At 41.6% G+C, this 115,343-nt stretch carries 97 protein-coding genes and 1 tRNA gene (1 of these 98 only partly in view); 49 read left to right on the forward strand and 49 right to left on the reverse strand.

Annotated features, from left to right (window positions below):
* Positions 1 to 266: 266 nt before the first annotated feature.
* On the reverse strand, positions 267 to 1,448 hold the full coding sequence (gene tsaD / locus HY960_10820) for a tRNA (adenosine(37)-N6)-threonylcarbamoyltransferase complex transferase subunit TsaD (GenBank protein ID MBI5216234.1): 1,182 nt from the start codon (positions 1,446 to 1,448) through the stop codon (positions 267 to 269).
* Positions 1,449 to 1,628: 180 nt separating this feature from the next.
* On the opposite strand from tsaD, the gene HY960_10825 reads away from it, so the two are divergent.
* The 6 genes from HY960_10825 to HY960_10850 all read left to right on the forward strand — a co-directional run bounded on the left by HY960_10825 (position 1,629) and on the right by HY960_10850 (position 6,701).
* Positions 1,629 to 2,816 (forward strand): efflux RND transporter periplasmic adaptor subunit, encoded by a 1,188-nt coding sequence (locus HY960_10825; GenBank protein MBI5216235.1) that lies wholly within the window; start codon positions 1,629 to 1,631, stop codon positions 2,814 to 2,816.
* A 107-nt stretch (positions 2,817 to 2,923) separates the two neighbouring features.
* Positions 2,924 to 3,592 carry an ABC transporter ATP-binding protein gene (locus HY960_10830; GenBank protein ID MBI5216236.1) on the forward strand — a complete coding sequence of 223 codons (669 nt, stop codon included), beginning with the start codon at positions 2,924 to 2,926 and terminating at the stop codon, positions 3,590 to 3,592.
* A 9-nt stretch (positions 3,593 to 3,601) separates the two neighbouring features.
* The gene (locus HY960_10835; GenBank protein ID MBI5216237.1) at positions 3,602 to 4,768 is read left to right on the forward strand and encodes an FtsX-like permease family protein; all 1,167 of its coding nucleotides are present in this window, start codon (positions 3,602 to 3,604) and stop codon (positions 4,766 to 4,768) included.
* 7 nt (positions 4,769 to 4,775) lie between these two features.
* Positions 4,776 to 5,945, forward strand: a complete 1,170-nt coding sequence (locus HY960_10840; protein ID MBI5216238.1) for an ABC transporter permease — start codon at positions 4,776 to 4,778, stop codon at positions 5,943 to 5,945.
* A gap of 17 nt (positions 5,946 to 5,962) precedes the next feature.
* Positions 5,963 to 6,427 (forward strand): hypothetical protein, encoded by a 465-nt coding sequence (locus HY960_10845; GenBank protein MBI5216239.1) that lies wholly within the window; start codon positions 5,963 to 5,965, stop codon positions 6,425 to 6,427.
* 82 nt (positions 6,428 to 6,509) lie between these two features.
* The gene (locus tag HY960_10850) at positions 6,510 to 6,701 is read left to right on the forward strand and encodes a 50S ribosomal protein L28 (protein MBI5216240.1); all 192 of its coding nucleotides are present in this window, start codon (positions 6,510 to 6,512) and stop codon (positions 6,699 to 6,701) included.
* Positions 6,702 to 6,772: 71 nt separating this feature from the next.
* Here HY960_10850 and HY960_10855 read toward each other — a convergent pair whose 3' ends face one another.
* The 5 genes from HY960_10855 to moeB form a co-directional block, all read right to left on the reverse strand.
* Entirely contained in the window at positions 6,773 to 6,988 is a 216-nt protein-coding gene (locus HY960_10855) for a hypothetical protein (protein MBI5216241.1), read from the reverse strand.
* 39 nt (positions 6,989 to 7,027) lie between these two features.
* The gene (locus HY960_10860; GenBank protein ID MBI5216242.1) at positions 7,028 to 7,183 is read right to left on the reverse strand and encodes a hypothetical protein; all 156 of its coding nucleotides are present in this window, start codon (positions 7,181 to 7,183) and stop codon (positions 7,028 to 7,030) included.
* Entirely contained in the window at positions 7,152 to 7,838 is a 687-nt protein-coding gene (locus HY960_10865; protein MBI5216243.1) for a hypothetical protein, read from the reverse strand. Before HY960_10865 ends, HY960_10860 begins: the two co-directional genes overlap by 32 nt.
* Positions 7,839 to 7,864: 26 nt before the next feature.
* Positions 7,865 to 8,638 (reverse strand): hypothetical protein, encoded by a 774-nt coding sequence (locus HY960_10870; protein MBI5216244.1) that lies wholly within the window; start codon positions 8,636 to 8,638, stop codon positions 7,865 to 7,867.
* Positions 8,639 to 8,711: 73 nt separating this feature from the next.
* Positions 8,712 to 9,848 (reverse strand): molybdopterin-synthase adenylyltransferase MoeB, encoded by a 1,137-nt coding sequence (gene moeB, locus HY960_10875; protein ID MBI5216245.1) that lies wholly within the window; start codon positions 9,846 to 9,848, stop codon positions 8,712 to 8,714.
* Positions 9,849 to 9,897: 49 nt separating this feature from the next.
* On the opposite strand from moeB, the gene HY960_10880 reads away from it, so the two are divergent.
* Positions 9,898 to 10,773 carry a DUF1207 domain-containing protein gene (locus tag HY960_10880; GenBank protein ID MBI5216246.1) on the forward strand — a complete coding sequence of 292 codons (876 nt, stop codon included), beginning with the start codon at positions 9,898 to 9,900 and terminating at the stop codon, positions 10,771 to 10,773.
* A 136-nt stretch (positions 10,774 to 10,909) separates the two neighbouring features.
* Here the strand turns inward: HY960_10880 and HY960_10885 are convergent, their stop codons facing one another.
* From HY960_10885 to HY960_10895, 3 genes are all read right to left on the reverse strand, one after another.
* Positions 10,910 to 11,644, reverse strand: a complete 735-nt coding sequence (locus tag HY960_10885; protein MBI5216247.1) for a hypothetical protein — start codon at positions 11,642 to 11,644, stop codon at positions 10,910 to 10,912.
* A gap of 200 nt (positions 11,645 to 11,844) precedes the next feature.
* Positions 11,845 to 12,087 carry a hypothetical protein gene (locus HY960_10890; GenBank protein MBI5216248.1) on the reverse strand — a complete coding sequence of 81 codons (243 nt, stop codon included), beginning with the start codon at positions 12,085 to 12,087 and terminating at the stop codon, positions 11,845 to 11,847.
* An 18-nt stretch (positions 12,088 to 12,105) separates the two neighbouring features.
* Entirely contained in the window at positions 12,106 to 15,528 is a 3,423-nt protein-coding gene (locus HY960_10895; GenBank protein MBI5216249.1) for a T9SS type A sorting domain-containing protein, read from the reverse strand.
* Positions 15,529 to 15,870: 342 nt separating this feature from the next.
* Between HY960_10895 and HY960_10900 the strand changes: the two genes are divergently transcribed.
* On the forward strand, positions 15,871 to 16,239 hold the full coding sequence (locus HY960_10900) for a response regulator (protein ID MBI5216250.1): 369 nt from the start codon (positions 15,871 to 15,873) through the stop codon (positions 16,237 to 16,239).
* A 78-nt stretch (positions 16,240 to 16,317) separates the two neighbouring features.
* On the opposite strand, the gene HY960_10905 is transcribed toward HY960_10900, so the two are convergent.
* Genes HY960_10905 through HY960_10915 form a run of 3 tightly spaced genes read right to left on the reverse strand, consistent with a single transcriptional unit; the run spans position 16,318 to position 20,606 of the window.
* Positions 16,318 to 17,085 (reverse strand): inositol monophosphatase, encoded by a 768-nt coding sequence (locus tag HY960_10905; GenBank protein ID MBI5216251.1) that lies wholly within the window; start codon positions 17,083 to 17,085, stop codon positions 16,318 to 16,320.
* A gap of 18 nt (positions 17,086 to 17,103) precedes the next feature.
* On the reverse strand, positions 17,104 to 18,393 hold the full coding sequence (gene hflX, locus HY960_10910; GenBank protein MBI5216252.1) for a GTPase HflX: 1,290 nt from the start codon (positions 18,391 to 18,393) through the stop codon (positions 17,104 to 17,106).
* A gap of 2 nt (positions 18,394 to 18,395) precedes the next feature.
* Positions 18,396 to 20,606: a BatA domain-containing protein gene (locus HY960_10915; GenBank protein MBI5216253.1), complete on the reverse strand. Its 2,211-nt coding sequence runs from the start codon at positions 20,604 to 20,606 to the stop codon at positions 18,396 to 18,398.
* A gap of 117 nt (positions 20,607 to 20,723) precedes the next feature.
* Between HY960_10915 and HY960_10920 the strand changes: the two genes are divergently transcribed.
* From HY960_10920 to HY960_10930, 3 genes are all read left to right on the forward strand, one after another.
* A tRNA-Pro gene (locus HY960_10920) sits at positions 20,724 to 20,798 on the forward strand.
* A gap of 242 nt (positions 20,799 to 21,040) precedes the next feature.
* On the forward strand, positions 21,041 to 21,409 hold the full coding sequence (locus HY960_10925) for a response regulator (GenBank protein MBI5216254.1): 369 nt from the start codon (positions 21,041 to 21,043) through the stop codon (positions 21,407 to 21,409).
* 31 nt (positions 21,410 to 21,440) lie between these two features.
* On the forward strand, positions 21,441 to 22,781 hold the full coding sequence (locus HY960_10930) for a sigma-54-dependent Fis family transcriptional regulator (GenBank protein MBI5216255.1): 1,341 nt from the start codon (positions 21,441 to 21,443) through the stop codon (positions 22,779 to 22,781).
* Positions 22,782 to 22,798: 17 nt separating this feature from the next.
* Here HY960_10930 and HY960_10935 read toward each other — a convergent pair whose 3' ends face one another.
* The 5 genes from HY960_10935 to HY960_10955 form a co-directional block, all read right to left on the reverse strand.
* Complete coding sequence (locus HY960_10935) at positions 22,799 to 23,092, reverse strand: hypothetical protein (protein ID MBI5216256.1); 294 nt, start codon at positions 23,090 to 23,092, stop codon at positions 22,799 to 22,801.
* A 117-nt stretch (positions 23,093 to 23,209) separates the two neighbouring features.
* A complete protein-coding gene (locus HY960_10940; protein ID MBI5216257.1) occupies positions 23,210 to 24,625 on the reverse strand; it encodes an undecaprenyl-phosphate glucose phosphotransferase in 1,416 nt (471 codons plus the stop codon).
* 177 nt (positions 24,626 to 24,802) lie between these two features.
* On the reverse strand, positions 24,803 to 25,405 hold the full coding sequence (locus HY960_10945) for a D-sedoheptulose 7-phosphate isomerase (GenBank protein MBI5216258.1): 603 nt from the start codon (positions 25,403 to 25,405) through the stop codon (positions 24,803 to 24,805).
* Between the two features lie 77 nt (positions 25,406 to 25,482).
* Positions 25,483 to 28,335: an alanine--tRNA ligase gene (gene alaS, locus HY960_10950; GenBank protein MBI5216259.1), complete on the reverse strand. Its 2,853-nt coding sequence runs from the start codon at positions 28,333 to 28,335 to the stop codon at positions 25,483 to 25,485.
* Positions 28,336 to 28,578: 243 nt separating this feature from the next.
* Entirely contained in the window at positions 28,579 to 28,881 is a 303-nt protein-coding gene (locus HY960_10955; GenBank protein ID MBI5216260.1) for an ATP-dependent Clp protease adaptor ClpS, read from the reverse strand.
* A gap of 126 nt (positions 28,882 to 29,007) precedes the next feature.
* On the opposite strand from HY960_10955, the gene HY960_10960 reads away from it, so the two are divergent.
* The 7 genes from HY960_10960 (at position 29,008) to HY960_10990 (ending at position 39,744) form a co-directional block, all read left to right on the forward strand.
* Positions 29,008 to 32,709, forward strand: a complete 3,702-nt coding sequence (locus tag HY960_10960; protein ID MBI5216261.1) for a T9SS type A sorting domain-containing protein — start codon at positions 29,008 to 29,010, stop codon at positions 32,707 to 32,709.
* Between the two features lie 287 nt (positions 32,710 to 32,996).
* Complete coding sequence (locus HY960_10965; GenBank protein MBI5216262.1) at positions 32,997 to 34,175, forward strand: ImmA/IrrE family metallo-endopeptidase; 1,179 nt, start codon at positions 32,997 to 32,999, stop codon at positions 34,173 to 34,175.
* A complete protein-coding gene (locus tag HY960_10970; GenBank protein ID MBI5216263.1) occupies positions 34,172 to 34,678 on the forward strand; it encodes a DUF4411 family protein in 507 nt (168 codons plus the stop codon). The genes HY960_10965 and HY960_10970 overlap by 4 nt, the downstream gene beginning before the upstream one ends.
* A gap of 331 nt (positions 34,679 to 35,009) precedes the next feature.
* Positions 35,010 to 36,194, forward strand: coding sequence for a hypothetical protein (locus HY960_10975; protein MBI5216264.1), 1,185 nt, complete (start codon positions 35,010 to 35,012; stop codon positions 36,192 to 36,194).
* Positions 36,195 to 36,267: 73 nt separating this feature from the next.
* Positions 36,268 to 36,927 (forward strand): hypothetical protein, encoded by a 660-nt coding sequence (locus HY960_10980; protein MBI5216265.1) that lies wholly within the window; start codon positions 36,268 to 36,270, stop codon positions 36,925 to 36,927.
* Between the two features lie 340 nt (positions 36,928 to 37,267).
* Positions 37,268 to 37,621, forward strand: coding sequence for a helix-turn-helix transcriptional regulator (locus HY960_10985; GenBank protein ID MBI5216266.1), 354 nt, complete (start codon positions 37,268 to 37,270; stop codon positions 37,619 to 37,621).
* A gap of 305 nt (positions 37,622 to 37,926) precedes the next feature.
* Complete coding sequence (locus tag HY960_10990; GenBank protein ID MBI5216267.1) at positions 37,927 to 39,744, forward strand: hypothetical protein; 1,818 nt, start codon at positions 37,927 to 37,929, stop codon at positions 39,742 to 39,744.
* Positions 39,745 to 40,307: 563 nt separating this feature from the next.
* On the opposite strand, the gene HY960_10995 is transcribed toward HY960_10990, so the two are convergent.
* The 24 genes from HY960_10995 to HY960_11110 form a co-directional block, all read right to left on the reverse strand.
* The gene (locus HY960_10995) at positions 40,308 to 41,195 is read right to left on the reverse strand and encodes a hypothetical protein (GenBank protein ID MBI5216268.1); all 888 of its coding nucleotides are present in this window, start codon (positions 41,193 to 41,195) and stop codon (positions 40,308 to 40,310) included.
* Positions 41,196 to 41,315: 120 nt separating this feature from the next.
* Positions 41,316 to 42,506, reverse strand: coding sequence for a hypothetical protein (locus HY960_11000; GenBank protein ID MBI5216269.1), 1,191 nt, complete (start codon positions 42,504 to 42,506; stop codon positions 41,316 to 41,318).
* 157 nt (positions 42,507 to 42,663) lie between these two features.
* Positions 42,664 to 43,170, reverse strand: a complete 507-nt coding sequence (locus HY960_11005; protein MBI5216270.1) for a hypothetical protein — start codon at positions 43,168 to 43,170, stop codon at positions 42,664 to 42,666.
* The gene (locus tag HY960_11010) at positions 43,167 to 44,375 is read right to left on the reverse strand and encodes a hypothetical protein (GenBank protein MBI5216271.1); all 1,209 of its coding nucleotides are present in this window, start codon (positions 44,373 to 44,375) and stop codon (positions 43,167 to 43,169) included. The genes HY960_11005 and HY960_11010 overlap by 4 nt, the downstream gene beginning before the upstream one ends.
* 228 nt (positions 44,376 to 44,603) lie before the next feature.
* Positions 44,604 to 45,476 carry a sphingomyelin phosphodiesterase gene (locus tag HY960_11015; protein ID MBI5216272.1) on the reverse strand — a complete coding sequence of 291 codons (873 nt, stop codon included), beginning with the start codon at positions 45,474 to 45,476 and terminating at the stop codon, positions 44,604 to 44,606.
* Between the two features lie 48 nt (positions 45,477 to 45,524).
* On the reverse strand, positions 45,525 to 46,325 hold the full coding sequence (locus HY960_11020; GenBank protein MBI5216273.1) for a hypothetical protein: 801 nt from the start codon (positions 46,323 to 46,325) through the stop codon (positions 45,525 to 45,527).
* A 15-nt stretch (positions 46,326 to 46,340) separates the two neighbouring features.
* On the reverse strand, positions 46,341 to 47,753 hold the full coding sequence (locus tag HY960_11025; GenBank protein ID MBI5216274.1) for a phosphatidylserine/phosphatidylglycerophosphate/cardiolipin synthase family protein: 1,413 nt from the start codon (positions 47,751 to 47,753) through the stop codon (positions 46,341 to 46,343).
* Positions 47,754 to 47,755: 2 nt separating this feature from the next.
* Positions 47,756 to 48,526 (reverse strand): CPBP family intramembrane metalloprotease, encoded by a 771-nt coding sequence (locus HY960_11030; GenBank protein ID MBI5216275.1) that lies wholly within the window; start codon positions 48,524 to 48,526, stop codon positions 47,756 to 47,758.
* Positions 48,527 to 48,561: 35 nt separating this feature from the next.
* Positions 48,562 to 49,671 (reverse strand): DUF362 domain-containing protein, encoded by a 1,110-nt coding sequence (locus HY960_11035; GenBank protein ID MBI5216276.1) that lies wholly within the window; start codon positions 49,669 to 49,671, stop codon positions 48,562 to 48,564.
* Between the two features lie 93 nt (positions 49,672 to 49,764).
* Positions 49,765 to 50,310 (reverse strand): hypothetical protein, encoded by a 546-nt coding sequence (locus HY960_11040; protein ID MBI5216277.1) that lies wholly within the window; start codon positions 50,308 to 50,310, stop codon positions 49,765 to 49,767.
* 2 nt (positions 50,311 to 50,312) lie between these two features.
* Positions 50,313 to 50,768: a hypothetical protein gene (locus HY960_11045; GenBank protein MBI5216278.1), complete on the reverse strand. Its 456-nt coding sequence runs from the start codon at positions 50,766 to 50,768 to the stop codon at positions 50,313 to 50,315.
* Positions 50,765 to 51,382 (reverse strand): hypothetical protein, encoded by a 618-nt coding sequence (locus tag HY960_11050; protein MBI5216279.1) that lies wholly within the window; start codon positions 51,380 to 51,382, stop codon positions 50,765 to 50,767. Before HY960_11050 ends, HY960_11045 begins: the two co-directional genes overlap by 4 nt.
* 8 nt (positions 51,383 to 51,390) lie before the next feature.
* Complete coding sequence (locus HY960_11055; protein MBI5216280.1) at positions 51,391 to 52,806, reverse strand: N-acetylmuramoyl-L-alanine amidase; 1,416 nt, start codon at positions 52,804 to 52,806, stop codon at positions 51,391 to 51,393.
* 191 nt (positions 52,807 to 52,997) lie between these two features.
* The gene (locus HY960_11060; protein MBI5216281.1) at positions 52,998 to 53,615 is read right to left on the reverse strand and encodes a fibronectin type III domain-containing protein; all 618 of its coding nucleotides are present in this window, start codon (positions 53,613 to 53,615) and stop codon (positions 52,998 to 53,000) included.
* Positions 53,616 to 54,855: 1,240 nt separating this feature from the next.
* Positions 54,856 to 56,496: a chaperonin GroEL gene (groL, locus tag HY960_11065; protein MBI5216282.1), complete on the reverse strand. Its 1,641-nt coding sequence runs from the start codon at positions 56,494 to 56,496 to the stop codon at positions 54,856 to 54,858.
* A 20-nt stretch (positions 56,497 to 56,516) separates the two neighbouring features.
* Positions 56,517 to 56,801, reverse strand: coding sequence for a co-chaperone GroES (locus tag HY960_11070; protein ID MBI5216283.1), 285 nt, complete (start codon positions 56,799 to 56,801; stop codon positions 56,517 to 56,519).
* Positions 56,802 to 57,141: 340 nt separating this feature from the next.
* Positions 57,142 to 57,828: a hypothetical protein gene (locus HY960_11075; GenBank protein ID MBI5216284.1), complete on the reverse strand. Its 687-nt coding sequence runs from the start codon at positions 57,826 to 57,828 to the stop codon at positions 57,142 to 57,144.
* 53 nt (positions 57,829 to 57,881) lie between these two features.
* On the reverse strand, positions 57,882 to 58,340 hold the full coding sequence (locus tag HY960_11080; protein MBI5216285.1) for a lipocalin family protein: 459 nt from the start codon (positions 58,338 to 58,340) through the stop codon (positions 57,882 to 57,884).
* A gap of 15 nt (positions 58,341 to 58,355) precedes the next feature.
* Positions 58,356 to 58,835 carry a hypothetical protein gene (locus HY960_11085; GenBank protein MBI5216286.1) on the reverse strand — a complete coding sequence of 160 codons (480 nt, stop codon included), beginning with the start codon at positions 58,833 to 58,835 and terminating at the stop codon, positions 58,356 to 58,358.
* Positions 58,836 to 58,931: 96 nt separating this feature from the next.
* The gene (locus HY960_11090; GenBank protein MBI5216287.1) at positions 58,932 to 59,147 is read right to left on the reverse strand and encodes a hypothetical protein; all 216 of its coding nucleotides are present in this window, start codon (positions 59,145 to 59,147) and stop codon (positions 58,932 to 58,934) included.
* A gap of 284 nt (positions 59,148 to 59,431) precedes the next feature.
* Positions 59,432 to 59,554 (reverse strand): DUF2283 domain-containing protein, encoded by a 123-nt coding sequence (locus tag HY960_11095; protein MBI5216288.1) that lies wholly within the window; start codon positions 59,552 to 59,554, stop codon positions 59,432 to 59,434.
* 463 nt (positions 59,555 to 60,017) lie between these two features.
* Entirely contained in the window at positions 60,018 to 62,069 is a 2,052-nt protein-coding gene (locus tag HY960_11100) for a hypothetical protein (protein MBI5216289.1), read from the reverse strand.
* 68 nt (positions 62,070 to 62,137) lie between these two features.
* Positions 62,138 to 62,671 (reverse strand): hypothetical protein, encoded by a 534-nt coding sequence (locus HY960_11105; GenBank protein ID MBI5216290.1) that lies wholly within the window; start codon positions 62,669 to 62,671, stop codon positions 62,138 to 62,140.
* Positions 62,655 to 63,149 carry a DUF2085 domain-containing protein gene (locus tag HY960_11110; protein ID MBI5216291.1) on the reverse strand — a complete coding sequence of 165 codons (495 nt, stop codon included), beginning with the start codon at positions 63,147 to 63,149 and terminating at the stop codon, positions 62,655 to 62,657. Before HY960_11110 ends, HY960_11105 begins: the two co-directional genes overlap by 17 nt.
* Before the next feature lie 236 nt (positions 63,150 to 63,385).
* Here HY960_11110 and speB point away from each other — a divergent pair, with 236 nt between their 5' ends.
* The 11 genes from speB to meaB all read left to right on the forward strand — a co-directional run bounded on the left by speB (position 63,386) and on the right by meaB (position 74,473).
* Entirely contained in the window at positions 63,386 to 64,285 is a 900-nt protein-coding gene (gene speB / locus HY960_11115) for an agmatinase (protein MBI5216292.1), read from the forward strand.
* A gap of 325 nt (positions 64,286 to 64,610) precedes the next feature.
* Positions 64,611 to 65,780: an acyl-CoA dehydrogenase family protein gene (locus tag HY960_11120; GenBank protein MBI5216293.1), complete on the forward strand. Its 1,170-nt coding sequence runs from the start codon at positions 64,611 to 64,613 to the stop codon at positions 65,778 to 65,780.
* Between the two features lie 44 nt (positions 65,781 to 65,824).
* Positions 65,825 to 65,995 (forward strand): hypothetical protein, encoded by a 171-nt coding sequence (locus HY960_11125; protein ID MBI5216294.1) that lies wholly within the window; start codon positions 65,825 to 65,827, stop codon positions 65,993 to 65,995.
* Positions 65,996 to 66,153: 158 nt separating this feature from the next.
* Positions 66,154 to 66,744, forward strand: a complete 591-nt coding sequence (locus tag HY960_11130; GenBank protein ID MBI5216295.1) for a hypothetical protein — start codon at positions 66,154 to 66,156, stop codon at positions 66,742 to 66,744.
* 39 nt (positions 66,745 to 66,783) lie between these two features.
* Positions 66,784 to 67,203, forward strand: coding sequence for a hypothetical protein (locus tag HY960_11135; protein MBI5216296.1), 420 nt, complete (start codon positions 66,784 to 66,786; stop codon positions 67,201 to 67,203).
* Complete coding sequence (gene guaB / locus HY960_11140) at positions 67,200 to 68,690, forward strand: IMP dehydrogenase (protein ID MBI5216297.1); 1,491 nt, start codon at positions 67,200 to 67,202, stop codon at positions 68,688 to 68,690. Before HY960_11135 ends, guaB begins: the two co-directional genes overlap by 4 nt.
* Before the next feature lie 87 nt (positions 68,691 to 68,777).
* Entirely contained in the window at positions 68,778 to 69,854 is a 1,077-nt protein-coding gene (locus HY960_11145; GenBank protein MBI5216298.1) for an aminopeptidase P family protein, read from the forward strand.
* A gap of 3 nt (positions 69,855 to 69,857) precedes the next feature.
* A complete protein-coding gene (locus tag HY960_11150) occupies positions 69,858 to 71,141 on the forward strand; it encodes a glycosyltransferase (protein ID MBI5216299.1) in 1,284 nt (427 codons plus the stop codon).
* A 121-nt stretch (positions 71,142 to 71,262) separates the two neighbouring features.
* Positions 71,263 to 72,600, forward strand: coding sequence for a phosphoribosylamine--glycine ligase (gene purD / locus HY960_11155; GenBank protein MBI5216300.1), 1,338 nt, complete (start codon positions 71,263 to 71,265; stop codon positions 72,598 to 72,600).
* Positions 72,597 to 73,523: an NAD-dependent epimerase/dehydratase family protein gene (locus HY960_11160; GenBank protein MBI5216301.1), complete on the forward strand. Its 927-nt coding sequence runs from the start codon at positions 72,597 to 72,599 to the stop codon at positions 73,521 to 73,523. Before purD ends, HY960_11160 begins: the two co-directional genes overlap by 4 nt.
* A gap of 8 nt (positions 73,524 to 73,531) precedes the next feature.
* Positions 73,532 to 74,473 (forward strand): methylmalonyl Co-A mutase-associated GTPase MeaB, encoded by a 942-nt coding sequence (gene meaB, locus HY960_11165; GenBank protein MBI5216302.1) that lies wholly within the window; start codon positions 73,532 to 73,534, stop codon positions 74,471 to 74,473.
* Positions 74,474 to 74,514: 41 nt separating this feature from the next.
* Here the strand turns inward: meaB and HY960_11170 are convergent, their stop codons facing one another.
* The 7 genes from HY960_11170 to HY960_11200 form a co-directional block, all read right to left on the reverse strand.
* Positions 74,515 to 74,838, reverse strand: a complete 324-nt coding sequence (locus HY960_11170; protein ID MBI5216303.1) for a type II toxin-antitoxin system PemK/MazF family toxin — start codon at positions 74,836 to 74,838, stop codon at positions 74,515 to 74,517.
* Positions 74,832 to 75,080, reverse strand: coding sequence for an AbrB/MazE/SpoVT family DNA-binding domain-containing protein (locus HY960_11175; protein ID MBI5216304.1), 249 nt, complete (start codon positions 75,078 to 75,080; stop codon positions 74,832 to 74,834). Before HY960_11175 ends, HY960_11170 begins: the two co-directional genes overlap by 7 nt.
* Positions 75,081 to 75,302: 222 nt before the next feature.
* On the reverse strand, positions 75,303 to 76,115 hold the full coding sequence (locus HY960_11180) for a nucleotide-binding protein (protein ID MBI5216305.1): 813 nt from the start codon (positions 76,113 to 76,115) through the stop codon (positions 75,303 to 75,305).
* Between the two features lie 104 nt (positions 76,116 to 76,219).
* Complete coding sequence (locus tag HY960_11185) at positions 76,220 to 76,894, reverse strand: hypothetical protein (GenBank protein MBI5216306.1); 675 nt, start codon at positions 76,892 to 76,894, stop codon at positions 76,220 to 76,222.
* 182 nt (positions 76,895 to 77,076) lie between these two features.
* Positions 77,077 to 77,265 carry a hypothetical protein gene (locus HY960_11190; protein MBI5216307.1) on the reverse strand — a complete coding sequence of 63 codons (189 nt, stop codon included), beginning with the start codon at positions 77,263 to 77,265 and terminating at the stop codon, positions 77,077 to 77,079.
* 50 nt (positions 77,266 to 77,315) lie between these two features.
* Entirely contained in the window at positions 77,316 to 77,723 is a 408-nt protein-coding gene (locus tag HY960_11195; protein ID MBI5216308.1) for a hypothetical protein, read from the reverse strand.
* Positions 77,716 to 77,967 carry a hypothetical protein gene (locus tag HY960_11200; protein MBI5216309.1) on the reverse strand — a complete coding sequence of 84 codons (252 nt, stop codon included), beginning with the start codon at positions 77,965 to 77,967 and terminating at the stop codon, positions 77,716 to 77,718. The genes HY960_11195 and HY960_11200 overlap by 8 nt, the downstream gene beginning before the upstream one ends.
* A 417-nt stretch (positions 77,968 to 78,384) precedes the next feature.
* On the opposite strand from HY960_11200, the gene HY960_11205 reads away from it, so the two are divergent.
* From HY960_11205 to dusB, 14 genes are all read left to right on the forward strand, one after another.
* On the forward strand, positions 78,385 to 78,855 hold the full coding sequence (locus tag HY960_11205; protein MBI5216310.1) for a hypothetical protein: 471 nt from the start codon (positions 78,385 to 78,387) through the stop codon (positions 78,853 to 78,855).
* Positions 78,836 to 79,024 carry a hypothetical protein gene (locus HY960_11210; protein MBI5216311.1) on the forward strand — a complete coding sequence of 63 codons (189 nt, stop codon included), beginning with the start codon at positions 78,836 to 78,838 and terminating at the stop codon, positions 79,022 to 79,024. The genes HY960_11205 and HY960_11210 overlap by 20 nt, the downstream gene beginning before the upstream one ends.
* A 114-nt stretch (positions 79,025 to 79,138) precedes the next feature.
* Positions 79,139 to 80,293: an acyl-CoA dehydrogenase gene (locus HY960_11215; GenBank protein MBI5216312.1), complete on the forward strand. Its 1,155-nt coding sequence runs from the start codon at positions 79,139 to 79,141 to the stop codon at positions 80,291 to 80,293.
* A 331-nt stretch (positions 80,294 to 80,624) separates the two neighbouring features.
* Positions 80,625 to 83,711 (forward strand): fused MFS/spermidine synthase, encoded by a 3,087-nt coding sequence (locus HY960_11220; GenBank protein MBI5216313.1) that lies wholly within the window; start codon positions 80,625 to 80,627, stop codon positions 83,709 to 83,711.
* Positions 83,712 to 83,713: 2 nt separating this feature from the next.
* The gene (locus tag HY960_11225) at positions 83,714 to 85,369 is read left to right on the forward strand and encodes an acyl-CoA carboxylase subunit beta (GenBank protein ID MBI5216314.1); all 1,656 of its coding nucleotides are present in this window, start codon (positions 83,714 to 83,716) and stop codon (positions 85,367 to 85,369) included.
* 126 nt (positions 85,370 to 85,495) lie between these two features.
* Positions 85,496 to 86,209 (forward strand): hypothetical protein, encoded by a 714-nt coding sequence (locus HY960_11230; protein ID MBI5216315.1) that lies wholly within the window; start codon positions 85,496 to 85,498, stop codon positions 86,207 to 86,209.
* 47 nt (positions 86,210 to 86,256) lie between these two features.
* The gene (locus HY960_11235; GenBank protein MBI5216316.1) at positions 86,257 to 87,603 is read left to right on the forward strand and encodes a sigma-54-dependent Fis family transcriptional regulator; all 1,347 of its coding nucleotides are present in this window, start codon (positions 86,257 to 86,259) and stop codon (positions 87,601 to 87,603) included.
* Between the two features lie 161 nt (positions 87,604 to 87,764).
* Complete coding sequence (locus HY960_11240; protein MBI5216317.1) at positions 87,765 to 89,912, forward strand: S46 family peptidase; 2,148 nt, start codon at positions 87,765 to 87,767, stop codon at positions 89,910 to 89,912.
* Positions 89,913 to 89,921: 9 nt separating this feature from the next.
* Positions 89,922 to 91,187: a SpoIIE family protein phosphatase gene (locus HY960_11245; protein ID MBI5216318.1), complete on the forward strand. Its 1,266-nt coding sequence runs from the start codon at positions 89,922 to 89,924 to the stop codon at positions 91,185 to 91,187.
* A gap of 194 nt (positions 91,188 to 91,381) precedes the next feature.
* Positions 91,382 to 94,750, forward strand: a complete 3,369-nt coding sequence (locus HY960_11250; GenBank protein MBI5216319.1) for a T9SS type A sorting domain-containing protein — start codon at positions 91,382 to 91,384, stop codon at positions 94,748 to 94,750.
* A 160-nt stretch (positions 94,751 to 94,910) separates the two neighbouring features.
* Positions 94,911 to 97,637 carry a T9SS type A sorting domain-containing protein gene (locus HY960_11255; protein MBI5216320.1) on the forward strand — a complete coding sequence of 909 codons (2,727 nt, stop codon included), beginning with the start codon at positions 94,911 to 94,913 and terminating at the stop codon, positions 97,635 to 97,637.
* 407 nt (positions 97,638 to 98,044) lie between these two features.
* Positions 98,045 to 99,709 (forward strand): M1 family metallopeptidase, encoded by a 1,665-nt coding sequence (locus HY960_11260; protein MBI5216321.1) that lies wholly within the window; start codon positions 98,045 to 98,047, stop codon positions 99,707 to 99,709.
* 457 nt (positions 99,710 to 100,166) lie between these two features.
* Complete coding sequence (locus HY960_11265; protein ID MBI5216322.1) at positions 100,167 to 103,259, forward strand: T9SS type A sorting domain-containing protein; 3,093 nt, start codon at positions 100,167 to 100,169, stop codon at positions 103,257 to 103,259.
* Positions 103,260 to 103,431: 172 nt separating this feature from the next.
* Entirely contained in the window at positions 103,432 to 104,406 is a 975-nt protein-coding gene (dusB, locus tag HY960_11270; protein MBI5216323.1) for a tRNA dihydrouridine synthase DusB, read from the forward strand.
* Between the two features lie 161 nt (positions 104,407 to 104,567).
* On the opposite strand, the gene HY960_11275 is transcribed toward dusB, so the two are convergent.
* Positions 104,568 to 108,941, reverse strand: a complete 4,374-nt coding sequence (locus HY960_11275; protein MBI5216324.1) for a T9SS type A sorting domain-containing protein — start codon at positions 108,939 to 108,941, stop codon at positions 104,568 to 104,570.
* Positions 108,942 to 109,057: 116 nt separating this feature from the next.
* Here HY960_11275 and polX point away from each other — a divergent pair, with 116 nt between their 5' ends.
* From polX to HY960_11305, 6 genes are all read left to right on the forward strand, one after another.
* A complete protein-coding gene (gene polX, locus HY960_11280) occupies positions 109,058 to 110,800 on the forward strand; it encodes a DNA polymerase/3'-5' exonuclease PolX (GenBank protein MBI5216325.1) in 1,743 nt (580 codons plus the stop codon).
* Positions 110,801 to 110,949: 149 nt separating this feature from the next.
* A complete protein-coding gene (locus HY960_11285; GenBank protein MBI5216326.1) occupies positions 110,950 to 111,528 on the forward strand; it encodes a cell wall-active antibiotics response protein in 579 nt (192 codons plus the stop codon).
* Positions 111,529 to 111,537: 9 nt separating this feature from the next.
* Positions 111,538 to 112,215, forward strand: coding sequence for an endonuclease III (gene nth, locus HY960_11290; GenBank protein ID MBI5216327.1), 678 nt, complete (start codon positions 111,538 to 111,540; stop codon positions 112,213 to 112,215).
* Between the two features lie 1,158 nt (positions 112,216 to 113,373).
* Positions 113,374 to 114,150: a DUF3800 domain-containing protein gene (locus tag HY960_11295; GenBank protein MBI5216328.1), complete on the forward strand. Its 777-nt coding sequence runs from the start codon at positions 113,374 to 113,376 to the stop codon at positions 114,148 to 114,150.
* A 208-nt stretch (positions 114,151 to 114,358) separates the two neighbouring features.
* The gene (locus HY960_11300) at positions 114,359 to 115,084 is read left to right on the forward strand and encodes a tetratricopeptide repeat protein (GenBank protein ID MBI5216329.1); all 726 of its coding nucleotides are present in this window, start codon (positions 114,359 to 114,361) and stop codon (positions 115,082 to 115,084) included.
* 139 nt (positions 115,085 to 115,223) lie between these two features.
* Positions 115,224 to 115,343, forward strand: the start of a protein-coding gene (locus HY960_11305; GenBank protein ID MBI5216330.1) for an ATP-binding protein. It continues 918 nt past the right edge of the window; 120 of the gene's 1,038 nt are visible here — the first part of the coding sequence; the start codon lies at positions 115,224 to 115,226; its stop codon lies beyond the right edge, outside the window.

Below are 115,343 nucleotides of genomic sequence, written 5' to 3' on the forward strand. Positions count from 1 at the left end.
AGCAGGAATCCATTTCATTTTCGACGATTCTGGATTCCCGTTGGCACGGGAATGACAAGTGTAAAGACTTTTGAGACAGCCCCATGAATGTATTAAAGAATACGGCTTTAGCCATAAAGTTCTAATGATATGAGAAATACGCTTTTGCGTTGACGACATCATGGCTAAAGCCAGGTTGTATCTTTGCTTCGACCCCATGCTGAAGCATGGGGTTAATTGTTGGGCGTTTTGATGAGGGATGATAACTGCCATTAACTACATGTAACTCATAGTTGAAGATATGGAACCGCGGTTAATTCCGACGAGGAAGTTATTCCCTGTTGAAGTTTCATCCAACCGAGCATGGCAATCATCGCTCCGTTATCTGTGCAATAATCAAACTTGGGAAAGAATACTCTCAGGTTTCTCGTAGATGCTTCACGCGTTAGTCGTCTCCGTAATTCCGAGTTAGCAGAGACTCCGCCTGCAACTGCAATATCCCGAATTGAAAACTTCTCACTTGCCCTCAATAACTTCCCGACGAGAACATCTACAACAGCGGCTTGGAAACTTGCACACAAGTCGGTTAACAGTTTCCTGTTTTCTGTTTCCGATTTTTTATTAACAATTGACAATTCACTATTCACCATTGACAATTTCTGATTGCTGATTGCCTTGCCCGCCTGAGGCGGGTGATATTGCTGATTATTATTTTTTAATTGCAAGTTATCGGTATCACTTTTTCCGCTATCAGTACCCGAATGACTAATGACTAATGACAAATGACCATTGACCAAGTGGTTTTTCCTCAACCAATAAAGCACAGCGGTTTTAATTCCGCTGAAACTGAATTCAAAGTTGTCTTCATCGAGATACGAACGGGGGAATTTTACAAACTCCGGATTTCCTTCCTGTGCGAGTTTATCAATAACAGGTCCTCCGGGAAAACCGAGACCGAGCATCTTGCCGACTTTATCGTACGCTTCGCCCGCCGCATCATCGAGTGTTTCACCAAGCAATGTATGCTTCAGTGGTTCATCAACACGAACGAGTTGTGTATGTCCGCCGGAGACAATCAAACAAAGGAACGGATAGTTTGGCTTTGGTTCATCAATGAAGTTTGCATACATGTGCGCTTCCATATGGTTGATGCCGACGTAAGGGATTTTCAAACCAAACGAAAGTGATTTTGCAAAGTTCAAACCAACGAGTAACGCACCAATCAATCCGGGACCATACGTTACTGCAATTCCATCGAGATGGTGTTTGTCAATTTCTGCTACACGTAATGCCTCATCCACAATAGGTATTATCAATTGTTGATGGGCGCGTGAAGCAAGTTCCGGGACTATGCCACCGTACTGCCGATGTACAAGTTGAGAAGAAATGATATTCGATTTGATTTCTCCGTCAACCAGCACAGCCGCAGATGTTTCGTCGCATGATGTTTCAATTCCGAGTATGTTCATTGCGGATAAAATAAGGAAAACTGCACTGCTTTTCAAAGCGAGACTGATGAATGCATAGGTAAAATATTTCGGTACGACTCACTCACTTAACAATAAGACTTTGATTCAAATCTGAGATTTGCACAGATACTCATAATTTTCTACCTTGCAACCCAAGTTTTGTCTTACCGTACAACCTCCATGACTGAAACAGAAAAAGCAGATCTATCGAAACTCAGAATATCTCGAGACGATGATAGTGTAGAAAAATCCCCTACCTCGAAAACAAAATATATTGTACTCGGAGTTATTGTTCTGATTGCAATAGTGAGTTACTTTGTTTTTCCAAACCTCACGAAACCGACCGAAGAAGTACAAATAACTTCCGTCTCAATGATTACAGCATCGCAAGCGAACGCGGCATTAACTGCGAGCGGTTACGTCGTCGCTCAACGGAAAGCGGCAATCGCATCCAAAGCAACCGGCAGACTTGTCTTTCTCGGTTTTGAAGAAGGGGACCAAGTAAAGAAGAATGAAGTCATTGCCCGAATTGAAAGCGCAGATATGTTAGCGGCATTGGAACAAGCGCAAGCAAACCTTTCCGTCAGCAAAGCAGATTTAAACGATGCGAAACAAACATTGGAACGAATGAATAAATTGTTTGAACGACAACTTGTATCGCAATCAGAAGTTGATGCGGCACAAGCACGCTATGCCCGTGTTCTTGCTTCTATTTCATTGGCTGAAGCAACAGTAAAAGCGGCTGAAGTTCAGGTAGAGAACACGTTTATCCGCGCGCCGTTTGAAGGAACAGTCCTTTCCAAAAATGCTGATGTTGGTGAAGTTGTCGCTCCGTTCGGGGCAGGTGCAAGTTCCAAAGTTGCAGTCGTTACTATTGCCGATATGAACTCGCTTGAAGTTGAAGCCGACGTTTCTGAATCAAACATTGAACGAATCAAACATAATCAACCATGCGAAATCTCGCTCGATGCATATCCTGAAAAACGATATGCAGGTTTCGTCAGCAAAATCGTACCGACCGCAGACCGCGCAAAAGCAACAGTTCTAACGAAAATAAAATTCAAAGAGCGTGATGAACGCGTACTTCCTGAGATGAGCGCGAAGGTTTTCTTCTTATCGAAAGAAGTCGAGCCAACATCCGATAACAAACCAAAAATTGTCGTCAGTCAGGATGCAATTGTGAATCGAAACGGAAACACGGTTGCGTTCCTTCTTCGGGAAAAAACCGTGAAAGAAGTGAATGTCGAAGTCGGTGCAATTCTTGGCACTAACTTCGAAGTACTTCGCGGCTTGGCTCCTGGTGATAAAGTTATTCTCCGTCCGTCGGAGAATTTGCAGAACGGTTCTTCTGTGAAAATACGTGAGTAGTTATCCGTTATCAGTTACTCGTTATATGTTTTCAACAAGAGTATAATTAGAAATAGAAATCAACAATCATAAATCCGTAATCAAAAATCCTCAATCCGAAATCAACTATGTCTTTAATTTCAATTCAAAACATTTCAAAATCGTATTGGAGAGATTCGCTCGAAGTTCCTGTTCTGAGGAACATTTCGTTTGATATTCCTGAAGGGGAATTTCTTGCATTGATGGGACCATCAGGTTCCGGCAAAACAACCTTGCTGAATCTTATTGCAGGTATTGATAAGCCATCGAAAGGAACTATCACAATTCAGGAGACCGACATCGCGAAGTTAAGTGAATCTGAATTAGCAAAGTGGCGCTCTCGTCATGTCGGATTTGTCTTTCAATTTTACAACCTCCTCCCTGTTTTGACTGCTTTCGAAAATGTCGAATTGCCTTTGCTTCTTTCAAAATTATCAAAGAAAGAAAGGAAAGAACACGTTGAATTGGCGCTTAATGTTGTCGGACTTGGTGACAGAATGAAGCATTACCCGAAACAACTTTCCGGAGGACAGGAACAGCGTGTCGCAATCGCACGGGCGATTGTCACTGACCCGACATTCCTTGTCGCAGACGAACCAACCGGCGACCTTGATAAAGTCTCGGCAGAAGAAATTTTGAAATTGCTTGACCGGTTGAATTCAGAATTCAAGAAAACAATTATCATGGTAACGCACGACCCGCGTGCTGCAGAACGTGCGCATAAATCGCTTCATCTCGACAAAGGCGAACTTTCCTGAGGTGATGCAATGAAAGTTCTTAAACTTGTATTCAAAAACGCTATGCGGCATAAACTCCGCACGATGCTGACAATCCTCGGCATCGCGATTGCCGTAATGTCGTTCGGGTTCATGCGAACGATTGTCAGTGCATGGAATGCGGGAGTTACCGCTTCTGCGGCAAACCGGATGATAGTCCGACATTCTGTTTCATTCATTTTTCCCTTGCCGATTTCTTACAAAGAACAAATTTTGAAAGTCCCGGGAATTACTCAGGTAACATGGGCAAACTGGTTTCAAGGGATTTACAAAGACGCGGCAGATTGGAAAAATTTTTTCCCTCGTATGGCTGTAGACCCCGAAACTTGGTTCGACTTGTATCCAGAATTTATCATCACAAAGGATGAATTAGAAGCGTTCAAAAAAGAACGGAACGCATGCATCGTCGGACAAAAAGTTGCAAAAGAACACGGTTTCAAAGTCGGAGATATTATTGATATCGAGGGGGACATTTATCCCGGTAAGTGGAGTTTTGTTGTACGCGGCTTCTACAAAGGTAAAGACGCAACCACTGATGAAACACAAATGTTCTTCCAATGGAAATATCTTGAACAGCAAATGGCACAAACTCAAGCCGGACGGGAAATCGGGGCTGGTTGGTACATCTTAAATGTAAAAACTGCATCAGATATTCCCATCGTAACAAAAGCGATTGACGATATGTATTTGAATTCTCGTGCAAGTACGAAGACAGAGACGGAACGGGAATTCCAACAAAGTTTCGTTTCAATGTCGAGTGCGATTTTGACTTCTTTGAAAGTAATTTCGTTCGTGATTATCGGAATTATTTTGCTCGTACTTGCCAACACGATTGTCATGTCGGCTCGTGAACGGACGAGAGAATATGCTGTGTTGAAAACGCTTGGCTTTTCTGCAAAACATCTCGTTGGTCTCATCGGCGGCGAATCCATGATTCTTGCATGTCTCGGCGGCGCATTGGGGTTACTCTTAACGTTTCCCATAACGAAAGGATTTGCAACCGCGTTTCCAACATTCTTCCCGGTATTTAATGTTGAAATACTAACCATAGTTCTTGCCGTTGGCTCTGCATTGTTAGCCGGTGTAGTCGCCGCGATATTTCCAACCATGAGAATACTTCGGCAAAAAATTGTTGACGGATTGCGAATGTTAGGATGAGGTGATGATGAAAATTCCTATTTCATATACATGGCGAAGTTTATGGACTCGCCGAATAACAACCATACTCACTCTCACAGGTATCGCCCTTGTCGTATTTGTGTTCGCGGCAGTGTTGATGCTTGCACAGGGAGTCGAAGATACATTAGTTGAAACGGGCTCTGAAGACAACATCATCATCCTAAGAAAAGCCGCAAACTCCGAGTTAGTCAGTCAGATTGACAGAGACGCGGCAAACATTCTCAAAACACTTCCTGAGATTGCACTTTCGAGCAACGGTAAACCGCTACTGACAACCGACATCAGCGTCATCATCAATCTTTCAAAAAAAGAAACAATGTCCATGGGAAATATTTCCGTTCGGGGAATTTCTCCTGAGGCGATGCAACTTCGTGAAAGTGTGAAGTTATCATCCGGAAGGATGTTAGAGTTCGGAACTCATGAAATTATTATTGGTGATAACATCACTGAACGATTTATTGGCGCGGAAGTCGGCAAGGAGATTAAGTTTGGCGGCGAGACATGGATGATTGTCGGAACGTTCTCATCGGAAGGAAACGCGTTTGAATCTGAAATCTGGGCTGACGTTGAACAAATGATGCAGGCATTCGGGCGTCCGGTGTTTTCTTCGGTTACATTTAAAATGAATAATCCTGAACAATTAGAATCGCTCAAATCAAAAATTCAGCAAGACCCGCGCACAAGTTATGTTGATGTAAAACGTGAACAGGATTTCTACAGGGAACAATCTAAATTGATGGCTGATTTTATTAAGTTACTCGGACTTGTCGTAACGATTATCTTCAGCGTTGGTGCAATGATTGGAGCGATGATTACTATGTACGCCGCAGTTGCCAACCGTACCGTGGAAGTTGGAACACTTCGAGCGTTGGGTTTCAAGAGAAGAAGCGTACTGAGTGCGTTTCTTATTGAGTCCATCGTTCTTTCGCTTATCGGCGGAGGAGCAGGAATTGCACTTGCATCTGTCATGTCATTTATACAAATCTCCACAACCAACTTCGGCACGTTTTCAGAGTTAGCATTCGGTTTCAATATGTCTGTGTCAGTCATTACTTCCTCAATGGTATTTTCTGTCATTATGGGAATTGTCGGTGGATTTTTACCATCCGTGCGTGCTTCCCGTTTAAATATCGTTAACGCACTTCGCTCATCTTAACATTTCAAAGGATTCATATGAAGCAGTTACAATTTTTATTTCTGTTATTTATTTTAATTATTACCTCTAACTTTTCCAGTTTCAGCCAAGACAAGGGATTCGGGCTTGGAATCATCCTCGGCGAACCGACAGGGATTAGTGGTAAGTATTGGCTTGACGAACGTTCAGCGATTGATGGAGCAGTAGCATGGTCATTTTATCGTGGTTCATCAATTCATATTCATGGAGATTATCTCTTTCATAACCGCTCTGCATTCGAAACGGAAGAACCATTAGCATTATACTACGGAGTTGGCGGACGATTGAAATCAGGTGATAAGATTCAAACGCAACTTGGATTGCGGGGCGTGGTGGGGATAGATTATCTGGCTCGTACGGTACCTATTGATGTGTTTTTAGAACTCTCACCCATTCTCGATTTCGCTCCGGCAACAGAATTTTTCTTCAATGCGGGTTTGGGTGCAAGGTTTTTCTTCGAATAAAAAGCCTATTGCAACGTAAAGCCTTTTTTTGTATATTGGCACAACTTTTAATCAGAAAAATAATCAGAATAAGAAAAGAACAATGGCAAAAGTCTGTCAAATTTGTGGTAAAAAACCTGTTAGTGGCAATAACATAAGCCACGCTCATAACCGAACCCGTCGTCGTTGGCTTCCGAACCTTCAGAATGTTCATGCCTCAGTTGAAGGACGCGTTCACAGAATGCGTGTCTGCACGACGTGTATTAAACAAGGAAAAGTGTCTAAAGCAGCATAGTATAACTCCTTTCTATTGTGAATGATTGAAAGAATCCCGTCCTCGTTGAGGGCGGGATTTTTATTTTCCTCTTACCAATTCCTGTTGTGATATTTTGCCAAACGTTTAAGATATAATTGGTGAAATTCATCCTCACTTAAATCAGGAAATCGTTTCCGTAATCCTTGTTTGAATAATTGCTTTGCAAACTCTCCGAGTTCGAATGCCTTCAATAACCGTTGTTCAGGAGTCATCGAGCGGAGAATTTCGATATACAATTTATGATTCGGTCGGGGTTTGATATCCATGAGAGATAACTATATGCTAACAATTTTCAAATTTCGGAATCAATCATTCAAAAGTTTTTGATTTTTAGGATCTTCACCTTCTGTTAAGATTCTAATTTTTGGCTCTACTGGTCTCCCCTTTAAATTGTCTTGCAAACTGGATTCATCCGGTTTTGTAATTTTTTCATTTGGTTTTTCTTGTTGCGATTGAGTCATGGCGTTGTTCCTTTGATAATTGTATTAACTCTACTTTTAATGTTTCCTTTTGAGGGTTTAATTTTATTTCATTTTCAAAATATATTGGTAAATTCTTATTAACTATTTCGACTTTCATTGAATCTAAATTTTGATTGGATTTAACAAAGGTAAAAACAAATGGAATCAAAGCAAATATTATCAACAAAAGTGAAAACACTATTGAACGTTTCGCCTGTAATAAGTTTCTTGCTTTAACTTCATTTAATTTAGTGTTGTGATCTGTTGCCTGTGCAAGTTTGCGTATTAGATATTCTTCATAGTCCTTTTCCGTTATACCATTTTCATCTTTATAAAACTCTTGCAATTCTCTGAAGTATTCTTCCAAGTCTGATACATAAGGAAGATAGTAATAATTATATTTCCATACATAAGACCTGATAAGCATGAAAATCGCCCAAATTATACATACAACAGATAGAGAAAGAAAGATATAGAAAAAGATTGTTTCATTTTTTATTTCAAACTCAAAGGATAAATATTGAGTAAAAAGATAATATATTCCTGCACCGATAGCAGATACCAAAGACACGGGTAATGTCAATCTCTCATTTAACTCTGACGTTCGCTCTATCTCTCTTTCATACATATCTTTATAAAAACCAAAACGATCCATATTCCATTCTCTCTATATTTAGTGATCTAAAACAAAAATGTCCCCACAAAAATCCCTGTGTTCAACATAAATCCCTTCCCGCTCACACCGCTCGGAACATTGATGACATCATAATTTCCATCCATCTTCCAACTTCCACTGCTCATCCCGACATAACTCACACCAACACGCAATCCTACCCAACGAAGCAGAGCATACTCCACATTCAGCGATGGCTGATAGACGAAAAATGTTCCTTCTAACTGACGTGTATATTCCTGTGTCGGTTGATTATTTCCGTATTCCGTCCACAAGTCGTCCCAAACTTTCGTATCAAGTTGATTTTTTGTCATCTTGATTCCCACTCCGCCACCTCCAAGCGCTACACCGGCAACAACATCTAAACGAGGCACAACAGGAAATGTGTACTCGATAGTCACTGCGCCATAACCGACATTGTACTCAATGTCTCGTCGCGTATTTGCATTGGGGTCGAGGGCTTTCGACTTACGTGTCCCGCTCAATCCCATTCCACCGATGCGGAGATTTTCCACTAACATGATGTAACCATATCCCTGTCCGCCATTTAATAACATTGCATCATCATCAAGCGGAGCGGCATTTGCGTTCTTTAAGAATTGGTTAATCGGGTCAACATCAAGAAACAACAAACTCGGAATAAAACCACCTGCGCCCCCGAGTTTACTGACTTTTGAGCGCTTTGGCGGAAGCAATTCTTCTTCCTCCTCCTGTTCCTGAGCGATGAGAAATGTTGTTGTGAGTAGTAAATAAAAAGAGAGTAACAATAATAAGCGTTTCATGAGTTGTCCTTTATTTGAGAGTTATGTTTTCGGTGAAAAATGTATGAAAATATGAGGTGAGTTCAAAACGACATCAGTAACGAGGAACAGAAGTATCAACCGTTCGGGACCATTCATCAATTCCTCCGGCAAGGTTGATGACGTTGTGAAAACCGTTATTCTTCAAGAACTCAACTGCCCGCGCGCTTCGTATTCCATGATGACACATCACGACAATTGGTTTATCGTTCGGCAGTCCGTCAAGATGTTGAGGTATAGTCGCCAGCGGCATCAAAACACCACCGATGTTGCAAATGCGATACTCGTATTGCTCACGGACATCAAGAAGAAAAATGTTGTTCTCTTTCTTCATCAGTTCATGGAGTTCTTTCGGTGTCAGTTCGTTCTTCTCTGTTAGGAAGCCAGTGGACGGATTACAAAATTCTTCGTAGTCAATCAGTTTTGTTATTGATGGATGTTCACCGCACATAGGGCAGTCAGGATTCTTTTTTATTTTCAATTCCTGAAACTGAAGCATCAATCCATCAAACACAAGCAAACGACCGATAAGAGGTTCACCGCATCCGAGAATCAACTTCATGGCTTCTAACGCCTGCAATGTACCGATAACTCCGGGTAGTGCGCCAAGCACTCCACCTTCCGCACAATTCGGAACCAACTCCGGCGGCGGCGGACTCGGATACAAGCAACGATAACACGGACCTCGTTCCGCATCAAATACACTCACCTGTCCATCAAACCGGAAAATACTTCCATAGACATTCGGTTTCTTCAACATCACACACGCATCATTGACAAGATAGCGAGTTGGGAAGTTGTCCGTTCCATCTATCACAATATCAAAGCGGCGAATTATTTCCAACGCGTTTTCCGAAGACAATCGAACAGGAAATGTTTCAACCTCGACATGTGGATTTATTTGTTTGATTCTCTCTTGTGCTGATTCAAGTTTCGATGTGCCGATATTTTCCGTTGAGTGAAGCACCTGACGTTGTAAATTTGTAATGTCAACGACATCGAAATCAACAATGCCAAGCGTACCGATACCGGAGGCGGCTAAATACAACGCGAGAGGAGAACCCAATCCTCCCGCACCGATAATCAACACTCGTGCGGCTTTGAGTTTCTTCTGTCCCTCCTCCCCGATTTCCGGCATGATGATATGTCTGCCGTACCGTCGGAGTTCATCCTGTGTGAGTGTTACTTCCATTGTGAAAACATTCTTTGTTTGGTATATTGGCTAACCGTTTTTTGAATTTATGAAACTGAACTTGTTTGTATTTTTCTTTTTGATTTTTCCCGCTGTATCATTCGCACAAGAAGATACGGAAAAAAATCATTGGGTGTTATTTCCTTCGGGATTGAACTTCGTGCCGTTCAAAGCAAACATCGCGGAGCCGCGTATCGGTGTTTTCAAATTCACCGATGCAGAGGAAATGAAGGTGGATATCGGAAATTCCGTTGATGTATTCGGGTATGTGATTCCCTCATCGAACATCAACTTGCGTGTCAGCGCCGACTTCTTTGCGTACGCATTTGTCACCGGCGCGCAGGGCTTACGACTTCAAATTGATGCTGTGGATGGGTTCTTCGGCGGCAACATTTCACTCTCCCAAACATCGGATTCAAACTATTGGCAAAGTCGCTTACGAATACTCCACCACAGCGCGCATCTTGTGGATGGTCATTACTCAACCGCAACTCATTCGTGGCTTGATAATCGTGAGCCGATTCCGTACACACAAGATTTCGGTGAACTGACAATCGCCCGAATTCAAACTTCAAATTTCTTAAAGTTCAGGTATTATGGAGGCATTTCATACGCCACACTCGTCCGACCGAACGAAATAGCACGACTATCATATTTTACAGGGGTTGAATCGTATTCAGAAAAGAGTCTGGGAGAAATTCTCAATCAACCAACCAACCTGTTTCTTGCTTACCAACTTTCATTGACAGGCGAACCGACGTATCACGCAAGTCATAATGTACAAGCAGGTATCAAATTCGGAACGTGGTACGAGAAAGGTGTTACGATGTATCTTGGCTATTACACCGGAACGCACATGTTTGCCGAATATTATAATCAGCGACTGACTACACTTGGCGTGGGGTTTACGATTGACTTTTACTAAACGTGATGGAGTAAGGGATTTCTCTAAGTTTCCTGTTTCAGTTTCCTGTTTTCAGTTTTCTGTTCCCAGTTCCTGTTTACTGAGTACTGAATACTCCACCACTCCATCACTCCAATACTCCATCACTCCATTGAGTTCACGTTCCCTTAGCTGCCTTCTTTGCCGCACGCGTTGCCGCCGCTTTCTTCTTTCCTAAGCGTTGTGCTTTCGTCGGACCGGATAATACTTTCTTCCCCAACTTCTCCAACAACTGCGGATGCGTGTACATCAATTGTGCTTCTGCTGTCTTCACAAATGCAGTAATCCATTTCGCCAAGTTCGCGAAGGCGGTCTTCTTATCTTTCGTTTGGCTTTGGGTCGTACCTACTGCACTGCTCTGTGCAGAACTGAGAGCGGCATAGACTTCCACTTCCGCTTGTTCAGCAACGAGCCGCTCCCCATTGTAGCCCCATTTTGCCAGTTCGGTTTTGATGGTGTCTGTCTCTAACGAATTTTTATAGGCGATACGTGCGGCGTTGAGAAACGTGGCTTCGGTCCTTGGCACTGCAGAATTAAACCCAAGTATTTCAATATCGGTGGGGGTAAGATGCGCGAGTGAAGTCTTCTTCAAACTCATATACTTTTTATGAATTTCCAACTGCTTGAAGTCCTCTGCTTTCGACGCTTCCTTCTGTTTTGCTTTCACCGACTTTTTCGTCGCTGTACTGGCAATTGCGATGTTGTATAACTCCCAACCTTCTCCCATCCGCTCATCGGTATAACCGCAGTTCACGAGTAAGGGGCGCAACTCGGCATCTTCGCTCCCGTTTTTCAGGACGACATATGCCTTCGCTAATTGCTGTTGTTCTGATTGACTTGCATTTGTTTTCATGTGTTTTCCCTTTGTTATTGTTTTGGTTATAATTGATTTACATTTGAACTATCTTACTTTCTGATTAAAAAAGCCAACATTGGACTATCTTTACGTTACAACACTGCGAATTGACATTACAATGCAACGAAACAACTCAACATTACGTTATCTTTGACTTACATTACTTCATCTTCGAGTTACATCGCTTTATCTTGACATTACATTGCTCTATCTTCGAGTAACTTTGCTTTATCTTCACGTACCATTACTTTATCTTTGATGAACATTAGAACATCTTCCGTCCGCATTGAGACATCGTACATCAACAATGGTTCATCTTCCCACTCCATCACATCACATGGGATGAAAGCGACCATGATGGTAAAAAGAACAGACGCAATGGAAACAAGTTTGCTTCCGTTGTTGAAAACATATTCTCCAATGCACGGAAATATAAACATGATGTCAAACAAAGAAGTTCACTTCAGCAAGAGCATTTTCTTCATGTCGGTGAACATTTCTCCTGAGTTTGACGAAGGAACATTCGAGCCGTTTGAAGCGGGCAATGCCGTGAGGCGATAGAAATAAATGCCGCTTGGTAAATTGCTTGCATCAAATTCGATTGACTTGTAGCCTGCATCCTGAACTTCATCTGCAAGCGTAGCAATAACTCTTCCGAGCATATCATACACTTTGAGAGTAACCAAACTATTAACTGATAACTGATAACGTACAACCGTAGTCGGGTTAAAGGGGTTAGGGTAGTTCTGTTCAAGTGAATAGCAGTTCGGAACATTTTCCTTGCTGGTTACTTGCAGAACAATCTCGTTATTATCATGTTCGATTATATAATTTTTCTTTTGAATCAAATCAGCCACTTGCGAGCCAATCTGTAATTTGGCAGTTATGTTCTTCTTCTGTTGCAACCAGTTAACAGTAATCGGATAGCTCGTTGACGAGAGCAATATCTTAAGGAATGTTGTGCCTCCATTTGAAATATTTTCAACTTGCTTTTGCGTGGCGAAACGTACATCAAAACATCCTTGCGGAGGTACGGGAGGAAATTCAAAATATGATTCCGGAATATTCATTGTTGTTCCTCCATCAATAAAGAGTCTTTGTTGATTTCCTTCAGTATCGGTAAACACTATTTGAGCGGCATCTTCAAGTTGCGCGTTAACCGAAACAGGTCTTTCTTTTTCAAATGCTCGGGATTCAGAAGATAGTATCAACTTCCCATCGGTCGAGACTTTTACCCAATATCCATGTAAAGGAAGTAGTGTTCCGGTCGTCTTATATAATTTTGTAAATTCATAATATTCAGAAACAACGATGTTGGAAGGGAACGTCGTTATCATCGAGGTCGAGAGTGTGTCTTGAACAGAACCGATGAGATTCCAACCTTCCCGTACGTCGATCGTATCGAATGTGTTTTTCTTTCCCAGTAAAGTTACCAATTGTGCGCTCGGAAATTTCAGCCAAAATCCTTTCCCATTTTCTAATGTATCTTGACGTTCATAATTGCCATCACTTGTGAATGTGAACACGTCAGAGGATGATGTGGGAAATATGGCGCTCTTCCTCCAATCCGGAACTTGTAAGGGTAATGAGAGAAGATTCCACCGTTTCTCAACATTATAATGGTATTGAAAAAATGGCGTTGTTCGGAAACTCCATATTTCTGACCATTGACTAATTTTTGTGTCATTCAGACTTCGAACACGCCAATAATACTTCGTCCCTTCTGAAAGAAACGATGCTATGATAAATGTCCGTGTAAGAATCGTGTCGAGAAGTACGTCCTCTTCGAATAATGAATCTTCAGAAACTTCCAGTTGATACCGTAAAGCATTATATGCTTGATTCCATGCAATGACAGTAGCGTTTTTGTCTATCTCAGAATTGTTCGGAGGACGACTTAACATCGGTTGATACGGTAATAATGGTGACGACGCATTACGGGTAACGAGAATTGTTCCGCCATCGCCAACAGCGAACCCCGTATCAGCATCAACAAAGGTAATACCCCGTAAACTATTTCCGTTAGGACTTAGTTGAGCAAGCCAATTTTTTCCGCCATTGGTTGTAGCGTATATATCGCCCCATCGCACGGCAGCATATCCAAATGTAGAATCAAGAAATGTCATCGCCCTGATACTTGAAGAAAGACCTTCAGCAAAGAGCGACCAAGTATTTCCACCATCTATTGTTCTGTACAATCTTCCATTCCAATAGTATCCACCCCCTGCAAATCCCAGTAATGGACTAACAAATTTTATTTCATAAATACTTTCATAGGAAATGGTTGTTTGTGTCCACGTACTTCCGCCATCGGTGGTTTTACTTATTATGCTCTGACCGATTTCGTAATTAATACCAGCGGTCCACCCCGTGTCGCGGTTAATGAAAAAAACCGAATACAATGTTGCGCCAAAATCGTGCGGTAATATTTGCCAATCCTGCCCGCCATTATCTGTCTTCAAAATGACAGAAGTACTCAATTTCTCAGATGAACTTCGTTGAACAACTCTATTTCTTAAAGATGGGTATTTTTCTTCTTGTGATTCAACCCAATCAATCTCTTGCCCTCCGACAGCGTATCCTCTTGATGTATCCATGAATTGAACCGAAAGTAAACTTAAAGATGTCCCGCTCGTTTGATAATGCCAAGTATTCCCCCTATCTGTTGTATGTACAATCTCGCCGAAGAGTCCAACAGCCCATCCCTTCTCCTCGGTAGGAAAAGAAAGTGATTGAAGCGGTGAACCAACAGTACTAACGGTATTCCAGTCGCGACCAAAATTCGTTGTTTTGAAAATAACACCTCCGCTCAGCGAATAGTTGTTCCCACCAACCGCCCAGCCAATTTTATCGGCGGTAAATACAATATCGGTTAAATCATCAGTCGTTCCATGTATTTTTGATCCCCATGTAAAACCTCCATCCGTCGTGATAAGAATTTTTCCTGCATTGCCAACGACACATCCGTTAAGCGTATCTAAAAAATACACCGTGTTTAACCTGTCTGTCGTTCCACTGTTTTGTTGTTGCCAATGAATGCCATCGGACATTTTTAATATCTCTCCTCCTTCAGAAACAGCCCATCCATGCTTTTCGTCTTTTATGTGCATACCATATAACGATTGTCCTGTACCGCTTGTTTGCAAATTCCATGACTCTCCTCCATCTGTCGTCATCATTATTTTGCCTTGTCCTCCACTCCACCATCCAACGCTACTATTTGCAAATTGAATATTGAATATTGGTCCTTCGTAAATGTTTTGTATTTCCCATGAATCCCCACCATTAGTTGTTTTCAAGATATGAGATATAATTGGTCCTGCAGGACCGGCATCAACCACTATCCATCCAGTCATAGCATTTACAAAATACATACAAGTTGTTGCTATTCCATCAAGCCCAATCGGTATCGCAGACCACGACAGACCTCCATCGGTCGTTTTATACACTAAGGCATCTCCCGGCGGATTAGCCATACCCACCATCCAACCTGTGTATGAATCAATAAATTGAATTTTATATAATTGTTCATTCATGACCGATCGTAATTTAATCCAAGTAATTCCAGCATCAACTGTCTTTAATACGATACCGTTTTCGCCAACCGCCCAACCTGTATCTTCAGTACTAAAAAATATATCAAACAAAAATTGTTTGGTGCCTGCGATGTTGTGTTGTATATCCCAAGTTTCTCCAAAATCTTTGGTCTTAATAATTGTACTTGCATTCCCAGCGATGATAACGTGTCCGGGTTCGAGAACATGAACGCCATAATTTGAATTTCCATGAGGTAGAGGGTTCTGCCAATACCATTTAGATTGCTGTGAATAGTTTGTGATGACGCAACAAAACGTGAGTATAATAAATAATCTAATTTTCATACTATGTTCCTCGACAATTATTTTGAAAATGTAGTGTTGAATCAGGATAGTTACATAAACACAAAACCCGTCCCAAGGGGATCGTTGACATCAGGGCGTAAATGTCCTTCAGCGGGTTTTTGTTAAACTCGTTTAACTGCGTATCCTCAGGTGGATAAAATATTTTGTGTAAATTTCCCATGCATCCTGTGTTGCTACGCCGTTATGATATGGAAAAAAAGAGAAAAAGTCAAGCATTTTCCAAAATATTTTTTTTCTCGTACTAAAATAAATAGAGAGTTGCTTTTTGCCTGACTTTTTCCTTAATTTGCACCACATTAATTTGAACAACAACGGGGATTTATGTCAAACCAATTTCACATTTTAGTTGCCGATGATGAAGATTCATTACGGTCGGTGATTGTTACCGAATTACAAGAAAATAATTTTCATGTTCGAGAAGCATCGGACGGAGCGGAAGCAATTTCGTTACTGAAGCAACATACGTTCGACCTCGCATTGCTTGATATGAAAATGCCGAACAAAACCGGCTTGGAGGTTTTGCAATTCATTCACGACAATGAAATCAAACTGAAAGTGTATATGCTGACTTCGATGGATGATTTACACATAGCTCTCGAAGCGCGTAAACTTGGAGCGGAAGGTTATTTATTGAAGCCCTTCAATATTGATGAAGTGAGAGAAAGAGTTGTTGATGCATTAAACCATTGACGATTGTATCATTGACGATTGAATCATTGAAACAAATGATACAATGACTCTCAATGAGCCGTAGGCAATCGTAAATCGTCAATTGGCTTTTATCACAGAAATCATTTCATTGTGGACAACTCCGTTGCTTGCAAGAATTTCTTTCTGATACACACTGAACTTCCCACCATGAAAATCTGTCACCGTCCCTCCTGCTTCCTGCACAAGTAACATTCCTGCCGCCATGTCCCAGGGATTGAGGGCGACTTCCCAGAATCCATCGTATCTGCCGCACGCGACGTACGCCAAATCAATCGCCGCCGAACCCATACGACGAACTGCTTGTGCCTTCATCAGAAAATTTACAAATCGTTCCACCGCATGATTAGGATTTTCAACTATGTTGTAGGGAAAACCGGTAACAAGTAAACTCTTACCAAGTGTTTGTGTTTGCGACACTTTCATTTTTCTTCCATTCAAGTAAGCGCCTTTTCCTTTTTCTGCTGTGAACATTTCATCAAGGTTCGGGTCGTAAATCACTCCTGCAATTATTTCGCCATCGTGTTCAATGCCGATGGAAACACAGAACACCGGAAGTCCGTGTGTAAAGTTGGTCGTTCCATCAAGCGGGTCAATAATCCATTTTGTTTTAGAGGACCCCTGACTTCCCCGTTCTTCGGCGAGAATCTCATGTGACGGAAAATGTTTCCTGATGATTTCGATAATCATCTCCTCCGAGCGTTTGTCAATCTCCGTAACGAGGTTCCGTTCGCTCCCATCTTTCTGTTCGATTGTTTTGATTTTGCCAACGCTTTGTTTGAGAAATTTCCCTGCGACCTTTGCCGCTTCAACTGCAACGTGTACCATTATTTCAAACTTTCTGGTCTACGAGTTAATAACGTTAATTCCACTTTTGCTGAGTAATTTTTTCAGCCGTCCGTCAAACTTCTTATCGAACCGAAAACGAATTTTCATCGTGTTATTTTCATCGTATTCCTTCTCAATGATTTCTGCAAACTCATGGAGTTTTGAGACGAGCCGGTAATCTGACGGCATGAGATGCAGAATCTGTTCTTTCAATTCGTGTTCAAGCACTTCAAGAATTTTTTCTTTCAGGCTTGAAATGTTAATACCGCGTGATGCGGAGATAAATACAGCGTTTTCGTATTCTTTGCCCAACGAAGTCACCAATCCCCGGTCTTGAAGTGCATCTATTTTGTTGAAAACAATGACTGTTGGCTTCTCTCCCGCGCCGAGTTCCTGAAGCGTTTCACGCACAACACAGACATGTTCTTCAAATTGCGGATGACTGACATCTACAACATGCAGCACGACATCCGCTTCAACAACTTCAGCCAATGTACTTCTGAATGATGCAATCAAATGTGGCGGAAGTTTCCTGATAAATCCGACCGTATCTGATAAAAGAATTCTTTTTGTTTGCGAGATGGCAACTTGTCGAACTGTTGTATCGAGCGTTGCAAATAATCTATCTTCAATGAAAACATCAGCACCGGACATTTGTTTAAGCAATGTAGATTTTCCTGCGTTCGTATATCCAACCAATGCCACACGTGTCCACTCTTTTCTCCGGCTCCGTTGTACACTTCGCTCAACACTGATTCCTTCTAATTTCTCTTTCAGATTTCCGATGCGAGCGCGAACTGCACGACGGTCAACTTCCAACTGTGTTTCGCCGGGTCCTTTCGTTCCAACACCGCCGTATTGTTTCGATAAGTGCGTCCATGCTCTCGTTAATCTCGGCAACATGTACTGAAGTTGTGCAAGTTCTACTTGCGTCATCGCCTCTTTCGTCTTCGCTCTTGATGCGAAAATATCGAGAATTAATCCGCTTCGGTCAATAATTTTGCACTTCATTACTTTCTCAAGATTTCTTACCTGCATAGCGGAAAGGTCATCATCAAAAATTACTGATTCTATTTTTTCTTGTTCGACAAGTTGAGCAATCTCATTAATTTTGCCTTTACCAAGATACGTAGCCGGTTGGATTCCATCACGCTCTTGCGTAATTTTGTGAACAACTTCGACTCCCGCTGTATCGGCAAGTCTGATGAGTTCATCAAGATAATCGCGCACTTGGTAGCGACTGACTTTATTCGTCACTAAGCCGACAACAATTGCCCGTTCTGTTTTTTGTGTTGAGTGAAGTTCCATCTTTATCCTTGTTGCGCCGCCGCAAACATTTGTTGCGTTTCTTTCCTGCTATCGCGTGCGATGAACATTTCAAGTAATGCAAGCATCAGCGCAAGAGCGAGACAATGCTTCCACAACTCGACACCGAAACGAGATTGAGTTACTGTTATTTGAACATCTTCCGGTTTATCAAGCGTTGTAATGGCTGCTGATTCTATGCCGAACTGCTTCCAGAATTTAGCCAGTGCATCCGATTCAATTTTTCTTCCATCCGATTCATTCTTGTTTGTATTGACTGCTATAATGGTTAGCAATTCGTTTTGATTATTGAGTTGATAAAATCCCGATTGTGTCAATTTTTTCAACCCGATTGATAACCCTGAACCTTGTCGTTGCGTACCTGACTGCTTTGTATTTTCACTCGATTGCGAAACCAATTCTTCCATTCCGTCGGGGGAATTCAACTTAAATGTTCCAGACATCAACGCGAGCGGAACGTTTTGCAGATTTACTACCGGTTCATCACCGGTTGTAAACGAGTATTGAGTTTTTCCCCTCGATGAAGTATAAACAACCGAGCGATACATCAACGGCACAAAAATTCCCTTCACCGGAAAATCAGACCAAGAGAGTGTTGGCGCGGCTGAGTAGAATAATATCTTTCCGCTTCCAAGATTATGTTCGGAGAAAAATGCTGAACCATCACTCAGAGAGATAATCATGTGCGCTTCTTTTCCTACCGTACGAGCCAATGTTTTCAGAATCGAAGGAGATTCCACATTCAATTTATTTTGGGCTGATGTTGTTTGGTTCTTTTCAAAGACTGTTGCAAACAACGGGTGGTCATAATCAATTTCCTTGAAAGAAAGCGACGAGGTTGACTGCTCGCTCCCTACAACTCGTTCAACCTGTGGAATCGAGAGCGAAGTAAGTAATGCTCTGCTTATTTCATCTTGCTGATAATTCGATGATGGGTAGAGTACTAATCCGCCGCCGCCTGAAACAAAGTTCTTTATTTTACCAACACTGCTCAACGTCAATCCATCAGGAAACGACACAACAAGAACATCGAACTTATTTATATCAAGAAATTGAAAATCTTTTGCTGTCGTTTGTTTGATGTCGAACAGCGCATGTCCTTCCTGATTATCTCCCGAACGAAGCGCGAGCATGGGGAACCTGCTTTCGTTTTGAGAATTGGAAACAACTGCGACAGATATTTTTTCAGGAACATGAATGGTGAAGTAACGGCGGTTGTCTTGTTCGACTGCATCAGTTTCTAACTCAACATATCCTTTAACAAAACCGGATTTTTTTGGTGTGAGTGAAAAATCAAGTGTTGCCGAACTCCATGGGTCAAGCCGCACGCTGTTTTGCGCCACACGTACTCCTTCAAGAAACACACTCACAACATAATTCTGCTGAACATTGCCGCTAAAGTTTCTGATGGAGGTAAATACATTCACCGGTTTATCTTTTTCGACAAGTGTGGTTTTCACTTCAACAGAATCAATCGCCACATTTGCAGAAGCACTCGTTCCAAGATTGATAAGGAAGAATTTTACATTTACATCAAACAATGATTGTGAAGGTTGATTCTGAGGCGCAAGCATTTCTGTGAACAGGGTCTGTTGCATGTCGCTGATGACATAAACTTCCTTGTTAGCATTCTTCGACTCGGACAGCAATTTCGAGGAGAGCCGAATTGCATCATTCAACGGACGAGTTACGGATGAAATTGAAATGTCACTTACAATCTTTCTGAGCGAACGGAAATCGTGCGTGGCAGGTGAAATTGTAGCGTCCGGCAAATCGGAAAGTTTCAGGAGAAAGACCTCATCACCTTCAGTCAGTAAGTCAATCAACTTCAGGATATTCTCTTTTGATTGCTTGAGCAATTCGCCCCGTTCATCGGACGCACTCATGCTAAATGAATCATCAACAATAAATACTACTGAGGAATGAGCATTCCCTCCGATGGTTCCGAGCAATGTCCCCCGAAATGCAGGTCGTGCAAATGCCAATACCAACAACAAAACCAACAGCGTTCGAATAATCAGCAACAACAATTGCCGGATTTTCAGTTTTCGTATTTTCGTCTGTTGTAATTCCTTCAAAAACCGTAATGTGCTGAATTCGATGGTTCTGAGTTTCCGAAGGTTCAATAAATGGAGAATAACGGGAATTGCCGCAGCAAGTGTCCCAAAGAGAACAAGGGGATTAAGAAAAGTCATCTACGAGAGAAAATTGCATTCAAAGTTAAACATAGCCTGCTCAAATGACAGAAAAATTTCAGTAAAAAACAACATTGCTTCGTGTAATGAACTTTTGTATATTTGCCACGTTCGATTCGGGATGTAGCGCAGCTCGGCTAGCGCGCCTGCCTTGGGCGCAGGAGGTCCCGGGTTCAAATCCCGGCATCCCGACTCTTACTTGTTGCGCCCATTTGATGTGGATTCTGAATATTACTTGTAGAACGGAATTCCTACATTAATTTTCTCCTTTGTCAACCCCGCTTCACCTGTTATTTTGAAAGATTTAACGCGGTGACAATATAAATCAGCAAAAGAACAAAATTTCTGTTGCTTTTTAGATTCAAATTCATTAATTTGCCAAACGAAAAATGCGTATGAGCATTTTTCAATAATATTTTTCAAAAGGATTTTTCATGGATAATCAACATAAGGTCTTAGTAGTTGACGACGAAGAAGCTCTCCGTACAGTGTTGAGCGGTGAGTTAGTAAATGAAGGCTACAAAGTCGGTACCGCGGCGGACGGAGATGAAGCCATTGCAATCATCAAACAAGAACAGTTTGATATTGTTTTATTGGATATCAAAATGCCAAAAGTCGATGGCTTTGAAGTACTCAAATTTATTAAAAAGGATTATCCCGCAATCAAAGTTATTATGCTTACCGCCTTTGCAGATTTGAAAAATGCTATTGAATCAAAGAAACTTGGCGCAGAAGATTTTATCAGCAAGCCGTACGACCTTGTGGATTTACTCACCACAATCGAACGTGTGTTAGGGGAGTAACTTTCTCTTTCAATGATGCTGAAGAGTAACGTTGCCGCAACGGTTTAACATACTCATTGTCGATGATGAGGCATCATTAACGAAACTTCTACGGGAGGAACTTCAGGAACGGGAAACCTTCGAGGTTGACCTCGCCTTCGATGGTGTTGAAGCCATCAACCTTATTCAAAAAAAATTATACGATGTTGTTCTTTTAGATTTCAAAATGCCCCGCGTTGATGGCAAGGAAGTCTTAAAATTTGTCCAGGAACATTCTCCCTCCTCCCAAACAATTATTATCTCCAATTTTGCTGACATTCAATTAGCAGTCGAGATGACCAAACTCGGCGCTATTGATGTTTTGGGGAAACCATTCGATATCAATCAACTTGAACAAAAAATCGAACGGGCAATCGAGCATAAAAAGCTTGCCATTGACAATAAACTTCTTCAGGAAGAACTCGAACGGAAAGCAGGGACATCTGAAATTATCGGTAATAGTAAAGCAGTGGTTGACATATTACTCTACGGTAAACGAGTTGCGGAAAGTGATTCTGTTGTGCTCATTTTGGGACCGAGCGGAACCGGGAAAGAACTAATTGCAAATTTTATCCATAAGAACAGCCCGCGCGTTCATTATCCTTTTGTGCCGGTGAATTGTTCCTCCATTCCTGATTCGCTCCTTGAAAGCGAATTGTTCGGGCATGAAAAAGGAGCGTTCACAAACGCGTATACAGCCAAGCCGGGACTTGTTGAAGTCGCCAATGGCGGAACGTTGTTTCTTGATGAAGTTGGTGACATCAGTCAGACGGTTCAACCGAAATTGCTTCGCTTTTTAGAAAATGGGACATTTCGCCGCGTTGGAGGAACGAATGAATTGAAAGCGAACGTCAGGGTTCTCTCGGCAACAAATAAAAACCTTCAGGAAGAAGCGCGTGCTGGAAGATTCAGGGAAGATTTATTGTACCGATTGAATGTTTTCACACTTCGTATGCCCGCATTAAAAGACCATGTCGAAGATATTCCCTTACTCGTGGATTTCTTTCTTCAAAAGAAATCAAAAACAAAACAACCGAAGCAACTCAGCAAGGAAGCATTAAACGCGATGATGATGTATAATTGGCCCGGGAATGTTCGTGAACTTGAGCATGTCATCGAGCGGGCAATTATACTTTCGAGCGGAGAAATCATCGAACAACACGACCTCCATCTTACCGACCAACAACCGGAACAGGGAACCAAAACCTTTTCGCTCGATGATATGGAAAAGGAACACATCGAAAAAGTTTTAAAAATTTTCAAGGGCAATCGTGCGAAAGCATCGGAAGCCCTTGGTATTAGTCAGAAAACTTTATACACGAAAATAAAAGAGTACGAAATTTCTGTAGAATAATATTTTCCACAGTCCGCTCAAGCCGGAACTTGTTTCCGGTTGCGCCATATCGTTTGAAAATATAAAAACAAGATTTCAATAATAGTCACCAACGATAGGGCCATTGCATCTCTGTCGAACATCGGTCCAAGTCCGGGTTTCTCTATGACTAATTTCAACAGAGAATCAGCCAACGTCCAACCTACCGAAAAAACGAGTACGATTAAAATAACAGAGAGAAATCCCCAGATAAAATTTGTTTCTTGCCAGCGCTTCGTGAACGAATAGATTGCGGCAACAGTGTGGAGATAAAAAACGAAAAGAATTATCATTTGTGAGTGATAAGTTGTGAATTACGAGTAGCCCACAACTTCAGTTGTGGAGAAATCAAACAATAACAGCATCTAACCGCTTCAGCGGTCTCGAAAATAGTGGCTCTGGATAATCGTTCAATCACGATGAAAGATAACAGCCCCGACTGTCTTAAACAAAATTTTCAAATCCAAACCGAGCGACCAGTTTTCGATGTAAAATAAATCGTATCGGATTCGTTCTTCAAGCGACGTATCGCCGCGCAATCCGTGAATCTGCGCCCAACCCGTCATTCCAGTTTTTACTCGGTGACGGTCAAGATATTTCGGAATAATATTCTTGAACTTCTCCACGTAAAATGTACGTTCCGGTCTCGGACCGACTAAACTCATCTCGCCTTTCAAAACATTGAACAATTGAGGAATTTCATCAAGACTTGTCTTGCGAAGAATTTTTCCGATTGTTGTCTGGCGCGGGTCGTCTTTTATTCCGAGACCTACTTGATTGTCAAACTTCTCAGCGCCAACGTTCATCGTTCTGAATTTTATCATCTCGAACGGTTCACCATCAAACCCAATTCGCTCTTGTCTAAAAAAAACCGGACCTTTCGATGTTAGTTTGATAACAATTGCAATCACCCCAAACAACCACGAACCAGCGACCACGAGCCCTAAACCGACAACCACATCAAATCCCCGTTTCATGATTCTCCCCCACGTCGTAATCGGCACCCCTTTAATTTTGATGAAAGGAATTCCTTCGATTTCTTTCACCTTCATTCCGCCCGCCATCAACTCAAGAATATCCGGCACCATCATAAACTCAACATTGATGCCTTCACACTCGCGGAGTAATTTGTAGAGCGAATCATGTTCATCGAGATTCATCGCAACTAACACAAGTTCAATCTTCTGCCTGCTTAGCGAATCGGATACTTCATCAAATGTTCCGAGATAGTGTTCTTTGGCAAGCGATTCATCCTCAGCGCATTTCGTTTGAGCAAAGTACCCGATGAACTTGTAGCCAAGTAAAGAGTGATTGTGAAGTGTCTCATAAATCCTGTTCGCTGTTTGATTGTTGCCGATGATGACCGCGTTGCGGAGTTCTTTTCCCTTCTTGTATAAAGATTTTTCTATTTGGAATACAAGAACACGTCCGATGAAAAGAAACAAGGAGGAAAATATCCAAAGCAAACCGAATACAATTCGGGAATAAGAAAACGCTCGGTAGAAAAACGCCGCGCTCATCACGAGCAACATTCCCAAACTAACCAACTTCAACACATTGACAAATTCATCAGCAAGCGAAACATTTCGCCTCGCTCCGTACATCTCTCTCGAATTAAACAGAACCCACCAAACAGGTATCACAACCAATGAACCATAAACATATGCATCGAGGGGCGGCGTATCTTCACTTACATTGAGGAAGGAAAGAAAGTCGGTTTGAAATCTCAGCCAGTAAGAAAACAGAAATGCGAGTTCAATTGCTATTCCATCGAACAGAACAGCAAGTGTGGGAATGAGAAAGTCGTTACGGCGCGGACTACTCATCGAACGATATTCGATACTTGCCCGCCTGAGGCGGGTGAAAGATGTGCGATATGCGCTTCAAGTTTCTTGTTTCAGATTTCAAGTAAACCTGTTCAGATACTGACAACTGAATAATAAAAAATACTCACAACTAACCACTCACCAATTAACTATTTAACCAATTAACCATTCAACCAATCACGAGAACATTTCATTCTCAACAATCCCACAGATAATGTGAGCAACCGTAATGTGTCCTTCCTGAATTCGTTGCGTGTCATTGGATGGGATGATAATGGGAATATCAACTAACTCTTTTGATGAGCCGCCTCCTTTTCCGAGAAATCCTATAACAATCATCCCTTTTTTCTTTGCTTCATTGACTGCGCGATTCACATTTTCCGATTTGCCGCTCGTACTTATTGCAATGAGAACATCACCGGCATTTCCCAACGCTTCAACCTGCCGACTAAAAATATTATCGAATCCGATGTCATTGCCACCTGCGGTGAGACATGAAGTGTCGGTTGTCAGCGCAATAGCGGGAAGTGCCGGTCTGTCCGGCTTGCTCATGCGAATGACAAGTTCGGTTGCAATGTGTTGCGAGTCTGCCGCGCTTCCGCCGTTGCCGCACAACAACACTTTTTTCTTGTTGTTGAACGCACCGATAATTGCATCAACTGCCTTCAGAATATCTCCTGCACATGCTTCAAACATTTTCTTCTTTGTCTCAGCACTTGCATCGAGTTCGTCCTGAATATATTTTTGTCTGTACAAAAGTGTTAACGGTAAATGAGCCATAAAATCAATTCAAAAGTAAAAATGCAAAAGGTAAAAAATAAGATATCGAATCAGTGTAAATCCGTGTTGTATCTGTGTTATCCGTGGTGAATAAAATTAGCAACATCCTTCAACACCTCATCCAACTTCCCGACATCCTTCCCGCCTGCAGTTGCGAGATGTGGTCGTCCGCCGCCGCCGCCGCCGAGTTTCTTCGCAATCTCTCCGACGATTTTCCCTGCCTGTAATTTTTTCTCTTTGATGAGGTCATCAGTAACAACACAAACAAGCGAGACTTTTTCATCAATCACAGATGCAAGTACACCAACGCCGGAGCCAAGTTTCGAGCGAAGTGTATCTCCGATGTTTTTCAACTCGTCAGCGGTTGAAACTTCAATCTTCGCCGCAACGACTTTGAACCCGGCAACTTCACTTCCACCGCTAACAAGTGCATCGATATTTGATGACGCTTCCTTCACACGCTGCTTACTTAGTTCTTTCTTCAGATCATGAGTTGATTTTGTAACCTGCTCGATTGTATGTTCCCTCACTTTGATTGCATGTTCAACCAACTCAATATCTTTTGCAGTCGGTGATTCTGTCGAAAGTGAAACAGTACCCAATGTAGGTCGAGACGCTGTCTCGACTCGCGCATTACCAAGTTGCTTCTCAAGTTCTTCTTTCTCCTCAATCAACTTGGAAATCTGCTCATCCATCTGCCCGACTTTCTCAATCTGCTTTTGGATGTGCTGTTTCAATCCATCTCCCGTTACCGCTTCGACACGACGAACTCCACTTGCAACACTTCCTTCTGAAATAATTTTGAACAAGCCAATCTCACGCGTGTTTTTCACGTGCGTTCCGCCGCACAGTTCGACCGAAAATTTCGGGTCAATTTCAACAACACGAACTGTGTCTCCATATTTTTCACCGAAGAACATTTTTAATTTCGGGTAACGACGTTTCGCTTCTTCGATGGACAACCAATCCTTCGGGTCGTTCAGTGCGTTGACGGTGATGTTCTCAGCAATCTTCTCATTAACGATTTCTTCAATTGCTTTAATTTGGTCTGCTGTCAGTTTTTCAAAATGATTGAAATCGAACCGCAAATAATCCGGTGCGACAAGCGAACCTTGTTGATGCGAATGTTCACCAATCACCTGACGCAATGCTTCATGGAAGATGTGTGTGGCTGTGTGGTTCTTCTCAATATTTCGACGTCTATCAGAATCAATTTTTACCTTTACTTCAAGGTGGATTATTCTGTTATCATAGCCTTGTATAAATAGGTCTGGAGTCTGTATTTTATGGATATACTGTCCAATATCTTTAAATGTGTCAGTGACCAAATAAGTTCTTGTACTAACATCTTGTGACCTAATTTGAAACGGCTCCACGGGTACATTTGATATTTCTATTATTCCAGTATCACCAACTTGACCTCCTGATTCGGCATAAAAAGGGGTTTCATCTAGAAAAACTCCTATGAATTTTGCATCAACATCACGGGCAAAACCCGCTACCCTTGTTATTAATTCATCTTTAACATATCCTGAGAAACGAATAGGTTGAGTTGTAGTACCATGACCCATTAGGGAAGCAGTTTTATGTTTCGATGCCCTTCCACGTTCCTTCTGTTCCTCCATCAACTCTTCAAACTTTGCACTATCAACCTCCAACATATTTTCCCGCGCCATCATCTCCGTCATATCAATCGGGAAACCAAACGTGTCATGCAATTTGAAAGCAACTTCACCGGAAAAAATATTCTCCCCTGCACTCTTGCATCTCTGCACTTCTGCACTATGTAATTCTATTCCTCTATCCAACGTAACATTAAAACTTTCCTCTTCCCCTTTAATCACTCGTTCAATATGCGATTGCTTCTCCTTAATCTCAGGATACTGTTCACCCATCGAATCAACAACTGCCTGAACTACTTTGTAAATAAACGGCTCCCGCATTCCAAGATTTCTACCAAAGCGCGCGGCACGGCGGAGAATTCTTCGCATCACATATCCGCGCCCTTCATTCGATGGAATTCCACCGTCGGCAATCGAAAAGGATAACATGCGGACGTGGTCAGCAATCACTCTCATAGCAATATCTATCTCTGTCTGATGAGAGTTTTGAGAATCACTGCTCACCGCTCCCTGCTCACCGCTGTAGGGTTTTCCTGTCAACTCAGCAATCCGAGCAATGATTGGAGAAAACACATCCGTATCATAATTCGATTTCTTCTTTTGAAGCACCGCACAAATGCGCTCGAAACCCATTCCCGTATCAACATGCTTTGCCGGAAGCGGCGTTAAGTTTCCACTTGAATCCCGGTTGTATTGGATGAAAACAAGATTCCAGATTTCCATCACACGCGGGTCGCCAGCATTCACCAAATGTCCGCCTGATAAATCCTCTGTCAAATCAACATGGATTTCCGAGCAGGGACCGCATGGACCGGTTTCACCCATCTCCCAGAAATTATCCTTCTTTCCGCAACGATGAATGTGCGAGTGTTCAATGTCGGTAACGGACTTCCAAAGTTGTTCTGCTTCGTCATCAGTTTCAAATACCGTAGCATGAAGCCGCTTTTTATCAAGTCCCCAAACCTGCGTAAGTAACTCCCACGCCCATTCGATTGCTTCCTTCTTGTAGTAATCGCCGAACGACCAGTTGCCGAGCATTTCAAAAAACGTGTGATGATATGTGTCGCGTCCAACCTCTTCAAGGTCGTTGTGCTTGCCGCTGACGCGAATACACTTTTGAGAATCCGCTGACCGAACGTAGTCCCGTTTTCCCGTTCCGAGAAATACGTCTTTGAACTGGTTCATGCCCGCATTGGTAAAAAGCAACGTCGGGTCGTCGTATGGAATAACTGATGCGCTCGGAACAATCGTATGTCCGCGCTGTTTAAAGAACTCTAAAAATTGTTGTCTGATTTCTTTGGATGTCATTTTCTCATTAGTTTTGGATATTTCTTTGGGTCAAAATACTTTTTGCCGTCCTTACTCATTGTCCAAACATCGCTTATCTCTCTCATTTCGGGTAACACCTGCCCCGCTTCGGATTTCAAAATCAAAGATGTTTTCATTCTTCTTCGAAATTTCTTATGAGCGATATGTTTATCCTTCTTTTCAGATTCGGCAGTCGTGATACCTCTTATTGGAGTTTTTCTCCTCGAACGACTCATAACATTCTTACACTTCTATCTGTGTATGCAAACCAATCTCTTCCAGCACACCGCTCACGCGGATACAATTCGGCATATCCCCTTCAAACACGGCTGATTTACCTCTTGAATGAACTTCCCATGCAATCGCGTTTGCACGTATGGAGTCGCAGTGAATCGCTTTGATAAGTTGTCCGATGACTTCATCGAATGAGTGAATATCATCATTAAAGAGTATTACCCGGGATGGCAAATCCATTCCGATTCCGATATCTTCTTCAAGTTCAGTATCGGTTTCGACTACGGAGTTATAAACGGCTGTGGTGTTCATTGGTTAATCGTGTCCAATTTAATCAAACTTGAGTCACTTTTCCAAAATGACTTTTTCGTTCTTCTTTTAAAATGTCATGTCGCCTGACATTGTTTTTCTCTCATGTTTGAAATATATTCTTGGCACATGAAACTATATCATCAAACAAAATTTTTGTTCAGCGTTGCATCCTCAATCGTATGCTTCGTACTTGCGTTCTTTATTATCATTCAAAACTCAAACTCATTCAAAAACGAACAGGAGGAAGAAGGTCACGCGCTTGACGCGTTCAACTGGTGGTATGGTCAACGGGAAAATTCAGATGGGATGATTGCATCGCAATCGCTATTGAAGGCTCATCGGTACGCATCAAGCAAAATGAAACGAGAGGAAACCAAACGACAACCGAATGGCAAAACAGTTCAATGGGAATCTATCGGACCGAACAACGTAGGCGGGCGGATTCTTTCGCTCGCAATTGACCCATCAAACACAAACATCCTTTGGGCAGGCTCTGCAAGCGGTGGATTATGGAAATCAACCACAAAAGGAATTGGCGCTGATGCATGGGAGTACGTCAACACTGGCTTCCCGACAATCTCCATCAGCGCAATCACGATTGACCCGGCAAATCCGAATGTCATGTACATCGGGACAGGTGAAATCAGTTATTATCATTTTCCGTTGATAGGAACTCCGGGAGCGAGAGCATCATACGGAATGGGAATTTTGAAATCAACAGACGCAGGCGCAACATGGAACACAACTCCTCTCACATTTACTTTTTCTCAAATCACGGCAATTCAAAAAATTGTTCTCAACCCGCTCAACACAAACACCGTGTACGTTGCTACGAGTGAAGGTGTTTACAAAAGCGCCGATGCAGGACAAACATGGAGCGTTTCCAACTCAGTCGTGATGACAATGGATTTGGTGATGAGTCCTTCCGATACTTCGTTGTTGATTTCTTCTCACGGCAACTTAAACTCGTCCCCCAATCCGGGAATGTACCGAACTACCGATGCGGGTGCAACGTGGACGCTCATTACAAATTATTCTCCGACATTCTCTGACTTTGGAAGAACTGCTCTCGCGTTCTCTCCATCAAATCCACAAATAGTGTACGCGGGAATCAGTAGTGGTTCAACACGTACGCTTCTCGGTTTATATAAATCATCAGATAGTGGAATTTCCTGGACGAAAGTTTCATCTACTAATTATGTCGGCTCGCAGGGCTGGTACAATAATGTTGTCGCCGTAAACCCACAAGATGAAAACGTTGTGTATTGCAGTGGAATTGATTTGTATGAATCAATCTCCGGCGGAGCGAACCTCACACGAAAAACAGATTGGACACATGGCTACATGTATTACATCGCGCCGGGTGGAATTGAAGGCGACTCACTCTATGCTCACGCAGACCATCATGCAATTGCCATTGACCCAACCGACCCGAATATCATTTATGCAGGAACTGATGGTGGCGTATTTCAATCAACGGATGGAGGCGAAACTTTCTCCGGAAGAAACGGCGGACTCGTCACGACACAGTTTTATCCCGGCTTTGCAAATTCTTTTTTGAATGAAAACATCGCGTTCGGTGGATTGCAGGATAACGGAGTGCTAAAATATCTCGGAACCACTGCATGGAACAAAGTTGACGGCGGCGATGGCGGTTGGTGCGCAGTTGACCCGCGAAGCGATAACATTGTCTTTGATGAATATGTCTATCTGACAATTTCGAAATCAACAAATGGCGGCTTAACATTCCGAAGTATTTCTGCAAGTCTTCCAACCGGTTCGAGTAATGCAAACTTCATCGCGCCGTTTGTTATTAGCCCTTCCAATCCTGATATTTTGTATGCAGGTACAAAGGTGGTGTATAAAACAACCAACGGCGGCGACTCATGGTTTGCAACCAATGGCGGAAACTGGTTTAACGGAACACAAGTCTCGGCAATCGGCGTTTCGTGGTTGAGTTCAGATACATTGATGGCGTCAACAGGAACAGGAAGTTACAACTCATCCCCTTTCTTTCAGATTTTCGTTTCAACCAACGGCGGACAAAATTGGTCGAACGTAACCGGCTCACTTCCCAATCGCTATCCGACCGATATTCATTTTGATTATTCAAACAGCAAAACTGTTTTCCTGACATACTCCGGCTACGGAACTTCTCATGTTTTCAAGACGACAAACTTAGGACAAACGTGGCTCAACCTGACCTCAAACCTTCCCGATGTTCCGACGCAATCCATTGTCACCGACCCGGAAAACCCGGAAGATATTTTTGTAGGAACTGACCTTGGAATCTATCACTCTTCCGATGGCGGAGAATTCTGGAACGACTTCAATGCAGGAATGCCCCTCACGATGATAACTGATGTCACCATTTCAAACATCACCGGAATACTTCGGGCATCAACGTTCGGGAACGGCTTGTACCAACGCTCGCTTCCGAGAGTTCCTGTTCTCAATCTCAAGTATCCAAAAAACGGTGAGACACTTATTGCCGGAAAAGAATATCAAATCAAATGGACGCAAAGATATTGCTCGAATGTTGACATCGAATATTCATCCAACAACGGAACCGATTGGCAAACAATCGCATCAAATCTTCCTGCGAACACGGACTCACTCAGTTGGACAGTTCCGTTTGATTCGACTGAGACTGCGAAACTCCGGTTCATTCATCTCAGCGATAGTTCCGTCATTGATTCAACTCAATATTTTTCGATTATCATCGCACCGCATGTGCTCAGCGATTGGAACTTGGTCTCCCTTCACCTCTCTGTAAATGATGCGTCGAAGTTGAACCTCTTCCCTACCGCCTTGAGCGAAGCATATCGTTTCGAACAAGGATATAAAATCAGTGACACACTGTACAATGGTTTCGGCTACTGGTTGAAATTTGAAAAACCGCAACATGTATTTATTGCAGGCGATTCTATCTTCACAGATACCGTACAGGTTAATGCGCGATGGAATATTATCGGTTCGCTCTCCGTTCCGATTTCTGTCAACCAAATTACCGAGAGTGTTTCCGGATTGACAACGTCTGCTATCTTCGGTTATGAAGATGGTTACTACATTACCGACACCATTAAACCGATGCACGGATATTGGGTGAAAGCATTACAGGCAGGAGAACTGATTCTTTCTCAATCGAACATAGTATTTCCAAAATCTTTGAGTGTGAAGGAACAATTAGAACAACTCAACTCACTCACATTTGAAGACGCACGGGGAAAGAAACAAACACTCTATTTCGGAACTACGTCATCAAAATTCAACAGTAATCAATTCGAGATGCCCCCCACTCCTCCCGGCGGCGCATTCGATGTCCGATACTCCACCAACAAGTTCGTCACATTGTTTGATAAAACACATCCGGCAGAAATTCCCATCCATATTTCTTCAGAACACTATCCAATCAAAGTCTCATCAAAAATTATTGACGCTTCCCAAAACATCTCCGTAGTAATTGATGGATCAAAAACTCAATTAACATCAATAACCAATGTACAAATCGTCAATCGTCAATCGTCAATCTCAATCATCAATACTACTTCTCCCGATCTCCCTAAGCAAGTAGTTTTGAATCAGAACTATCCCAACCCCTTTAATCCATTGACAATTATCAATTATCAATTATCAATTCACAATTATGTAACATTAAAGGTGTATGATATTCTTGGAAAAGAAATTGCAACCTTAGTTGATGGAAAACAAGAAGCAGGTTCTCACTCAATCAAATTCGATGCAAAGAATCTCGCATCCGGAATTTATTTGTACAAACTAACGGTCGGTTCGTTCACCGAAACAAGGCGGATGATAGTATTAAAATAAATATTCCCCCTTTGAAGAGCCTGTCCCGAATTTATTTCGGGAGGGGCAGGTCTACGACTCGTAGAGGGGATGTCACACCAATGAAAAACAAAATTATTCCATCTCCGAATCTTGAAAATAGAATGGATATTTGTTATACTGTCACAGAACAACAAACATGTCTTCAAAAAAACATATTACGTAAATCATACTTGCGTAGTTAGCAGTCATACTAAAAGACATCACAGTTATAACAAAACACTACTTTTGAAACAACATTAATATTCTTTTTGTACCTTCGACATTCAATGGCAGACAAGGCATACATAACCCCAAACGTTTTTAAATGGGCAAGAGAATCGGCAAGAATGTCCGAAGAAACTGCTGCTGCAAAAGTTTCTGTATCTGTCGACAAACTGAAAGAATGGGAAACAGGAACTAACCAACCTACCATTAGACAAGCACAAACCTTGGCAAAAGCTTACAAAAGACCTTTTGCTTTATTCTTTTTACCGGAAATTCCAAAAGACTTTCAGCCTCTTCAAGACTTCAGAAAGAGTGGCTCAAAATCATTAAGCACTGCTTCAGTATTTATTATCCGTGAGATTCAACAAAAACAATCATGGATAAGTGAACTGAATGAAGAAAATAATGAAAATAAAATTCCATTTGTCGGCAGATTTTCAATTAAAGACAATCCGGTAAATGTTGCAAATGATATATTAAATACATTTGGCATTACCCCGGCTAACTACAAAACTGAAAATCCAATTAAAGAATGGATAGACAAAGCAGAGTCGAACGGAGTATTCATTTCACGTACAAGTTTTATTCACTCACGACTTAAATTAGATTCAGAAGAAATTCAAGGTTTTGCAATTGCAGATCCTTTTGCACCCTTTGTTTTTATTAACTCTGACGATTGGAATGCACCACAATTATTCACACTTGTACATGAACTTGCACATCTTTGGATAGCTGAAACTGGTATTTCAAACAACATTGAACCGGAAATTAAAAATAAAGATAAGTTTCACCCCATTGAGTTGTTTTGCAATGAAGTTGCTGCGCATGCTTTAATACCGGAAAACTTCATGAACAACATAAATAAAAACACTTTTGATAATTCAATGGAAGTTTTTAAGGTTGCAAAAAAATTAGGGGTTAGTTCATTTGCTTTTTTAGTGAGAGCGTTAAACCTCAATCTTATTTCAATCAGTGTTTATCAAGCATTGAAGCGAGAAGCGGATGTTGAATACAACGCTTTTCTGAAAAGAGAAGCAGAAAATAAAGCAAAACAAAAGAAGAAAGAAAAACCCGGTGGTCCAAACTATTTTCTCTTACAACTTAATAGAAATAGTCGGCTATTTACTCAAACAGTTTTAGATGCGTTTCGTGGAGGTTTTATTGAACCTACTCAAGCAAGTAATTTACTTAATGTTCGAGTCAATAAATTTCAAAAATTAGAGGCACAGTTATATAAATGAGCACAAAGGCAGATTTATATTGTTTAGATGCCAATGTACTTATTCAAGCTTGGCTAAAATACTATTCACCCAAATTTTGCTCCGAGTATTGGGATGTTCTTAATCAGTTGGGAATCCAAAAAAAGATTTTTCTCCCTGCGTTAGTTTATGAAGAAATAACTCGGACTGAAGATGACCTATCGCATTGGTTAAATAATAGTAACATCCCAATTCACAAAATTGATGAACCTGTCACCAAATGTTTGCAATCCATATATTCTCAAAATCCTCTACACAAAAATTTAGTTGACAACACAAAGTCAAGGTCGTTAGCTGACCCTTGGTTGATAGCGCATGCAATGAATGAAAGTGCGACTGTTGTTACAAAAGAAGAAAAGGTTACTGCGCTTAATTCAAACAAAATAAAAATACCGAATGTATGTGAAAACATGGCTGTAAGGTGCATTAACGACTTTGAATTTATAGACGAAATGAACATTAAGTTTTCATGTAAATTGCAGTGATACGATACTCAGCAAACCGCCAAACTCACATCCGGCTCGTTCACAGAAACAAAACGGATGTTGGTACTAAAATAAAAATTCCCCCTTTGAAGAGCCTGTCCCGAATTTAATCCGGGAGGGGCAGGTCTACGACTCGTAGAGGGGATGTCCCAACCATGAAAAACAAAATTATTCCATCTCCGAATCTTGAAAATAGAAAGGATATTTGTTATACTCACACTCAATAATGAACACATTATTCAAAAACATATCACGTTTATCTTCCTTACTTTGAATAGATATACGGAATGCGTACTTACAGTAGTTATACGCCAGCACGTGTCAGTGAGAAATGAAAGCAGCTGTTGACTCCATATTAGATCTCTCGACTTGGGAACTACCAAATCCCAAAAATCCCGAGACGGCATATTTTCCTGCAAAGGACGGTGTTGGCAGGCAGATGGCACGTTGGATTCTTCCTGATAGTCTATCTCCACTCGACTTGTTCTGTTACATCCGGGCACGCTTCGGTCCGCCCAATGGTCCAACAATGTTGATCCGACAAAACTCAACCGACAATTTGATTCAATGGCATTACACCCTGCGAACAGGCACAATACCTATCGACATTGTTGGATTGACATCACGCATTGAGGTCTCGTTTACTCACGTTCCTGAATTCTCTCGGGCTGATCAGGAGAAACTCGTCGAGAACATCAAGAAAGACATCTCCCATCGTGCACCAGAAATAAAGGCGGTGCGGCAACAGTTGGAGAAATACTCTCTTTTCATCAATCCATACAAACGTTTGTCTGACATCCTTGATGATTTGCAGAACAGGCTGCAGGGTCTGAAACTCGACGAGATTCAATTGCCAAGGACACCTACCACTGCGGTTACAAAGAAAGAAGCGGAAGAATGGCAAGCCGAAGCCAAGCGTTGTCAAGTGGTATTCCGTGAAGGTGCTTTACTCGGCACCAGCATCAGGATGATTGCTCCCGTTCTTGGTGAGTCTTTCGTCAACCTGCTGATATTCAGTCTTGCCAAGCCAGAAATCAAGAACGATGAGCGACTATACAAGGATTTGATAAATAAGCAGATAGATATTAGAATCAAAAGTCTACATCTCTATTGCCAAGGGTTTGCAAAACCAATCGATGCGTCAAGCGACTCATTCAAGGACTTCCACACATTAATGAATCGTAGAAACGATATTCTCCACGGCAACATCGACCCGCTGAGGTTGAAGTATGACGAGGCGTACTTCTATGGAACAATTCCCCTTTTCACAACGCAAAAGGATTTTGCAACAAGAGGCATCAAGGAGTATCTGAGTGGTGTTGAGCCAGAGATTGCTCTTGCCGACATTCGCACTGTCACGAGGTTCGTGGAGTTTGTCTTGAATCATCTTTCGCCGGATTACATATCTTCGGTCGAAATGATAATGAATGATCCAAAGCCCGGATGGAGAGAGGACACCAAGCGAATCGGTATCCTTTTTTCCGGAGTTGCCGAAATGTTATTGATCAAGGAATGAAGTGACACGTGCCGGCGTATAACAAGCAAAACACCGAACAAGGAATTAAGAGGAATATTTACTTAGGTGCCAAATGCCAACGATAACTGAGACGGTTGACAACCTTGACGAAGCCAAGATTCTCGGGTACTTCGAGGTTATTCGAGGAACTTTCCTGACAAAGATTCTTCAGTTCCTGATGATTCATGGTGAGAAAGACAGTCATCCAATCATTGCTCGATCCAAGATTCCCAACGATGTCATTGCGCAAGTCAAGCACGAATTTGGCAACGAAAAACTGTTCTTTCAGGCCCTTGAGCTCGAAAACGAAGAACTCTATCACAATCTGATGGAAGACATTCTCACATCGATACTGGTCGGGTCTTGGATTACTTTCGAACAGATCGCTAAAGACATTCCCAACCCCAATTATTCACACAATGCCGATGACCAGAGTCTAGACTATAAACGAGGAGATTTCGGATTTTCCAAGACAGAAAAGGATAACCTTGATCTGTTCTACTACATTCGAAATTCAATTCAACATCACAACGGTGCTTACTTCGCTTCCAGAGAGGTAAACGCTAAGTACAATGAACAAGTCTTTCAATCCATCGGACACATTGGAGAGAAGATGATTATCAGCCTTCAAACAGCATACAAAATTTGTCTCGACCTTGAACGACTTTCGTGTAAGGCTTGGTCAAATTATCAACGGCGCAAATACATCTCATTACAACCGTCTCCGTTGTAACGTAAGTGCCTGACGCTCCAGCCTGCCTGCCGCAGGCATGGCGTCCATTATGAGGTATCGTGTACATCTGCCTCTGCCACAAGAATACTCCATGATGCTACAAGTAAAATCAATTTTCATCCTTCCGCTTCTTATTTCTTTCATCCTATTTTCTATTTGTAACATCTTCATTTTGGTTTCTTCCTTCCTGTTTTTGATTAGTTTCAACACGTTTTCAATTTCTTTCATACTCATTTTTATTTGTTATTACCTATTTCGTATTAGTTAAATACTAATTTTTGTTTATTGCATACTATTTTCTATTTTTAGCATCCTCTATTCAAATTAATCAAACAACATTATGCTAACTCTCGACCTAAAAGCAATTTGCAAACTTCGTGGCATTGATAGACCATACTCCTTTTTAGTAAAAGCGGGAATTTCTCCACAATCTGCAACAAAGTTAATAAACAGCAATACCCGCATTTTCCGCTTAGACCACATCGAAATCATTTGCGACAAACTTAACTGCACTCCCAATGACCTCCTTCGTTGGAAACCGGATAATGGTTCCACCCTCACCGACAATCATTCTCTGACAAAATTATTACGGGATGAGAATTCATTCCAATTGCTCGAAACGTTAAAGGCTATACCATTAGAACAGTTAAACCAAATCGCAACACTCATTAATCAACAAAAAACAGGCAAGTAAAAACCAAATCTCCAAATAATCAAAATTGAAATTAGCAAAGATATTCGTTATACTGTTACCGAACGATGAACATGTCTGAAACAAATATCTTACGTTAGTCCTTCTTACGTTGCTCGGTCAACGACCTGTCGGGAAATACGCATCCGTATTTCAACAACTTAACGGTGAAGTTCTCACAATTTTGGAGCTAATCGGACAGAGAAACTCATCTTGAATCATTCTCAATATTCTTCGACCTCAATCATCTCAACGCCGGATAGAAATCTATTTTTCTACCGGAATTTCTACAATAATTTTACCTCGTAATGTCTCCTTCTTCTTTTCATTCTTTCCATATTCCGGTCATGGGCTTGGCGTATACCGTGGACACGCCGCTCAAAGTAGCACGCTTCGGAATTAACTCTGTCGTTTCCATTATTGAAGATAACCTGCTGGAGGAGATGCGAAAATTTCATTGCATGCAGGCAAACGAACAGTACATCCCCATCGGGAAGTACGAGTTCGATTGCCGTTCCCGCCGCGTGACTGAGTATTTGAATTTGTTAGAAAGAATCCTCCTCAGACAAATGGAAAAAATTAAGTCTGAACAATTTGAAGACGGGACAGATATTGTAAAGTATTTTGAACTGCTTCCCTCTTCTTCTCCACTACGCTATCTCTTCGACCAAATGATGAACTTGGATGCAGGAGAAGAGAAATTGTTACTTCAGGAATCGCTCCGTGAAATCATTACCGCCGGTGCTATTGATGTAAACATTATGACCAAATGCGACAGAACAAATTATTCTCAGTCGGGAGATGCATTACCCGTTGAGTATTCGGATGCGATGGCAGCCCTTCGCGGATTTGCAAACAGTCAACTTCGTTCTTCGGTTGTCTTCTCTGCGGGAATGAATCCACGCCTGTTCACCTACTGTGAAACATTCAAAGATTTTTTCCCGGATGAACATCAAAACCTGAATAAGAAAATCACTCTGAAGGTAAGTGATTTCAGGTCAGCATTTATTCAGGGTAAATTTCTGGCAAAAAAAGGATTATGGGTTTCCGAATACAGAATCGAATCGGGTTTGAATTGCGGCGGCCATGCATTTGCGACCGATGGTTATCTGCTCGCTCCGATATTGGACGAGTTCAAACATAAAAAAGAAGAATTAACCGCCGAACTGTTGGAGATGTGTAACCATTCACTTCTCCAAAAAGAGATGAGAACGTTTTCGCACAAGCCAAATGTGAAAATCTCCGTTCAAGGCGGCATTGGTACAGCAAATGAACATAATTTTCTGTTGGAACATTTTCAAGTTGACAGCGCGGGCTGGGGAAGCCCGTTTTTACTTGTGCCGGAAGTAACAAATGTTGATGAAGAAACCCTGCACAATCTTGCTTCAGCAAAACAAGAGGATTACTACTTAAGTAACACTTCGCCTCTCGGTGTGCTGTTTAATAATTTTAGAAAGAGTTCTGCCGAACAGGAAAAAAAGAAAAGAATTGAAAACGGAAATCCCGGAAGCGCATGCTTCAATAAATATTTATCGTTCAATACTGAATTTACTGAAAAGCCCATTTGTGTTGCTTCACGGGAATATCAGAATTTGAAAATCAATCAACTTACAGAACAACAACTTCCACCCGATGTTCTTGCAAAGCAAATAGAAAAAGTGACTGAAAAGGAATGTATCTGCCAATACCTCGGTACATCTGCATATCTGAAAAACGAAATTCCTCCACCGCATAAAATTCAGGAAGTTACAATTTGCCCCGGACCCAATCTTGCATATTTCTCCAATACATTTTCATTGCGAGAAATGATTGACCACATTTACGGAAGAAAGAATATTCTCAACTCATTGCACCGACCAAATATGTTCATCAACGAGTTGAAGTTGTATGTTGATTATCTGGAAAAAGAAATTACCGATAGCATCGGTTCCGTGACGGAGAAAAAGAATAAATATTTGAAAACCTTTAAGGACAATCTCCTTTCAGGAATTGAATATTATAAAACATTAGCGCAATCCATGATTCGGGAAACGGAACACTACCGTCAACATTTTGATGAAGCGTTAGGTAACCTCGAACAGTATTTAATGAATCTGGAAGTACCGGAGGCGTTTGTTCTAGAATAAACTAACTCAAGTTGGCCGTTTAATAATAATTGCTAAGATAACTCAATATTGCCACATGACCATAAACAGTCACGCCAGTAAAATCAAGTCCAATAAAATCGGACGACATAAAACAGTCCCGTTTACGAGGCTTACTAATCATTTATGGTAATACTACAGAAAATCGGAATAAACTAATCCTCTTTAAAGCGTCACGTTCCCCTTTCTGAGGAAACAAACATTGGAACACTATTGTTACCTTAGGGATTATTACCAACTCATCTCGAAAGCATAACTATTCATTCTCATTAGGAACGATGGACTTCAAGAACACATGAGGGTAAGCTCAACTAAATCCTTCCGACAAATCCCTCCAGACCATCTGAATAATATTCGCACTTTGGAAAGAGAAGCCGATATCGTAATTCAGCTTCGTGACCATGTTGCACAACTATTACTTTTGGTTTTAATTCCCGAGCCTGATAGGCTCGGATAAACAAAGAACGAATCCCGATATCTTCCTGTGGTAAAGAATAACCAATTATTACCCATGTGTTTGAAGACCGAAGAAATTCGAGGGAATGTTACCACACTTCTACAATATTTGGATTATGATTTTCCCGGACAAACGACGGGGCAATGAGAGTTGAGCGAAGTTGGCGATTGGAACAATGGCATGTACTAAAATAATCATCGTCCTTTTTATATGCCTGATGAACAATTGATCCTTCAAAATTAATATACATATGATCACACACGTCGCAATATAACCAGTTGATGGAGCCATGCAGTTTGTAAAATCGAACTTTTGCACTGACTGCTCTGTCATGAATTGTCCCTGGCTCCACATCTCGCCATGCAAAACCAAAATCAAACTCGTTACTTATTTTTAGAATATTGCTTTGATAATATTCATACAATTTACTTTCAATTCCAATATCATAATTCGTTGTAATTACACCCAAGGAATTTTCTTGCAGTTGTTTTATTATCCATTGGATAAATTTTCCTGTCACGGATTTATTAGCAGGGAATAGTTTTTCATATCGTTCTTGATAAACCTGAACGATTAAAAATGATATTGCCTGGTCGAGCAATTGGCGAAATTCTGTCAATTGATATCCAGACAACCGGGATGTGAGCGATTTTTCTTCCGAAAGAGAAAAATCAAGCATGGAAAGAACTTCTGTAATTAAAGGTAAATTCTTCTCTACGTCGGACATACAAAATATTCCATCGCCGGTATATTCCTTCGATTGGTTGATTGATTCTTGAAGATATTCTAACCCCGATAACATTTCATTTAAATATCCGGAAAGGATTTCCCTTCGCCGTTGATTTTCAGTTTCTGTGTTGAATTTATTATAAAGATTATTCTTTGATAATTCCCGTAAAATTAAAGGGAAGATTTGTGGCGTCGTCATATACCCAAATGGTACCGATGCTCCCGCGCCTAAAAATAATGCTGTCATGTTGTTCCTTTTATGAATTGAGTATGATGAAATCTGTCATTTCTTGTACCGTCAAGATCTTCCGTGACGGATGATTACCCTGAAAGTTCGTGTCAAGTCGTTATACAACTCCATAATAATTCAATGGTAGACACTCTCTTTATTATCATATTTCTTTAGGGTCGTTAGTAACATCATTTTTACCTCAAGCGAGGTTTCGTTTTGGTAGAATAAGTTTAACTGTCTTTTTACTCTATCGCGTACATTCTCATCGCTGTTGTTTGCAAATGAACCGAGCACGTAAACACATAATCCCTTTGCTTCGAGATCGTTCGTCCTCAAAAACTTATTATATAATGGTTTTATGGAACGAGAATCCTGTATTCGGTACAGAAACGATGCGATTTTTTTTCTTTCGATCGCGCTTCCGGAATCGAGCAAACTCACTGCTTTGAAATAAAAATCCTGTGACAAAATATCTTTACGTGTCCCTGCCGATGTCAGTGTTCCGACCGAATCATGTTCTGTGAGCGCCATAAGATACAATGACAATTCTTCAAAACTCTCTGAGGCAATACTATCTCTCACCGTCACTGCGATTTCTTGTAAAAAGGGAGTCTCAACATTTGAAAGTTTTGATTGTAGTTTCAGTTGTTCGAACGGGTTTTTTTTGACTTTTATATTGTCTAAGATTTTTTTCGCTTCTTCGGAAGATATGGTTTTTTCTTGTAGAAATGGTTGTGCATACGCTATATTGAAAACATCGATCGGAAAAAAACGATGCGATGTCAGTTTATTCGTTTTTTCCCGAAATAATATCTTCATCGGTATCGAACCTGCATATTCAATGAACATTGTTACACGATCGTTTTCGACATGATGTAACAAATCTTCAGCGCTAAAACGAAGTTCACCGTATGTCTCCCATCCTCCTTGACTATTGCCAAAATATTTTGCAAGAACTAACGTTTGCATCTGATTCATATCGGATTTAGGAATATGAAGTATCCATTCATAGACAAAGACACTTCCTTTTATTTTTTTCTTGATAAACATTCCGTCACCCATCGCCTCATACTGTAATAATCCTATCGGCAACGACCTTTCATCACTCCCAATTATTTCTCCTCTAATAACTAAATCGTCTGTTTCTGTAATTACAGGATACACGACTAAAAACAGCATGACACCAATAATCAAACCTAACAAAATAAACATGCCTTTATACACAAAGACCTTTACTTTCATCGGCATGGAAGGGAAATACTTGTCAAGAAAATTGTAAATTTTCGTTGCGTGAACATCCAACGCTTCTGTTTTATTTTTTGCCATAACTATCCTTTCATTATTGTATGTGAATATGATGTAATATTGTTTTTTTTTCAACAGTGGTTACTGTTCGTCCCAACATTCATATTCGATGATGTTCAAGTCTGATCACGAATTGAACTTTCTTTTGTTAGACAAATTCTGACCGCGAATGTGTTCATTAGCTCAATGCATGGAGAATGAATTTTATTTTCTCTCCTCTCGACCGCAATTTCCTCAGCGACTCATCAAGCAGTTCCCCGCATTTATAGATTGCATTGTTCTTCTTTCTAATATACCGGAAAAGAAGCCCGACGGAGAGAAACATCATGGCAACCAAAAAGACAGTTAGCCGCAGGACAAAAAAGAGCGTATCAACTGCTTCAATTTGTACAGTCGTTGTTGTTGTCACTCCACTGCCGAGGTCTTGGGTAAAGGCAGGCAGACTGAGTGTAAGGGAAAATATCCATCCTGTAAACGCAAGGACAAACAGTGCATAAAAGAAAAACTCAATCACGATGCCGAGACTTTTCATGAGTATCCTACCAAACGCATTCTGTTTGATTGACTGATAATACTTGTCAAACGATTGAATCATTGCATCCGTCTCCGATAATTGATTTGTGTAATCAAGCCGGATATCGGGTGGAAGTATTGTGTTATTATTTTGTTCGGGTTGTTGGGTCATGGTTGTGTTCCTTTGATTTGATATTCATCATCAAAAACTTTCAAAACAAATTCTGTTGCAAACTCTTTCCCTTTAGGGGTTAAGATAAATAAACCACCCTGATCCTGCATGAGACCAAGTGTTTGAAAATACTGTATAGCTGTTGCTGGAATTGCAGTTCTTGGTAAGAATGGGGGATTAGAATTTTGAAGTTCTATAATTGTTTCGAAATGTTTTCTCAATTGTTGATTTGAAATAATTGTTCTAAGTTCCTTAGATAATTGTGAAGGTGTATTTTCATCTTTAATGCTTAATAATTCTTTTTCAAGTTGTATAATTTTTTCAGTAAGCTGATTATTATCGTGTTTTAATTCATGAATTTGATTAATCAATTCTTCTCTTTGGTTTTTTATGTCATTAAGTTTCAAACTCAATTCACTCTCGTTATTTAACACACGTCGAAATTCTCTATCCAATTCTTTGTACAAAGGAGATTCTTTAATATGATTATCAATATTGTTTATTCTATTACTTAAACCATTGACTTCTTTCTTCAATGTTTCATTTTCAAAAGTAATGTTTTTGTCATGCTCAAGAAGTTGCTCATATGTTTCTTTTATTTTTTCAAATGCTGTAATCCTATCTTTTAACAAGACTATTTCTACATCTTTTGTATCAATTTCTTTTGAAAACTCTTCTTTTTGTTTTTGTAATGAAGTTTTAATCTCTAAAGTCTGCTCTAAAGTCAACAGCTTTTCTTTTTCATTCTTTAACTCTGTTATTTGATTTTCTAATACTACGATTTCTTTTTCTTTCGCATCGACAACTTTATTAAACTCTTCTTCCTGTTTTTGAATTGACTTTCTAATATCTATTGATTGTTCCAATGTCAGCAGTTGATTCTTTTCAATTTCGTTCTTAATATCCATTTGTCGTTTCTTGTGTATTAACCAAATTTTCAAAAAGACTGTTGAGGCAAAAGGATATACCGAAACAATCAACATTGCAGAGAGTAACGGAAACAAAATTGTATTTGATATATCAAGATAATTTGCTTCAATAAACTGCAACCTATCAATGATTCTCAAACTCATATCATCATTAAACAGGTAATAAATAATTTTCCAGTTCCATGCAAACCATGATAACACAAGAGCGCCCGAAAGGGGGCTGGATATTCTTTCGTAAAGTGTCAGTTGTATAGATTTTTTTATGTCGTCGAGCATAATGCTGTTCTTTCAATTAGTTTTGCATTCGTGTCAGGGGACCCTTCCCCCTCCCACCCCAGTCCTTTCCCTACTTTCCGCCAAAGTGGACAGGTGTATGGAAGGGGAGAGATTCATATTATTTTTCAATTCTTGTTTCATACCATTTCATTGAGAAAATATTCAAAAGTATGTCACTCCCTTCCCTTCGGAGAATGGAAGTGCCGGGATGGGTTACTTCATATCACCTCACACCTTCACCACCGCCTCAACTCCGAAGTGATCTGAAAGCCGTGTGGTAGGTGTCGTGGCAAATGGCTGCACAGATACTTTTGTACAGGAAATGTTGCGTAACAGAGTTCCTTGCCCGTTGTCCGTTGGAAAACGATTGAAGGCGAACATGTAATCGAGTCGAAGTCGGTCACCATCATCATCCGGTATCATGTTGCTGTTCTCTTTACAATCCCACGTGTAACCCGGAATTGTAATTTTGCTTTTCTCTCTGAATAAATCTCTTGGAAATCCCAAACTTCCCTTCATGGAATTATATTCCTGGTCTACATCACCTATGACATTCATATCTCCACAGAGCATCACCGCAATATCATTTCTCGGTTTGTCATTCTCGTTCGCATGTACATCAAGTTGAGTCAGAGCATGTCCGATGAACCGTCGTAGTTGCCGTAGCTGTGAGACGCGTGTCTGCTGGTACTGAACCTCTGACTGAAGATGAGTATTAAACAAGAGGAACGTGAATGGCTTTTTACCATCGGTGAATGATAGCCGTGCGCCAAAGATTCCTTTATCAGCCCAGCAATCGGTAAATGAACATTCATTGAATTCCTTGTATCCCCAACTTTCGATTGGATGCTTTGATGCAAAGAACAACCCGCTATCTTCATTAAATAGATCATTATCATGGCATTTCGGAACTTGGTGCTTCAAGGTTCGCCCAAACCCTTCAACAAACATTTCCCTGATGTCTTCATCAAAAACTTCTTGCAAACAAATAATATCGTATTTGTTCGCATTGATGGCTTTGATAATTTTCGCGGCACGTTCTTCACCGCCGGGACCGGGAAGCATTTTAACATTGAACGTGAGAATTTTAAGTGTCGGCATAATTGTTCCTTTTGTTTAAATGAGAGAGAAAGATAAATAGATGAGGAATTAACTTTTGATACATTGACGAAGTTTACGTTCATTTATTGTTGGACTCTTCCAAATCATTTCCAACTTTGACCGTAGGAACGCATCAGGTTCGAGTAATGTTTTTTCGAAGAGGAATAACACCCGCTTTTTCACTGTTCTTATATCCAGATGTGAACCAAAACTTTTTATACAATAATAAATAAGTTCTGAACATGATAACGAATGAAAATTCTCAAAATCAAACTTAAAGTCATATTCTTTGCCCAGACATCCTAACGCAATTCGTTTGACGATGGGAAAAACATCTTGGAACGGCACACTAACTCCCGACTTGAGTTTTGTTACAATGTCTATTTCTTCGTTTGAAAATTCCTTTTGAGGGACGAGCGGGAGAGTTATTCTTGCATCGGGTTTGATATAATCAGGGAATCTCATAATTGCCATATAATCACACCGGCAGAAATTCAAAACATCTTCTACGAATACGCCTTCAGCCATCGAATGGATAACCATTTGCTCTCCTGCCTGAAAGACCTGTTCCCCTTTTTCATTCGTTACATGTCGGGCGTCTTCAGGAAGAATCCTCCCCACATATAATCCCGCGTGACTAAAATAGCCGGGAATAAAATAACCATCGAGATAATTCTTAAATCCTCGAAGGAGGATATCGCCGGGTTTCACTAAATTGATGACACACCTGATATCTTTTCCCTTGATAAGATAACCTCCGGGATCGTATAAAAGAAAAAGGGGCCATTTGAAAATTTTTATATCTCCAAATACAGTCAAAAATTTTTCAAATAATGTTTTTTTATTCATCGTGGTTCCTTTTTCCTACGCTTGATCATGTACTATGTGCAACTCGTTTCGGATTGAATCCGGAAGTAATGATGGATCAACCCAGCGTGTTCTTTCATCCAATGGACGGAGGAATGGATCATGCTTTGAAGAAACAACCTTAGCGTTCTCAATTGTGATCTCCCGACAATCATGCAAATCAATTTCAAACTGACGTCGTACGTGTTCTGCAAATTCTTGATTATAGATAATGACATTACTCTCTGTATGATAAAACGTTGAACCAGATGCGATATTGTAAGAACCGACAGAAGCAACAACATCATCAATCACCAAATTCTTTGAATGAAACGCTCCCGGTTTCTGCCATTCAAACACTTTGACGCCATTTTGAATCAGGCGACGAAAATGATTGCTGCTTTCCCAGTACATCCATCCCATCAACCCGTTGAGCATCAATGTACGTGATGCTTTCCGGGAATTTGTGATGAGCCTGACTTCAACGCCCCGTTGTACTGCATCGGCAAGTGCTTCGGCAATAATCCGTGGCGGACGAATACCATGACATCCCCAAAAAATGTAATGCCGTGCAGCGCGAAACATCTGCAAATACGCATTCGTGATTGGCAATCGTTGTTCATCGTATGGTTTGTGAGAGATGTAACGTACACGATACGGACCAGTAGAATTCAACATCGGAAATAGCACCGTTGATTGTTTGTTGATGAATTCGGATTCCATGTTACGAACGTTCTCGTAGAGTTTTTCAAGTGACGTATCACACTTGTACTTTCCTTGCGCCATGGCACGGTAAAGAAAAAAGTCTTTGATGAATCGTCGTTGAATATCTGACACGATTGGTCCGGCGAGGTAAACGTCTGTATCCCTCCATGCTTTTACCTCGATTCCACCATACGCATATTTGTTTCCCCAGTTGATGCCACCGAGTATCGCTTCCCGCCCATCTATCACCATATACTTTTCATGAAAATGTCTTCGAAGCTTTGTTTTTAGATTTTTTTTAAATTGAAGAAAAGGATGAGAAGATTTCAAATCCGGCATAAGGTTGCGAAACATGCTATGGTAACGGATTGATTCTGCACCTCCTTTCACCATGGAACGGAGGATTCCACCGCTAAAGGTACTGTACATCACTCCATCATCGAAGATGAGTCGCGCATTAACAGATTCCTTTTCTTTTTTTACTATCATATCCCGAAGACGATAACTTGTTTCATCTCGCATCAGAGAAAAGGCAACGATGTGAATGGTATTTGTTGCATTCTCAATAAGTTCCCATCTTTTTTGATATGATTCTACACCGCTCGGCAACAATGTAACAGCATTTCCTTCTCGAATAACAGTATGTGTCAACCTGTCTGTTTCTCTTTCGAACTCAGGACTGAGGATTGGATGACCTCTGCTGATATGCAATGCGATGTCGTACATGGTTAAATAACACCCCGATTACTGAGTATAAGAAGATCTAAAAATACATTGAGAAGCCAATGCGCAAGAAACACGTACCAAAGTGAATTCACTCGAAGCGCTACAGCAGCAACTGCAATTCCCCACACAGGAGTCCCGACAAGTTCTGTCGCGGGTTTCGGGAGATGCCATGCGGTGTACGATAACATCTGAATAAGAATGGCATACCGACCGAATCGTTCTTTCAATCCGAACAGGAGATACCCGCGAAAGGTAAACTCGATAATAAAAAAGAACGAGGCATAGAGTAGTTCATACATAAGAAATACGTTCCATCGGAAATGTTGTTTGATCTGGTCCGTGTTCAATCCGCGATAGATGAGCGGATATTCTTTCCACATGTCCTGCTTCATCGATCCGAAGTAAAACAACGGAAGAGAAATTCCCACGATTACGAGAAACGTCATCCAACCCCATCGCGTATCACCAATTCCTAAACCGTAATCAACGAAACGCCCATGGAACCTGAAGTGGATGAGAAGAAAAGGAATGAGAACTAACAAGAGTAAACCGATGCTGTAGGAAACAAGTTGAAGTTGAAATGCTCTATCGGCTTGATCGGGCATTAACCACTGGTTGAACAATGGTAACAGGATGGTATCGCCTTTCGGACCCCAAACCACCAACAGTAGAAAACTACTTAACAGAATAATCCCTTCTTTTGTTTTGAAATGTTTTAGAGTATCACCAATTATTTGAAATACTTTTTCCACATCAGGTTCTTGTGAAGTCATAATATTTATTCCTTTTTAGATTTACATTCTTCTCGTTACCAAATTCTTTTCCCTGCTAATTTATTTATGAGCCAACGAATACTGTTAAGTAGGCGCATGAAAATCAAGCCGATTCTCCATGATAAATTTCTAGGAGGAAATAAATGAAAATCTATATAATCAACCGCATTCACGTTTAGCACTCCACTGACAACGAGCGATTCTTCCGTGAAATTCTGAAGTTGAACGATTTCATCGGAGATGTTTTGCCAGTGAGGAATAATATCTGTAAACATTGTTGATTGATCACCGACAACTTCATACTCCGGATATTTTCCATCTCGCGCCCATTCAAGATACTTTCTGATGATATTCAATTTTGTCCCATGAATACCTGCCCTCTTGGTACACTCCAAGTCAGCACATACTGCATCAGAACTTCCAAACATCATTTTTAATTCTTTCGGATATTTTTGAGTTTTATACCCTTGATACCCATCGCTTGCGACGAACGCATCAATCAACCCGAAATGAATTGGAAAAGTCCAAACCGATGAAGCCGTTACATCAGGGACTTCCCGTTGCATGTGATATTGCTGATGTTTATCGCGGGCAGGAAAACATCCATACACATTCTTCACAGTAAGTGTCATGTAATCAGATTCGTGGCTTTTACATTTTGCAAATGAAATCCTGAAATCCGCGTCACGCCAGCTTTTCCCAACCGGATGTTTCCAAACCGTCTCTTTACCCTTCGCATCGCGCCACCGGTAGTTTGTGTCGACTGATTCTTCCGTGAGATCAACAACCTCGTATCCATTATTACTGTAACCGCTCAACTTCGCAACCCGCTTTACGGTATGTCCATTGAGCCACAATGCCAGAACATTTTGCGCTTCGACAACTTTGATATTTGTAAAACCTAATGAGCGAATATGTTGCATTAAACATTCCATCAACTCGACGTCAGTCGTTACAGTCCGGTATTCAGTTAAATTAGAGAATACCATCATATTGGGTTTAATAACAATCGAAAATGCCGACTTATCCGTTTTACCGGATTTTTCAAAAACACTTTGAAGCGTAGTATCAAATTGACTTTTTTCAAGAACATCATTAAGCGCTTCAACTTTATGCTCTTTTCTTGCAACTGCTACTTTGACCATGTTTATTCTCCTATTTTAATTTTGAAAAAAAAAGTAAACGTATTTTGCATTATCTTCATTCAAATGTTATCAACTTCAAACACAATCAGGTAACTAAAATGGAAGACCGTATCGTACTCCTAGAAGAATACCTTTATACCCTGAACCGAAACTATATTGCCCGAACCAATTCCCGATTCCCGCGCCGAGTGAAAGAACCGGGCGGTAATCGTCGGAAGGAAGTTGAACAATTCCTCCTCCGAGGAACAACGAAAAATTCTCTCCTGTTATCAATTTCTTTGCATCTTCATACAGCCCTTTGTATCCTCTGTATAGTACGTTCAGCGTATCAAGTATTCGATTGTTCAACACATGAAGTGAATCCGACTTCCTCTCAAACGCATCACATTTCTCAATCACTTTTTCTTGTGCTGTGAGTTTCGTCGTCAATAACGTTATGGTTGCTTCGAGACTGTCAATAATAAAACCGAATGAATCGAGAGAATTCTTTTTCAAGAGAACATAGTCCGTACTATCCATTGTAACGAGCCACATTCCCTGTTGTTGTTTACCCGGGTATTCTCTATTCCCCTTTTTTATAAGGATATCCTGAGCATGTATGGTGGTTGATAATAAAATGAACAAGAAGATGTACCGCATAGTTATTCCTTTCCGTATTGTTCTAAAATTTTGATTGCATTATTAACTGACTCTTCCGGAGTCATATTCGAATATTTGTTTCTGATTTCTTCCATCTTCTCTGCATACTCTTTTTCTGCTTGAGTTACCGCGTTAACCATGTGAACTCGTTCCGCATCTAATTCTGATTTTGCCTGTTGATAATCCTGCTCAGCGAACTTTTTCTGCTCTAACAATTCCTGAAGATTCTTCTCTGTTTCTTTCAGTGCATCTTCACGCTCCTTGAGCTCTTCAAGAAGGCGTTTCCGTTTCCATGCTCGCCATCCTACATATCCACCAATGGAAGTGAGTGTGAGCAAAATAAATATCCCCTCCTTGCTCGTTACTTTGAAATCCTTAATAAACCAAACGATTAACCCCAAACCGATGAGAATAAAGAAAAAATCAAATACTTCGAGAGAGCGCAACACAGAAATCATTGTTGACCTCCTTTCACCGGTTCTAGTTTGTTGGTAACTGACTTTTCAATTCTGCTGATAATATCATGGAGTGGTTCGACACCGATTGACAACGCTATAGATGTCAGGGCAATTCGAACCCATTCATGTTCTATCAGGTTCTTTAACATTCTACTGAAAATATCTGCAGAACCGTTCGGGAATTGTGTGCTTTGTGTAAATTGATAAAAGAACCTAAGAAAATCCAAATACCTCCAAAGCGAGGTAACTAAAAGGAACGAAATGAGAAGCGCCGCAATACGTGAACAAATTCTCACATAATTAAATCGAATCATTTCTGCACTAATACAATCGCGCCCGCCCGGATTTGATTTCTCAACCACGACTTTCCACAAAAGCCAATCAAGTATTTGTTTTGATTTTTCATTCACTCCATGTAATCCATAGAGTGCATCGAGCCGTATGCGATAACTCTCTGCAAGATCATTCCAAAATTTCTGAAAACCTTTCGATTGTAGTTCGATAAAAGAAATAAATGAAATCAATACTTCAATAATTCTTTCAATGAAAATACTAATAATGAGATACAAGAATGCCAGGTACGTAACGGTAGTGACGACATCGGTATATTCCATAATTACTCCTATGCAAAAGTTGTTTGAGTCTGGAAACGGAGCTTGAATGTTTCTAATGCTGTTTGAAATGATTGGTCATTCTTCCATCTCCCATGATAACTACGTACTTTGTTTTGAAATTCTTCGTATGGAAAATTACTTCCAGGACAAGATTTATTTGCTAAGGCTTTGTGTGGAAGTATTCCTACAGGATGCACGGCTGTTGCAACACGTTCAAACACGAGAGGAACTTGATACATCAGAGACCAGAGCGTAGTAATCTTCGCCATGCTCTCTATCTGCAACGGTGTTGGGTGAAGTATTCCCTTCGCACCCTTCACGTTAGAAAATGGTACAGCAGGATTTGTTTCAAAGTTACCTTGTAACGCGATTCCCAGCGAACGTTGATTGTAACCCAGTGCATGATTTCCAAACCTATCCCATCGGCACAGAATGTGAATCGTTCCATCTTTCATCACAACACAATGATACCCTGTAAGCCAATTTTTTCTGTCAAACTCTTTTACAAGTTCTGCAAACGATGCATCCGAGTGCATAGTTGTATGATGATACACGATGAGATCTATGTTCACTCCCTGTTGCCACTTGTGCGTATGTTCCAAGCGCCATGGCCTGTCTCCTCCATCATACGTAAATCCAACTATTTCTTCAACTGTTGAGGGTGTAACGACGCTGGTAGGTTGGAAGAAAACCGATGTCCCTTCTTTTTTCTCCTCCTTTGAAACGTTTGTTCTCTCCTCTTCTCTCTCGGATGACGGTTCTGTTTTTACTCTTGAAAGTACTATTTTCCGGTTGATAAGAAACTTAATTAAAAAGTTTACAGGTTTACTCCCCGCGCCAATAATAATTCCCGTAAATATATATTCAAAAATATTCTCTCCTGTAGGTCGTAGTGAAACGCTATTTGTGAACTCTGCAACTGACCATTGCAGTAATCCCCAAACAGATATTTTCGAATAATAACAAACACCAACGGCAATGAAAGAGCCGACAAATTGTATCCAAAATTCCTTCGTCTTTTTAATCTTATTGACCGGCTCATCAGGTGTAAAATATTTTATATCAAACCGTGATTTCCCCTCCGGATAATCCGGATGAATCATGATTTCATCTTCATCTTTTGTAGAGAAATCTAATGTTTTGGTAAGAAGAGCTGCTTCTTTTTTCGCTTTCTCACTTGCGTTCTTTCTTTCATCTTTGTCAGATTGACGTTCAAAATGACTTGAGGTTTGGGCAATAAATAATTTTTCCATTATCCAACTAAAGACCGCCATCAATCGTTCAATAAATAAGGAGAGCGAAAGTAATATCCCCAGAGCCGTAAGCAGAGGAGTTAATGGAACATACGATGAATCTCCCTGTGAAACAGTCGTCGTATGTAGAGTATCAACTATTTGTTTGATAGTATCAAAAGAAGTTTCCATAAGAACATTGCAATGAGTTAATAACTAATGAAATCAAAAAACGAACTTTGTTATCTCGTTCCCATGCTCCGTCTACGACCGTAGAGCGTGGGAACAAGATAACTTCACATCAAAAAGAATTGTCAATAGCCAATTACGAATTATCAATTGTCAATTCACCATTCACCATTCACCATTTTCTTTCCACTATTTTACTGCACTCTGCTCACCGCCGGTGAAACGGTTCCCTTCCCTTTATTATTCACCGCCTGCACACGGTAGAAATATCGAACACCCGGAGTTACATCATCATCAATAATTGCAATAGTTGTAGATTCCGTCAGATACTCCCATTTATCGGGAGCAATTGCCTTCGGGTTTTCAGATACTCCCCGCTCCCACTTATAGAGTTCTGCATTATCGTCCGCTTCGACAAGACGGATTTTAAATCCGATTCCATCCGAATCATCTCTAATAGTGAGCAGAAGCGGCTTTGCCGGCTTTTCTAATGAAACACGAGGTCGTTCCCACTGCAAACCATATTCAGTCCACTTTACTTTCTCAGCCGCATGGATTCCCCTGATTCGATTATCCGTTTCATCTGCTTTTGCGTTTATTTGAGCAGCAAGTTCACGCCCTTCTTGAACTGTTTGACGATAAAGTCGTTTATATTCGGCAGCTTGACTATCCTTTGCTTGCAAAGCATCCATATCTGCTTGAAGAGATTCGAGCGTATCAGGCTGTCCATTCCATTTGTCCTGATTCGCTTCGATTCCTTTTTTCTGTTTTTCTCTTCTTTCGTATGCTACTCGAAGATATTTTAATTCCATAGTTTCTCCTTTTTTATATAGTTGTCGTTTTTAGATTTATTTGAAGAATTATTAGAAAATATTTAGCAATTTTACATCTATTATTCAAAATTTCACTACTATTTTTGGGAATTTCACTCGTGAAGTTCCCAACTTCACGCCTGATCTTGGGAACTTTACTCGTGAAGTTCCCAACTTTACCACTGTTCTTGGGAACTTTACTTCTGAAGTTCCCAACTTTACCACTGTTCTTGGGAACTTTACTTCTGAAGTTCCCAACTTTACCACTGTTCTTGGGAACTTTACTTCTGAAGTTCCCAACTTCATCGCTGTTTTAGGGAACTTTGCGCTTGAAGTTCCCTACATCATTCCTGTATTTGATAACTTAACCACCGATTTTCCCTATTTCATTATTGGAGTGGGAAATTCCATAGCCGTTGTTTCTCACTGCGCTGTTCTTTTCAGAACGACATTTCTTATGTTTCCTTTTTACAGACAACTCCGGTAAATATTTCATAAAAAAATGTTACTGTTTCCATGATTTGTTGGAAAACTGCAGGAAACTCAGGGAGAGTTTGAATACTCTTTCTGAAATATCTTTACAAAATAATTGGTGCGAAGTACAACATTTCATTGACTTTGTGAAGGTAGGAAAAAAAACAATACGGCGAATCACCCCTGAGGGTGATTTTTTCTCACAATGATAGAAAATTGTTAACTCTTTTTCATACTCCTTAGTGGGAATGACAATCTTGGGGCTCCTCGTTATTACAATTCGTCATACACACGTTGTGTTTATTTCAAGTATACTGTTACTCAAGTTGACCGTTAACAAACAATTGTCAATAATAACTCAACTTTGCCGCATGACCGTAAACAATCGCGCTCTATATGTCAAAAGGCTGTCCAAAAAGTCCAAACAATGGTAGGACAGACATTCCCCTCTGTCGAAATCAATTGATATTCAAAGACATGACAGGCACGTCACATGGTGATGCCGTTGGCAAATGCCTGTCCTACTTACTTTCTGGACAACCTCTCCCTGAAACAGTCCCACTTAGGGGCTTGTGAGATGTAGCGTTATCATTTATGGTCTACGACTCGTAGAGTAACGCTACAGAAAAGCGGTCAACTTGAGTACTTTTAATACAAGAAAAAAGCCCTCAACCTTTCACAAGATTGAGGGCTTTCAAATATACTGAGTACTCAAATACTTTGTACTTTCACCCGCCTTTGGCGGGCAAGATACTCCTGTACTACCTTAGTACATTCCGTCCATACCGCCGTGACCGCCCGGCATCGGAGGCATTGCCTTTTCCTTTTCAGGTTTTTCAACAATTGTCGCTTCAGTTGTAAGAATTAAAGCGGCAACGCTTGCGGCGTTTTCCAATGCGATGCGTGTAACTTTGGTCGGGTCAATAACACCGGCGGCAACGAGATTTTCGTACTTCTCTGTCTGTGCATTGAAGCCGTAATCATCTTTGCCTTCTTTGATTTTATTGACAATGACCGAACCTTCTAAGCCGGCGTTGGTAACGATCCAGCGAATAGGTTCTTCAAGTGAACGACGGATGATTTCGACACCGATTGATTGGTCTTCGTTTTCACCTTTCAATTTTTCAAGTGAAGCCAAGGCGCGAATGTAAGCAACTCCACCGCCGGGGACGATTCCTTCTTCAACCGCTGCGCGGGTTGCATGAAGAGCATCTTCGACGCGTGCTTTCTTCTCTTTCATTTCAACTTCAGTTGCAGCGCCAACTTTCAACACGGCAACACCACCGGAAAGTTTTGCAAGACGTTCCTGCAATTTCTCACGGTCGTAGTCCGATGTTGTTTTGTCAATCTGCGATTTGATTTCGTTGATACGCTTCTTGATGTCTTCTTTCTTTCCGGCGCCTTCAACGATTGTTGTGTTGTCTTTATCAATCGTTACTTTCTTGGCGGTACCGAGATAGGAAAGTTGAGTGTTCTCGAGTTTGAATCCTTTTTCTTCGGAGATGACTGTTCCGTTGGTGAGGATTGCAATATCTTCGAGCATTGCTTTTCGACGGTCACCGAAACCCGGGGCTTTCACTGCGCAGACGCGAAGTGTTCCGCGGAGTTTGTTGACGACCAATGTTGCAAGCGCTTCGCCTTCAAGGTCTTCTGCGATAATAAGAATCGAGCGACCTGACTGAGCAACTTTCTCTAACACAGGAAGTAAATCTTTCATCACGCTAATCTTCTTATCGTGAATAAGAATCATCGGGTCTTCGAGTGATGTTTCCATCGTGTCTGCATCGGTCACAAAGTATGGCGAAAGATAACCACGGTCGAATTGCATACCTTCGACTACATCAACTGTCGTCTCGGTTCCCTTTGCTTCTTCAACAGTGATGACTCCATCTTTACCGACTTTCTCCATTGCATCAGCAATGAGATTACCGATTGTTGCATCGTTGTTTGCGGAGATTGCGCCAACCTGTGCAATCTTCTTCTTGTCATCGCCAACAGTCTTACTGAGTTTTTTCAAATCAGCAATAACGGTTTGGACGGCGAGGTCAATACCGCGCTTCAAGTCCATCGGGTTTGCGCCTGCGGTAACGTTCTTCATACCTTCACGAACGATTGCCTGAGCAAGAACAGTTGCTGTGGTTGTTCCGTCGCCTGCGACATCGGATGTCTTGCTTGCAACTTCACGAACCATCTGTGCGCCCATGTTCTCGATCGGATCTTCGAGTTCGATTTCCTTCGCGACGGTAACACCATCTTTGGTAACTGTCGGCGCACCGAACTTTTTATCTATAACGACATTGCGTCCCTTCGGACCCAATGTTACTTTCACTGCATCAGCGAGTTTATCAACGCCGCGCTTTAAAGCGGCACGTGCGTCTGAATCAAACGTAATGATTTTAGCGCCCATAAATGTTATTCCTTTCCTTATTAAACAATTGCAAAAATATCAGATTCACGCATGATTAAATATTCCTGACGGTCGAGTGTTACTTCCGTTCCTGAATATTTACCATACAATACTTTATCTCCCACTTTCACTTCCATGGGGATAAGTTTTCCATCGTCGCCACGTCGTCCCGGACCTGCGGCAACAACTTCACCGACAACAGGTTTTTCTTTCACTGTGTCAGGTAAAATAATCCCGCCTTTTGTCATTTCTTCGGCAGGAGAAGGTTGGATTACAATCCTGTCTGCTAAAGGTTTTATGTTCATAGTTTCCTTTGTATAATTGATTATTGAAATATTGCTGAATTTTTAAAGATTTGACAAGAAAGCACTTAAAACTTAGCACTCTCTTGTTTAGACTGCCAAGAATATACGCGGAGAGTTGTTCTTAAACAAATGTGGAAAGTTAATTATTCTAGTCCATCTTACTAGGAGGTTATGAACCAATTCGTAACCTTGTTGTAAGAGTATTCTGTCATGGTGGGACCATGACAGCCGAGTATATACAAAAGCGTAATGTGCGACTTATCCATTTCCCTTAAGCCACTTCCTCCTGTTAATATGTGTCTTTTTGCTGAGATTTGTTATTTTAGTCTTTCAGATTTGTTTAATTATTCCTCGATTGGTCGAAGAACTTTATCCCCCATTCAAAACCAACCTTCAAATCTTTCTGAAATTGTTCATACACGATGTCGTAATTAAAAGGCACTTGAAACTCAGCAAGCAATGCTTCGATTGCAGGTTTCGGATTGACTCCCGTTCCGTTGCAAAAATGTAAAAACAACACACTCCCCTCGCCAACTCGCCTATCTAATTGTCGTAATTGTTCCGGTGTAAATTGAAACTGGGCAACATTTTCCTGATCGGTTTCTGTAATGATTGTCTTATCGCTCGAAAGCATTGCCCCGACCACAGAAATAAATCGTTGCTCTGGAGTGCGGAGGAAATACATCGAAAACGGAACAGTCATTCCAAGGTTCCGTAGCCACGATTGAATATCAGGATTGCGTTGCCACTCCCCTTCTTTATATGGTTGTGTCAGTTCGGCATCTTTATGAAATGTAAATTGACAATTCAGCATCAACGCTTCAAGCCATTCCCTCTTATGTTGTGAAAGCGCTATGAGCGATGACCATTTTGAGTTATCCAACGATATAATTACTTCAGGAGTTATTCTCAATTCGACAACACTATTCTTCTGTTGAGTTATAACATCAAACGCCGGACGAAACCTTGTAAGATACTCTTGAAATCGTGGATGAGTTGACGGAAAAATGTAGTTGATAGTTGACATAGTTTTGATTGATGATTTACGATTGCAGATTTGTGATGTAGTGGGACTCTCTGTTATCGTCTTTCTCTTTCCAATAACGCTATCCGATAGAGTCTGTTCGACCAGTTACTGATAAAGGGAATAACAAACTTCATCTTACCGTTTTTCAAATAAATAACCTGTACGGGGATGTATGAACTATCGGAAAATGCTAAACCAAGTGATGAATTGTTGTAAGTCCAATTGAGCGGAACTACTTTGTCATCTATGTTGCCGTACAAATATTTTTCATTCTTTACAAAACCTGTCTGATCGAAATTGAGCCGTAACTCTCCGCTACTCTCAATTGTATCGTATTGGGTTGTCTTTATCCCTTCATTCACCAACACAATGTTTGTAATTTTCCAGTTTCCGATGATTGGTGAATCCGGCGATGGATTTTCGGTCAACGTTGGTTCATCTTCTGAGCAACCGGAGAGCAGAAGAACAGCCAATGCGATGATACAAATTGTTTGTTTGAGTTTGATATTCATAGTCGTGCCCTTGTGTTAAAAATGATAGTTGACATTCTGAACAGCTACAGTTGTTGCTTGCGGTTCATAGATATTAAGCAATAAATTTCCCGTCGGTCGTGAATACATCTGTTTATACAATACTCTCAGTGGAGATAAATTGAAACGCAGTGTATCGGTAATGAATTGTCGGCAACGATCGTTTTGGGAATTATGGGACAATACAACTTCTGCTTGCGGCGGATTTGATTCAGCAAAATAATTTAATGCATATAACTGGAACGTATGTTCTTTGCATCCACCGCTATAACCCACTCTCATGTAAATAGTATCAACAACTATCCATGCAGTATCTATGGATACGTCGTGTCTCATAACATCAGAACTATATAAATCGTTAGTGATTTTTACAAGTGGAGTCTGCGTATCAATTGGAATAATCTGTACATCACTTGAATCTTCACAGTTTAAATTGAGAAGAAGAATAATAATGATAAAAATATTTAACCGTTTCATATTTTTTCCTTTGAGATAAAGTTTACAAGTATTCAAAATATCAATGTTACTAATGGTCAATGGTGAACGGTGAATTATGAATTGTCAATTAACAATTCACCATTGACAATGAATATCAATCAGGCAAATACCATAAAACACAAAAACCTCCATCATCCCTTTTGCACCGGGACAATAGAGGTCTAACTCTAAATCTATATCCAACACGAGACCCCATTTTGTCTCAATGCCGGGTGATGGAAAACATCTGCGCATCGCCCAACCCGCTTTACGATGAATTGCTTCCGTACTTTCCCAATTCATCGCAAGCATTTTCAAAGAACAATAACTACGTCTTAAAAACCTATCATAATTTGCAAAATATTTTTCTCAATGTCAAGCATAAAATGGAAAAAGTTTACTGTTTACTGAGTCAAATCTCATATCCCACATCTCACATCCCAAATCATTTCACTCCACAACCCCTTCCTCATCCCTCACCTCCCACATCCCCGAAACAATTATTAAAATATTTTCATCAGACTTTTACAGACTTTTGTTTAGTCCATTCAAGTAACTTTTAAGACCTGCTGACTATATCCAATTTCATTGAGTCGCTACACTTTTTTTGAGGCATTCAGTATCTCGATAGAAACAAGTGAGCCCTCTTTATCGAAATCTGCTATCACACCTGGACGTATTTCATCCGAATCATCAATTGTGTTGTCTAATAAAACAATGGAAAGGCTATGTTCCTATTGTTTAACTCTATCGAAAATTATCATTTGCGACACACAATTGCCTAAATTACTTTAAATTCGAATATTTTTTCTCAGAATTCAGACATTTTTTCAGAAAATACGCGTATAAAATTATTTTATTCGCGTATTTTCTGAATTTATGTCCAAAATAAATTATTTTCTTTCCATATTTTCTGAATTATTTCGGGTATAAATTCCTTTTTTTTAGGAATAAATTTATTTTATTCCCAAGTTTTCTCCTTTTATTCCGGAAATAAATAATTTTTCTTCCGTGTTTTCCCATTTATTTCAGGCATAAATTCCTTTTTTTCAGGAATAAAATCCTTTTCTTTCAGAATATATTTATTTTATTATCTTGTTTTCAGTTCTTTTTTCAGAACTAGTCAGCCAACTGATAACTGTTAACTGAAAACATCTCACCACTCATATCCCAAATCCCATATCATTTCACCTCAACCACCACTTCCTCATCCTTCACCTCCCACGTTCCGGAAACAATTTCTTCTTTCCCGCGAACGAGAATCCATGAATGGTCGTAGGGCATCAACTCCGGTTCGGCTTTGTGACTGAGCGGCGCAATCCAACACATGATGCCGTTTACGATGTATGGATTTTCTATTGCCTGAATAAACGTGAGCGAACTATCAAACGTCGCTTCATGGTTGATGACAATCGAATCGCCATTGAATTGATGTGGAAACTTTTGCATCTGTTCGGCGACAACACTATTCTCGTTCGGTTTGCCGTAGAGAAACACTCTGTCGTTTTGCAAATCTGCAAGAGAAATTGCCGTGTCCGCTTTGATAGTGAACGACCAACCGGCGATATCCATTTCCGTTGAATCATGCTGCGCGCGTTGCATCAGATATTCTGTATTACTCAACGTCCCGACAATCATCACTCCATCGGAAGGCTCGCGCAAATCTCCGAGACGGACGGGAAGTTTTCTGAACTTGAGCACATCGCCGTTCGGGTCGAGCCGTGCGAACGTTGGCTTTTCGTTCGTGAGCGTTTCAAAGCCGACATCGTTCTTGTAATTCCCCCCGCTATCTGCGCCAAGCCAGACACGAGTCTTCACTGTTTCAGATGGCGTTTCAATTCCAACATCAACAAAGGTCGTAAACTTATCATACCCGACGATTCGTACACGTCCTTTTGTCTGCCACTTGTTCTCTTTCTGTGTTGCCTTCGCGTTGTAGATTTTCATTCGGGGAATTCCTTTCCCCTTCACCCACTGTTCAAAAAACCAATCGAACTTTTTGCCCGATAATTCTTCAACAAGGTTTTGAAACTCTTCCATCGTCACAGTCTTTTCTGAAAATCGTTTCGCATACTGATGCAACATTTCAACAAATAATGAATCACCCAAAAGATTCCTCAGCATGTTATGGACGAACGATGCTTTGAGATAATGCGTCGGCATTGCGCGTAAATCCGCGCGTTGCTGAAGCGGAATATCCAATCCTTTGAGCGAGCGGGTGATAAGCGAACGAAGCAGAGGATGATTCACCAACGAATCGCGCACGGTCATCTTCCCGCACGACTCGCTGAAGAGCCGCGCTGAGTATTCACACATTCCCTCCGAAAGAAACGCGGCATCTTTATCTTCGATGAAGACGGTGATGGGCCACCACTGATGAGCAACTTCATGCGGCAAAATCATCGGATACTTGTTGAATTCGTCTTCCGTTTCAAACGCGAGTTTCTTTACAAGAATCATTGAAGGAGTCGCGATTGCAAGCACCGCTTTTCCCGCGACCCAATTCTCCACTTCAACGATGGATAATTTGGGAAACCTGTACGGAGAGAAAATCCTGTTGTAATACTTCAGCACAGAGTCGGTCAGCGAAAGTATTCGTGCCGCATGTGCTGAATCTTCTTCAAACAAAAATGTGGAAATCGGAGCGACGCTTCCTTCCTTCTTTTCCTGTTTGAATTTTCCCGCGCAAATCCAACCGAGCATCGGAACAGGTTGATTCAATTCCCACACAAATACATTCACGCCACCGACAGAATCTTGACTCATTAACTTCCCCGGCGCAACCGCTTGCCAATCTGATGGAACTTCGATGGTGAATCGGGCATTCTTCACGTTGCGGTTACCGCGCGGAAGAATCTCCTCATCTCTCAACACTGCCCGCTCCGAACCGAGGTTTGAATATTCCGTCCGGAAATTCATCCGCGCTTCATAATCGAACACAACATCAAACACTGTGTCGGGAATATCTTCTACCTTGACTTCACCTTTCGTTCGTTCGTAATCAGCATCTTCACCGTTAAGCCATACTTCTTTCAGTTTGAAAAACGGTGCGAGACCGAATTCAATACTCTCTGCTTTCCGGTTAAGAATTCTAACTGTGACAGTATCCGAACAAATTATTTCCTGAGAAGAAGGAAAGAGTTGAATACGAACCTTATGAGAAGTTATTTCAAAATCTTTCTTCTCAACTTCCTGAGCGAACGAAGTGAATAAAAACAGGAAAGAGGTTGCCAACAATTGTGACAACCTCTTGAGCAATTCGAAATTCACTCTACGAGCCGTTGGCAATTCGAAATTCGAAATTAAGCATTCATGATGGGCGGCTGAGTCATTGGCGGCGGCGGCATGTATTGATGTTTCGGTTTGAAAATACTGTAGCCGATCAATCCGCCAAGCAAACCGAACAACGGGTCAATTATTAATGAGATAAAGAGACTCATGAAAAATTGTCCGATGGAAGCAGATTCGCGAAACCCTTCTTCCATTCCTTCCCATGCTTCTTCCGGTATGTTTAAATCCATGTTCTGCAATGTTTGCATGATGAACTCGCCCATAATATTTCCGAAAATGACGAGGAAAAATGTTCCAAGAACTGAACCGATGATTGCTCCGAACACACCGGAAAGAGCGCCGACCGCCATACAATCGCCGGAGGTAAACGGTGCTGTGTCGGGAGTAAAATTATTTTTGTAAAACATCACGGCAAGCATCCCGCCAAGCATCACGCCGGCACAACAAATACAATTGATGATGCTGAGAAATGGTACTGCCGAAATAACTCCCATGATGATTCCACCATAGAGAGCGGGAATAGTTTTGTCAGGTTTGGGATTCATAGTAAGTTTTTTTGTTGTGAATATATTTTGTTGAGAGTTCGACACATCCTTCAATGAAATACGGAGTCAGAATTATTCCGGTTGCAACTCCGAAGAGCGAGCCGGTGATACTTCTTGTCACGAGCGTACTATCATGCACGCCAAGCCAACTACCGACGACATCGAGCAACATCGGGAGAAGTGCAACTAAAAGCCATCGGGAATTCCATGAAAACTTTTTTGAGATGAGCGGAGAAAGCAAGACGCCAAAGAAAAATCCGAAATAAATTGTCGAGCATCGCGCACACACTGCCAATTTTTCTCCAAACAAGTGAAGCGAGTGTGAATCGTATTGGTGACAAATTCTTGAATAGATTTTGTACGATTGAGTTGCAAAGAGCGATGCATCAAATAACACCGCAAGCGGCGGCAAGAAAAGAAGCAAACACCAGACAAACGCTCCTCCGAGCAAAAAGTAATATGCAGTTGTATGCTTCATAAGTTCGGTGTGAAGTTAGGAGAAAATCCACTCATAAACAATTTTCATTACGGTTATTTGTTCGTGTTTGAGAATGATACTCAGAATGTCATTGGTCATTTGTCAATGGTCATTACTCAATATGTCGTGTGTACAAATGACAAATGACTAATGACCAATTACAAATGACCAGAAGTTTTGAAACTTGCATCAAATCATGTTATATTCAGCCGCTTAAAATTCAGACCCGAACTTCCATGTTTAACACGCTTGATATTTCCAAAAACTTCCTCGCTATCGAAGAAGAATATTCCTCATTTGATTCATCAAAAATTGTCGTCGTCCCCGCACCGTATGAGAAAACTGTCAGTTACGGCGGCGGAACCGTTGATGGTCCGGACGCAATTCTCGAAGCCTCTCATTTTGTAGAATTTTATGATGAAGAAACCCAACGTGAAGTGTTCAGGGAACTCGGCATTGCAACGCTTCAACCGCTTAACTTTGACGGAATGAGTGACGTCGAAGCGTTAGAAACTTTGTACCGAACAACGAAATCATTGATTGGAAAAGGAAAGTTTGTTGTAACGCTCGGAGGCGAACACACAATTTCACAAGCAACAATAGCGGCGTATGCCGAAGCCTATCCCGATTTATCCGTCCTGCAAATTGATGCTCACTCAGACTTGCGAATGGAATATCAGGGAAATAAATTCAGTCACGCATCGGTGATGGCTCGTGTGTGCGAGTTTCTTGACCCGCGCCGGGTTGTTCAAGTCGGCATTCGCGCACAGTGTAAAGAAGAAGCGGAGTTCATCAAAGAAAAAGGTGTAACAACTCTTTACGCTCATGAAATCCGCGAGGGAAAATACACCAAAGTTTTAAAGACGTGGGATGAATATGTTCTCGAACATCTTACCGACCATGTTTATGTTACGTTCGATGTTGACGGACTCGACCCTTCCATCATGCCATCAACCGGAACACCGGAACCAAACGGTTTATTTTGGTGGGAGACAATGCAACTACTGAGAAAAATCGGCAAGAGAAAAACTGTCGTTGCATGTGATGTAGTTGAACTTGCACCGGTGGAAGGTGTCCACCATCCCGACCTTACTACTGCCAAGTTGGTCTCGAAGATGATGAACTATTTCGCCTGATATGCAATATGTGTTGCTGAGATATGAGATATGGGATTCTTGCCCGACTTCTAACAATGAACGTTTGGGTTTAAGAAATTGAGAATACATTACACTCGCACATCACATATCACATATCTCACATCTCTTCTCAAAACATTCTCCCACGCACCCTGCACCCCGCTCCCCTGCATTCATAAAATGAGATGAAAATCCAACTACGAGAACGCGCGTAGATATTTTTTATTCCCGTCTGATTTTCTTAATTTTGCACCACAAAATTTACCGCGCCCTCGACTGATTTGTCAGGGCGTTTATTGTATCTGAAAACAACGAAAGACCTCCCATGACGAAATTTCAAGGCTTAGATTATTATCAAATGGATGACCTTCTTTCCGAAGAGGAAATCCTTGTCCGAAATACCATCCGCGAATTTGTTGATGATAACATCATTCCCATCATTGAGAAACACTATCGTGCCGGAACGTTCCCAGCCGAACTTGTCGGCAAGATGGCTGAACTTGGTTTGTTCGGCGCAACGCTTCCGGCAAAATATGGTTGCGCTGAAATGAACAATGTCGCTTACGGATTAGTGATGCAGGAACTCGAACGCGGCGATAGCGGCGTGCGAAGTTTCTGTTCGGTGCAAAGTGCTCTCGTGATGTACCCGATTTTCACCTTCGGGTCCGAAGCGCAAAAAGATTACTGGCTTCCGAAACTTGCGCGTGGAGAAAAAATCGGTTGCTTCGGTTTAACAGAGCCTGACTTCGGTTCCAACCCCGGCGGAATGATTACGCGCGCAGAAGACAAAGGCGACCACTATCTTCTCAATGGTGCGAAGATGTGGATTACCAACGGAACAATTGCCGATGTAGCAGTCGTCTGGGCAAAACTTGATGGCGTTGTTCGAGGCTTCTTAGTTGAAAAAGGAACGCCCGGTTACACCGCTCCTGAAATGGTTGGCAAACATTCTCTCCGCGCATCCATCACGTCTGAATTAATTTTTCAGGATTGTAAAATCCCAAAAGAAAACATCTTCCCCGCAACCGATGGATTGAGAATGCCGTTGATGTGTCTCTCACAAGCGCGCTATGGAATTGCATGGGGAGCGATTGGCGCGGCAATGTCATGTTATGATTCTTCTTTGAATTATGCTAAATCCCGAATTCAATTTGGAAAACCGATTGCCGGTTTCCAACTGATTCAGGATAAACTTGTTCACATGGTAACGGAGATTACCAAAGCACAACTCCTCTGTCTCCAACTTGGTCGCTTGAAAGATAAAGGCAAAGCAAAATTCCAACACATCTCACTTGCAAAACGAAATAACGTTTACCACGCACTTGAAATCGCCCGCATTGCACGTGAGATTCACGGCGCGAACGGAATCCTCGATGAATATCCAATCATGCGCCACAGTGCAAACCTCGAATCAGTAAAGACGTATGAAGGGACGCACGAGATGCACACGCTGATTGTTGGAGAGAATATTACCGGGTTAGCGGCATTTGAGTAATTGGTTTAAAGTTTTTTGTTTTTAGAAATATTATAGGTTGAATCATGCAAACAGCTACGTTAGAGACATTACAACAAAAAGCGATTCATGTGCTTGATGTTAGTCAGGAAGATTTCTTGAAAAACAGCATTCGTTCGTTGCTTCAAGAGAAATTGAGAAGCATTAACATTAAACGAATTGCTACATGTCGGAAGTATAATGTTTCTTCAATCTAAGAATTAGATGAACTTATTCGTGAAGGAAAAGTGAACGAACTATTGGTTGATGGAGACATTCAGCATGATGATTATTTAACATGGAAAGCAAATGAAATTCAGACTGTTTTATTTCAACGTGATTAGTTTGTATAGTGTTATTGGAAAGACTACCATCTATGAAAACATCCAACAATAATTCTGAAAAAGGAAAAAATAAATTTGATAGTAAGTCACTTATTATTTTATCAATTGCTTCATTATTTATTATTTTGTTAGTTTATCTTTATTTAAATAATGCAGATAAAGATAATTCTTGGTCAGAAGAAGAAAAAATTGCTTTAGCAAATTACATCGATTCATTATATCCAACGAATGATGTATCTGATTTGCCTCTTGAAAAAGAAAATTTTCTTTCTGAAAACCCATTTACAAAATTCAGTCTTTTAGCGGAAGGGGGTCGAACCATCCATGCTTCTGTTTTCAAAACGCATAAATACGGAAGTGGTAGATTATTAATCATTTTTGCACCGTTCTTAAGTTATTCAGACGGCAATTTTTATATAGCTTCCCTTTCAGCCTTACACAATATTTATGGAAAACAAAGGGGTCTTTTTCTGCTGGAAGAAGCAAGAAAGAAATATGATGAGACAATACAATCAAAAGTAATCTATTGGAGTATTTCAAATCCAAATCAATCTTTTTACTCTTTCCCTATTGTAGACACTGACACCGAAACTATATCTTCAATCGTTGTCTGGACAGAATAATTTTTATGAACTCAATACCAATAAAACAAAGGAAAAATAATGCAAGCATCAAAGATATCAGACATTAGATATTTATATGCAAATTATATTGACAACGATCTCACAGATAATATTATCCTTTTCTTAGATATTACCGATAAACATTATAGTAATAGAATTGAGATAAAAACACGAAGCGAAAAATCCGGAGAGCCACTTGGCTATTTTTCTCTTTTTATGAGTCCGACTGATAATACAGTAAGGTTTGCCGGTGGAATAGAAAATAAATTACCCGTGATAAGATTTACGTTTAGTAATCCATTTCTTAAATATGTACCGAACCAATTAAAAATTCCTTACAGAAAAAATAAACCTACAAATTCTGATGACCAAAATTGGATGTATGTTATAATTTCAAAAGAATCAATACTAATGTTTCTTAGTTTAATGGTAATGCAACTTGAATTAGATATTAAATGAAATCTAAAACGAATAAATCTTACTTCGATGAGAAATTTATTGGTAATGCTTTTACCTTCGATGATGTTCTCCTCGTTCCACGAAAATCTTCAGTGCTTCCAAGAGAGACGGATGTTTCTACACAACTTACGCGTAACATCAAACTGAATATTCCGCTCATCTCCGCCGCGATGGATACGGTTACGGAAGCACGGCTTGCAATTGCACTTGCTCGTGAAGGAGGAATTGGAATCTTGCATAAAAACATGAGTATCGAAGCGCATGCAGAGCAGGTTGATAAAGTGAAACGCTCCGAAAGCGGAATGATTACCGACCCGATTACGATGCAACCCAATCAGACAGTTGCTGAAGCGTTGGCGTTGATGAGTAAATATCAGATTTCCGGTATTCCGATTATTAATGGAAACGGAATGTTGATTGGTATCCTGACGAACCGTGATTTACGTTTCGAGCCGAATCGCGATTTGCGCGTTGAAAAATTAATGACGAAAGAAAATCTCATCACCGCTTCGGTAGGAACGACGCTTGAGAAAGCAGAACAAATTTTGCAAAAGCATCGCATCGAAAAATTACCGATTGTTGATAAATACGGAAAACTTCGCGGGCTTCTCACGTTCAAAGATATTCAAAAGAAGAAGAGTTTCCCCAAAGCTTGCAAGGATTCTCTCGGACGATTGCGTGTGGGTGCGGCGGTTGGAATTAAAGCCGATACTCTCGAAAGAGTTGATGAACTCATCAAATCAGCAGTTGATGTTATTATTGTGGACACGGCACATGGTCATTCTCAAGGTGTGTTGGAAATGATTACGCGAGTGAAACGAAAATATCCTAACTGCGATGTCATTGGTGGTAATGTGGGAACTGCTGAAGCCACCCGTGACATCATCAAAGCAGGCGCGGATGGTGTGAAAGTCGGCATCGGTCCCGGTTCGATTTGCACGACAAGAATTATTGCCGGCGTTGGTGTTCCGCAAGTAACCGCAATCAATGAATGTGCGAAGGAAGCAAGTAAAGCGCGTGTTCCACTTATTGCCGATGGAGGCATCAAACAAACAGGCGATATTGCCAAAGCAATTGCTGCCGGTGCAGATACAATTATGATTGGAAATCTCTTCGCTGGAGTTGAAGAAAGTCCGGGTGAAAAAGTTCTGCTCGAAGGACGCGCATACAAAAGTTATCGCGGCATGGGTTCGATTGATGCGATGAAGCAAGGAAGCAGCGACAGATATTTTCAAGATGTCGAAGATGATTTGCCGAAACTTGTTCCCGAAGGAATCGAAGGACTTGTTCATTTCAAAGGTCCGCTTGCTGATACGGTGTTTCAGATGGTAGGTGGCTTGCGTGCGGCGATGGGTTACTGCGGTTGTAGAACAATCAAAGAAATGAAAACAAAAACTCAGTTCGTGCGAATGACACAAGCGGGCTTGAAAGAAAGTCATCCGCATGACATTCGTATTTCTAAAGAAGCGCCGAATTATCACTGGTAAAACTCATCGGTTACAAGTTACAGGTTACACGTTACTGTTACCCAATCATCAATCGGCAATCGAAAATCATCAATCATAAATCTTTATATGAATAAATCCCGACTAACTACACTTCGAAATACTTTCGATTCACTCAACATAGACGCGTTCTTAGTAACATTCATGCCGCATCTTCGATGGGCAAGCGGCTTCACCGGTTCAAATGGTGTTGGATTGGTAACAAAGAGAAACGCATATTTCGTAACTGACGGGCGATACGAGGAACAAGTAAAACGGGAAGTGCATGGATGGACAACTGCCATCGCACGGGATTATAATTTGTATGAACTCATGCTCAAACGAAAATGGTTTCGCTCCGGCACAAGAATCGGGTTTGACGGCAATACGGTTTCGCTAACACAGTTTCAGGATTGGAAAAAGAAATTCCCGAAAGTATTTTTCCGTCCGCGTGCGGAAGTGATGGAGAAACTTATCGTTAGTAAAGATGAAAACGAAATTGCCAACATCAGAAAAGCAGTGGAAATCACCGACAAAGTTTTTGCCGACATCCTTCCGCTTCTCAAACCCGGAGTTGTCGAAGCGGACATCGCTGCCGAGATTACCTATCGTCAACGGAAATATGGCGCGGCATCGGATGCGTTTGAATCCATTGTTGCAAGTGGCGCGAACAGCGCACTGCCGCACGCACGTGCTTCATCAAAGAAAATTAAAAAGGGGGACATGGTCACGCTCGATTTCGGTTGCGTCTATCATGGCTACCATTCCGACATGACAAGAACTGTTGCTGTCGGGAAGCCACTGTATGAAATGTTGAAAATCTATCAAGTAGTTCTTGACGCGCAAAAGAAAGCAATCGAAGCAGCGCACGCTGAGATGAAAGTGTTTGATTTGGATGCAGTCGCACGTGACCATATCAAAGAAAAGGGATATGGAAAATTTTACAATCATTCGCTCGGGCACGGAATCGGTTTGCAAATACATGAACCACCGAAAATTTCATGGACAAATAAAACTGCTGTCCTGAAAGAAGGTTGCGTCGTTACCATCGAACCGGGAATTTATCTTCCCGAACTCGGCGGCGTTCGGATTGAAGACGATATTGTCATTCGAAATTCCGACTGTGAAATTCTCACTCAATCACCAAAGGAATTAATCGTCCTCTAATCAATGAGTTCTGAAATAACGCGTAAGCGACCTGTTCTTGTCATCGCATATTATTTTCCTCCTCTCGGATTGAGTGGCGTACAGCGCACACTTAAATTTGTAAAATACCTTCCACAGTTCGGGTATCAACCGACAGTGCTCACAGTAACACCGACCGGTTACTTTGCGCAGGATGAATCGTTGCTCGAGGAACTCAACGGACTCGACATCGAAATCTTTCGAGTCGGCTCGCTTGATGCAAATCGTCTTTTCAAGAAAAAAGGCGTGGTTAAAATGCCTTCTGAGAGAATGAGAAAGTTCCTCACGTTTCTCAGCGACTCGTTTTTCATTCCCGATAACAAAATCGGTTGGAAAAATAAAGCGCTCAAAGCCGCAATCGAGTTGCATCAGAAACATAAGTTCAACCTTGTCTTTGCAACCGCTCCCCCCTTCACCGATTTTTTAATTGGAGCGGAACTGCGAAAGCGGTTCAATCTTCCCTTGGTGATTGATTACCGTGACCCGTGGCTTGAATATCCGTTGAAATATTATCCGACACCACTTCATCGTTGGTTGAATTATCGAATGGAAAAAGCGGTGCTTCGACTTTCATCGAGAATCATTGTCACCAACCGTCGTGTGAAGGAGTTGATGATTAAGAAATATCGCTTCTTAGAATACAACGACATCACGATTCTCTCACAGGGATTCGACCCGACAGATTTTGAAGCCGTTAGCGAATCCGCTTCACCACAGAAAATGAGAATTACTCACGCAGGAGTTTTTTACGGAGATAGAACGCCAAAGTATTTTCTTCAGGCATTGAAAAGAATCTTTGTCGAGCGACCGAGTCTGAAAGAAAAAATCGAAGCGTGTTTTGTCGGCGTGCTTCAGGATGAACATACAAAACTCATAAAGCAGTTGGGACTTGAATCCAACATCATCACGACCGGCTACCTGAATCATGAATCCTGTATCCGACAAATCATGTCCTCCGATATTCTTTGGTTGACGGTGAACAACGACCGGCAGTCACCCGGCAAGTTGTACGAATATATCGGCGCAAGAAAGCCTGTCCTCGCTTGCGTACCGGATGGATTCATCCGGCAAACATTGCAGGAAACCGGCGCGAGTATTTTCGCCAAGCCGGATAATGTCGAAGAAATTGCGCAGGCAATTCTTAAATTTTATCAGCTGTACGAGCAGAAGAAACTTCCGAAACCGAATGAAGAAATCGTTCAAAAGTATGACCGAGTGAAGTTGACAGAAGAACTTTCCCGCATGTTTGGGTTTTTGGTGAGTGAATGATGCTAACGATTTTTGATTCTTCCACGCCAATCTCACACTGTCACCCCGAACTTGTTTCGGGGTCTATCCACGAGTATTTACAGATGCTGAAACAAGTTCAGCATGACGATAGAATGAAAATATGAAAATCTTAGTCATCGGAAGCGGCGGACGGGAACATGCTTTGGTGTGGAAACTCAAACAGAGCAAACAAGTCCAGAAACTTTTCTGCGGTCCCGGAAATCCCGGAATTGCAGAACATGCTGAGTGCGTTCCAATCAAAGCAAATGATATTGAAGCGTTAAAAAAATTTGCTCTTGAACAGAACGTTGACCTGACCATCGTCGGACCCGAGCAGCCTCTTGTTGACGGAATTGTTGATGAGTTTGAATCTGCCGGATTGAAAATCTTCGGGCCTTCAAAGTTTGCAGCACAGTTGGAAGGGAGTAAAATCTTCGCCAAGCAGTTCATGAGGCGGCACAACATTCCGACTGCGAAGTTTGAAACGTTTGAAAGCCATCAAATAACAGAAGCAAAAGATTTCATTTCGAACTGCTCACTTCCCATCGTTATCAAAGCAGACGGACTTGCGGCAGGAAAAGGAGTTGCAATTTGTTTGACTAAAAACGAAGCAACCGAAATCCTCCATCAATACTTTGAAGAGCGAGTATTTGCCGATGCTGGAACACGAATCGTCATCGAAGAATTTATGGAAGGTGAAGAAGCATCCATCTTCGCGTTGACAGATGGAAAGAATTTCGTCACGCTCTCCCCCGCGCAAGACCACAAGCGCGTGTTCGATAATGATGAAGGAAAAAACACCGGCGGCATGGGCGCGTACGCTCCCGCCCCGATTGTCTCTGCTGAAATTCTTGAGCACGTAAAGGAGGCAATCATTCAGCCAACACTTGATGGAATGTTATCCGAAGGTCATCCGTACAAAGGATGCTTATACGTCGGGTTAATGCTCACGAACGACGGACCAAAAGTGGTTGAGTACAATTGCCGCCTCGGCGACCCCGAAACGCAGGTCATTCTTCCCTTGCTTGATGAAGATTTGGCTGAGTTGATGCTCGAAGTCGCTGAAGGAAAACTTAACAGGACAGAAATCAAATTGAAAAATCAATCAGCAGTCTGTGTTGTACTTGCATCCGGCGGTTATCCTGATGAGTATCAAACAGGAAAAGAGATTTTCGGATTAGAACTAATTGCAAAATCTCCTCATGTCATTGCATTTCATGCAGGCACCAAAACACAAAACATTCATCTGCCGTCCACGCCTGCGGCAGGCACAGCGGCGGACAAGAAACTCAAAACGAACGGCGGTCGTGTACTTGGCGTTACTGCGCTTGGCGACTCTCTCGGGGATGCAATCAAACAAATATATCAAGCCGTTGACAACATACATTTTGATGGAATGCACTTCCGTCGCGATATTGGCTACAAAGGATTACAACGAACAACGAATAAGGAACAATGAACATTTTAGTAACAGGCGGAGCGGGCTTCATCGGTTCGCATATTGTGGATGCGTACATCGAAGCAGGACACAATGTCACCATTCTCGACAACTTATCAACCGGAAGGATGGTGAACCTAAATTCCAAAGCACAGTTTTTTCAGATGGATATTCGGGAGTTTGCCATTGATAAAATTTTCGATGAAGGAAAGTTCGATGTCGTCAATCATCATGCTGCACAGATGGATGTGCGCAAGTCGGTACTTGACCCGATATTTGATTCATCCATCAACATACTTGGGACGCTAAACGTACTTGAAAACTGTAAACGAACCGGAGTAAAGAAATTTATCTTCGCTTCGACAGGCGGTGCGATTTACGGCGAGCAGGATTATTTCCCTGCCGACGAAGCACATCCGCAACGACCTCTTTCCCCTTATGGCATCACCAAATCGGCTGTCGAAAAATATCTTTTTTACTATCAGGAGGTTTGGGGAATTCGCTCAACAATTCTTCGCTATGCAAATGTGTATGGACCGAGACAGAATCCTCACGGTGAAGCGGGCGTTGTTGCAATCTTCGCGAAGAAAATGCTCGCCGGTGAACAAGTAACAATCAACGGCGATGGAAAACAGACGCGGGATTATGTTTTTATCCGTGATGTCGTTCAGGCAAATCTTCTTGCATTGAATCAAAAAACTTCAGACACTTTTAACATCGGAACAGGCATCGAAACAACCGTGAATGAGATTTATTCGGTTCTTGAAACTGCGCTCGGAAAACAATGTAAAAGCATACACGCACCGGCAAAGGAAGGCGAGCAACTTCGTAGCGTCCTTTCGTTTGAGAAAATCAGAACTTCTCTTGGTTGGCAACCAACTGTTTCACTTCGCCAAGGGCTGGAAGCAACAGTGAAATATTTTCAAGAACATCCGACAGCGTAGCAGTGGCAATCGAACAGAAATTTGTTGAACGGATTTTGAGCGGCGAACGGATTGCTGTTGCTCGCGGAATTTCTTTGGTAGAAAATGAACATCCATCAGCTACTGAACTGTTGAAGGCATTGTACCCGAACACCGGGAAAGCATATCGCATCGGAATTACCGGACCACCGGGAGCGGGAAAAAGTACTATCACCAACAAACTTGCAAAACTCTACCGAACACAGAACAAGCGAGTCGGCATCATCGCGGTTGACCCGACAAGTCCGTTCACCGGCGGTGCACTGCTCGGCGATCGCGTTCGCATGACTGATGTTGAACTTGATGAAGGCGTCTTTATCCGAAGCATGGCATCACGTGGAAGTCTCGGCGGCCTCAGCAAGAAAACAAAAGAAGCGGCTGACGTACTTGATGCGGCTGGTTATGATTTTGTGTTGTTTGAAACTGTCGGCGTGGGACAATCGGAGTTGGATATTGTGCGTGCGGCAGATACAACGGTCGTTGTTCTTGTTCCCGAATCCGGCGACTCAATTCAGGCGATGAAAGCCGGGTTGATGGAGATTGCCGATTTCTTCGTCGTGAATAAATCGGACAGACCGGGGGCTGAGCAGGCAGTCATGTCAATCAAGATGGTATTGCAGTTCAAACATCCGGCAGATGGCTGGCAAGTGGAAGTAATTAAGGCGACGGCGAACGATGGGAAAGGAATTGAGGAAATCGCAACCATGATTGATGCACACAAAGCATTTCTGTTGAACGAAAACCGGTTGCAACTCAAACGAAAAGAGAGGGCGATCGAACGTGTGCGTGAGCTGGTGAACGATAAGTTACGAGTGGAGTTTTGGAACGAAGAACGGGAAACGAAACTTACTTCCGATATTGAAAATGTGTTGGATGGAAAAAGTACGCCGTATGACTTGGCGGCAATGTTGTTAAGGGATGATAGGAAGTAGGAGAGGTAAGGAGACTGGCAAAATCCAATTATCTTCACATTTTATTCAACGAGCATTTGTGAAATAATACTTTTAATGCGATGAATGATTTCCGGTTCTAAATGTCCAAGTTTCTTTAGTAGTCTGACTTTATCCACCGTTCTGATTTGATCTAAGACAATCCATCCTTGTTTTCCCTCGAATTCTATCTCGATTCTCGTTGGATAATTTTTTGATTGAGTTGTCATCGGGGCAATAATTACTGTCCCGATATTTCGGTTCATTTCATCGGGTGAAATGATAACACATGGTCTGGTTTTCTTTATCTCGTGGCCTACTGTCGGATCCAAATTCACAAGCAGAACATCATACTGATTCATTACCATTCCCAAGCAAACGAGTGCACTTCCAATGAATCTTCGATGAGAAGTTTATCATCTCCATTATTGTGCATTTGTTGAAACGCTTCTTCCCAGCCCTGCCGCGTTTTGGCTGGATATGGTTTCATGACAATGGAATCTCCCAGTATCTCAACTTCCACGCTGTCGGAAATTCTGCATTGCTCCAGAAGCGACTGTGGAAGTTGGAGTACATTGACATTTCCGATTTTAGTTAATGATAATTGCATAATATCAGATGAGATTCTTTGTTACATTGATTATTTTATTTGATTGAATCTACAACACAGGGAAACGATATGCAAATAAAAAGGCATTATTTACCGGGAGGTCACGCCCGACTGCTCTCTCTACGATACCGTAGGTACAAGTTGTTAACCTTTGGCATGAGACCATCCCTGACCATCACGTTAGTGTTACGGTTTGGAGCGTGACACCCAAGGGAAAATGATCTACAGTGCTTTGTTCGCATCGACAATGAATCCTGCCGATTTAAGTTCCTTTACGAGTAAGAACTTCCAATTGCCATTGGGGTCGAGTGGAATGTAAACAACGCCTAAGTAGTCTGATGGAAGTTCAACGCCTTCTTGATAAATGGCGGTCACGTTATTTCTGCCAAGTTTCCCGATGAAGTATCCAAATTCGAAAACAACATTTTGCCTAGCGCGTGGCTGAAGACTTTCAGGAGATTTAGCACTGCCACCGATATCGTCTGGTGTAAATAGGGCAACCGCATATGGTGTTGATGCATGTGCTTCAAATTTCTCTATGATTGTTCTTCCTTGATTTGGTTGTTCATGCAATATGATTGGATTCAGTTCTATCTTGGACAGGAAGCGAGCAACAGCATCCTTTAATCCCTCATCGTGCCCATGTATTACAAAGATGTCTTTAGTCTTATTTGCAGGTTCAGAAGGTTTTAGATTGTCAATCTGTTCGGTTCTCTCTTCCTCATCCCAGTATTCTTGAACCTCTTGAACCATTGATTGCAAAATGGCTCTTGCACTCTCCATGCCTCGCCGAAAGGCATCTTCGAAGGCGCTGTCTGGCGTTCTCGAGTGAAAGGCACCTAGACTATAACTTATTTTGTCAAAGTCATTTAGATGTCGGGACTTTTCACCAAACACATACGAAATGTCTATTTCAGTATCTCTGTACCATTTTTTGAAATCTGGAGATCTTCTACCCTTCGCCTTGACTTCGTCGATCTGCTTGATTCCCCTGTCAAGCTTCTCAAGTGCAACCTTCTTCGTTAGTTTAGGCATATTCGGTTCTCCTTATGTGTCGTACAAAAATAGCGCTTAACGTGTCGCAAGATTATGCAATGGTTTTGTGAGTATATAAATCTCATTTGAGCGAATGTTTCTATTCATTGGTCTTTTCTTCCAGTGTCGTTATTTTGCGTGTTAGGTGTTTGTTGATTTGCCAATTTCGAAATCTCTTTGTGTATCCAATTTGCCAGTTCCAAGTAATGCCATGCCATATTTCCAAAAGGAATACTATTCACAACAAGACGACTGAAACGAAAATATTGTTTACCAATCCTAAAGACAATATCACCTTTTTGCTCAGCCTTTAGTCGTTCATAGAGTTGAACCATTTCTTTTGATTTCAAAACAGGTTGATGGTTAACATCAAGTTTAGCTAAATTCTGGTCAGTGTTATCTAGTTCTGTTAAGATTTGTTGGGCTTCACTCTCTAGAATCTTTCTTTTGTCGATTAGAGCTGCTTTTTGTGCTTCGAATTGAATTATTTCTAGAAGAGTCTCCCGTTCTTTTTCGAGCGTCTTTATTTTCTCTTCCTTGCTCTGCGCCTCTGCTGCAAGACGTTCCAATTCAGGAACTTTCGAGAGCTTTTCAAGGAGTTTATTATCATCTTTCTGGAAAACATACCCGATTGCTGATAAACCCACAGGAGCCACGAGTGCTGAGGCAAGCCCAAATGCTATGATATACCAATTGCTGTCTGTTGCATGAATTCCGAGGTAGACAACGCCTCCGCATAGTAATAGTCCAACTACAAGTAGTACAATTTTCTTTATCATTCCAACTCCTTCATGACAAAACAATGATGCCTAACTAGTGTAATTCCGCAATCCAACATGTGTACTTCCACCCAACTCCGGATGTAAGTACACAGTCCTGCGTTTATTTTTTTGTGTATAAAAATCATTTATCATTTTTACAAGGAGGTCACGAACCATCGTGACCTCCATGCAAGTATTTCCTATATCAGCACCATCACACTCAACTCCAGAACCATGCCTACTTCTACATCGTCAATGATATAGACGTATCTGTACTTCCGTAGTTCCGGTACTCCGGCGACGAGGTTTGCATCAGTATCATCGAACGGGGAGCGGGTGTCGGTCCCAATTTTCTTGTATTCGGTTTCCGAGCCGCGCATACGATACATACGGAGCATTCCTGTAGTATGGTCTGTGGGAATTTACTCATGTTCATGATTCATCGTTTAACTACGGTCAATGTATCACGGAAATTGGTGAAGAGAATTGTACTCAACGTATCTTCAGCGGCAGGAGGAACCATGTAAGCGAACGTTTTCTTTACATACGTTTCAGAAGTCACAGTACCACATATACCCATTATATTGAGAAAAAGTATATGACCATCAGTTTTGCAATCAAGGAACAAACCGTATTCTTCAACACCCCACCCTGTTACTTCCGTCTTCATGGTTCCATCTCCCTGACGGGCTGTTCGTAAGGACATGTAGGATGAATCAGAATCGGTTCCGGATTCAATAAACACTTCCGGGAATTGAGCCTGAGTTTGGGGTTCAGTATCGGTCGGAGATTTACAACCGAGTAATGTTAACAAGAGACTGATGATGAAGAGATGGTTCTTAGTCATAATGCGTCCTATACTGTTTGCTGTCACTCGGCGTCGTGGCGTTTGACATCCAAGCAATACGGTTGTGGCTTGAAATTTTTTCTACGGTAAGTTTTGTAAGATTTTCTTTGGTGTGATTGGCTTGAGCGTAGTTTGCCCGCCTCGCCGCGTTTGTTCCGCGCTTCTCCGGCATCGTTGCATGTGTCGTACAGAACCCATTCACTGCACGATACCCGTCTTCCAAACCTTCAATGATATTGCTCAAAATTTTTACCCTAAAAAAAATTATGAATTATTCATTTTGGAAGGTTCCCGCTTCTCTCTTTCCTGACTGCGTTCACGAAGCAGGCGCCTTGTTCTGGATGCAATGGTAAGGAGTATTTTTGAAATATCCAAGAAAAAAATGAATAATTTGTATTTTTTTCCGTTGACTGCCGGAGTTCTATGCGACCCCTACGGGGTCGAAAAAATGTTTTGTTTCTTTTTCTATAAATATGGAATCCCTACGGGATTCTTTTTGCAAGAGCATTATGGTACAAGCGGAAACTCCATTACTCCAATAATCCAATAATCTATTACTCCATTACTCCACTACTCCAACACTCCATTTCTCCGTTAGTCAACACTTCTTTGCACAGATTTTAGTTTTTGACTAAATCTATTTGTTTCTTTACATTAGCACATGAAAAAAGAACGTCTCTATTTGGACTCATCTGTCATTGGCGGATACCACGACCCTGAGTTTGCAGACGATTCAAAAAGAGTGATTGAGTATGCCCGACAAGGGAGAATTATCACCCTCATGAGCGAGGTTGTGATTCAAGAAATATCAAAAGCTCCTCAAAAGGTTCAAGATGTACTTTTTTCAATCCCAAGTAGCAATATTGAGAGAGTTGAAATGACAGAAGAAATCATCGCTCTGAGCAATGAGTATCTTTCAGCCAACATACTCTCTCAAAAATGGAACGATGATACTACTCATGTAGCAGCTGCTACAGTATCACGCGCTAATGCCATTGTTTCGTGGAACTTTCGGCACATTGTACGACTTGACAAAATGCAAGCATATAACCGAGTTAACCTTGCTCATGGATATGATATTTTAACAATTGTTACACCAAAGGAAATAGTTTATGATGAACCAACAGAATAAAGAATTTGATTGTATCGCTATGAAACGAGAAATTCAAAATCAAATTTATGAAGAAACAAAGGATATGTCGTCTTTAGAGAGATTAGAATATTTTCGTAATGCTGTACGTTCAAGCAAATTTCGTGATTGGTGGGAACACGCCGGTAAAGATTCTAAAAAGGCAGATTAGCATACCGATGATTGGATTCCCGTTTAGAACCATTCGGGAATGATAACCATTTTTTTTCTTGTTCGCCACATGCGGGCAAAACTTTTTAACTGTTTTAACAAATGAAAACTAACTATGAATGATACTACCCCTGAATACGAATTTACCGAATCCATGAAAATGGTTCGGGACCTTGCACGCGAGTATGCAGAAAAAGAAATCAAGCCCGTCGTTATGAAGTATGATGAATCTCAGGATTTCCCATTCGACATTATGAAGAAGTTGGGCGAGATGGGATTTCTCGGCGTCATCTTCCCTGAAGAATACGGGGGCGCAGGCTTTGGTTATCTCGAATATGTTACCGTCATCGAAGAGATTTCCAAAGTTGACCCGTCGGTCGGACTTGGAGTTGCGGCACACAACTCTCTTTGCACGAACCATATTTTTACGTTCGGCAATGAAGCGCAGAAGAAGAAGTACCTGCCTCTGCTGACGACCGGAACAATCATGGGCGCATGGGCGTTGACCGAACCAACTTCCGGCAGTGATTCGGGCGGAATGCTCACGACTGCTGTCCGCGATGGCGACCATTACATTCTGAATGGAAGTAAGAATTTTATCACGCATGGCTCGGTCGGGAAAGTTACGGTGGTTATGGCAATCACCGATAAAGAAAAAGGACGGAAAGGGGTCTCGGCATTTATTGTTGATAACGATTCGCCCGGCTTCATCGTCAGTAAGAAAGAAAATAAACTTGGGATGAGAGCAAGCGATACATCCGCCATTGCGTTTGATAATGTTCGTGTGCCAAAGGAACATCTTCTCGGTGAAGAAGGGACAGGATTCATTCAGGCAATGACGGTGCTTGATGGTGGAAGAATCAGTATTGCGGCGCTTTCTCTTGGCATCGCACAGGGCGCGCTCGATGCGAGCATCAAATATGCGAATGAACGAAAGCAATTCGGGAAAACGATTGGTTCGTTTCAGGCAATCCAATGGAAACTTGCCGACATGGCAACGCAAATCGAAGCCGCACGACTGATGACGTACAACGCCGCTCATACAAAGAACAAAGGCGGAGACGTGACACGACTTTCGGCAATGGCAAAATATTATGCAAGTGAAGTCGCCGCGGCGGCAACAAGCGAAGCGATTCAAATTCACGGCGGCTACGGCTTCATCAAGGACTTTCCTGTCGAGAAGTTTTACCGCGATGTAAAACTCTGCACCATCGGCGAAGGGACTTCGGAGATACAGAAGGTCGTGATTGCGAAGGATATACTTCGTTAAGTGATGCAACAAATCTCTACCACAATATTCTTGAACTCATCCCCCTTCCGAGGTTGTACAGAAAGCAACTTCGGTGTTCAGAATTCATCATTCGATATTCATTATTTAGGGTAGTTCCAAAAACTTCAATCAAAAATGTTTAACCGCAAAGCACACAAAGAATACGCAAAGTGGCGCAAAGATAATAGGGTTTTTGGAACTACCCTTTACTTGAATATCAAATATCGAACAAGGAATTTTAAATGATAAAGTACTTTTTAGACAACCTCTGGAGCGAAGGGGTTGAGTTAAGAATAACCAATCAAACATCCGTTCTCTTCTCTCTTCCTTCATGAAAAAAGAAACTCTCTACAGCCTCATCGCTGTCATGTTCATTACATCGGGGGCAATCGGATTAGTCTATGAAATAGTCTGGTTCAAGTATCTCTCGCTCTTTCTCGGCAACACAACGTACGCGCAATCCATCGTGCTTGCTTCGTTTATGGCGGGACTTGCCATCGGCGCATCGCTGTGGGGCAACCGTGCGGATAAAGTCAAACAGCCACTTGCTATTTACGCTGTGCTTGAAATTATCATCGGTATCTACGGCTTGCTGTATCCGATGTTTTTCGAGTTGCTTAAAAGTGTTTTCATCAACACCGTTATTGGTCTCGAACTTCCAAGCGACGGCACATCGGTTCTCTCTCTCAAACTTCTTACAAGTTTAATTACGCTCCTCCCTCCTACTATTTTGATGGGAGGAACTCTTCCCGTTCTTGTCCGACATATTTCAGAACGCATCGAAGAATCGGGAAAGAACATTGCCATCCTATATTTCCTGAATAGTTTCGGCGCGGTGATTGGCTCGTTTCTCGGCGGCTTCTTTTTTGTCCGCACACTCGGACTTGACCCGACGATTTATATGGCGGCAGTTCTTAACATCACTATCGGTGTCGTCGCGTTTCTGCTCACCAAAGCGAAGATGGAAGAACGCCCGCAAGAAGAATTAGTTCAATCAGCGCCGATGCAATCGTTTTCTAAAAAAGAAGTCTTCATCGCATTTGCCATTGCCGGGTTCTCCGGACTTTGTTCGATGATGTATGAAGTCGCATGGGTGCGATTGCTTATTCCGGTTCTCGGCTCGTCAACATATTCTTTTTCGATTATGCTGATTACGTTTATCTCCGGAATCACCATCGGCAGTTGGCTTGTCTCGAAGTTTATCGAACGTATGAAAAACATGTTCGGGTTTCTTGCCGTCTGTCAGTTCGGCGTCGTTCTTTCATTGATTGCAACCCTTCCGCTCTATGGTTATTTACCTTACACATTCTGGCACGCCGCGCACATCCTCAACAGAACCGGTCTGACATATCCGCTCTTTCTTTCGATTCAATTATTATTTTCTGTGTTGATCATGATTGTCCCGACGATTTTTCTCGGGATGAGTTTGCCGGTTGCAAGCCGCATCGCCACAAGCAAGATTGAAATGCTCGGAAAATCTGTCGGCAGTGTCTTCTCCATCAACACAATCGGAACCGTGCTTGGCTCGCTTGGCGCAGGGTTGATGTTGATTCCGCTTGTCGGCATCAAACATACAATCGAATTTGCGTTGGTGTTGAATCTCGCTCTTGGAATTCTTGTTGCGTTCAGCGACTCACTGTATTCACAAATAAAAAAGTATGTCTCGGTCGGTTTGATATTCGTTCTGACACTTACCTACTTCTTCATTGCGCCGGATTGGAGCCGAATCATCACACTGTCGGGAGTGTTCAGAAACATCAATGATAACGACCCGCCTCCTTCTTCTTATCAGGAATTTCTCCTACGCTCACAACCGCCTGAAGTGTATTTCTATAAAGAAGGAACTACAGCAACAGTTGCCGTCACGAAAACATTTTCAACTCTTTATGGTGAACAAAAAGTTCTCGTCATCAACGGAAAAGGTGATGCTTCATCAAAAGGCGATATGCCCACGCAGGTTCTGCTCGCTCAGTTCCCTGCGATGCTTCACCCGAAACCGGAAACCACGTTGGTCATTGGGCTTGGAAGCGGTGCAACTGCCGGAAGTCTCCTCTCGCATCCCATCAAACAATTAGATTGTGTTGAAATATCTCCCGAAGTAGTTGAAGCGATGGAGTATTTCAGTGAAGTGAACCATCGTCCGCAGGAAGACCCGCGCTTTCGATTGTACATTGAAGATGCGCTTGCGTTTCTCAATCTGACGAAAAAGAATTACGATATTATTGTAAGCGAGCCATCGAATCCGTGGATTGCAGGCATTGGCAATTTATACACGATTGATTTTTTTGAAGTCTGTAAACAACGCCTTCGACCAAACGGATTGATGGTTCAGTGGTTTCATTTGTATGAGATGGATGATGAAACGCTTCGCTTGGTGTTCCGGACATTTCAATCGGTCTTTCCGCATGTGTCGGTGTGGCAATCGTTCGCTACCGATGTCATTCTTATCGGTTCGCTTGACCCGCTTCAACCGAATTTCAACCTGATGAAAAAGAAATTTGAAATTCCGCGAGTGAAATCTGACCTTGAAAACATCAACATGCCGGATGTAGCAACATTGCTTTCGATGCAAGTCGCCTCAGAAAATACTATCAAGGAATATGCAGGCTACGGAGAAGTGAATACGGAAAAACTTCCCTACTTAGAATATTGGGCGCCGCGGTCGTTCTTCATCAACTCAGGCGTACATCAGTTCATCACGTACGACGAACGCTCGATGCGGGAAAATTCTCACACGCTGATGAAACGATATGTCATACAATTTGGTTTGAATGACACTGAACGATTAAACATCATTAACTTACATTCAATGCCTAACCGGGGAAAGAACACATTTGCATATGCGTTTCTGCGCGACTATCTTCGCGTACATCAGGATGATAAGCAAGCACTTTCCTTGCTCGCCGATGTTACAGAACGAATGGGACGAAAGGAAGAAAGTCTGAAGTTGTTTGAATCCTTGGCAGCAATAGATTCGACCAATCTTTCCGTGTTGGAGAATTACGGATGGTCACAGTACTTAATGGAAAAACCCGTAACGACTCCTTATACATTTTCAAAATTGGATTCCATCGAAAAGATTTTTCAAAGAACAATCCTTCTTGCAAAAGATACGGTTGACCGATACAGAGCAAAACTTGCAGATGTGAATTTTGCAAAAGGTGATTACGAGAAAGCAATCATCAATTACAAAATTGCTCTTCAACACCGGAATGAATTTACGCCCGACAACAACATGCGGGTTGATTTGATTCTCCTCCATCTTGCTCAGGCGGCATTCAGACTGAACAAGGAAGATGTTGCGATGGGATATGTTGTTCAGGCGTACATGGCGAACCCCAATAATCCTGAGACGAGAGAGTTCGCCTCGTTTTTATACATGAAACAAGTGGAAGATAAAAAAGCAAAGAAACAATAATTATGGCAGTCATTGGCAGTGAAGCAAAGCGGGACAAAAATTTTCTTTTGTTTGAAGAAAAGAATCTCGCACTTGTCAGAGAAATAGAAAACAAAGCGGCAATCGTCAAGTTGGGGGGCGGTAAGAAGGCGATTGAAAAATTGCACGGTCGCGGCAAGTTGACCGCACGAGAACGCATTGAGAAACTGATTGACCCAAACTCATCGTTCCTTGAAATCGGGTTGTTCACTGCGTACAACATGTATGAGGAATACGGAGGCGCTCCATCATCAGGAACGGTGTTCGGAATCGGAAAGATTCATGGGCGCGATATTGTCATCGTTGCGAACGATGCGACAGTGAAAGCCGGCGCGTGGTTTCCGATGACGTGCAAGAAAAATCTCCGCGCTCAGGAAATCTCTATCGAAAACCGGTTGCCGATTGTTTATCTTGTTGATTCTGCTGGTGTGTTTCTTCCGTTACAAAACGAAATCTTCCCCGACAAAGAACATTTCGGAAGAATATTCCGCAACAACGCAGTCATGTCTTCGATGGGAATTCCGCAGATTGCCGCAATCATGGGACCGTGTGTTGCAGGCGGTGCATATCTTCCCATCATGAGTGACGAAGCGTTGATTGTCAACAAAACGGGAAGTGTGTTTCTTGCCGGACCGTATCTTGTCAAAGCGGCGATCGGTGAAGATGCCGACATCGAAGAACTCGGCGGAGCGGAAATGCACTGCGAAATTTCCGGTGTCACAGATTACAAAATGGATGATGACGCTTCGTGTCTGAATCAAATACGAAATCTCATCAGCAAGTTTGGGCAAAGCGCGAAAGCGCCGTTCGACAGAATCGGAGCGAAGCCACCAAAGCATGATGCGAAAGAAATTTATGGACTGATGCCGGTTGACCGTGCGAAACCGTACGACACATATCAGATTCTTTCTCGCATTGTAGATGATAGTGAGATTGATGAGTACAAAGCCGGAATCGGTCGGACAGTGATTTGCGCATACGCACGCATTGATGGTTGGGCTGTGGGAATTGTCGCGAACAATCGCTCGCTCGTGAAGACAAAAAAAAACGAACTACAAATTGGCGGAGTGATTTACAGTGAAAGCGCGGACAAAGCTACACGCTTCATTATGAACTGCAATCAGAAAAATATTCCGCTCGTGTTTTTGCAGGATGTTACGGGTTTCATGGTCGGAACGAGAGCGGAACAAGGCGGCATCATCAAAGATGGGGCAAAGATGGTGAATGCTGTTGCAAATTCCGTTGTGCCGAAAATTACCTTTATCATGGGGAACAGTTACGGAGCGGGGAATTATGCAATGTGCGGCAAGGCGTACGACCCGCGATTTATTTTCGGATGGACAACTGCACAAATTGCAGTCATGGGGGGAAAACAAGCAAGCGAAACATTACTCAGTATCCGCGTCCAACAGATGTCTGCGCATGGGAAAGAAATTCCGAAAGAAGAACAGCAGAAGATGCTTCAGGAAATTGCAGACAAATACAATTCGGAACTTGACCCGCTCTACGCCGCCGCCCGTTTGTGGATTGACGGAATCGTTGACCCGACCGATACTCGACGCATTATTTCCCGCTCGCTTGAAATTGCTTCGTGTAATCCGAACATCCAGAAGTTTAATCCGGGTGTGATACAGACATAACATGAAGTTTAGTCATTGCGAATCCTGCTTTAGCAGGATGAAGCAATCTCCTTGTTTATTGTTCTAACAGTAGCGAGATTGCTTCGTCCTCCGATGAATCGGAGTCCTTGCAATGACCGAGTAAATATGAAGTATGCGTTTCTCATTCTTTGGTGCAGTTCGATTGCGGTTTCACAAGTATCAGCAAGCAGCGATTCACTGCAACACTATCTTCAATTCGATGAATCAGAATCGCTCAGTTTTCTTATCACGCTCTTCCCTCCGTTCCTGATTCAAAACGGAATGGAACTGAAAGAGTTTATCCGCAGTTCTGAATTCAAACAAGTACGTAACACTTACGGTGACCAAAAAGCAATTGATGCAATCTTTATCCGCTCGATGCAACTGACACATAACAATACAGGATTCTCCTTGTTACTTTCGACTCTCGCTGTGTTCGACCATCGGACGCTTGGTTTCAAAGTTCCATTGTTTAAATTATTTTTCCCGTTGAGCGATGAATCGGAAAAAGAATTCAACCAACGCGTGCAGAATCTCCCGACAAAAATATTTTCGGATAGCCCGAATACAAAACGAGGTGACAAAGACAAACTTCAGCACTTCTTCGGTTCAGCGTTTCTCACATTCGCATTTGAATCTCCCTCTGCTGCCGGAAGATTTGGAACTGCAATTGAGCAAGGAGAAGAATCGTTCGTCGTTGGTGGTGCGAACGATACGCAAGATGAACGGGCAAACGAACTTGGTCAAAAGTTTGGGGTAGCGTTAATGGAAAATCCGTTCCGCTTCCCCTCCGAGTTTTTATACTCTGAAATATCTCCCTCAGCAGACAGCACAAAATAATAACCCTAAATCCTGCAATCGTAAATCGTCAATCGTCAATAAATAATATGTTTTCCGTTTTAGTAGTAGATGATGAAAAAAGTATCCGTGATTCCATCAAGATGATTTTGGAGTACAACAAGTACTCGGTCTCGCTTGTGGAAGACGGAACAAAAGCGCTCACCGCTTTTTCTCAGGAACAATTTGATGCAGTCTTGCTTGATATAAAAATGCCGGGGAAAGACGGAATCGAAGTGTTAGAAGAAATCAAAAAGCAAAAGACAACTGTTCCCGTCATCATGATTTCCGGGCATGGTTCGTTTGAGGATGCGGTGAAGGCAACCAAACTTGGCGCGTTCGATTATCTTGCCAAGCCACTCGACCGGGAACGCCTCCTCATCACGCTTCGCAACGCGCTCGAACATCGGCGGCTTGCTGATGAAATCAGCAAGTTGCGTGAAAAAGATTTAATTATCGGGCAGAGTTCGAAAATGCGGGAAATATTTTCACTCATTCAGCGCGTTGGTCCGACTGATGCGCGGATTCTCATCACCGGAGAAAGCGGAACGGGGAAAGAACTTGTTGCACGCGCAATGCATCAGGCAAGCAAGCGTTCTTCACTGCCAATAGTTGAGGTGAATTGCGCGGCAATCCCTGCAGAATTAATTGAATCGGAATTGTTCGGTCATGAGAAAGGTTCATTCACCGGCGCTACAGCGCAGCGCATCGGAAAGTTCGAGCAGGCAGATGGCGGAACATTATTTCTTGATGAAATCGGAGACATGAGTCTTGCGGCGCAGGCAAAAGTTCTTCGCGCGTTGGAGGAGGGAAAAATAGAACGCGTTGGTGGAAACAAACTTATTTCTGTCAACGTCAGAGTCATTGCGGCAACGAATAAAAATCTTCCTGAAGAAATTAAAAAAGAAAAGTTCCGCGAAGATTTGTATCATCGTTTGAATGTCATCCCCGTTCAGATTCCTCCTCTTCGTGAGCGACGAGAAGATATTCCACTTCTTGTTAAAGCCTTCGTGACAGAAACATGCGCACGCTATGGCTTTCAGGAGAAAACTGTTTCAGAGCGAGCGATGCAATCATTGACGATGTTGGATTGGAGCGGCAACGTGCGTGAGTTACGAAACAGCATCGAACGACTCGTCATCATGTCGTCAGGAAATGTTATAGAATCTGCCGACTTACAAATGCTCGGAGTGGCGCACAAAAACGGCGTTGATGATTTAATTGTTTCAAGTCAAACATTTCAGGAATTCAAAGACAAAGCAGAAGCGGCATACATTAAATATCAACTTGAAAAACACAATTGGGTTGTCTCCAAAACGGCAGAAGCGTTAGACATGGAACGAAGTCACCTTTACACAAAAATCAAAAAATATGGATTGGAAGCGAAGGGAGAATAATTTTCTATTTCAAAAACATTGCAGCCGTAATCTGTAAATTGCAGTAATATTCCCTTGCACGATTGAAACCTTTTTTGCATTTTCTTTCCCGTCGTCCGGTTGAGAATGGCAACATCATCCCCATACCATCGGACATTACATTTATTAACACCTAACTATTCATGATGAACAAACGAATCTTCTTTTTCTTTCTTCTCCTTTTTTCAATCACTCCCTCCTTCTCCAAAGACGAGGGAATGTGGATGCCAAATCAATTAGCAAAATTGCCTTGGAGTGAAATGAAGCAACGCGGGCTTGAACTTTCACTCGAACAAATTTACAGCGAAACCACCCCCAGCATGAAAGACGGCATCGTGTTGTTGAATGACGGCACCGGCTCATTCGTCTCATCGAACGGATTGATTCTGACAAACTATCACGTTACACTTGCCGCGCTTCAATCGGTGAGCAATGCAAAACAGGACTTCATCAAGAATGGTTACACAGCGCGCAAAATGGAAGAAGAAATTCCCGTCCCTTCCTACACTGCGAAAATTCTTCTCAGCATGAAAGAAGTAACCGAGCAAGTTCTTTCTGTTGTGAATGAAACGATGACGTACGAGCAACGGGCTAACGCCATCAAATCAAAGTCGGCGGAGATTGAAGAGTCAGCAAAAGGAACGAGCGACTATGAATGTCATGTCGTCTCCACATTCTTCGGGTTGAAATATTATCTTTATACATACGAAGTACTTCGGGATATTCGCGTAGTAGTTTCTCCTCCATCTTCCATCGGTGCATTTGGTGGTGAAGAAGACAATTGGATGTGGCCCCGACACACCGGCGATTTTGCTTTCATGCGAGCATACGTTTCACCGGACGGCAAAGCATCACAATACGCAATTACAAATGTCCCTTACAAACCGAAAACGTTTTTCCCGATTTCAACACAAGGCTATCAGGAGGGGACGTTTGCGATGGTGATGGGTTTTCCATCCTTGACTCTTCGTCAAATGGCATCCCCCGGAATTCAGGCGGCGAAAGATATTAACCTTCCCTACCTACTTGAACTGACGAATGAACAACTTGACATCCTTCATCGAGCCGCAGAAGAAAATCCTATTAATGCGATTAGTTATGCAGTGAAAATCCAAACGTTAGAAAATACTTCAAAATATATTGAAGGAACTCTGAAAGCAGTGAAGAAAGCGGACGTGGTGAAATACCGTCAAAACGAGGAATTGGAGTTATGGGATTATATCTTTGCTGATTCAATATTGTCGGAGAAATACGGAACGGTCATGATTGACCTCGATACGGCTTATACACTCTATCGCTCGTTCAGCAAAAAGCAAATCGCAGTGACGCAATTTATCGGTATCATTCAGGCATTGAGAGTTGCCTCTGTCTTTAAGGACTACGCAAATTCGTTCGGTGAAAAAGAGCAACCGAATCCGACCTATAAAAATAATCTGACAAACTTTTTCAAATCAACCTTTAAAAACACCGACCTTGAAGTTGATAAAAAACTTTTTAAAATATTGTTGAAAGCCGCCGCTGAACTTCCCGACGACCAGCAGATTGAAGCAATAAAGAAAATATACGGTGAAAAGAAATTTAAGGAACGAGATTCTCTGATTGATAAATATGTTGATAATCTTTACAAGAACTCGCAGGTTGCGAATGCTGAGAAGTGCGAAAAGTTTATCGAACAGACTTCGAAGAAAATATTGGCTGACAATTTTGTAAAGTTTGCCATCGCGCTTGATAAAGAAACGAAAGCCGTTCAGGAAGAACTCAATACATTAGATGCAAGAATTTCTACACTCTTACGATTGTATGTTGAAGTGAAATTGAAGTGGAAGGGAACCGAACAGTACCCTGATGCGAACAGAACTCTGAGATTTAGTTATGGGGGAGTGAAGTTATACACGCCTCGTAATTCTGTTTTGTACAACTATTATACAACGTTTGGCGGAATGATGGAAAAGGAAGATGTTGAAAACGATATCTTCAGTGTTCCGCCTCATCTTCATTCACTCTGGGTGAATAAAAATCTGTCGTACACCGAACCGGCGACGAACGATGTTCCGCTCGCGTTCATCACGAACACCGACATCAGCGGAGGGAATTCCGGCAGTCCGATGCTGAACGGAAAAGGGGAACTCATCGGTGTTGCGTTTGATGGAAACTGGGAAGGGATGGCAGGCGATTACTTGTATCAGGAGCAATATAACCGCACCATCAGTGTTGATGCAAGATTTATTCTTTTTTATTTGGATAAATATACCGGCGCACAAAATATTCTGAACGAACTTACAATCAAATAATCTAACCGTATGTCAGAAGCAACCTCAAAGCAAACCGAAATTATCAAACGACTAAACGCACTCGTCGAGGCGAGTAATCTTCTCAACTCATCGTTGAATTTGAAAAAAGTCCTTACCATTCTTCTTGATCTTGCGACAAAAAATCTTCATGCAGAACGTGGCACAATTTACCTCATTGACAAAGAACGGAATGAAATCTGGTCTCAGGTTGCAAAGGGAAATGAACTGAAGGAGTTTCGTCTCCCCATCGGACAGGGAATTGCAGGAAGCGTTGCAAAAACCGGGAAGACGGTGAACCTGAAAGATGCATATCAGGATAAACGTTTCGATAAAGAATTCGATAAACGCTCCGGCTTCAAAACAAAGACAATGCTTTGCACACCGATGAAAGATAAAAAAGGAACCATCGTCGGTGTGTTTCAAATCTTAAATAAAAACAGAGGATACTTCACGCCGGATGACCAGAGTTTTCTTTCCTCATTATCAATTCCTGCAACATTAGCAATTGAGAATGCGCGATTACATGAGGCAGAGATTCAAATTCAACGGATGGAACGTGAATTAGAAGTAGCGGCGCAAATTCAACAACAAATTCTTCCCAAGTCATTACCAAAGATTGAAGGATTGCAACTCGGTTCGTTATCAATTCCTTGCCACGCAGTCGGAGGCGATTTCTTCGACGTGATGAAACTTGACGACCATAGAATTGCGCTTGTGATTGCAGATGTTTCCGGCAAAGGAATACCGGCGGCGCTCCTCGTCTCAACGTTACATGCCTCGTTGCATGCGTATCGTGAACTTAACTTTTCTTCCGTTGATTTGACAACGAAACTCAATCAATTCATTTATGAAAATTCTACGGCAGAAAAATTCATTACATTTGCCATCTGCATTTTTGATTCAAGGACTTCAACCATCCATTCAGTCAATGCGGGACATTGCTTCCCGCTCATCATTCGCGCTGATGGTTCGATGATTGAGTTGAAGAAAAATGGCTTTGGACTTGGCATGTTGCCCGGTTCAAAGTATGAAGAAGAAACCGTGAAACTTGGCGCGGGCGATATGATTGTTCTGTACACCGATGGAATTTCAGAAAGCATGAATGATAAGCGGGAACTGTACGGAAATCTCCGGCTTAGTAAAACGCTGAATCGCTATCGTGGTTTTATGGTTGAAGAAATTCTTGATGAAATTGTCAAGGATACAAAGAAATTTTCGGGCAATTCCGCTCAGGATGATGATTTAACGCTTGTCCTGCTCAAAGTAGGGAGTTAATCCGACCTCCTTCTTTTTGTTCAATTTTCGGGCAATGAAAATAATTGTCGGAAAATCGAATTTCTTCCTTGCCATTCCTCTGGGGAATTTGTAACTTCTATGTGTCCACCACCATCAACACCTATCATCGTTGATGGCAATCCGCACGCAAAGTTTCTTTCACATATTTTTTCAACAATTTAGGGAACACCGCTATGAAACATTTTTGTACGTTTTCATTTTTCCCGCGCAGAACAAGCACCTTTTCTTCTCTGTTGCTTTTTGTTGTGATGCTTTCATTTCTTTGTTTAACACTCTCTTCAGCATCTCAAGCAGGAAAACTTACATCTGACAAATCGAAGGAACGAATCCTTCGAGCACTCTCTGCCAACGAGCAGTTGAACGATTACAATCTCCGGATTCAGCAATCAACGAAACTGAATAAAATCGGAGCGAATACATTTGCATTAAAACCGGAAGTGCAAATCAAACTGAACGAGTCAATGCAAACCACTTCCACCGTTTTCTTCTACGACAACATGGAGAACGGAACCAATGGTTGGACGACACAAATTTTGTTCGAAGCGTTTGATGATATCTGGCATCAGACTACTTCGAATGCAAGCTCAGCGACGCACAGTTGGTGGGCTGGTGTAGAAGGACAAGGAAACTATAACACGGGCAACCGTATTAATGTCGGACTTGTCTCTCCTTCCATTGACCTCTCTTTTGCTGTTGCTCCAATCTCTCTCCTTTTTGCAGAATCGTTTGCGACCGAACAAGGTTGGGATTTCTGCATGGTTGAGATTTCCATTGATGACGGCTCATCATGGTTGCCGCTTCGTGGAATCTATGGTCACGCGCCGAACGGGAACAGCAACGGTTGGAACATTTCCAATATCAGTTTGGATGCATTCGCCGGTGCGTTTGTAAAACTTCGTTTCCATTTCGACACCGGAGACCAATTGTTCAATGGGTTCCCCGGTTGGTTTGTGGACGATGTGATTATCTATGACCAGGCTGGAACAATCAGCGGCAAGAAATTTTTTGATTTCAACAGCAACGGGCAAAAAGATACCGATGAACGTGGGCTACGTGATTGGCTCATCACCGCTTCTGGTCCCGTTACCTTAACAACCAGAACAAACACGTGGGGCAATTATGATTTGTTACTCCCGCTCGGTTCTTATACGGTTTCAGAGGTTCAACAAGCAGGATGGACACAAACAATGCCTGCCGGAAATTATTCTGTTGAACTAACAACCGCCGACACAACCGTCACTGGTCTGAATTTCGGAAATGATAAAAACGGCATCTTCATTACCGGAATGAAGTTCGATGACATCAATAAAAACGGAGTAAAGGATGAAGGCGATACCGCTCTCGCAAACTGGAGAATTAATCTCTACAACTCAAATGGAACACGAATTGATTTTGACAGAACTGATTCGCTCGGCATGTATACGTTGTTTGTGTTTGAACCCGGACAATACATCGTTGAAGAGACCGAGAAATACGGTTGGGTTGCATCGCTTCCTGATTCAGGTCGTTACAGAATTACCGTTCCGAATCTGAACTCGAATTTCACCAATCTCAATTTCGGAAATTATTACAACAACGAATCGAACGCTATTGTCGGACAGAAATTCCACGACGTAAACATGAACGGAATGAAAGATGAACACGAGCCGGGACTTGCCGGTTGGACGATTCATCTTACCGCGCAAGGAGTTGGAAACAAATATCGAGTAACCGATGACAGCGGATATTATTCATTCCTGAGTCTGCCAAAAATCAGAACGTATCGTGTTCGCGAAATTCATCAGGCGGGATGGTGTCAATTCGTTCCCGATTCTGTGTATGAATTGCAAGCAGGTGCGGGCGAGTTCTATGACAGCGTTGATTTCGGAAATTACGAAGTGACAACCGGTTCCATCAGCGGAATGAAATTCTTTGATAGAAACGGAAACGCACAGAAGGATTCCGGCGAAGTTGGTTTATCAGGATTCTCACTTAATCTTACAGGAATTGCTAACGACGCAACAGTGAATATGACTACCACAACCGATGGAGATGGTAATTATTCATTCACAGGGTTATGGTCAGGAACATACACTGTTAGTGAAGTCAACCGACAAGGTTGGGTGCAAACGTATCCGACAAACTTCGGTTCCTACTTCGTCACGCTTGATTGTGAAGAAAATGTAACCGGCTACGATTTCGGCAATCTTGATAGTTTGTATCTTGGTTCATATCGTTCATTCAAAGCAGAAAGTTTGGCGCTGTCGCACGACCTCAAAGGAAAACATTTGCCTGTTGAAGCAAAGCCAACGCATGATGATTTTTGCGCCACCTTCCTGAACACGGAAACTGATACAGTTACAAAACTTTCAATATTCTGGAAAACAGAAATTGTTTTGGCAACAATTGTTTCTTCAAAAACCGCGACAAATGATTACATCAACGGAAAACCTAATTCTCTCATTTTAACATTTACTGAACCACTTCAAACGGGCGACAGTGTAACTGTGTGCGGTAAAACCAGGAAGCCAAAACTTCAGGGGATGAACAAATGGTGGTGGCACTTCTCGAATGGAAAGTTAAGCACGAAAAAGAAAGTCGCGCCAATCACCAACACGTTACGCTTGCCTATGCCAAACGCTATGAATGCTATTCAGGTTGTTGGTAAGGGATTACGAGTTGGATTAGGCGGCGCACATTCGGTTGTACATTCTACGTTTAAGGATGTCATTAAATCGTTAATTGAAATCCGGGCGAAGACTGAACGACAGCACATCGGCGCACCAAGTTGCCTCAACAGATTTACTAACGGTCGTTTGATGAAGAAAGAGAAAAAATATCTTACTCCGACTGAAGGACAAAACAGATTGTTTGCAAAAGCCGTAGCGTTGAAGGTGAACATCCTCTCAAGTCAGGCAGGCGTAACACCATCCGGATTTGGCAGTTTGATGTATGATGACGGAACAGGTGCGGCAAATCCGTTCAACAATCTCACGCTCTATCAAATCGCCGCGAAGATTGATAGTTTCATGACGCAAGATACGTGCGACATGCTTCCCTCTCTTGGCGCACTGACAGCCGGAGATTTGGACGACATGCTTGGATTGATTAACGCCTCATTCTCCGGACCGATTGATACACTCCGGTTCGGCGGCGGCGTCCGGTTCGCTCCAGTCCGTTCGTTAACTGATGTTCCGTATCTGCGCTACGATACATCAACAACAGCGCGGCAAGAATGGATTGAGATGTCATCGTATGAAGAAGTGCCGGAAGAGTTCACAGTGTATCAGAACTATCCGAATCCATTTAACCCGACGACAAATTTCGAATTCCGGATTGCTGATTTCGGATTAGTGACATTACAAATTTACAATTTGTTAGGACAGCAAGTCTCAACTGTGTTAGAAAGAGAAGCATTAGAAGCAGGTGACTATGAATATGAATTCAATGCAACAAATCTCCCGAGCGGGATTTACTTCTATCGCATCAATGTTGAAAGTGTTGATGATGACGGTGTTGTTCAGACATATTCTAATGTGAAGCGGATGGTGTTGTTGAAATAATTTAATCTCATAATGAACAATTTAAGGCGCATTCACTTGGATGCGCCTTTTTTTTATTAAAATAACACATCACTTTTGATTTTGTTTTCCTTATTAAGTTTCGTATGATAGACAAAATTAAGCAATAAATATCTATTAATTGTTGGTGGAACGGAGTAGGATGAAATTAAGATTTCAAGCATTTTATTCAAGGCAATGTTTATCTACTATTATTGTGTTCTTCTTTAATTATTCTGTGGTCATGGGACAATGCTTCACATATGTTGAAGCGCCAAACAGTGAACGATTGTTTAGTGTTTCTTTTGCTGATTCACTACATGGGATAATAGTTGGAGGTGCTGGTTTAACGACAATACTCTACACAAAGAACGGAGGTTTATCATGGAACAAAGGAAGTTTCCGTGATATAAATAACCATGCTTTCTTTGCTGTCAAAATGCTTGATACAAACACCGCAATTGCGACAGGACATAGTGGTATTATTGCAAAGACCACGGATGGAGGTATTACATGGACAAAAAAACAAGATATAATATACATCAACTATGGATTTAATAGTCTTTCTTTCGTTGATTCACAGAACGGAATTACTGCCGGTGCTGGAACTTTTATAAAAACAACTGATGCAGGCGAACACTGGGAACAAGTATCCTCGGTACCCAAAAATATCTTTGATGTAGTTTGTCTTGATTCTTCCACTGTTGTTGCCGCAAGTGATCAAGGAATTATTTTATCAACAGACAAAGGCAGTTCTTGGCAGGATATACCCTCATCAGGCGGATATATAACAAGCCTATCATTCATTGACCGTTATAATGGGTGGGCAGGAGGACCAGGTGTTATCTTAAAAACAACCGATGGGGGCATAACTTGGAATTGGATTTCTTCGTTCAATCAGTCATACATTATTAGTATTTCTTTCTTTGATCAGTTCCATGGTATTGCTACAGATTATTTTTCATCAATACAAATCACATCTAATGGTGGAATTTCTTGGACAGATTTTGAACTTCAGCAATTTCATCTTTATGACGTATGTTATATCACTAGTGAAAAGGTTTTGGGTGTTGGTGTCCTTAGCTCGAACGGTTTTGCTGGAGGTATAATTAGTGTTGATCCTTTCAATATCTGTTTAAAAAGTACTATCGTTCCTTTTTATCCACCAGAAAACGCGCAATCAATTACTCTCCTTCAAGACCCAATTATTCCATATTCTGTACAGTTCGATTGGAAATACTCTCGTCATCCGAACGTTCATAGTATTGGTTCAAGATTTCAGATATCAATAGATTCAACTTTTCTCTACTCGACAATATTGGACACAAGCATAGACTTTAATGGAAGCCCTTACAATAAATCATTAGCTGTCTCAAAACTTGACAAACGTTCGTCATATTTTTGGCGCATGTCATTCATCTCTGATGATGACTCTGTGTTGGAATGGTTCGGACCTTGGAAATTTTCAACAGCAGGGGGGGATATTAAAGGAAGAGTTTATAAAGACTTAAACAAAAACAGTAGTTACAACTCAGGAGAACCTGGGGTATTTAAACGACTTATCAAACTTAATGGAAAAACACAAGGTACAATTTATACTGACTCACTTGGAGTATTTTCTTTTATTGGCTTAGATTCTGGTATCTACAAGATTATCTATAAACCAACTTCCCCTTGGAAAAGTACCGCGCCGTCCGATACCTATTCTGTATTTCTCCCCTTGAACGATTCTATAATTGACATTAACTTTGGGCAATACATGTCAATATGGAACAAAGCATCGGGGATTGTTTACCACGACGCAAACGAGAATGGCAACCAGGATTCCGCAGAACCTGGTTTGAATAATTGGACTGTGCGATTGAAAAGAAATTCTTCAGAATCTTTTGTTACTACTGATACCTTAGGAACTTACCTGTTCGATTATCTTGAAATAGAGAGTTGTAGTTTGTTTCTTATTCCTCAATCGCGCTGGGAGAAAATTACGCCTCGCTTAGTTGATGCCTATACCATTCAATTCAACAGTTTTGACCGACACATCTCAACGTTACATTTCGGTGTTCATCCGATTCCTCAACGCGTAAAATTGGCGTTTACGTTTCACGATACCAGTTACAACCGTATTCAAACAATTCAGTTTGGTGTTCGACCGAATGCAACATTCGGGCTATGGAATGCAGACATCAACGCGACACGAGCAGATTTTTCCGAGGGAGAAGATGAAATACCACCTCCTATTCCCGATGCATTTGATGTTCGCTTCGTGAGTCCACGCGGCACGCGCTTACAATTCGGTAACGGTTCATGGGTTGATATGCGTCCCTACTTTTCTTCTGCACAACAGGATACATACAAAATAATTTTTCAAACCGGCTATTTAACAGGCGGAAGTTATCCTGTGACTTTTCGGTGGGATAAGAATCAAATTGATTCCGCCTATTCCGGTCAGGTATTTTTCCGGGACATGTACAATGTCGATTACGATTTGAAATCACTCGATAGTCTCGTTATCTCCGACAATACAATTCAACATCTCATGCTCTTTGCATCATCGCCAATCTTACCGCCACTCTCAGTCTGGAGCGATGACGAGATACATCCTGCTGCGTTTCAACTCGAACAGAATTATCCGAACCCGTTCAACCCGACGACAAATTTCGAATTTCGGATTGCCGGTTTCGGATTGGTGACATTAAAAATTTTCAACTTGTTAGGACAGCAAGTCTCAACTGTGTTAGACAGAGAAGCATTAGAAGCAGGCGATTATGAATATGAATTCAACGCAACCAATCTCCCGAGCGGGATTTATCTCTATCAACTCGCAGTCGAACCGAAAGATAAATCAGTTCCTCTCTTCATTCAGACGAAGAAAATGGTATATCTTAGATAATTTTTTTTCACACGATATTTCAACCAAAGATTAATACACTCTTTCTGCGCTAATTCAGCATAGAATTTAATTTTTACATCCTGCCATGATTGTTTTTCTGTTGTATTTTAAGTAATTTATTACCGCTTTTTATTAACAGGCACTGTGCTCATTTCTGTTTGACAGGCGTGAAGTCAAGTTCAAAGCAAGTATTTTTTTATCGTTATTAAAGGTACATAGGGATTTATCGTGAACAGCATCGTACAACTGTTTCCGGGAACATGGTCTTCCCTTTTTCGGGGGAACATTGTTCCTTCAGAACTGTATTGCAGGGAGAAACTTCATGGAGGTTTCGGGGTATTGTTTTCTTATCAACAACACAACTTACTCATTCCTGATACATCAAAGAAAGGATTTGTCAGTATCTCATGTTGAGAGGCGCGTTCAGATACTTCTCTATAATCGCGGGAGCGTTTATCCTGTCGTTCACCTGTTTGCATGCAAAAAGGAATGACCCCCGTATCTTTGGATACGATGTTCAGTTCTATGAACTCACTATCGGGTTTAATGTTCAGGCAAAATCATTCGGAGGCAATGTTATGATGAGTGCAGAAGCATTGAGCAAACTCGATACGATTGTGCTTTCCGCATCAAACAAAACATTAACTATTGATTCAATTTTTTTCAATGGCAGGAGAATTCATTTCCTCCACGAGAACGACCACCTGTATGTCGTTCCAACGACGAAGCCGACGGCAAGTCATTCGTTCGAGTTGTATATTTTTTATAATGGCGTTTCCGATTTTCATGGTGAGTATGAAGGTGGCGGCGTATTCTTCAATACAGACCGCGGCGTAGAACGAATTGCAACAAGCAGTCAGCCGCATTTTGCACGAACGTGGTGGCCCTGCAAAGATGTTCCGGATGATAAAGCAACGATGAACATCAACATTACCGTACCAAATACTCTCACAGCAGTATCGAACGGGATTTTGAAAAACATTGAGTTAGGAGAAAAGACAAATACGTTTCAATGGGAAACAGAGTACCCTATCTCCACGTATCTTGTTTCCGTCGCGGCATCAATTTATCGTCAATACTCGGAAACGTATACCGGACTGAACGGACAAAAGATGAAAATCAGTTATTACGTTTACCCCGAACACTATTTCCGTGCGCAAAAAGATTTTGAGAACACACTGGAGATTGTCAAGTTCTTTGCAACGACATTCTGCGAGTATCCTTTTATCAATGAAAAGTTGGGCTTTGTCGAAGTTCCCGGTCAGATTACAATGGAACATCAAACAATAGTCAGTATGTCCGACAATATCATCACTGGCGACCAGCAATATGAATTAACGCTCGTCCATGAAATTTCACATCATTGGTGGGGAAACTTATTGACGCCCGAAAACTGGCAACATACATGGTTAAACGAAGGATTTGCAACGTATGCAGAAGGCTTGTGGTTGGAACATTCAAAAGGAAAGTTAGCCTACAATAAATTTATTTATGATTTGATGAGTGTGAACCAAGGTCAATTTGCGGGCTCCGTTATCGGTGCGAGCGATACGGCATTTCTGGATTCCTTCTCTCCTCGAGTGTACAGAAAAGGCGCACTCGTCCTACACATGTTACGCGGCGTTGTCGGCGATTCTAACTTCTTTACCATCATGCGAAACTATCTTAACTTACAGAAGTTCCATTACGGAAACGTCAACACAGGAGATTTCATCACCGAGTGTGAACAAGTCTATGGTAAAAGTTTGAAATGGTTTTTCGATGAGTGGGTGTATGCGCACACAGAAACTATTGACCGTCCTGAATATGAACTCTCGTGGACAGATTCACTTGACTTTCCGAATTACGCGGTAAATGTTTTACTGAAGCAAACAACAGCCCGTACTCAATTATACCAGATGCCAATGACGATTAGCATCTCGACAAACAATAACATATACAATTTCAAAGTGGAAAATTCACTTCCGACGGAAATGTTCACGTTTACTGTTCCGGAAAAACCCCGCTGGGTCGAAATTGATAGAGATAATTGGATTTTCAAGCAGGTAAAACTTGTCGAGAAAAAATATTAGAGGCGTCTTACCGAATTGTGGTTGTTCAAAAAGTCGTAGGCGCGACCTTTATTAGGGCATCCCTTTCGGACAAGGTTGCGTTTTTTTAAATAAATAACGCAGACATAAAGTCTGCGCCTACATGCCTAACGGACTTTTTGGACAACCATACAACAATGGTTTTAATAAACGAAATATTCCATACCTGAGACATTCTGCCAATGTTCTGAGATACGTCCCTCCCGTTCACAAGAACTTTCGATTCTCAAAAGACGGTACTCTGTATTTCGACACCTTCCCCCTCTCCTCATAGACTCACGACTTCATCTTTCACTGTCTGCAGTTGAATTTTATGTGGAGGAAAAAAAATCTTTTCAAATACTCCTCTTTTCTGTTGATAATCTCATAGAAATGTATTATCATTGCTTAGTTTTTAATCCCTAATCCACCAACATTATTCATTAATTATGGAGTCGGTATGAAAAGTCGGCTACTATTTTTACTCATTATTCTTTTCTTGTTCCTCTCACAATCAGGTTTCTCTCAGAAGCGAGTACTTGTTACTCCTTACGGAGATGTTATTCCTCTTCAAAAAGGAGAAAGCGCGGCATTCGCGGCGCAGAAAGCACAGGTTGATTACGAAAATTTTGCCTGTTCCAACCAAGGTACGTTTGGTTTCAATCCTGCTCAATATCCTGTTATAAGCGGACACATCGGTTTCCACAAAGATGTTATCGGCGCATGGTTCACCGTTCCGGCAAGCGGAACGATAGATACGGTGTTCTGGTATTCCTCAAATATTGTGTGTTCACCGGATTCTACTCTCTATCTTCGAATCCATGAATCAAATGTGTATGAAGGTCATGGACCGGGATATGATGGTTACCCTGCACCAGGTCCCAGTACGTGTTGGGGTTACTTCAATGCTATTAATTCGGATTTAGATAACGGTGTTGCAGCATTTCCGGAGGATGCTGACCAACCTGCAACATGGATTTCTACAGTAAATTCTCCGAATCCTTCATACGCTCCTTTTGGGAGCGAAATATGGGGGTTAGGAGGCTTTCCTGTTAAAACTCGCGCGAGCCAGGTAAATTTTGCTTCACTGAATGATTTGCCAATTACTGTTCAAAAAAATATCGGGGACCATATACTGATTACATTTCGAATAAATGGCGACCATTCAAATGACCCTATATGCAATGGTACAAATGGACAGAATACAGGATTTGCTACAAATGACGGTGGGCTTGCAGATGGAATCCCGGACACTCTAACACATAACTGGAAATTTTATGAGCATGTTGTTACCTTTCAAGAAGGGTTCGCATGTAAAGGCTGGGTTGCGCGAGGCGATTTCCATAATCTCATCTGGTACACAATGTCTGTAACGACAAATCTCCCACCAAAAATTCTTGGTGCAACACCGCTAAAGAATACAATTTCTACATCACCGAGAGAGTTCTCCGTAGAGATTGAAGACTGCGACCCGGAATATCCTGATAGCGCAGAAATTGCTATCGCTCAACTTGAATATTCAGTGGATGGAGTTCCTCAACCGCCGATTGAGTTGTCAGGGTTAGGCGGAACAACATTCATCGGTCAGATACCGGGATACCCTGCCGGCTCTACAATTGAATACAATTTCCGCTCAGTTGATATTCGAGGAATGGAAACCTTTACGTCTTCTTCGAGTTATCGCATCATTGACCCATCAACGAATCTTGCCGTACTTCAGTCTGTCAACGATTGCTCCATCATCAACCGTGATGAAAATTTCCTTCCCATTGATACTTCTGCATTCTTTTTAAAACCGGATACTGCCGCAACTGCAAATCCGCGTGATGATGGAACAGCAGGACCGTTCGACTTGGGTTGGGATTTCACATTCGGAGGATCGAATGTTCGCTATGCCTGGGTCGGAGTTAACGGTGCAATGGCTTTATCCGAAACTGCTACCGAAACATTAGATGTGAACGCAAATCGTTTCTACACAGCAAACTGGACGTTCCCGCAACCGAATTATGAAAACCGTTCTGACACATTACAGAATGATGCCTGGATGCCAAAGAATTTCATCGCGCCATTCTGGAACGATATGATTATCGGAGATTCAACAGCACAATATGGAAATATTTATTACCGAAACGATTCTTGTACGTTCATTGTTGAATGGGACTCATTAGGAATGTTTACAACCGATGGTGTATTTCCAGATGAAATGACAATCCGTGTTGTGATTAACAAATGTCAAAACACAATAGAGTTCCAATATCTCAATGCAGGATTAAACGGTTTGGATACCACCGCTTTGGTAGGAATGCAAGCAGATTCAGCAAACGGACTATGGTTGTTTGCAAATAAAAATGGCGCTCCCACGGAATTCACCCCATCGAACGGACTGTGTCTGAGATACTATCTCAACGGAGTCACCGTAAAAGATAAATGGAATATGATTTCAGTGCCGGTTCTTCCTTCGAACTTATCTACAGCTACTCTCTTCCCTACGGCAGCATCAGATGCTTTCCGATATGAAGCCGGGTATATCCCTTCACCAACATTAGAACTTGGAAAAGGGTATTGGATGAAATTTAATGAAGGACAATCAATAGGCATTTCAGGTTCAACAATTTCTGAATTATCAATATTATTAGCACAAGATTGGAATATGATTGGTTCAATTTCCCAGAGCATTCCTGTCGGAAGCATTGTTGACACTGCAAACATTATCACTTCAAATTTATACTCCTATGATAATGGTTATACAATTGCAACCTCGATTGAACCGGGAAAAGCATATTGGTTGAAAACAAGTTCAGCAGATTACATCAAACTGCAATCAGGGGCATTTGAGAAAAAAGAGACTCATGGTTCCCCGCATCTTGCTATGAACAAACTATTCATTACCGATGCACAGGGGAACAATCAAACACTCTACCTTGGAAATGAAAAGCAGTTGAATGTTGCTCGTTCAAAGTTTGAATTGCCTCCGCTTCCTCCCGCCGGCTTGTTTGATGTTCGATTCGGTTCACAAAATTTTGTTGAGACGTATCCTGAGCAGGTTAGTACAGACCAACATCTTGAGTATCCAATAACGATTCAAACGGATGCATATCCGATTACCGTTCGTTGGAACACAACATCACAGGAAAATGTCACGCTCATATTAACTGATGCTCAGCAAGGAAAAATCATCGGTGAAAATATTTTAGCCGGTTCCGGGAAATTGCAAATCAAGAATCCCGGAATCAATAAATTGATTGTCAAAGTTACGAATGGCTCGACGCAACCGCGTGAATTTGCACTCAGCCAGAACTATCCTAATCCGTTCAATCCATCAACGCGATTCACAGTCGAAGTACCGAAGATTGCTGATGTTGAAGTTGCGGTGTTTGATGTGCTTGGAAGAAAAGTCGCCACACTCATGAACGGCTCAAAACCGGCAGGATACTACACAGTAGATTGGAACGGACTTGATAATCAAGGATTCTCGATGCCAACCGGAACATATATTGTCAGAATGAAGTCGGAAGAATTTTCTGCAACACGGAAAATTCTTTTGATGAAATAACTCTGATGGAGTAATAAAGTACTGGATAAAAGGAGTGTTGAATGTTTTACTCCAACGCTCCAAAAATCCAATACTCCGATTCAAATTGTAAATATAATACTCAAGTTCGAGTCCCGTTTGTTCAAGCAAGCGGGACTTTTTTTATGCTTACTGATTTCACTATTTTGCTCACATGAAAATCGGAAACATTACCATTCCCAATGCCGTCCTTCTCGCTCCAATGGAAGACGTGACGGATATTTCTTTTCGTTTGATTTGTAAGCGACTCGGAGCGGACATCGTTTACACAGAGTTTGTCAACTCGGAAGGATTGATTCGGAATTCTGAGAAAACGAAACGAAAAATGGCTTTTCTTGAAGAAGAACGCCCGTTCGGAATTCAGTTGTATGGCGGCTCGGAATGCTCAATGGAAACAGCCGCAAAAATGGCGGAAGAACTTCAACCGGATTTGATTGATATTAACTGTGGCTGTTGGGTGAAGAATGTCGTGGGTCAGGGAGCCGGTGCAAGTTTACTGAAAGATTTATGGAAAATGGAAAGCGTTATTTCAGCAGTTGTGAAATCGGTTCAACTTCCGGTCACAGTGAAAACACGACTTGGGTGGGATGAAAAATCAATCCGGATTGTTGATGTCGCAAAGATGGTGGAAGATTGTGGTGCGAAAGCATTGACGATTCATTGCCGAACTCGCTCGCAAGGAAATCGCGGCGAAGTAGATTACTCTCACATACCCGAAGTGAAGCAGGCAGTTTCAATCCCCATCATCGTAAACGGCGGAATTGATACGCCGCAAAAAGCAAAATCCGTTTTTGAAGAAACCGGTTGCGATGGAATTATGATTGCAAGCGGCGCTATTTCAAATCCATGGCTTTTTTCCGAAATCAAACATTACTTGAATTCAAACGAATTGCTCGCTCCTCCTACCTTAGAAGAACGAATCAATTTGCTTATCGAACATTTGAATCATTCCGTACAATTAAAAGGTGAACGAGGCGGCGTGATTGAATTCAGGAAATATTACAGCGGATATTTGCACGGCTATTACGGAGTCTCTAAGTTACGCGCAGAACTAATGCAGTTTACTGACCAGCAATCTGTGTTAGATATGCTTCATCTGTTTTTAGAAAAACAGGTAGTCGCAGTTTAGAAACACTCTCTTACAATTTGCTTAATAAGCAAAACGAGGCTGTCTCAAAAGTTGGTAGGTCTTCGACAGACAAGTCACGAAGCGATGCCATAGGCAAATGTCTGTCCTACCATCGTTCCACTTTTTGAGACAGCCCCGTTTCAACACTTTTTCTATTCTCGTTATCGAATCAACGCCATCTTCCGTTGAGCGGTAAATCCGTTTGATGTTGTTAAACGATAAATATAGACACCGCTTGCCGTTCCGCTTGCATTCCATTGCGCCGTTTGATATCCTGCTTCCTGCTCACCTTCAACAAGCGTTGCAACTTCCTGTCCGAGCATGTTAAACACCTTGAGTGAAACACGGGTATCAACCGGTAATTGATAATGAATCGCGGTGATAGGATTAAACGGATTCGGATAATTCTGTTCCAGTGAAAATTCTTTCGGGAGTGATGCGTCAAATCCTTTTGCTAATGAAAGTGAAATAGTTGATTCCTCAGTAATTGTCAATGTGCCAGTATGGTCTAAACGTGTTTGCTTTCCATTCACAGAAAGAATTGGATATTCATTCGCGTGTTGAATGTCCCAACTAACAGTCAACGGGTATGAAGCAGAAGAAACCGTAATCGGAATTGAACGAGTAGTGTTCAAATCCGCACACTCTAATAATCTTCCGGTTTTGAATCGTACATCGAACGCTCCTTCGGGCGGAAGCGGCGGAGCGATAAATTTCAACATTGTCCTTTGCTCTTCTCTTTTTGTTGAAACAAAAAGTTGTTGTTTGTTTTTCTTACCATCTGAAAACGTAAGCACATCAAACAATGAAAGGTTCGCGCTATCGGGATAAACCTCGGTCAATGAATCGGTAAATATGAGCGGCTCTGAGTCAAGAATCAATCGCCCTGCTTGATTTGCCTTCACCCAATATCCTTTTGCCGGTTCAATGGCATCTGCAATTGCGTATCCTCCTTCGTAGCCGTAATAATTCGATTCAACCACTCCGGCTGGTTCCTGAATAATTGAATACACAGGAACAGAACTCGAAAGAGAACCAATCAAATTCCATCCTTCCTGAACCTCAATCACTGATTTTGTTAGTGGATATCCTGTCAAATCAATGCTTGCTGTATTCTGAAACTTCATCCAATATCCAACTCCGTTCTGCAGTTCCGAATTGGCAACATACTGCCCATTAAATGAAAATGCATCAGAGACGGCTGTCGGGAAGACAGATTTCTTCGAGTAATTTGCCAAGCCGAGTGGAATAGAAAGTAAATTCCATCGCTCGTTGACACTGTACGTTTGTGTAATAGGTTCTTCAATTGTTTTTGAATACACTCCTGTCGCGCCACCGACAATGAGATTATCACCAACAAGCCGTAACGCAAGTAAATCACCTGACGTTTCTGATTCTTCAAGAGACCAGGTTGTTCCGCCGTCGGTAGTTTTGATAATTGTTCCGAATTGACCGCAAGCCCAACCGTTGTTTTCATCCCGGAAGAAAATGCTGTACATCGTCTCATCAAATCCGGTTTCGTAACTGTTCCACGATTGACCGAAATCGGTAGTCTTAAACATTTTTCCACCTTCTCCGATTGCGTACATCAAGTATGGATTTACCGCGTGAATACTGTGTAACGCTCCGATAGTATTTAAACCGGGAACGTACATCGAATACCATGTAGAACCGCCGTTAAAAGTTGAGTAAAGCACACCCACCGGATTTTGCCCGCTCACATCTGTACCCACCGCCCAACCAACATTTGGATGAGTGAACAATACTTTATTCAGTGAACCATTAAATGATTGCAATGCAGTTTCCCAGTCGGTTCCACTATTTGTAGTTTTATAAATTGCCCCATCCGCGCCAAGCAGAAAACCATTTTTATCATCAGTAAAAAATACTCCTTTTAAATCCGAAGAAGTTGGAGAATTAAAAACTTCCCAATTGTTTCCTCCATCGGATGTCCTCATAAGATTTCCATTTCTTCCAACAACCCAGCCAAAAAGAGAATCAATCATAAATACATCCAGCAATCGTTCATTCGAAGGCGATTGAACGAGACTCCAGTTATTTCCACCATCCGTAGAACGTGCAAACCTTCCGGAATCTCCAGCAACGAGAACAGTATTCAAATAATTGCTGATGGCATTGGGTTGTGTTAATAATTCAGATAATGAAAATACCGGGGCGTTTACATTCCGTTCAAAAACGCTTCTACCAAACGTTCCGGCAAGCAGGTAATCCCCTCCTGCTGAGAATGCATATTCCATGTCATTCACAACTACTGCATCCGGCATTCCTTTATTCCACCACCACCAAGTCGTTCCACCGTTGGTTGATTTGTACACGCCTTGGTCTGTTCCAAGCCAGAGCACATTAGAATTTACAGGGCTTTCTACTAAATCGTGTAGCGGAATATTTTGTGTAAAATTCCCGGTAATATTTTGCCAGTTCACACCGTTGTCTGTTGTTTTGAATACACGCTGTGTGGCTGATGGTCCGTTAAAAAGTGAGTACGCCACACTCGGATTTGTTAAGGATGTGATTACTTTTATCGGTCTGACTGATGGTGTACCGTTTGCACCTGCAAAGGGAAACCACAAATATCCTCCAAGCGGTAACGTTATTTTTTGAAAAGTAAATAACCGCATTGAAGTTGTATCAACAATGGTGTATAAAAATTGTCCGTCTGAACTGACTGCAATATTGAATACAGTTTTTGGAAATGATATTCCTATTGAATTCCAATTCGTCCCTTTATTTGTTGAATAATAAACAACATTATTTCCATTATAATAAACCCAATTTGCATCAGAAGGATCTTGATAAACATACGCCGACCACGAGGTTTTCTGCAGCCCATTGTTTAACCAGGGCCAATTCGGTTCGGGAGGACAATGAACCCCGCCATTCGTCGTTCTGAACACATCACCGAACTGAGTCGTCGCAAAAACAGTGAGCGGGTCAGACCAGTCAACCGTTGCGTCAATTCCATCAGCAATATTACTTACTCTCCAAGTCGAAGGACTTGCGATTGATGTTCCTTCTGTGGCATTATCCTGTGATGAACCGAAGACAACACGGTCATCAGTTTTACAAACATCAATATTGTAAAACATCGTGGTCGGTAATAATTGATTGAGAATAGAACTCCACGTTGTTCCATCATTTGTCGAAGTGAAGAGTCCTCCATCGCCGCCGAGATACAATAAATTATCACCGGTACGATATTTAATTACTTTAATATCGGCATGAGGAGGGGCAACATCAATCCAGTTACCTCCTGCGTTCGTACTTTTCAGTAATGTTCCACCACCAAGCCATACCAAATCCTGATTCGTCGGATGGACTTCTATCGCATTATGAATCCATCCCTGACTCCAGTGATATACGCGTTGTGTTCCCATCGGAGTGATATTTGTCCACCTTGGAGGATTGGCTAACAAATCATCGCAACGATATACACCTTCAACATTCCCTGTATAGGTTGTGTCTCCGTTAATCATTACACGTGCTATCTGTACGTATGCCCTGATAGGAGCAGATTGTGATGCACGGGTTGCAATATCCAACGTCGTAAAACCTATACGTCTCCAGTCATTAGTTGGTAAATCCGTAGTGAGTTGATCCCACGTCCAACCTTGATCGGTTGATCTGTACACGCCATTTGCAACTGAACCAAGCAACATAACGGAACTATCTGCTGAACATTCTAAACTCGAAACATTACTAAAATGCCTACGAGACCAATTGTCGCCATTGTCGTATGAAACGTAAAGTCCTGTATTTCCTGCTACATAAACTGTATTATTGTTCCATGGTGCAATTAACACCTTTGACGTATGTGTAGGTGTGGGCAAAAGATTCATTCTTGTCCAGTTCGCACCGTTATCTGTTGTTTTATATGTTCCGGTTCCACCGCCTCCGCCTTGAGTTGAGTATTCACCCGTTCCATAATAAATTGTCCCGACTTCTGTCGGATGAAGCGCGACACTACCGCTTCGAAGCGTTGGTAATTTATCCGCAATCGGTACAAAGAATAATATGACAGGCGCCCACAATCCACCGCTTGCCGCGCCAACATACAATCCATTCGTCGAATTGAAATCAAGACAACTCACACGTCCTGACCAATAAAGCGAAGTGTTGCATTGATGTCTCATACCGACGGGACCACGAAGCGTCCACTCTGACGGAGGAGAATTGACTGACTTGTTTTTGAAGTTTCTCTCTTCACTGAAGGATTGAGCGGCTTGATGTGTTTTTAATTTTTGTTCAGGAGTCCATCCTAATGCCTCGCCATTGACGCGCTTATAATACTCGACCTCTGTCTGAATGTCACCGATAATTTCCGGCTCCTTCTCAAACTCGGTGACGGAGTGTAATTTTTCTGAACTTATCCGGGGCATGTTTCCTTTTCCTGTTATAAGCCAACGACTATATGCTTGTTCATCAAGAGGTATATCTGATGACGGTTTGCGTTGGGCAATTGCAGTAACTGAAAAAAGAATTTCAAGAATTGAAAGAAGAACTATAACAACATACATAAAAAGAACCTTTGAATTATTGATAAATTTTCTGATTGGAAGGTAAAATATTTTTTTTCGATAGTCAAATCCGAGTGGTTTGATTTTCTCCAAGCATTGCTTACCTTTGATGCGCTATGGACAAAAAACAAGTATCAGACATCCTCGATGAAATCGGAACATTGCTTGAATTGAAAGGAGAGAATCCTTTCAAATGCAGAGCATTCCACAATGCCGCACGAACAATCGGCGCACTGACACAAGATTTGAACGAACTCGTTCAATCAGGTCAACTCAAAACCATTAAAGGCATCGGTCAATCGCTTTCAGAAAACATCACTGAGATTGTTCAAACAGGAACGATGAAATATTATGAGGAATTGAAAGCCTCTCTCCCGCCGGGCTTGCTTGGGATGTTACGCATTCAAGGATTGGGACCGAAGCGTATTAAAATCTTGTATGAGAAACTTGAAATCAAATCAGTTGAAGAATTGAAAGCGGCGTGCGAACAACATCGGCTTGCAAAGTTAGAAGGATTTGGAGAAAAGACGGAAGAAAACATCCTGAACGGAATTGAACTTCTGAAGAAGCACGTTGACAAACACCATTATTCATCTGCGAAGAAAGCGGCGGATAAGATTGTTGAAGTCATCAAACAACAAAAAGGAATTATTCGATGTGAAGTTGCGGGAAGTCTTCGACGGCGGAAAGAAGTTATCGGCGATATTGATATTCTTGTGAGCGCGAAGAAATCGGACACCGACAACATTATGGATGCGTTTACTTCTCATCCCGATGTTGAACGTATCATCGGGAAAGGAGAAACAAAATCGAGTGTACTCCTCAAGTCAGCAATTAACTGTGACTTGCGGGTTGTGAACGATGACGAATTCCCGTTCGCACTCAATTATTTCACCGGAAGTAAAGAACATAACATCGAAATGCGTTCACGGGCGAAACAATTTGGCTGGAGTCTGAACGAGTACGGGTTCTCCGAACTCGGCGCAGAGGAAAAACGAGGCAAAGCCAAACGCATCATCAAATGCAAAACGGAAGAGGATATTTACAAAGCAATTGAACTTGAATACATTCCTCCCGAACTTCGCGAAAACATGGGAGAGTTTGAAGCATCGGAAAAGAACAAACTACCGAAACTTGTCGAGGAGAAAGATATTCGCGGAACGTTTCATTGCCACACAACCTACAGCGATGGCGCAAACACACTTCTCGAAATGGCAGAAGCAACGATGAAACTCGGCTGGGAATATCTCGGCATTGCAGACCACAGCAAGATTGCCACCTATGCAGGCGGATTAAGTGAGGCGAAAGTGAAACAACAGTCCAAAGAAATCGAACAACTTAATAGCACGTTTAAGAATTTCCGGCTGTTCAAGGGAACCGAGTGCGATATTCTTCCCGATGGTTCGCTCGATTGGAGCGACAAAGTTCTTTCGGGATTTGATTATGTTGTGGCTTCCGTTCATAGTAAGTTCAAAATGACTGAAGCGGAAGCAACAAATCGAATCATCAAAGCATTGAAGAATAAATATGTTACAATGCTCGGACATCCGACCGGACGATTGTTATTAGAACGAGACGGTTATCCTGTCAACATGAAAGATGTGATTGATGCCGCGGCGGATTACGGGAAGATTATTGAAATCAACTCGCATCCGTACCGGCTTGATTTGGATTGGCGATGGTGTCATTACGCAAAAGAAAAAGGCGTGATGATTTGTCTCAACCCGGATGCTCATAACACCGACGGTTTGCCGGATGTGTTGTACGGCGTCGGTATCGCACGAAAAGGTTGGTTGGAACAATCGGATATTCTGAACACGCGCTCGTTACAGGAAGTTATTAAATATTTGAAATTGTAATTTAGCATCACCGTAAACGGTGACGCTAACTATTCAAGTCGGATGAATCCGACTTTTTCCAAAAACATTCTTTAGAATGTTTGAAACCCTGAGCGTTGTCGTTTACGGCAACGTATAATATTAATTTGAAATAAAAACAGGAATTACACATGCGTTATTCATTTGGCGGAGTTATTCTCATTCTTATTGGCGGACTTTTTTTACTTGATAATCTTGGTGTTGCAGATTTCGGTGAAGTCATCAGCACATTCTGGCCCCTGATTCTTATCGTTTGGGGATTTACAGTACTTCGGAATCGAAGGAAACCGAAACCGGAGACCTGCGATTTACCCCGAACCGATATTCACCAAACACTTGGAGGAGAATTGATTCACGAGTCGAATGTGTTTGGAGATATTTTTCTCAGCATCACTTCACAGGTTTTCAAAGGCGGTTCCATCAACGGAACGTTTGGCGATATTGAACTTGACCTTTCAAAAACAACATTTGCTGAAGGTGAACACTTTCTCCGCATCCATGGAGTGTTTGGCGATTGCACGATTATCACGCCGAAGGATAGCGCAGTAACGGTTTCAGCAAGTTCTACAGCAGGCGACCTGTATGTTTTCGGTCAGAAGAAGAGCGGGTTCTCCCCTTCGATTGATGCCGTTTCGCCATCGTACGCTAACAGCACATCCCGATTGAAAATTATGGTAAGCATTACGTTCGGTGATATTAAAGTCTCGTGAGGAAATTGATTGAAAGATAAGAAACAAAAAACAAAGGAACCGCTCGAACAGACGAAACACCGTGCGAAAACGATTCTCAATCGTTTGAGAAAAGAATATCCTGAGGCAACCATCGCTCTCGAATATTCCAACCCGTTGGAGTTGCTTATCTCGACAATTCTTTCTGCTCAATGTACTGATGTTCGTGTGAACATGGTGACGGAGAAATTGTTTAAGAAATATCGTACTGTAAAAGATTATGCCAACGCTGACCAGCATGAACTTGAGAAAGACATTCACTCCACAGGATTCTTTCGGGCGAAGGCGAAAAACATTATAGCCTGTTGCAAGGCGCTCGTTGAGAACCACAAAGGAAAAGTACCAAACACAATGGAAGAACTGACCAAACTTGCCGGTGTTGGTCGCAAGACGGCAAACGTTGTGCTTGGCGGCGCGTTTGGAATCGTGGAAGGCGTTGTGGTTGATACGCATGTCGGTCGGCTTTCTCAGCGACTCGGCTTCACGCACGAATCCGACCCGAAAAAGATTGAGCAGGATTTGATGCAAGTGATTGCAAAGAACGATTGGTTTTTCATCGGAAATGTTTTGATTTGGCACGGACGAAAGGTATGCGATGCCCGAAAACCGAAATGCCTTGATTGTTCGCTGAGTGATTTATGTCCTTCCGCTACCTTGAAACATAATTGAGCCAAATTTAACACAGAGCAAATTTTTCCACTCTGCTCCAGTTTCGGGGAACTTTTGTTCTATTTTCCCCTGCTTTTCAGCAATTCTTGGAAATTTTTGTACAATTCTTCCCAACTTTTCTGCAATTGTTGGAAACTTTTGGACAATTCTTCCCAATTTTCTGCAATTGTTGGGAACTTTTGTGCAATTCTTCCTAACTTTTCTGCAATTGTTGGAAACTTTTGCACAATTCTTCCCAACTTTTCTCCAATTGTTGGAAACTTTTGTGCAATTCTTCCCTACTTTTCTCCAATTGTTGGGAACTTTTGTACAACTCTTCCCTACTTTTCTGCAATTGTTGGGAACTTTTGTACAATTCTTCCTAACTTTTCAGCAATTCTTGGAAATTTTTGTACAATTCTTCCCAACTTTTCTACAATTGTTGGAAACTTTTGTGCTATTCTTCCCAACTTTTCTACAATTGTTGGAAACTTTTGCACAATTCTTCCCAACTTTTCTACAATTGTTGGAAACTTTTGTACAACTCTTCCCTACTTTTCTGCAATTGTTGGGAACTTTTGTACAATTCTTCCTAACTTTTCTGCAATTGTTGGGAACTTTTGTGCAATTCTTCCCAACTTTTCTGCAATTGTTGGAAACTTTTGTGCAATTCTTCCCAACTTTTCTGCAATTGTTGGAAACTTTTGGACAATTCTCCCCAACTTTTCTGCAATTCTGGGAACTTATGCCCTATATTCACTTACTTTTGTGCAATATGAGGATTCTGAACTAATCAGTTTCTGGATCTCACAGTATTTTGTTGAATTTCAAGGGGTGTATTTAACTCTTCAAGGAAGAGGTGAATCGAACATATTTCTGAAAGGCAGAGTTTTACCACAGTTTGAGGAGCGTGCGAACGAGAACATAAATTTTTCTAAGTAGAACTATGTCAGTTTTGTTTGATTGAAAAAATGAATGAAGTATATTTGCGGGAAATAAAACTGAACAATAATATGGTTAGACACAAAATGCGCCGGACAAACGAATGCTTAAGTCATGCATGATGAACTTCTGTTATTCACTACAACTTAAACAGGCGTATAACTGCACTATTTGTGCTGGGTTTGCGCTACTTTATGAGATGTGTTTAGCGTTTATTTGAATGTTAGCTGTAATTATATGGGACAATTCTACATAGATGATAGTGTTCACGATGAGGCTGGTTTTATTATCGGTGCTTGTGTTTATACGAACATTGACATAGAAGAAAAAATCATTGAAATAATAAAATCCAATGGGTTTGACCCAGATAGTTTTGAGTATAAGAGCAGTGCGAACTATTCAAAAGAACACGAAAAAGCCAAAATTCGTGAACACCTAAAGGGACTGTTTAGCGACAGTTGCAAACTTGGCATTGTAGTGATTCCAAGTACAAGTAGAAAACAACTTGGCTTTGAATGTATAAAAGCTGTTAAGCAGTTTATTGACAGCAATGAAAAAATTAAAAAGCCTGTCAGTATTTATTTTGACCAAGGAATGTTTACATCCAAAGACAAAGCAGAACAATTTATATCTACAATAAATTTTACTGACTGTAAGTTTCATTTAGAACAAAACTCAATTGAAATAAAAGGTATTCAACTTGCAGACCTTGCGGCTCATATCTCCTCAATACAACTTAAAGACGCATTGGGTTTAGTTACAAAAATGGTTAAGGCGGGCGACAACTCTGGTTACGACCCAGACTTGGACATTGAACTTGGATTTGAAATGTGGGCGACTATTCGCTACACATTTTTCAATGAAGTTACTAAACTTTACACTGACGACCCAATTGCCGATGCGACTTTAAAAGTTGAACCTTATGGACTTTACATTTCAGACCTTTGTGACAAGAATTTGACTGACATTGCAAGAACAAAATTTGGCGACATTTATTTAGGATGCATACATTGAAAAGAATAGCTACAGCTAACAGCACATTTGCAATAAGCGGGGTTTCGCGCTCCACAGAAAGTTATGTGGTAGCCGAAAGTTCAGCTCTCCGCATCAACATTTGTGCTGAAAAGCCGCCCATCGCAAATCTCCAAAACGTTATAGGCAACGCGTGACGACACAGCCGACATCAATCAGACGAGATTAATACAAGCAAAACAAATAAACAATGGAAATCATCGGATACATCATTTTAGGACTAAGCATTATAATCACACTGGGTTGGTGCATCAACATTAGACACAAAGCGACGTATGAACAAGCGACTGAGAAAGCAATGGAACTTCAAGGATTTCTAATGACAGCTTCCATAATTTTAGTTTTTGTTATTCCGCTTTCATCATTTCATCTGCTTTGGATGCTTCCAGTTTCTTTTATTTTAGGACTACTAAGCGTGACAACTCCGCTTAAAGTTCTTTGGATTTTTTCTTCCATCTACTTTTCATTTTGGTATATCGGCATAAGTAATCCTGGACGAAAGTTTTTTCTGGACGGTGATTATAAAAAAGCTGTCGCTGCTTTGAAAGACGAAATAAACAAGAAGCCATCTTCAGCAGAAGCCTATTTTAACCTTGCACTTGCTTACGGAAAATTAGGACAGCACGACAATGAAATTTCTGCTTACGAAGAAGCAAGTAAACTAACTCCGAATAAACCCGAAACATATTTCAATTTGGGTAACGCATACATAGACAAAGGTGACAAACACAAAGCTATTGAGGTATTCAAACAAGCAATCAGTTTAAGACCTGACTACCTAAAAGCACATTACATAATGTGTAAGACATACGCTGAAATAGGAGACAAAGAAAATGCTCTTAAAGAATTGGAGATAGTCAGAAAAACGGACAGCCGAAGTGCTGACGAGTTAGCTTCAATCATTAAAACAGTTTGACAATGCAAATAACTGACCGTTAGCAGTAATTTTTAAATGACGACAAGAACCTACAATGGTTAATAAGAGACAGCTTATAAAGAATATAATTTCTCACAACGATGAGTGCACTTTTTTCGATAAGAAGGATTCAGTTGACTTGAAAACAGAAAAGGGCAAAGCAAAATTTCTTAAACACATTTGTGCACTTAGTAATTCAAATCCAGAAAATGACTCCTTCCTTATTGTTGGAATATCAAATGACAATGAAATCGTTGGG

It is taken from the genome of Ignavibacteriota bacterium (assembly GCA_016212665.1).
GTDB lineage: Bacteria > Bacteroidota > Ignavibacteria > UBA10030 > SZUA-254 > FW602-bin19.

Coding starts and splice junctions, on each gene's coding strand:
- HY960_11110 (MBI5216291.1), bottom strand. CDS start 63,149: ATGAAGCATACAACTGCATATTACTTTTTGCTCGGAGGAGCGTTTGTC.
- HY960_10960 (MBI5216261.1), top strand. CDS start 29,008: ATGAAACTATATCATCAAACAAAATTTTTGTTCAGCGTTGCATCCTCA.
- HY960_10895 (MBI5216249.1), bottom strand. CDS start 15,528: ATGAAAATTAGATTATTTATTATACTCACGTTTTGTTGCGTCATCACA.
- HY960_11295 (MBI5216328.1), top strand. CDS start 113,374: ATGGGACAATTCTACATAGATGATAGTGTTCACGATGAGGCTGGTTTT.
- HY960_11180 (MBI5216305.1), bottom strand. CDS start 76,115: ATGCCTAAACTAACGAAGAAGGTTGCACTTGAGAAGCTTGACAGGGGA.
- HY960_11260 (MBI5216321.1), top strand. CDS start 98,045: ATGTTGAGAGGCGCGTTCAGATACTTCTCTATAATCGCGGGAGCGTTT.
- HY960_11250 (MBI5216319.1), top strand. CDS start 91,382: ATGAAACATTTTTGTACGTTTTCATTTTTCCCGCGCAGAACAAGCACC.
- HY960_11185 (MBI5216306.1), bottom strand. CDS start 76,894: ATGATAAAGAAAATTGTACTACTTGTAGTTGGACTATTACTATGCGGA.
- speB (MBI5216292.1), top strand. CDS start 63,386: ATGTTTAACACGCTTGATATTTCCAAAAACTTCCTCGCTATCGAAGAA.
- HY960_11020 (MBI5216273.1), bottom strand. CDS start 46,325: ATGAATAAAAAAACATTATTTGAAAAATTTTTGACTGTATTTGGAGAT.
- tsaD (MBI5216234.1), bottom strand. CDS start 1,448: ATGAACATACTCGGAATTGAAACATCATGCGACGAAACATCTGCGGCT.
- HY960_10915 (MBI5216253.1), bottom strand. CDS start 20,606: ATGACTTTTCTTAATCCCCTTGTTCTCTTTGGGACACTTGCTGCGGCA.
- HY960_11210 (MBI5216311.1), top strand. CDS start 78,836: ATGATGAACCAACAGAATAAAGAATTTGATTGTATCGCTATGAAACGA.
- HY960_11030 (MBI5216275.1), bottom strand. CDS start 48,526: ATGACTTCACAAGAACCTGATGTGGAAAAAGTATTTCAAATAATTGGT.
- HY960_10850 (MBI5216240.1), top strand. CDS start 6,510: ATGGCAAAAGTCTGTCAAATTTGTGGTAAAAAACCTGTTAGTGGCAAT.
- HY960_10845 (MBI5216239.1), top strand. CDS start 5,963: ATGAAGCAGTTACAATTTTTATTTCTGTTATTTATTTTAATTATTACC.
- HY960_10990 (MBI5216267.1), top strand. CDS start 37,927: ATGTCTCCTTCTTCTTTTCATTCTTTCCATATTCCGGTCATGGGCTTG.
- HY960_11045 (MBI5216278.1), bottom strand. CDS start 50,768: ATGATTTCTGTGTTGCGCTCTCTCGAAGTATTTGATTTTTTCTTTATT.
- HY960_11050 (MBI5216279.1), bottom strand. CDS start 51,382: ATGGAATATACCGATGTCGTCACTACCGTTACGTACCTGGCATTCTTG.
- HY960_10970 (MBI5216263.1), top strand. CDS start 34,172: ATGAGCACAAAGGCAGATTTATATTGTTTAGATGCCAATGTACTTATT.
- HY960_11120 (MBI5216293.1), top strand. CDS start 64,611: ATGACGAAATTTCAAGGCTTAGATTATTATCAAATGGATGACCTTCTT.
- HY960_11285 (MBI5216326.1), top strand. CDS start 110,950: ATGCGTTATTCATTTGGCGGAGTTATTCTCATTCTTATTGGCGGACTT.
- HY960_10925 (MBI5216254.1), top strand. CDS start 21,041: ATGGATAATCAACATAAGGTCTTAGTAGTTGACGACGAAGAAGCTCTC.
- HY960_10975 (MBI5216264.1), top strand. CDS start 35,010: ATGAAAGCAGCTGTTGACTCCATATTAGATCTCTCGACTTGGGAACTA.
- HY960_10885 (MBI5216247.1), bottom strand. CDS start 11,644: ATGAAAACAAATGCAAGTCAATCAGAACAACAGCAATTAGCGAAGGCA.
- HY960_10900 (MBI5216250.1), top strand. CDS start 15,871: ATGTCAAACCAATTTCACATTTTAGTTGCCGATGATGAAGATTCATTA.
- guaB (MBI5216297.1), top strand. CDS start 67,200: ATGAAATCTAAAACGAATAAATCTTACTTCGATGAGAAATTTATTGGT.
- HY960_11275 (MBI5216324.1), bottom strand. CDS start 108,941: ATGTATGTTGTTATAGTTCTTCTTTCAATTCTTGAAATTCTTTTTTCA.
- HY960_11010 (MBI5216271.1), bottom strand. CDS start 44,375: ATGCTCGACGACATAAAAAAATCTATACAACTGACACTTTACGAAAGA.
- HY960_11190 (MBI5216307.1), bottom strand. CDS start 77,265: ATGTATCGTATGCGCGGCTCGGAAACCGAATACAAGAAAATTGGGACC.
- HY960_10870 (MBI5216244.1), bottom strand. CDS start 8,638: ATGAAACGCTTATTATTGTTACTCTCTTTTTATTTACTACTCACAACA.
- HY960_11300 (MBI5216329.1), top strand. CDS start 114,359: ATGGAAATCATCGGATACATCATTTTAGGACTAAGCATTATAATCACA.
- HY960_11255 (MBI5216320.1), top strand. CDS start 94,911: ATGAAATTAAGATTTCAAGCATTTTATTCAAGGCAATGTTTATCTACT.
- HY960_11225 (MBI5216314.1), top strand. CDS start 83,714: ATGGCAGTCATTGGCAGTGAAGCAAAGCGGGACAAAAATTTTCTTTTG.
- HY960_11230 (MBI5216315.1), top strand. CDS start 85,496: ATGAAGTATGCGTTTCTCATTCTTTGGTGCAGTTCGATTGCGGTTTCA.
- hflX (MBI5216252.1), bottom strand. CDS start 18,393: ATGGAACTTCACTCAACACAAAAAACAGAACGGGCAATTGTTGTCGGC.
- HY960_10985 (MBI5216266.1), top strand. CDS start 37,268: ATGCTAACTCTCGACCTAAAAGCAATTTGCAAACTTCGTGGCATTGAT.
- HY960_10865 (MBI5216243.1), bottom strand. CDS start 7,838: ATGGATCGTTTTGGTTTTTATAAAGATATGTATGAAAGAGAGATAGAG.
- HY960_11160 (MBI5216301.1), top strand. CDS start 72,597: ATGAACATTTTAGTAACAGGCGGAGCGGGCTTCATCGGTTCGCATATT.
- HY960_10840 (MBI5216238.1), top strand. CDS start 4,776: ATGAAAATTCCTATTTCATATACATGGCGAAGTTTATGGACTCGCCGA.
- HY960_11195 (MBI5216308.1), bottom strand. CDS start 77,723: ATGACTAAGAACCATCTCTTCATCATCAGTCTCTTGTTAACATTACTC.
- HY960_11220 (MBI5216313.1), top strand. CDS start 80,625: ATGAAAAAAGAAACTCTCTACAGCCTCATCGCTGTCATGTTCATTACA.
- HY960_11085 (MBI5216286.1), bottom strand. CDS start 58,835: ATGAAACGGTTAAATATTTTTATCATTATTATTCTTCTTCTCAATTTA.
- HY960_10890 (MBI5216248.1), bottom strand. CDS start 12,087: ATGTTTATATTTCCGTGCATTGGAGAATATGTTTTCAACAACGGAAGC.
- HY960_11090 (MBI5216287.1), bottom strand. CDS start 59,147: ATGCTTGCGATGAATTGGGAAAGTACGGAAGCAATTCATCGTAAAGCG.
- HY960_11150 (MBI5216299.1), top strand. CDS start 69,858: ATGAGTTCTGAAATAACGCGTAAGCGACCTGTTCTTGTCATCGCATAT.
- dusB (MBI5216323.1), top strand. CDS start 103,432: ATGAAAATCGGAAACATTACCATTCCCAATGCCGTCCTTCTCGCTCCA.
- HY960_11245 (MBI5216318.1), top strand. CDS start 89,922: ATGTCAGAAGCAACCTCAAAGCAAACCGAAATTATCAAACGACTAAAC.
- HY960_11265 (MBI5216322.1), top strand. CDS start 100,167: ATGAAAAGTCGGCTACTATTTTTACTCATTATTCTTTTCTTGTTCCTC.
- HY960_11170 (MBI5216303.1), bottom strand. CDS start 74,838: ATGGTAATGAATCAGTATGATGTTCTGCTTGTGAATTTGGATCCGACA.
- HY960_10980 (MBI5216265.1), top strand. CDS start 36,268: ATGCCAACGATAACTGAGACGGTTGACAACCTTGACGAAGCCAAGATT.
- HY960_11070 (MBI5216283.1), bottom strand. CDS start 56,801: ATGAACATAAAACCTTTAGCAGACAGGATTGTAATCCAACCTTCTCCT.
- HY960_10995 (MBI5216268.1), bottom strand. CDS start 41,195: ATGACAGCATTATTTTTAGGCGCGGGAGCATCGGTACCATTTGGGTAT.
- HY960_11040 (MBI5216277.1), bottom strand. CDS start 50,310: ATGCGGTACATCTTCTTGTTCATTTTATTATCAACCACCATACATGCT.
- HY960_11145 (MBI5216298.1), top strand. CDS start 68,778: ATGAATAAATCCCGACTAACTACACTTCGAAATACTTTCGATTCACTC.
- HY960_11215 (MBI5216312.1), top strand. CDS start 79,139: ATGAATGATACTACCCCTGAATACGAATTTACCGAATCCATGAAAATG.
- groL (MBI5216282.1), bottom strand. CDS start 56,496: ATGGGCGCTAAAATCATTACGTTTGATTCAGACGCACGTGCCGCTTTA.
- HY960_11055 (MBI5216280.1), bottom strand. CDS start 52,806: ATGGAAACTTCTTTTGATACTATCAAACAAATAGTTGATACTCTACAT.
- HY960_11005 (MBI5216270.1), bottom strand. CDS start 43,170: ATGACCCAACAACCCGAACAAAATAATAACACAATACTTCCACCCGAT.
- HY960_11015 (MBI5216272.1), bottom strand. CDS start 45,476: ATGCCGACACTTAAAATTCTCACGTTCAATGTTAAAATGCTTCCCGGT.
- HY960_10940 (MBI5216257.1), bottom strand. CDS start 24,625: ATGAGTAGTCCGCGCCGTAACGACTTTCTCATTCCCACACTTGCTGTT.
- HY960_11105 (MBI5216290.1), bottom strand. CDS start 62,671: ATGAATCCCAAACCTGACAAAACTATTCCCGCTCTCTATGGTGGAATC.
- HY960_11035 (MBI5216276.1), bottom strand. CDS start 49,671: ATGGTCAAAGTAGCAGTTGCAAGAAAAGAGCATAAAGTTGAAGCGCTT.
- polX (MBI5216325.1), top strand. CDS start 109,058: ATGGACAAAAAACAAGTATCAGACATCCTCGATGAAATCGGAACATTG.
- HY960_11235 (MBI5216316.1), top strand. CDS start 86,257: ATGTTTTCCGTTTTAGTAGTAGATGATGAAAAAAGTATCCGTGATTCC.
- HY960_10935 (MBI5216256.1), bottom strand. CDS start 23,092: ATGATAATTCTTTTCGTTTTTTATCTCCACACTGTTGCCGCAATCTAT.
- HY960_10825 (MBI5216235.1), top strand. CDS start 1,629: ATGACTGAAACAGAAAAAGCAGATCTATCGAAACTCAGAATATCTCGA.
- HY960_11080 (MBI5216285.1), bottom strand. CDS start 58,340: ATGAATATCAAACTCAAACAAACAATTTGTATCATCGCATTGGCTGTT.
- HY960_10855 (MBI5216241.1), bottom strand. CDS start 6,988: ATGGATATCAAACCCCGACCGAATCATAAATTGTATATCGAAATTCTC.
- HY960_10830 (MBI5216236.1), top strand. CDS start 2,924: ATGTCTTTAATTTCAATTCAAAACATTTCAAAATCGTATTGGAGAGAT.
- moeB (MBI5216245.1), bottom strand. CDS start 9,848: ATGGAAGTAACACTCACACAGGATGAACTCCGACGGTACGGCAGACAT.
- HY960_11135 (MBI5216296.1), top strand. CDS start 66,784: ATGCAAGCATCAAAGATATCAGACATTAGATATTTATATGCAAATTAT.
- HY960_10860 (MBI5216242.1), bottom strand. CDS start 7,183: ATGACTCAATCGCAACAAGAAAAACCAAATGAAAAAATTACAAAACCG.
- HY960_11130 (MBI5216295.1), top strand. CDS start 66,154: ATGAAAACATCCAACAATAATTCTGAAAAAGGAAAAAATAAATTTGAT.
- HY960_11075 (MBI5216284.1), bottom strand. CDS start 57,828: ATGTCAACTATCAACTACATTTTTCCGTCAACTCATCCACGATTTCAA.
- HY960_11000 (MBI5216269.1), bottom strand. CDS start 42,506: ATGGCAAAAAATAAAACAGAAGCGTTGGATGTTCACGCAACGAAAATT.
- HY960_11175 (MBI5216304.1), bottom strand. CDS start 75,080: ATGCAATTATCATTAACTAAAATCGGAAATGTCAATGTACTCCAACTT.
- HY960_11205 (MBI5216310.1), top strand. CDS start 78,385: ATGAAAAAAGAACGTCTCTATTTGGACTCATCTGTCATTGGCGGATAC.
- HY960_11240 (MBI5216317.1), top strand. CDS start 87,765: ATGATGAACAAACGAATCTTCTTTTTCTTTCTTCTCCTTTTTTCAATC.
- HY960_11060 (MBI5216281.1), bottom strand. CDS start 53,615: ATGGAATTAAAATATCTTCGAGTAGCATACGAAAGAAGAGAAAAACAG.
- HY960_10905 (MBI5216251.1), bottom strand. CDS start 17,085: ATGGTACACGTTGCAGTTGAAGCGGCAAAGGTCGCAGGGAAATTTCTC.
- HY960_10880 (MBI5216246.1), top strand. CDS start 9,898: ATGAAACTGAACTTGTTTGTATTTTTCTTTTTGATTTTTCCCGCTGTA.
- HY960_10835 (MBI5216237.1), top strand. CDS start 3,602: ATGAAAGTTCTTAAACTTGTATTCAAAAACGCTATGCGGCATAAACTC.
- HY960_10955 (MBI5216260.1), bottom strand. CDS start 28,881: ATGAACACCACAGCCGTTTATAACTCCGTAGTCGAAACCGATACTGAA.
- HY960_11125 (MBI5216294.1), top strand. CDS start 65,825: ATGCAAACAGCTACGTTAGAGACATTACAACAAAAAGCGATTCATGTG.
- alaS (MBI5216259.1), bottom strand. CDS start 28,335: ATGACATCCAAAGAAATCAGACAACAATTTTTAGAGTTCTTTAAACAG.
- purD (MBI5216300.1), top strand. CDS start 71,263: ATGAAAATCTTAGTCATCGGAAGCGGCGGACGGGAACATGCTTTGGTG.
- HY960_11025 (MBI5216274.1), bottom strand. CDS start 47,753: ATGTACGACATCGCATTGCATATCAGCAGAGGTCATCCAATCCTCAGT.
- HY960_10965 (MBI5216262.1), top strand. CDS start 32,997: ATGGCAGACAAGGCATACATAACCCCAAACGTTTTTAAATGGGCAAGA.
- HY960_10945 (MBI5216258.1), bottom strand. CDS start 25,405: ATGGCTCATTTACCGTTAACACTTTTGTACAGACAAAAATATATTCAG.